Here is a 96,616-nt window from a genome sequence, read left to right as displayed (position 1 = left end):
CGGCCGTGCCGCCCGAATCGTCGCCACCGCAGCCGGCGACCAGCGCGCTCAGCACGCAGGCGGCGAGCGCGACGCGCACGCGGCGCAGGTTCGTCATGGTCATGTCGGCACTCCGTCAGTGAAGGATCGTCGACAGCGGCTTGCCCGAGCCCGCGACCGACTGCAGTTCGGTTTCGGTCACGACGCGGTTCCACATCGCGACGTCGGAGAAGCTCTCCACGTTCGGCTTGACCGTCGTGCACGCGTTGACCGTGTAGCCGCCGCTGTAGTGGCTCGCCGGGTACCCGCACGCGAGCATGTGGTACTGGCCCGTGCCGTCCTCGTTCACGCCGAACGTCTTCGTGCCGAGGCCCGGCAACGCGGCCGCCGACACCGTGAGCGGCGTGCTCTGCTTCTGCTCGCCGAGCACCGGGTCGAACGTGTAGGCGGTCATCGTCTTGCCGACCGTGTCGATCACGAACGCCGCATACACCCACTGGTTCGCGGTCACGCTCATCGTCTTCAGGTCGTTGCGGGTGGTGCCGTCGCCCGCGTTGTACTGGATGTTGCAGGTGCCCGACGGCGCGCCCGATGCCTGCGGAAACAGCCCGATCGCAAGGCCCGCGTTCTTGCCGCTCTGCCAGTTCTTGTTCGCGAACACCGGCGTGCCGAAACCGACCACGTCGGTACACGGCGTCTTCAGCCACATGCCGATCGTGAACTGCGCCTGCGTCGCGATATCGGCATTCTGCACGAGCTGGTAGCCGTCGTAGCCGTTCGTGTCGACGGTCTGCGTCGTCACCTGCAGCGCCTGCCCGCCGAACGGATCGGCGGTGAGCGAGCCGCCGTTCGCGGCGGCCGAGAACGGGCCCAACGTGCTCGCGTTCAGTGCATCGACGGCCGGCAACGCACCGAACGGATAGTACGACGCAAGACCGTTCTTCAGCGTCGTCGCGAGCGGCGGCGGCGGGGGCGGCGGCGGCACGTATGCGATCCGCGCGATATTGCCGAGCGGCGCACCGCCCGCCGTCACCACGTAGTCGAAGCTGTAGGTACCGGCGGCGGTCAGGCCGAGATTGCTGTCGGTATAGGTCGTCGTTCCGGCCGGCAGCGTCGCGATCTGCTGGCCCGCGCGGTACACCGCGATCGCGCCGCTCGCGGGCGCCACCCACGTCAGCACGACGCTGTGGCCGTCGGTACTCGTCGCGCCCGCGAGCTGCGACACCGGTTGCGTGCCGATCAGTTCGCCGCCGTCCATTTCATACGCGGACGGCGCGGGCAACGCGCCGAGTTGCGCGAGCACGGTCGGCGCGACATCGGCGATGCTGGCACGCGTGTGCAGGTCGGCCAGCGATGCCGGCTGCGCGGCGCTGCCCAGCCGCCCGTTGTCGGCCTGGTTCATCGCGATGAAGGTCGTCGATTCGGACAGCAGCGGCAGGCCGTCGCTGCCGCCCGCCGCGTTCAGGCCGTGACCGCCGGTGACGACGACCAGCCAGTTCTCCTTGTTGCGCTTCACGGTTTCGGCGACGAGCGCGCCGACGGCCGCGTCGAGCTGCTGCAGCGTATTCGCGTACGCCGACGCACCGAGGCCGTAGTTCAGCGCCGCATCCTGCGCCGAGTGGTACTGCGCGACGACGAGCGAGTAACCCTGCTGGATCATCGTGGCGCCTTGCTGCGTGACGCAGCTGTCGACCGCCGCGCAGTTCGCCAGCGTGTCGAGGCTGCCCGCGTTGCGCCCGGCGGTCAGCAGCGACGTGAGCGCCGGCGACCCGACGGCCGCGCCGAGCAGGCCCGCGTTCGCGGTCTTCAGCGCGTCGAAGGTGGTGGGTGCCTGCAGCGCCTGGTTCGGTGCGTCGGACAGCACCTGGTGACGGTTGGCCCACGCGCCGGTGAGCAGCGTGGCCCAGCTTGGCGTGTCGAGATTCGGCTGCTGCGACGGCAGGCCGTTGACGCCGCCGCTGTAGGCGGGTGCGACGTGCAGCTTCGCGAGGTTCGGCAGCGTGCCGCCCGCAATGCCGGCCTGCAGTGCCGCATAGGTGACGCCGTCGAGCTCGATCACGAGCGCTCGGTTCGCGACCTGCTGGCCCGGCGGGTTGCCGCCGTTGCCCTTGCCGTTATCGGTGCCGCCGGACCCGCCGGCCGCGTTCGCCGACGCGCCTGCCGCGCCGCCCGTGCCATCCATGTTGCCGCCGCATGCGCCGAGCGCGCTGACCAAGGTCAGCCCGCACAGCAGCCGCGCGAGTGTGGTCTTCCTCATGTTTCCCCCTGACTGGACTATCCGGACACGCCCGGTGATCTGCCCGGATTCTGCTCAGGGGATGCGATGCACGTATTTCGTTTTGCAGAAGCGCGCCGATACAGGTATCGGTTTTTTTGGGGAGAGCCGGCCACGTGGAGCGGCCGGCTCTTCGGCGGAAACGTTACCGTCGGCCGTCGAGCGCCCCGAGGATCCCGTACGCGGCCTTCACGCGGTCCTCGTTCGGATAGCTGCGGTTCGCGAGCATCACGATCGCGATCCGTTTCGCGGGGACGAACGCGACATAGGTACTGAAGCCGTTGGTCGAGCCGGTCTTGTTGATCCACGTATCCGCGCTCGGCGCGAGCGGCGGCTTGATCGCGGTGGCCGCTACCCCGTTACGCAGCATCTTCATCGAGTTGCCTTCGATCAGCGTCGGCAGCGCGACCGGATACGGATACTGCTCCCAGATCAGGTCCTGCGTCAGCGGCCCCGCGCGGAAATAGCCGGTGTGCGTGCGCTCGAGCGCGCGCTGCAGGCGCGGTGCGGTTTCGATCAGTCCCATGTTCGCCTGCACGAAGCGCAGCAGGTCGGCCGCCGTGGTCCGCACGCCGTACGCCGGCTGCCACAGCATGCCGCCCGTCATCCGGATCGGCTTGCCGTCCTGCGTATAGCCCTGTGCGTAGTCGGCCTGGCGTGCTTCCGGCACGTTGATGTACGTGTGCGTCATCCCGAGCGCGGGAAAGAGCCGCTGCTCCATCAGCACCGCGAAATCCTTGTGCATCGCCTTCGCGGTGAGCCACCCGAGCATCCCGATCGCGACGTTCGAATACGTGCGATACGTGCCCGGCGCATACGCGGGCCGCCACGCGTCGAGATAGCGGATCAGGCCCGCGTCGTCGCGAATGCTGTCCGGCACCTGCAGCGGCATGCCTCCCGGCGTGTGCGTGCCGAGATTGAGCAGCGTCACGACGCCGAACGGCTTGCCCTGTACCGCGGGCAGGTATTTGCCCGCCGGGTCGGCCAGCGACAGTTCGCCGCCCTCCTGCGCGTCGGCCGCGAGTGTCGCGGTCAGCGTCTTGCTGACGGAGCCGATTTCGAACAGCGTATCGCCGGTGACGGGCTTGCCGGTTTGCGTCGACATCACGCCGTAGTCGAACACGTAGGGCTTGCCGTCGGCGACGATGCCGATCGCCATGCCGGGAATCGCGTACTGCTTCATCAGCGGCGCGATGTAGCGCGTGACGGTGTCGTGGAGGTCGTCCTGGGTGGCGGCGGCCGCGCGGCCGGCCGTGGCGGTGGCGCACGCGGCGACGAACAGGGTCGCGGCGAAGCGTGTCGCGTTGAATCGCATGGTTGCGGTTCCTTTGATTTCTGATGGTTGCGTGGACAACGGATCCGGCCGCGCCACGCGAAAACCACAGTGGCTGGCCTGCCGAAGCAGGACTATCCCCTGCCTGCCCGCCAGCAACAATCGACGATATGTTGCGCGAGCCGAAAGAAAAACTTATGAGATAAGAGAAGCGCTGCGTTGTCCCGACGCCTTTCCCTGAACGTTCACCGGTTGATCGAAAAAACCTGTCGGTTTTAACAGCATTCCATCCGGCGGCCGAATCGCACCGCACCGAAAATCGGTGAAAAAGAGATAAGTCTTGTCAGATCCGCATACGCGGGCACACCGCGTGATTGATTCACCGGCGCGGATCGCAGTAGACTCGCGGAAGCAAAAAATAAGATCCATCCTGAGAGAAACAATGAATCACCATTCGCTGATCACCCGCTCCCGCGTCATTGGCTGCTGCCCGGTCGCGTGATTTTCACGCATCGACCGCCCCGCAGCGGGAACACGCCACGCCGCCGCGCCCCGCTCGCGCGCCCGTTCGCTGCTTCGCCCGCCAGCCGAAAGAACCGCCAGGGTCCCGCGCGCATCGCCTGCGCACGCCCTGCCTGACCGGAGAGCAACCCCGTGACCGAAACCGTCGCCGCGCCCGCCTATCGGCCGCGCGATGTCGTCAATGCGCCCGACATCAAGGCGGCCATCGCACGCCGCAGCGCCGAGCGCGGCGATCCGGCCGACATCTGCGCGTGGCTCGGCAACCATTTCTTCCGCTGGGTCGTCGGCGCATTCGAGCAGGCGCAGCCGCTCGATTCGCTTGCCGACTACCGCGCACTCGCCGGCGCCGACCGGCCGGCGCCCGACTGGCTCGTACGCCGGTTCCGCCCGCAACCGCCCTCCGGCGCGGCGGCCGAGCCGGTGCCACTGCCGGCCGACGAGCCGAAGCCGCTCTACTTCATCGATCCCGAGCACATGCTGCTGACCGACCGCGAGCGCGTGCTGGTCGAATTCCTGCGCTCGCGCGCCGGCACGCGGCTCGCGCAGAAGCTGCAGCGCATCACGTGCACGATGGCGCTCGACATGTGGGAGCGCGAGCACCAGCGGATGCAGGCACGCCGCGACAAGGGCTGGGTGCCGAGCAGCGGCCTCGCGCTGCGCGAGGTGCTGCGCACGCCGAACGGGATCGTGTTCGAATTCGCCGGCGATCATGCGGCGCTGCGCGAGGAACTCGCCTACGAGTCGTACTACATGCAGCACTGCCTCGGCCAGTTCGCCGATCGCCGCCGGCTGCGCGGCGGCTACGGCGAACAGTACGCGCAAGCCGCACAGGAGGGCCGGCTGCGCCTGTTCACGCTGCGCGGCGCGGGCAACCAGCCGCACGTGACGATCAGCCTGCAGGTAACCGGCAACGGCCTGCGCATCGACCAGATCAAGGGCAAGCAGAACCGCCATCCGGTGCGCCGCTACGCCGACGACGTCCGCCAGTTCCTGCGTGCGCTCGCACCGCGCGGCGAACGCCATCCTGATTGCGAAGGCATGGGGCTCGTGTTCGAGCCGGAGACGACCGGCGCGGCGGTCGGCGAATGGACCTTCGTCACCGACGTTCGCTCGCCCGATCATCTGCTGAGCGTGATGAGCGAGAACTTTCACCTGATCGAGCATTTCCCGCAGCCGCCGGCCGTGCTGCAATGGCTGCTGCTGCGCAACGCGCCCTATGCGCTCGGCCAGCTCCGGCAGATCGATCCGGCCGTTGCAGCGGCCGCGCGCCATGCATTGCCGGCCGACGCGCTGCCAGCCGAGCGCGCGCCTGACGCGCCGCCGGCCAACACGGCAACCTTCGCGATCGAAGGTATTCCGATCGATCCCGCGCTGTGCGCCGCGCTCGTGTTTCCCGCGACGGCGGACGGGAGCCCGTCATGCTGAAACTGCTGATCGGTCTCGCCGTGCTGTGGCTCGTGCGGTACCTGTGGCGCTCGTTCCGCATCGCCCGGCGGATGGTGCGCGAAGTCGACGCCGACCAGGCCGCGGGCGCCGACGCCGCGGTCACGGTCCGGCAGACCGCGGCCGTCAAGCTCGCCCATACGCTCGCCGACCAGGCGCCGCCGAACCGCCGCCGCTGGTCGCTCGCACTCGCCGACATCCTGCTGATCCGCAACGGGCTGCGCTGCGATTGCGACGACCTCGTGTACACGCTGCCCGACGCGCAGCGCGACAAGCTCGCCGCCCAGTTGCGACGCGAACTCGACCTGCCGGCCGACCTGCCCGAGTGGCAGATCGTGCAGCGCGTGCCGGCCATCCTCGCCGGCTGGATACGCGGCGTCGGCCGCTCGCACGAAGGCTTCTACGAACAGCTCGCCGCTGAAGGCCGCGTGCGCGACGCGCTGGCGTTCGATTGCGCGCGCACCGCGTTTCTCGTGCGCTGCATCGCGCTGCTCGGCTGGGCGTCCGAACGGCATGCGTGGGTCGTGCTGCTGCTCAATGCCCAGCGCGCACAGGACAGCTTCGACAGCTGGGAAGACTTCGGGCTCGCGTATGCACGCGCGCGCCAGCACTGGCTGCGCGGCAGCGGCCAGGACGGCCCCGCGTCGTCACGCGCCACGCAGGAAGTGCGCGAGCACCTGCGCGATCCGTCCGGAAACTGGCTTTCGCTGCCGTGGAAGCGCTACCGCATCTTCGATCCCCAACCCGTTTCGTCATGACCGCCGACACCGACATGTCCTCCGTTCCCGCCGACCTGATTCCGCCCGCGAAATCCCGCTGGTTCATCTGCGACGTCGACGCGCTGCTGCGCGCAGGCGAGTTCGCCGCGCTCGACACGCAGCTCGATGCCGCGCTCGCGGCCAGCTTCACCGACCGCACCGCCGAAGCGCTGTACGTCGACGCACTGCCGGCCGACGTGCAGCCGTGCATCGAAGCCGGCGCCGAAGGCCTCGCGCGCCTGCGCGCATGGCAGGCCGCGAATCCGCGCTCCGCACACGCGTGGCTGTGCGAAGCGCATTACTGGCACCACTGGGCGTACGAGTATCGCGGCAGTGGCTGGGCCGAGACGGTGACCGAAGCCGGCTGGATCGGCGCGCATGCGTGCGCGACGCTGACGATCGTCGCCGCGCTGCGCGCGCTGGTGCTCGCGCCGACGATGTGGAGCGCGCCGAAGGTGATCTTCACGAGCGTGTCGTCGTTCGGCGAGCCCGAGTGGCTCACGCAGCTCGTGCGCGAGCGCCGCTGGCCCGTCACCGAACTGCACCTGAACATCGGCGCCGAGGACGAAGCCACGCGCGCCGAACTGCAGCGCATGCTCGCGCGCTCGGGATTGAATCCCGACGTGCCGGTCGCCTGCCCGGCGGAATTTCCCGACGCGCTGCCCGGCCCCGTCCAGGGCAAGAAGCTGCGCAAGGAAAAGTGGTACTGGATGGAGGCAACGCTGCACATCCACCCGCACCAGTACTTCTCGATGCGCACGTTCATCTGGTACATGCAGCCGCGCTGGGGCGGCTCGCACGACCACGTCCGCGCGTTCGTCGATTCCGACGCGTGCGCGCACCTCGACGCGGTCGAGAAGGACCGGCTGCTGCACGAGATCTGGCGCGACGAGTACTACGGCGAGACGCTGGAGCCCAACGACGACTCCGAGGACGCGCGGCGTGCAATGGCCGTCACGCTGGCGCGGGCCGAAGCGGCACTGCATCCCTACCATCGCTGGGAAACGCTGTACTGGCTGGCCCACGCGCACTACATGCGCGATGAATTCGCGCTGGGTTACGCACGCCTGCAGGAAGCCGAGCGCAACGAGCCGATCAACGACAACGCCGCGATGGCGGTCGCGATACGGCTGATGCTCGACACCGATCCGCAAGGCACGTGGTTCACCCGCGCGATCGAACGGGCGTCCGACGCCCGCGCATGTACGGCGGCAATGATCCTGCGCGGCTACGGGCATCGCGCCGGCGCATTCGGCTTCGCCCGCGACGACGCGCGCGGCGCGGCCTGGCTGGACGCCGCGCGCGTCAGCGATCCCGGCTCGCTCGCATGGAACCAGGTCGCGTACGCGCTGTGCAGCGGAAATCGGCGCAGTGAGGAATCGTTCGCGATCTGCCAGCTCGGCTACGAGGCCGGCGGCGATTCGTGCGAGTACCTGCTCGGGCGTTTCTACGAGGAGGGCATGCACGTCGAGGTCGATCTGTACAAGGCTGCGCACTACTACCGCCTGGCGATGGACGACGACGGCAACATGGGCGCCTACAAGCTCAGCTACGTGTATCACCACATCGCGCAAGCCAGCAAGGACGAAGCCGAACGCCAGCGCATGAAGATCGAGGCCGTCGAGGCGGCGCGCAAGGCGCACGAGATGGGGCACTCCGACGGCCTCGAATGCCTGCTGATGTTCATCGGCGATCTCGACGACATCCCGTCCCGCCATCGCTATATCGACGAACTGCGCCGGCACGCCGAAGGCGGTCATCCTGCGGCGATGGCCGCGCTGTCCGGCTTCCTCTGCGACGGTCGCGACAAGTCGCTCTACAACTACCGCGAAAGCGTGCGCTGGATCATGGGCGCACAGGCCGTCGCGCCCGACGACGAATACGTGGTCAACATGACGCGCTCACACCACGAGGACGGCATGCTCGGCAAGCTGCTGTACAAGTTGCATCGCAAGCAGATCAAGGCGCACGAAATCCCCGGCGCCGACAACGCGATGGTCTGAGCCCCCGGGCGGTGAATGCGCGCGCCCGCGGCCGGGCCGCGCGGGCCGTCCGAATCCCGACCGGAAGATCAGCCTGTGGTCGTCCCGCGTATTACCCCGGCAGCCGCTCGAGAAACCCCAGCATCGCCGCGTTGAACCGCTCAGGCCGCTGCAGCGGCGCGAAATGGCTCACGCCGGGCAGCGTCGTCAGCGTCGCGCCCGGAATCGTGCGCGCCAGGTACGCCGCGTGCTCGGGCCGGATGAATTCGTCGTGCTCGCCCAGCACTATCGTGACCGGCACGGCGATCGCCGCGAGATCCTGCGCGCGGTAATCCGGTTGCGTGCGCATCATTTCGCTGACCGCCGCGACGAAGGCGTCGAACTGGTCCGGCGTCGCGGACAGTGCTGCGTAGTCCTTGCGGTGCCGCGCGAAGCAGCGGTCGAGCAGCGGACCCGGCACGATCTCCTTCGTACCGCTCGGGTCCATGTTGCACGCGAAGAAGAACACGCCGGCCGCCCGTTCCGGCGCGCGATCGGCCAGCACGAGCGCGATGCACGCGCCGTCGCTCCAGCCGACGAAGCGCGCACGGTCGACGTGCAGCGCGTCGAGCACCGCGAGCACGTCCGAGGCCATGCGTTCGTAGGAATAGGGTTGGTCGTCGCGCGTGCTGCGGCCGTGGCCGCGGCTGTCGATCACGATCGCGCGGTAGCCGGCCGCGAGCAGCGCCGGCACCTGGTTGCCCCAGTTACCGCTATGGCCGAGGCCGCCGTGCAGCAGCACGACCGCCGGGCCATGGCCGAACGACGCGTGCCAGATGCGCGCGCCGTCGTGTTCCAGCCATCCTTGCTCGTCGGCCGCCGGCAGCGGCGTACCGCCTTGCGACTCGAAGCGGGCGAGATCGTCGTCGTTGCGTTCCGCATTCATCGTTCAGCCGTCCTTTCGAGGGAGACAGGCTTACGATTGTAATGCGAGCGGCCGACGCGGCCGCAGCCGGTCAAGCCTGCGTCGACACCAGTCCGCCCGCCTGCGAGCCGCCCGATTTCTCGATCGCCGCCGCAAGCTGCGAGATCGCGGTCGAAAGCGCCCCCGAGATCGCGCTGGCGGTTGCACTCAGCGACTGCTGTTCGATCGCCGCGGCCGGGTCGTCCTTCGCGCGCTGCGCCGCGCTCGCCATCTGGCGCTCGATCGTGGCCAGCTGTTTCTGCAGCTGGTCGATCAGCGCTTTCAGCTGAGCGACCGCCGGGCTGTCCGACGACCCGCCCGAAGCGCCGAGCGTTTGGCCGGTGGCGCCGGTTGCATCCTTCGTGCCGGTGGTGCCCGTCGTACTCGTCGCCCCCGACGCATTCGTCGCGCCATCGGTGGATGACGTTGCGGCGGACGTAGCCGACGACGTCGTCGCGGTGCCGGACGAGGCGTTCGCGCTCAGGCTACCGTCCGCCAGCGGGGAGCGTGCGGTCGTGGAGAAATCGATCTGCATCGTGTCGGTCCTTATGTCCGTAAGCGAATCGTGACTGGGTGGGAAATGCCTTCCAACTCGTTTACGGCATTCGTCACACGAAACTTGAGTGTCGGGGCCGGACTGATTTGGCGGACGATCGCCGCATTTTGATCACGAAAGGGCCAGATTCGCGGCACGGCGGCGCTGGTAAAATCGCGGCTTCGCCAGCGGATTTCGCACGCCGATTGCCTCCGGGCATGAGCACGCGACGTCGCCGGCCTCGACTCCCGCCCTTCCAGGTGCGGCACGCAACACGTGCCGGCGCCGCGGTCGCCGCTGCGCGGGTCGCCTTTTCCGTCCGCCGGTGGGCCTCGCTCGCGATTGCGAGCAGCGAACGCCGGGCGGCGCGCGCTCACTTCATCACGCATTCGAGGAACCCACGATGGCCCGCATCGGCGCCTTCTGCATCACGACGTGGCTTGCCGCCGCGATTCTCTACTTCGGCCAGCACTCCGTCGCGATGATCGCGTTGAGCGGTGTCGTCGTATTCGGCGGGTTCGATCTGCTGCGTCCGTAGGCGCGCCTGGCCACGCCGCCGCGCACGGTCGCGACGGCCGATGCGACTGTGATAGCCTCTGCGGCACCATCCGTCACACGCACGCCTCGCCGGCGAACAGGAGCACAGGATTTGAGTCACGACCTGAATCGCCACCCGGCGGCCATTGCCTGCAAAGTGTGCGCGGCCCACGCCCCCATCTGCGGCCTGGTCGATTTCTCGCGCTGCGGCGCCGACATCATTGCCGGGAAGAAAGTCGACCCGTATGCGGGGGTTCCGGTCTACTACCACGCATGCGGGCAATGCGGCTTCACGTGGGCCCCGATGTTCGACAACTGGACCCACGACGATTTCGCGCAGCATGTCTATAACGCCGACTACGCGCGCCACGATCCCGAATATCTCGAGATCCGTCCGCAACAGCATGCCGACCTGATCTGCACCAGCTTTCCGGAAATGCGGGAAGGCCGGATGCTCGATTTCGGCTCGGGGCTGGGCCTGCTGGAACGGAAACTGGCATCGCGCGGTTTCACGAACGTGACGTCGTACGATCCGTTCTCGCACCCGGCTCCGCCGGAAGGCAAGTTCGATACGATCCTGTCGTTCGAAGTGTTCGAGCATCATCCGGCGCCGTTCGACCTCTTCGACGAGATCATGCGTTACCGGAAACCCGACGGCGCGCTGCTGTTCCAGACGTCGCTGATCACCCCGGAAATCATCGAGCACGGCATCGATCAGTGGTGGTATTGCGTGCCGCGCAACGGGCACATCTCGTTTTACACGCCCCAGTCGCTGACGCTGCTTGCCCAGCGCCACGGGCTCGAATACGGCACGTTCGGCACCTCGCTGCAGGTCGTCTTCGATCGCGCGGCGACACCGCGCTGGCTCGCCAAATTCCTCAATCCGTAACGGCTTGCCGGCCATCCGGCAGGCAATGAGCGCCGCGCTTCCGCCTGCGCGGCATCACTCGGCGCCCTCCACCATCAGCACACCGCGAACGTCGGCACCGCCGGCGCGACCGCCAGCGCGCGCTCGTTGAACACGACCGGCACGCCGCCGAGCCCCAGCCGACAGTTCGGGCGATCGAGCCGCCACCCGTCGACGCGCAGCGCGACGCGCGGCACCGGCACGCCGCCCGCATGCGGCAGGTCGATCGTGACCTGCCGCTTCGCGCCCGGCACCAGGTTCAGGTAGTTGTCGCTGTAGAACGCAGGCAGCACACGCACGCCGGTCGACGGATCGAACACCTGCAGGTGCGTCATCAGCGCGACGGCGGTGCCGATGTTCGCGACGTCGACCGTGATGCGCGTCGTCGTCGCGTCGGCCTCGGCCGATGTCGCGCTGATGGAAACCGCCGCGCCCGGCATCGTGTCGAGCGACGTGTATGCGTTGTCGCCCCCGTCGCGCTGCCGCCAGTAGACGTTCTCGGCCAGCGTCGTGCCGCCCGAATCGGTCAGCGCAAGCGCGACGATGCACACGTCCGACTTCGCGGCAGCCAGCGCCGATGCAAGATTCGCCACCACGCGATACGACGCCTTCGCGACGCCGCCGACATCCGCGGTCGTCCGGCTGTTCAGCGTGCCGTCGAGGTTGTACACGCGCATCTCGACGCGGCCGGTGACGGCTGCCGCCGTGTGATTCGCGATCGTCACGTCGGCCGTGCCGGCATCGAGAATCGCATTGACGCGACGGCACCCGTGCTGCACCGCGAAGAACGACGCATGTTCCTCGAGATCGTGGCTGTACATCTGCCACACGAAGCTCGGCTGCGCGGGATTCGTCATCCACATGATCACGCCGGTGGCCGGCGACGTGATCCTCCCGGCCACCGGGCCGATCATCACGGCCGCGTTCGCCTCGTAGATCGCGCGGATGCATTCGTAGTTCATCATCTGCGCCTTACGCACGAAATCCGCCAGATTCCGGATCGCGCCGTAGCGCAGCGCCGTCATCGCGATGTACCCGGCACCGCCCTGCTTGCCGACCGCCGGGTAGTACGCGCCGTTGCCGTTCATGTCGCGATCGGCCCAGAAATCGTCGGGGCATTCGTACGAGCCGGGCGGCAGCATCGATTCGACGAATTCGAGCGTCGGGATCGAATGCGAGCCGACTTCGTTGTGAAACGCAACCGACGTCGTGCCGTAGCCGCGGCTGAACGCGGCCTGCGGCGAGGCCCAGTTGTACGGGCCGCCGGACGAATAGCCGTTCACCGCGCCGGCGCCCGTATCGCCGGCCGAACTCGTGAGGCACAGGCGTTGCGGGTCCAGTTCGGCGACGAGCGCGTCGAGCCCCTTGACGAGTGCCGGCGGCGGCGAACCTTCGTTGCCGCCGCACCAGAGCAGGATCGACGGGCGATGACGGTTGCGTGCGATCACGTCGCGGATGTTGTCGAGATCGCGCGGCACATTGGCCGGGCCCGATCCGTCTCCTTCGGTCGAGAAGAAGAAATCCTGCCAGACGAGGATCCCGTAGCGATCGCATGCGTCGAAGAAATCGTCGCTCGTGCTCTGCCCGTTCCAGTTGCGGATCAGGTTGAGGTTCGCGTCGCGATGGAGCCGCACCTGGTTGAACAGCCGGGTGCGCGGAATGCGCTTCAGCGCTTCGTCGAGCCCCCAGTTGCCGCCCATCACGAGGATCGGCAGGCCGTTGACCGTGATGCTCAACTGCTGGCCCATGCCGATGTCGCGCGCGTATTCGATGCGGCGCAGGCCGATGTTCAGCGTGCGCTCGTCCGAGCGCCTGCGCGCCACGTCGACACCGACCTTCACCGCGTAGAGATTAGGCTCGCCATACCCGTTCGGCCACCACAGGCGCGGCTGCCTGATCGACAGCGCCGCGATATCCGACGACGTGAGCGACACCTTCGTCGTCGTGCTCGATGCGGGAATCGCGATGTCGTGGCGGAACGGCGCACCGTTGCCGATGGTGCCAACGACGGTGGCGACGAGATCCGCACCCGAGCCGTTGTCCAGTTCGAGATCGAGCCGCAGCTCGGCACGCGACAGGTCGGTGGACAGCGTGTGCGCGACATTGATCGCCGCGATGCGCACGACGCCGGTCGTGAACCAGGTCACCGGTTGCCAGATGCCCAGCTCGCGATCGGGGATCGTCGGCAGCCAGTCCCAGCCTGCGGAGCAGAAAAACGTCGGCCCGTTCTTCAGCGTGACGCCGGTCGGGCCGCCGTTGCGACCGCCACGCGTGACGCCGCTCTTGTAGCTCGGCAGCAGCGGCCCTTCGGAGAAATCCAGCTTGACCACGCGTACCGCGAGGTGGGCCGCGCCGCCCGCCTGCGGCACGAGCCGCGAGATATCGAACGCGCCCTGCTTGAACGCGCCTTCCAGCCGGCCGACGAGCGCGCCGTTCAGCCAGACCTCGGCGCAGTAGTTGACGCCGCCGAAACGCAGCCACAACCGCTGCCCCGGCTGCCGCGCCGGCGCCGCGAAGGTCGTCCGGTACCAGTAATCGGTGTCCTTCAGCGTATCGGGGATGGTGTCCGTGACGATGCGACCGTAGAGCGGATCGGGATACTTGCCGTTGACGATCATGCTGTTCAGCACGGTGCCGGGCACCGTCGCGGGCATCATGCCCGTCACGCCGGCCGCGCCCGACAGTTGCGCACCGCCGGCGCCCGGCAGGCTGCTCGCCGAGGCGAACGTCCAGTTCGTCGCGAGCTCCTGCGCGGCCAGCAGGCTGTGTTCCGGGTCGCTCGGCACGCCCGGCACGGTGGGCGCGACCGTCGCCGGGCCATCGGCGCCTGGCGTGCCGACGGCGCCCGACGTCGAATCGATATCGCCGTTGCAGCCCGCGAGCCAGCCCGAGCCGGCGAGTGCCGCGCTGTAAGACAGGAATTTCCGGCGCGATTGCGATTTCATGTTGTTCTCCCGGATTGCGTCGTCTCGACGGGCGCGCAGGGTGGCCCCTGCGCGTGCCCGCTTGCGTTTATCGCGTTTATCGCGCGCCGGCCTGGCGCATGCGCATCGCGGCCGACGCCCCGCCAGCCGTCATCTGCGTGTAGTCCGCGTTCGGCCCGGACGGCGGCGTCAGGTTGTCGGCGGCCGCCCACTGCGTCGGCGTAGCCGACAGCGCGTAGTTCATCGTGCCACCGTTGGCGATCTTGCCCAGCGGCAGCCATGAACCCGCGTAGTCCGCGCCGTTGACCTTCAGCGACTGGATATACGCAAACGACGGGCGCCCCGCACTATCCATCGCGACCTGCTTGTCGCTTTCGAGCCGCAGCGTCTTGCCGTTGCCGAACCAGACGGTGATGCCGCTGAACTGCGGCGTGGACAGTGCCAGCCCCGCCTCCGACGGAATGACCGGGAACATGCCGAGTGCCGCCCACACGTACCAACTCGACGTCGCGCCCATGTCGTCGTTGCCCGGCAGCCCGTCTCGGCCGGTCGTGAACGACTTCGACATGATGATCGGGAGAACGTACTGTGCGCCGCTCGGTTGCCCGGCCCAGTTGTATCCCCACGGCGACTGAAACGATGGCTCGTTGCCGATGTACAGGTTGTTCGACGATTCGCCGCCGTTCAGGTCGCCGGTGGACGGCACGGTCGAGAACGGCGTCGTGATCGCAAACAGGTTGTTCAGCCGTGTGACGGCCGCCTGCTTGCCGCCGATCGCGTCGATCAGCGCGCTCCAGTCCTGCGCGAAGGTCCAGAAGTAGTTCGGCTCCGTCGACTCGTGGAACGAACCCTGCACGAGCGTGCCCAGCGTGCCGGGTGCGGAGCCGGCCGGCGGCGCGTTGCGCGCGGCAATCACCTTGTTCGTGTAGTCGAAGATGTTGCGCCACCACCCGGCCCGCGTGTACAGCGTGCCGATGTTGTCGGTCGTCACGCCGACCGACGGCGCGTTCAGCACGCTCGCGGGCAGTGCCTGCAGGAATGCGGCTGCGGAACGGTCGCTCAGTACGCGCTCGATGGTGGCCGACGACGAGTGACCGTCGTCGCTCTGCGACAGGTAGTGGGCCGTCAGGAAATTGGCGAGCCCCGCTGCGCTCGTGCGGTCGTTGCACGCGCTGGACGGATCGAACACGGACTGCTTCGTCAGGCGCGCGGCCGACACCAGGTCGAAATCGGTCGCGCCGAACTTGTACGCGCCGGCAATCACGTTCAGCGCGTTGTCGCCCGCCATCGGCGTCGAGTCGTCGCTGCCGTCGACCCAGTGCGGGAATGCGCCGCATTGCAACGCGTCGACGACGAGCGACTGCATCATGTCGCTCGATTCCTTCGGCGCGAGCAACGCCAGCAACTGTGCCTGCGATCGGTATGTATCCCACAGCGAGAAACCCGTGTAGTGGTTGCCCGCGCCGCCCTGCGATCCATCGGCACGCCGGAAGGCGTAATCGCCGACCTTTGCGGTCGCGCGCGGCGGAATGGTGCCGGTCTGGTCGACCGACTTCGGATAGCTGCCGTCCGCGTTCCTCGGCTGGCGCATGCTGCGGAATTCGCCGTTCGTGTCGCTGTAGAGCGTCGGCGTGCCGAACACGCGATAGAGCGCGGTGTAGAACTTCGTCAGATTCGACTTCTGCGCCGCGTTCAGCGCTGCGGGTGTCGCGGCCTGGTCGATCTGGATCGTGTTGAGCCGGTCGTTCCACAGGCCGGACGCGTTCTTGCGTGCGTCGTCGAACGCGAGCTTCTCGCCCTCGGCTTTCAGGTTCGCCTGCGCATTCTGGACGCTGACGGACGACACCCCGACTTTCACGGTGACGGTCCGGTCCGCGTCGGTCAGGTCGAACTGCAGCGTTGCCGCGCCGTTGCTGGCGGTATTCACCGCCGAGGTGCCCGCCTGCTTGCGCAGTGGCTTGTCGAAGGTCGCGTAGAAATACACGGGGGCATTCCACACCGTGCCGTACGGCGTGCAGAACGCGGGCGCCACGGCCTGCCCGCTCATCGACTTGCCGTCGCTCGCGAACGCCAGCGCGACGTTGTTGGCCGTGACCTTCGTGCTGCCCGAATCGCTGTTGCCGTTCAGCTTCGCATCGATCGAGAAGAAACCCTTGTCCTTGTTCGTGTACGTGAAGCGCGCGATACCGGAGCGCGCGGTCGCGCTCAACTCCGTCACGATGCCGTTCGCGAGACGCACCTTGTAGTACCCGGGTTCGGCCGTTTCGTCCGCGTAGCTGTACCCGATGCCGATCGGCCGCCCGCCCGACGCCACGGCCGTCGCCGCATCAGTCGGCAGCATCGCGACCGTGCCCTGACCCGGGCACCCGACACCGCTCAGGTGCGTCACGCTGAAGAAGTCGATCGTGCCGCCCGACCCGCCCGACGACAGGTAGCCACCCGAGCCGTTGAAGTTGTAGCGCGGCGTGTTCGGCCCGAAATTCACCATCCCGAACGGCACCATCGCGCCGGGGCTCACGTTGCCCGCGTAGCCGGAATCGTCGTTGACCTGCGTGCCGATCAACGGATTGACGAACTGCGTCAACGCCATGTTGGTGCGCTTCAGCGGAGCCGGTTGATCCGGCTGGGAAGGCTGGGATGGTTGCGATGGTTGCGATGGTTGGGACGGCCCCGAAGTCGGCGGCACGGTCGACGGTGTGTCGCCCGCGCCGTTGCTGGCCGCCTGAACACCGTTCACATCGTCGCCGCCACACGCGGCGAGTGCCGCGCAAGTCAGTGCGGTGACGAGCAAGAGTCGTGGATTTTTCATTTTTCGTTTAGTACCGTTAATTAAAACGATTGATCCGGCGCCGACGATATTCCGGCACGCCGCCTGGCTTGCGGCCCTGCGCGGCACATCGATGCCGCGCGGCGTGACGTCGACTGGTCCCCCCAAGCGACGCCGCGCCGACTTGTCACATGCGAATACCCGGCGACGGTCGTTGCCGCCGCAACCGTCGCCTCCACCGCCCTGTCTCCGGGAGCGTCACATGCTTCCCAGGGGCTTACAGTGCCGCAACGACTGTTTATTCACTACAAGAAGTTTCCCGAATTTTCAGTTTGTTTAACTAAACAATCCGGAGTTAAGTGGCTTTGGGTACAAATTTCCGCCATTTTTTGCGTTGCAACGGCGGCGCACAGGGGATGTGCATTGACGGGCGCCCGGCGAATCCGGGCGCCGCATGAACCTACGGAACTGAACGAGCAAATGCCGTGCGCGTCACCGCGGCAACGTCCTCAACGACGACGGCCCGCCCGTCAGCGCGATGCGCTTGCCCGTATCGTGCAGCTTGCCGCCTTCGACCGAATAGAATGCCAGTTGCCGTTCGACGTTGAACTGCACGATCACGTGGCGGCTGTCGGCCGTGAACACGATGCCTTGCGCGGCTTCGCCGCCGGGCAACTCGCTCACCTTCACGGCCTGCCCGTTGCGGATCTCGAACAGCAGCACCTTGCCGATCTTGTGGCGGCCCGGGTTGTCGGGCGTCAGGTTCGAGCCGTCCATCGCCTGCACGGCGATCCACTTCCCGTTCGGCGAGATCGCGACGCCTTCCGGCAGCGACGGCACCGTCAGGTACTGGACCGTGCGGAACGGCACGCGCGACACGTCGATCAGTGCGACCGAATCGGCGTCGCCCGCCAGCGTGCCCGTATAGCCCGGCAGCCCCGCGAGCCCGACGTTGCTGACGACCGCCCAGCGGTTGTCGCTCGACACGTCGATCGTGTAAGGCGCGACGCCGGTGCTCAGGCGCGACCCGCTGTCGGTCACCTTGCCGTCGTCGACGTTCAGCACCGCGATGCCCTGCTCGTCGCGCAGCGACACGAGCGCATGCTTGCCGTCGTGGGTAAAGCTGATCCCGGCCAGCCGCTTCTTGCCGATCTTCAGGTTGCCGTCGAGCGTCACGTTCGTGCCGTCGATGCGCAGGATCGACACGCTGCCGTCGACGTTCGCGACCAGCGCGAGCTTGCCCGAGCGGTCGATCGCGATCCCTTGCGGATGCGATCCGAGCTCGATGCGCGTGATCGACGGCGGCGCGGCGTCGAGATTCACGACCTGCAGGAACGTGTCGAACACGAGTTGCTTCGCAGCCGTGTCATAGCGCGTCGGCGCGCCGACGAGCGCGAGCTTCGCGTCGGGCGTTATCGCGACGGCTTGCGGCGGCCCCTGGATGCCGTTCTCGACGTCGACCTGCAGCGCGACCTTCGGCGGGAACGTGCTGGCGTCGAGCAGCGTCAGCGTGTCGGCGGGCGGCGAAGCCAGATAGGTGTCGCGGCCCTCGACGCGCTGGTACTTGCCGTCGTTGCCGGACACGATCCAGTCGGCGGCGTGGGCGGCAACGGCCGTCGTGGCGAGGGTCAGCGCGGCGAGCAGGCGCGCGCTGCGCGGGCGGAAAGAATTCGAATGCATGGCGGTCGGTTCTCCGGATCGGTTGCGGACGCAATGGATGGATCGACCCGGCTGCTCGACGGGTCGATGCCACCGCATGATGCCCGAAAGCCGGCAAATCCGGCGTCTCGCGCCCGGTTTGTTTCCGTCAATCCGCCCGTCGCGCGCCGGACGACCACTCGCCGACGTCGTCAAGCGGATACACGGGCCGCGCAAGCCGCTCGTAACGGAACAACCCGTAGTCCGAACCCGTCACGCCACGGCTGTCGCACTCGACCAGCGCGGCCGCGATCGGCACGAACACCGGCCGGCAATACATCCGCGATTTCAGCAGCAGGAAGCGCGCGCGGCGTGGATCGACGCCGACGCTCTCGAACACGCCGAGATCCCACGGCTCCTGGGTACGCTCGCTGATGACCAGCGTGGCCGCGCCGATGTCGAGCACGGCCGTGCGGCCCATGTACGCGCGCTGGCCCGTGTAGGTCGGCCCCGTGATCACGTATTCGCCGTCGGTGAGCGCGCGCACGATGCCGGTCGCGCGAAACGGCGTGCGCCGCACGCCGCCGTGCGACGGCAGGCGGTTGCCGACCGGCACCGTGACGGTCGCGCCGACACCCGCGTCGATCAGCGCCGCGACGGCCTGCGGGTCGCACAGCGGCCCGCTGACGATGCCGTCCAGCCCGTGCGCGAGCGCGGCCTCGAGCAGATCCATCGTGTCGCACGGGCCGCCCGACATGCAGTTGTCGCCGTGATCGAGCATCAGCACGGGGCGATCCGCACCACGCGCGAGCGTTGCAGCGTGCTCAACTGAATCGGTGAGCGTTGCGCTGCGGTAAACGAAGTCGTCACGCGCGTCCCAGATCTGCCCTGCGATGCGCTCGGCCACCGCATCGGCCGCGGCCCGGTCGCCATCGCCCACCACGACGATGCTGATGCACGGCGCGGGAATGTCCGCGAGCGAGAAGCCGGGCAGCACCGATACGGCGAGCATCCCGTCGGCCTCGGCCGCGCGCGCGGCCTCCACCGCGCGCCGCATCGCGCCTTCCGCACTCGCGCTGCGCAGCGTCGACGTCATCAGCGGCGGCTGCCGCCACGCGAGCACGGGCCGCGCGCGGCCGTGCAGCCGGTCCAGCAGCACGCGCGCCGCATGCTCGCCGGTTTCATACATATCGACGTGCGGATAGGTCTTGAAACTGACGATCACGTCCGCGTGGTCGATCATCTTCTGCGTGACGTTCCCGTGCAGGTCGAGCGCGACCGCGATCGGCGCGCCAGGCAGCGCCGCGCGCACGCGCTCGAGCAGGTCACCCTCGCCGTCCGCGCTTTGTTCGGCAACCATCGCGCCGTGCAGGTCGAGCATCACCGCATCGCAGCCGGGCGCTGCCGCGACGATCGCGTCGCAGATCGCCGCATACGCGTCGGCCGCGACGGGCCCGCTCGGGTTCGCGGCCGCCGACACGGGCGTCACGATCTCGGCGCCTTCACGCTCGGCCGCGTCGAGGAACGCGGCCATCGCGGTGCGCATGCCGCGATTCGCGCGATACGCGTCGTCGCCCCAGTCGGGACCGTTGCGGCCGAACGCGGCAAGCGGCGTCGGCACCGGCGAGAACGTGTTGGTCTCATGGTTCATCCGCGCGATCAGGATCTTCATCGCACCCGGCCCTCCGTGCGCGCCGCCGTGCCGCGCGTGCCTTCGGTCGTCTCCATCGTCTGCATCGTCGAAATCCTCGCAATCAGTCCATCGATCCATCGATGAAATGGGGCGCGGCGTCCCTTCCCGCAGGACGCCGCCGCCCGATCAGCGCATTCGCGCGTCGCTCAAGCGTACCCTGTCGTGCCCTTCGTCTCCAGATACTCGACGAGGCCGAACTCCGCATATTCGCGGCCGTTGCCCGAGCGCTTGTAGCCACCGAACGGCGCGGCCGGGTTCCACGGCGGGTAATTGATGTGGACGTTTCCGACCCGCAGCCGCGCCGCCACCTTGCGCGCCCGCTCGGGATCCTTCGTCTGCACGTAGGCCGCGAGCCCGTAGACCGAATCGTTCGCGAGCGCGACGGCCTCGTCCTCGGTGCGGTAGGTCATGATCGCGAGCACCGGCCCGAAGATCTCCTCGCGTGCAATCGCCATGTCCGGCGTGACGTTGGAGAATACCGTCGGCCGCACGTAGAACCCGTCACCGAGCCCGTCCGGCCGCCCCGGGCCGCCGGCGACGAGCGTGGCGCCTTCTTCGATCCCGAGCCGGATGAAGTGCTGGATCCGGTCGAACTGCGTGCGGCTGACCACCGGCCCGATGCCGGTTTCCGTCGACCGCGGGTCGCCGACGACCGTGCGTTCCGCCTCCCGCCGCGCGGCCTGCTCGGCCAGCGCCAGATGGTCGACATGCACGAGCATGCGCGTCGGTGCATTGCACGACTGGCCACTGTTGCTGAAACAGCTGCGCACGCCGCGCGTGACCGCATCCTCGATGTCGGCGTCGGGCAGGATCAGGTTCGGGCTCTTGCTGCCGAGCTCCTGGTGCACGCGCTTCACGGTATCGGCAGCCGCCTTCGCGACTTCGACGCCCGCGCGCGTGGAACCGGTGAAGGACACCATGTCGACATCCGGATGCCGCGACAGCGCGTCGCCCACTTCGTGCCCGTAGCCGTGCACGAGGTTGAACACGCCGGGCGGCACGCCGGCTTCGTGCAGGATCTCCGCGAACAGGATCGCGCTGAACGGCGCGATCTCGCTCGGCTTGAGCACCATCGTGCAGCCGGCCGCGAGCGCCGGCGCGACCTTGCACACGATCTGGTTGATCGGCCAGTTCCACGGCGTGATCAGCGCGCACACGCCGATCGGCTCGTGCGACACCAGCAGCGAATCTGTCTGCGTGCTGAAACGGAACGACTGCAGCGCGCGGATCGTCTGTTCGAGGTGCGCGGTGCCGACCGCCGCCTGCGCCGCGCGCGCAAATGCGATCGGTGCGCCCATCTCCTGGCTGATCGTCTGCGCGACCTCCTCGTAGCGGCGCTGGTAGATCTCGAGCACGCGCCGCAGCAGCGCGACGCGCTCGTCCACCGGCCAGCGCGAATACGTGTCGAAAGCCCGCTTCGCCGCGCCGACCGCGCGATCGACATCGGCCGCGCCGCCGATCCTGAGCTGCGCATAGGGCCGCGCCGTGCTCGGGTCGATCACGTCGATCGACTGCGCATCGGCCGGATCGAGCCACTGGCCGGCGATATAGGACTGTTGTGACGTTCGCATCGAATGCTCCTGAAATGAAGGACGCCGCGCTCAGCGCGTCGCGCGTGCATAGGTGTCGACGAGGATGTCGCGGATCTTCGCGACGAACCACACGATCTCGTCGCGCGACATCACGAGCGGCGGCGAGAACTGCACGATCGGCGTGCCTTCGTGATCCACGCCGGCACGGCACAGCAGCCCCGCGTCGAAGATCGCGGGGGCGAGCAGCGTCGACACGAACGCCTGCGCGCTGATGCCGGCCGCCCAGCGGCGCGCGGCCTTGTCGGTCACGAGTTCGAGCGAGTAGTGGTAGCCGTCGCCGCGCACGTCGCCGACGCACGGCAGTTCGAGCAGGCCGTCGAGCGTCTGGCGGAACACGGCCTCATTGCTGCGGACGTTTTCGAGCACGCCTTCGCGCTCCATGATCGCGAGGTTCGCGAGCGCGGCCGTGCACGCGACCGGGTGGCCGCCGTAGGTCGCGCCGTGCAGGAACATCTGCTGCGGGCCATTGAGCACCGTGTCGACGACCGTGTCGCTCGCGATCACGCCACCGAGCGGCACATAGCCCGACGCGATGCCTTTCGCGAACGTGATGATGTCCGGCTTCAGCCCGTAGCGCGCGGAGCCGAAATATTCGCCGAGCCGGCCGAACCCGCAGATCACCTCGTCGGCGACGAGCAGCACGCCGTGCCGGTCGCAGATGTCGCGCAGCCCGGCCGCATAACCGGCCGGCGGCGTCAGGCTGCCGCCCGCGTTCTGCAGCGGCTCGACGACGATCGCGGCGACGGTATCCGGCCCTTCCTGCACGATCAGCGATTCGATCTCGTCGAGCAGGTGGCGCGTGAACTGCGCTTCCGTCTCGCCCACCGGTCGGCCGTAGCGCTTCGTGTTGCCCACGTGCCGCACGCCCGACATCAGCGGCTCGAAATGCTTGCGGAAGTTCGTCATCCCGTTCAGCGCGAGCGCGCCGAACGACGTGCCGTGATACGCGACGCGCCGCGCGATGAACTTGCGCCGCTGCGGTTCGCCGCGCGACTGGTGGTACTGGCGCACCAGCTTGATCGCCGATTCGTTCGACTCCGACCCGCTCGACGTGAAGAACACGCGGTTCAGGCCTTCCGGTGCGAGCGCCGCGAGCTTGTGCGCGAGCTTGATCGCCGGCTCGTGGCCGACACCCCAGTTGGTCGCGAACGGCAGTCGCACCATCTGCTCGCGGATCGCGTCGCCGATTTCCGCGCCGTGGCTATATCCGACCTGCACGCAGTACAGCCCGGCCAGCCCGTCGAAGTAGCGCTTGCCGTTGCGATCGACGAGCCAGCAGCCTTCGCCGCGGTCGAACACGGTCAGCGCGTGGTCGCGATACGCATCGGCGTGCGTGAAATGCATCAGCAGGTGGCGTTTGCCGATGGCCTGCAGGTCCGCATCGAGATTGACGTCAACAGCGTTCATGGGTCATTCCTCCTTCAGGGTTTCAGAGCCGGCGGCCGGCAGTCGGCCACCTGTCATTCAATTCATCGACAGCGTCGGCGCCGGGCGCGTGAAGCCGCGCGTCAGCCACACGAGCTGGCAGAGTCCTAGCACGAGCCAGCCGATGCCGACGTAGAACGTCTGGCGCGACAGGCCCGACCAGAGCCACACGTTCATCGCGAAGCCGATCGCCGGCATCACGCCGAACGTGATCCAGCCCGCGAAGCGGCGATGCTCGGGGCGGCACAGATAGCTGCGCATCACGCACAGGTTCACGACCGCGAACGCGACGAGCGCACCAAAGCTGATCATCGTCGACGCGAGGTCGAGCGTGATGAACAGCGCGGACAGCGACACGATGCCGACCGCGAGCGTCGCGCGCACCGGCGTGCGCAACCGCGCATGCAGGTGGCCGAATACGCGTTCGGGCAGCACCCGGTCGCGGCCCATCGCGAACAGCACGCGCGTCACGCTCGCCTGCCCGGCCATCGCGCTCGCGAAACAGCCGGCCACGTACACCGCGACGAAGAACGCCGACAGCGTGCCGCCGCCGATACGCCGCATCAGTTCGAGGCTGGCCGAATCGAGATCCTTGAATGCGTGCCAGTCGGGAAACACCACTTGCCCGACGTAGGCGACCAGCATGAACAGCACGCCGCTCGCCAGCGTGCAGAGCAGGATCGCGCGCGGCACCGTACGCTTCGGCTCGCGTGTTTCCTCCGACAGCGTGGTGACCGCATCGAAACCGAGGAACGACAGGCACAGGATCGCGGACCCGGCGAAGATTGCACGCGCATCGCCCGACGACGGCAGCGCGACAGCCATCGACAGCCCGTCGCCCGCCGCGACCCGCGCGGAAGCGACGAAGAAGATCGCGATGAACACGAGCTGGCTCGCGATCAGGATCAGGTTCACGCGATTGACGAGCCGGATGCCGACGATGTTCAGCCCGGTGATCAGCACGATGCTGCCGACGACCCACACGCCGGCCGGCACGCCGGGGAAGATCTGCTTCATGTAGATGCCGATCGCGAGGTAGCTGATCATCGGGATGAACAGGTAGTCCATCAGCAACGCCCAGCCGACCATGAAGCCGGCCGACGTGCCGAAGTTGCGGCTCGCGAACGTATAGGCGGAGCCGGCGCTCGGCATCAGCCGCGCCATGTGCCCGTAGCTGCGCGCGGTGAACAGCATCGCGATCAGCGTGACCGCATACGCGGCCGTGAGATGCCCGTTCGTCTCGCTCGTGACGATCCCGTAGGTCGTGAACACCGTCATCGGCAGCATGTACGCGAGGCCGAAGATCACCAGCGTCGCGAGCCCGAGCAGATGGGGCTTGCGGCGTTCGTCCGCGTCGCCTCGCATCGCGTGCGCGCCGAAGTCCTGCGTCGCGGCGGCTGATGCGTATCGACCTGGGCTGTCGTTGTCCATGCTGTCCTCACGTGGGTGGCGTTCACGGCTTCAACACTCGTTCGCCCGGCACGGCCGGCGGCGCACGACTGGAGCAAAGTGTGGTGCGCCAAAAAATCGACCACGAATGAGAAAAGCGGACGTAATCAGGGGATATTTCCGGACATGCTGCCGCATGGCGCGCCGGCGAACCATGCATGCTGCTGTGCCGCACTGGCGTTTTGCGGACATTCCGGCTATGTTCTACGCGACCCCGTCGCCCCGTCAGCCCCATGAACAGCCGCTCCCATCCCACCCAGAGCCGGGCCGAACGCAGCCTGCGCTCGTCGCTCGGCCTCGCGCGTCCGGCCGGACGCCAGGAGGACATTCCCGCCACCGTCCACGCGATCGCGGTCGCGCTGGACGAGTGCCGCGTGCGGCATATCGACGGCGCCGCGCTGCTCGAAGGCACGGGGCTCGGCGCGGACGAAGTCGCGTCGCCGAACCTGCACGTGAATCGCGGCCAGGAGCAGCGCTGCTTCCACAACCTGCTGCAGTGCAGCGGCGTGCCGTCGATCGGGCTGTCGATCGGTGCGCGGCTGCACGTGTCGACGCTCGGCCTCGCCGGCTACGCGATGCTGATCAGCGGCTCGGTGATGCAGGCATTCCGGTGCATGGGCCAGTTTCCGCTGTTCATGGGGCTGTATTTCGACGTGCGTATCGATGCGCACGCGGACGGCATGAGCGTGACCATCAGCCGCTACAACGGCGAGCCCGATCTCGAGGTGTTCCAGGTCGACATGTGCCTGTCGAGCCTGCGCCTGATCGTGTCCGATCTCGTCGGCAAGCCGGTCTGGCCCGCGCAGGTGCAGCTCGCGCGCCGCGCGCCGCGCAATGCGGCCGACTACGCGCGCCACTTCGGCTGCAAGATTGCGTTCAATGCGGGCGACAACCGGCTTGTGTTCACGTCGGTGAACGGCACGGAGATGCCGCTGCTCGCGAACGAAGTCAGCTTCAATGCGCTGCACGGGCAGTGCGAAGCGCTCGAGCGGCAGTGGGCCGCGTCGGTCGGCACGCGCTTCGCCGATCGCGCGAAGGAGCTGATGGCGCGCGACCTCGCGCGTTTCAAGTCGATGACGTCACTTGCGAACGCACTGCACCTGACGGAGCGCACGCTACGCAGGCGGCTCGACAAGGATGGCCTCACGTTTCAGACGCTGCTCGACGACGTGCGCCGCGACGAGGCGGTGCGGATGCTGGACGACCCCGAGCTGACGGTCGCGGCGATTGCGGAGCGCCTCGGCTACAGCGAGCCGCGCAGTTTCCGCCATGCGTATCGGCGCTGGACCGGCAGGACGCCGCGCGCCGATCCGGACGTCGGCGAATGAGCCGGACGCGCCACGGCTTCGTGCGGATACACGGTGGCGCGTGACCTTCAAGCATGACGCGAGGCCGCTCGCGAAATCCGTTTCGAGACGACTGTCGCGTCGATCAATTCGGAATTCGAATCATTTTCCATACGCCTGATCCACCGCTGGTTCAGCGCACCCGCACGATCGGCGGTGCGCATTCGCGATCGCCTCCAAGGTAGACGCGATCATTCGATTACTCTATACTCGCCCCAACTTCATCACAAAAAGCATGATCTCGTGCGCAACGTGATGTCATTTCGCAATTCGTTGCGCATGCATCCGTTTCGCCACGTCAAGGGGGCCTCCGGCCCCAGCGGCAGGGTTCACGCCAGCCGCATCCATGCCGTCTCATGACGGTGCCCTGCTCGAGCGCGCCTCGCCGTTACGGCGCTGCCGGGCTGAACATGACAATCAGACGAACGCAGCGTTGCGTTCACTCGAACGCCAGTCGCACATCGGTGCGGCCGGCAGGACTGTTTCCGTCAGTTCAAATCGCGGCCATGCCGGGATCACGAACTTCCATCGCGGCGCCATCCGGCGTCAACGCGGCGCGCGCCTGCGCGTGTGCCGCACCGAGATTGAGGGGGTGTATCTTCATGACTCGACGCACTGTCCAGCTGTTGGGCAGCCTGATAGCCATCGTCGCCATCGCCTGGGCGCTCGCGCGCGGCATCGGCGCCGACACGTTCAGCCAGCGCGCGGACGATCTCGCGTACTACGCGGGCCAGCACATGCTGCTGGTCGTCTATTCGATGGCGCTCGCGATCGCCGTGGGCGTACCGGCCGGCGTGCTGCTGAGCCGGCCGCGATTCCAGCATCAGGCCGAGCGCTTCATGCAGGTCTTCAACATCGGCAACACGATCCCGTCGCTCGCCGTGCTCGCCATCGCGCTCGGCATCTTCGGCATCGGCAACGTGCCCGCGATCGTCGCGCTGTTCCTCGCGTCGCTGCTGCCCATCACGCGCAATACCTACGAAGGCATGAAGAACGTGCCGGCCGCGCTGCGCGAAGCCGCGAAGGGCATCGGCATGACGGGCTGGCAATCGCTCGTGCGCGTGGAGTTGCCCGATGCGCTGCCGATCATCGTCGGCGGCGTGCGCACCGCGCTCGCAATCAACGTCGGGACGGCTCCGCTCGCGTACCTGATCGGCGCCGACAGTCTCGGCTCGCTGATTTTCCCCGGCATCTATCTCGACAACCAGCCGCTGCTGCTGCTCGGCGCATCGCTCACCGCGATCCTCGCGCTCGTGCTGGACGGCATCGTCGCGGCCGGCAGCCGCCATTGGCTCGCACGTCACGGAGGTGCGGCATGACGCTCCACCGCACCATTCGATCGATCGCGCGCCTGTGTGCCGCAGCCGCGTTGTGCATGGCGGCGAGCGCACCGGCATGCGCGTCGAAGCTCGTGCTGGGCGCGAAGAACTTCACCGAGCAATACGTGCTCGCGGAAGTTACCGCGCAATACCTGCGCTCGCGCGGCTACGACGTGGAAGTCCGTTCGGGTCTCGGCAGCACGCTCGCGCGCAGCGCACTGGAGAACGGCCAGTTCGATCTCATGTGGGATTACACGGGCACCGCCGCGCTCGTCTACAACAAGATCAACGACAAGCTGTCGCCCGAGGAGATGTACCGGCGCGTCAAGGCGCTCGACGTGCCGCGCGGGCTCGTCTGGCTCGACGCGTCGCCGCTCAACGACACCTACGCGATCGGCCTGCCCAGCCCGCTCGCGCAGGCCACCGGCATCCGAACCGTCTCGCAGCTCGCCGAGCACCTGAAGACCGATCCGGCCGCGAAGCACTACGTGTTCGGGATGGACGCGGAATTCGCGAATCGCCCCGACGGGCTGAAGCCGCTGCTCGCCGCGTACGGCATGCAGTTCAGCCGCGCGCAGTTGAAGCAGATGGACCCGGGGCTCGTCTACACGGCGCTGCACAACAACCAGCTGAAGATCGGCCTCGTCTACACGACCGACGGACGCGTGAAGGGCTTCGGCATCGTGCCGCTCGAGGACGACAAGCACTTCTTCCCGCCGTACAACGCAACGCCCGTGGTGCGCAAGGACGCGCTCGATCGCAATCCGAAGCTCGCGACGCAGCTCAATGCGCTGTCGGCCGCGCTCGACAACGACGTGATGCAGGCGATGGCCAAGGAGGTCGACCTCGACGGCAAGTCGCCGCGCGACGTCGCCGACGCGTTCCTGCGCACGCACAAGCTGCCTTGAAGGAGAACCGATGAGCGTATTCGACTATCTCGCGTCGAGCTGGCCCGAACTGCTGCAACTCACACTGCAGCACATCTGGCTGGTCGGCATCGCCGTGGGCTGCGCGATCGTGGCCGGCGTGCCGCTCGGCATCCTGATCAACCGCCACGACTGGCTCGCCGGGCCGCTGCTCGGTATCGCGACCATCGTGCTCACGCTGCCGTCCATCGCGCTGTTCGGCCTGATGATCCCGTTCTTCTCGCGCTTCGGCCAGGGCATCGGCGCCGCCCCCGCGATCACGGCCGTATTCCTGTATTCGCTGCTGCCGATCATGCGCAACACCTACCTGGCGCTGCACAACGTGGATGCGGGCATCAAGGAAGCCGGCACCGGCATCGGCATGACCGCGTGGCAGCGCCTGCGGCTCGTCGACCTGCCGCTCGCGGTGCCCGTGATCCTCGCGGGCGTGCGTACCGCGGTCGTGATGAACATCGGCGTGATGACGATCGCCGCCGTGGTCGGCGCGGGCGGGCTCGGCACGCTGATCCTGCGCGCCATCGGCCAGAGCAGCATGATGAAACTGCTGGTGGGCGCGGTGCTCGTGAGCCTGCTCGCGATCGTCGCCGACCGGCTCCTGCAGATGCTGCAGCGTGCATTGACACCGAAGGGAGTGCAGAAAACATGATCGAACTCGACAAACTGACCAAGACCTTCACCCGCAAGGACGGCCAGGCCGTGCGCGCCGTCGACGCCGTGAGCCTGTCGGTGGCCGAGGGCGAAATCTGCGTGTTCCTCGGCCCGTCGGGCTGCGGCAAGACCACCACGCTCAAGATGATCAACCGGCTGATCGCCCCCACGTCCGGCCGCGTGCTGATCAACGGCGAGGATACGGCGCAACTGAACGAGGTCGACCTGCGGCGCCACATCGGCTACGTGATCCAGCAGATCGGGTTGTTCCCGAACATGACGATCGAAGAAAACATCACCGTCGTGCCGCGCCTGCTGGGCTGGGACAAGAAGCGCTGCGCCGAACGCGCGCGCGACCTGATGGCGATGGTCGCGCTCGATCCGAAGCTGTACCTGAAACGCTATCCGCGCGAGCTCTCGGGCGGGCAGCAGCAGCGTATCGGCGTGATTCGCGCGCTGGCCGCCGATCCGCCCGTGCTACTGATGGACGAGCCGTTCGGCGCGGTCGATCCGATCAATCGCGAATCGATCCAGAACGAGTTTTTCCAGATGCAGCGGCAACTGAACAAGACCGTGATCATGGTGAGCCACGATATCGACGAAGCGATCAAGCTGGGCGATCGCATCGCCGTGTTCCGGCGCGGCCAGCTCGTGCAATACGATCACCCCGACACGCTGCTCGCACGCCCGCGCGACGAGTTCGTCGCGCAGTTCGTGGGCCAGGACAGCACGCTCAAGCGCCTGCTGCTCGTGAAGGCCGGCGACGCCGCCACGCAACCCGAAACGGCACGGGTCGATACGCCGCTCGCGCACGCGCTCGCCGTGATGGACGAAACCGACTGCCGCTACCTGACCGTGCTCGACGACGCGGGCCGCGCGCTCGGCTACGTGACACGCCGCGCGGCGCGCTCCGACGGCGGCGTGTGCGGCGAGCGCGTGACGCCGTTCCCGGCCGGTGTCGCGGCGGACGACAACCTGCGCATCGTGCTGTCGAAGATGTACCAGTACAGCGCGTCGTGGATGCCGGTGCTCGACCCCGATGGCGCATGGCTCGGCGAGATCACGCAGGACTCGATCGCCGCGTACCTCAGCTCGGGCCGCTCGCGCCGGCAGACGGGCCAGCCGCCCGGCAGCCCTGCCGAAGCGGTCGTGGCAACCGCCACGCACTGATTCGTCTGCGGGCCGGTGCGACGTCGCACCGGTCACACGCCGATTTCGATCCCGCGCGGTCTCTCAACCCGCTACCCGACAGCAACCGGGCTCGCTGCCACGACCTTGCCCGCGCGTCGCAGCAGCTGCCAGCCGAACCACAACATCCACAACGGCAACACCAGTACGACGACCATCTCGCACGCGGACGCGAGTGCGTCGAGTTCCGGGAAAAGCCGAACAGGAAGAGCAGCGCGAATGCCCACGCAACCGTCTTCAACAGGAGCGATCCGCTCCACCCCGCCTTCTTGAGCCGATTGGCGGCAATCGGCGCCCAGAAGAACCCGGCAGGCCCCTCGATCCACCACGATCCGTTCCGAGTCGCCTTGGCGATGGTCGTCCATGCGGCGGCCGCAGCACCTCGGTGGACGCACCGTGAGGACGATATCGCTGCGGCCCCATAGATCGGCGGCCGTCGGCACGACTTCGGCGCCGGCCGTGCGGTAGTCGTCATCGCTGAAGTTCGCGCCGGTGCCGGCGCCGCTTTGTACGGCCACCGAAAGCCCGAGCTTGATCAGCTTTTCGACGACGTCGGGAACGGTCATTACGCGCCGCTCCTCGCGGGCCGCCTCCAGAGGGACCCCAATCTGCAACGTCATGTCCTGAACTGTCGGTCGTGGCCGTCGCGAGGCGTTACGGCCTGCGTTTCAGGTCACCCCACTCGATCCATCCGTGTACGACTTTGCGTCGCGCGCAGCTTGGCACTGCCGCGCGGATTGCACGAACGGTCCATCCTCCAAACGATCGTCTCCGGCGGATGAACCGGTTCACCGTCTTGCCCGATCTTCCTGCCGAATATCCGACGCATGCTTCGATCGGGCCCGAACATTTGGCAGAATGGCGCATCAGTGAAACCGGAAATCGACACCTCATGCTTCCTAAAGCGGAATCTGGACGGCAACCGAAGCAACACCGCTCGCACGTCACGCGGGAGCGGATCGCCCACGCCACCATTCAACTGCTCGGCGAAATCGGCGAAGCCGGCCTGACGCATCGTGACGTCGCCGCCCGTGCACAGGTACCGCTTGCAGCCACGACCTACCACTATGCGTCGAAGTTCGATCTGCTCGAACATGCGTCGTCGGTACTCCTCGATGATTACGTGACGCGCTTTCGCGGCTTCGTCGCGCGGCAGGCGGCACTGACGTCGGGTCGCGTCGCGTTCGACCGGTTCCTGGTCGACCTGTTACGCAATGCCGTCGGACGGGAGCGGCTGCGATCGATTGCCTGGTGCGAAATCATGCTGATTTCCGCTCGCAACGACAGTTCCCGAACGCTGGCGACCGCCTGGTATGCCAAGCTCCGCGAAATCTGGACGGATATTGCCGCGCTTCTCGGTGCCGACAGCGAGCCGCTTTCCGTCCAGGCAACCATCGACCGGACCATCGGCTTGCTGTTCATCAGCCTGTCGCTGGGCCTGACCCCGGATGAGGTGTCGGCCTGCCTTTCAACCGGCCTCGACATACCGGCCGCCGTACCGCCACCCGATACCTCCACCGCGCCGGAGGAGGCCGCCAAACGCAGCAAAGGGCGGGAGACCCGCGAGCACTTGCTGAATGCGGCCATCCAGCTGATGGCTTCGCACGGTGCCGGTGCCGTCACAGGGCGCTCCGTCGCTTCGCAAGCCGGCGTCGCCCCCGCCGTTCCGTCGTACTACTTCAAGCCCGTCAGCACGCTGATCCACGCAGCGCGCGAATGCCTCTACGAAGCCGCGAAAGCTCGCTACCGCGAAAGTGTGAGCGGAATCGATCTGGCAACCGCATCGCTGGATCAGATTGCCGACCTGACCACCGCGACCCTTACCCGGGAGATCACGCAGTTCAGCGATTTCAACCTGGCCACACTCGCCGTCGAAGTGGAAGCCGCACGGCAACCGACGCTCAGGCCCATGGTCGGTCAATGGATCAGCGACCGGAGCCGGGCCTGGCTGCGGCTGCTCGCCAAGTTCAACGCCGACGCTTCGACAGCAAACGGGCTACTGATTTCCGGCCTCTTCACCGGCATGCAGATCCGCTTGCTGGCGACCGGCGCCGGCGTCGCGGCACTCAGCGAGCTTCGCCCCACGTTCATGGCGGCGTTCGACATGCTGGGGTATGCCGGACGACCTTCCGAGTAAATTTGTACAAGTGATCGAAAAACGATTGACGCAGTTCTTCACGCCTCCTATCATGGGTTCAACTCGCTCCATTTAGCGTCTGATTGACTGCATCTGGACCGAACCAAATTCGTACAAATGTACGACTTAAGATTTTCCTGCAATGCGCGGCGTCAGCGCCACCATCGCGGCTGGCACCGTTCCGCGGTAACGCGCCCGATCGCGCGTCGCCCCGGGATTCCACCGCGCACGTTCGCAGGCCACGACAAAATCACCCTGAACGAGACAACCCATGAAAATTGACCTGACTAATCGCGTTGCGATCGTGACCGGTGCCGGCGCCGGACTCGGGCGCGAGCATGCGCTGTTGCTCGCCCGGCTAGGGGCAAAAGTCGTGGTCAACGATCTGGGCAGCGATGTGAACGGCAGAGGGGGTTCCGCCACGGCTGCACAAAAAGTCGTCGACGAAATCGTCGCCGCCGGTGGCGAGGCGATGGCAAACAGCGCATCGGTGACCGATGCCGAACAGGTTCAGCAGATGGTCGATCACGTGCTGTCGCGCTGGGGGCGCATCGACATCCTGGTGAACAATGCCGGCATCCTGCGCGACAAGAGCTTCAGCAAGATGACGCTCGACGATTTTCGCGCGGTGATCGAAGTTCACCTGATGGGCGCGGTCAACTGCACGAAGGCCGTGTGGGAAACCATGCGGGAACAGCAGTACGGGCGCATCGTGATGACCACTTCGTCGTCGGGCCTGTACGGCAATTTCGGGCAATCGAACTACGGCGCGGCGAAAATGGCGCTGGTTGGCCTGATGCAGACCCTCGCTATCGAGGGCGAGCGATACAACATTCGCGTGAACTGCCTGGCCCCGACGGCCGGTACGCGCATGCTCGAGGGCCTGATGTCGGCCGACGTGCTCGACGCGCTGTCGCCTGCGTCCGTCAGCCCCGCGGTCGCGGTACTTGCCGGCGAGGACGCACCGAATCGAATGGTGCTGTGCGCCGGCGCGGGAAGTTTCGAGGCCGCCCATATCACGTTGACGCCCGGCATCCATCTCGGAACCGGCGACCAGGTGCCTCATCAGCTCGCTCAACGCCTGGACGAAGTGGCAGATCGAAGCGGCGAGACGGTTCCCGTATCCGGCGCTGCCCAGGGCGATATCGAATTGAAGAAAGCCCGCCTCGCGTCGACGAGCGCAACGGAGCAGGCTCATGAATGACGCGTCGAACACGATATCAGGCGACGCACACTGCGATGCAGACGGCCATCAGGTGGACGATCGGCACAGTGCAGGCGTCTCGCCTGCCCTATCCCGGCTATCCGCTCTGGTCGGCAAGGAACTCGGCGTATCCGAATGGTTCGCCATCGAACAGAATTCGATCAATGCCTTTGCCGACGTCACCGGTGACTGGCAATCGATTCATGTCGACGAGGAGCTTGCACGTTCGGGGCCATTCGGCCGCACGATCGCGCACGGGTTTCTCACGCTTTCGCTGCTGTCCGCGTGGGCTTTCAACATCCTCCCCGCGGTTGAAGGGCAACAGAATTCAGTGAACTACGGGTTGAACAGCGTGCGCTTCATTACCCCGGTTCGCTGTGGAGAACGCATTCGTGGACGCTTCACGTTGAAGCAAGTCACGCCGCGAAGCGCCACGAGCCTCCAGCTGACGTTGAGTGTCGTCGTGGAAATCGAGGATCACCCCAAACCCGCCCTTGTCGCGGAGTGGCTGACGCTGATCAACACATAGCATCCGGCGATGCCTTCCGGGATCCGTTGTTTCGATTTCATTCATATGGATTCCTCAATTTAAACCACGCTTCGCGACATCCGTGAAGGTCGCGGCATACTCATCCATTCGATTCCATGACTAGCGAACTCACCCTCTCCCGTCGCGACGTGGAGTTCATCCTTTTCGACTGGCTGCAGGTCGAATCCCTTGCCAGCCGCCAACGGTTCGCCGGGCAGGATCGATTCGACTACACCTCGGTGCTGGATGTCTACGAATCGCTCGCCACGGATCTCTTCAACCCTCACAACAAGAAGAACGACAGCAACGAACCCGTATTTGATGGTGAACGCGTCACCATCAACCCCGAGGTGGGTGTCGCATTGCGCGCATTTGCAGATGCCGGCCTGGTCAGCGCCGCGTTCCCTGCCGAGTGGGACGGCATGAGCTTGCCGAGCACCGTGGAGCGGGCCGGCATGGCGTATTTGCTCGCGGCCAATCCGGGAACCGCAGGTTACCCGTTTCTCACTATCGCCAATGCGAACCTGCTGATGGCTCACGGGGAACGGGCCCGGGTGGAGCACTACGTCAAGGCCATGTCGGAAGGGCGGTGCTTCGGCACGATGTGCCTGTCGGAGCCGCAAGCCGGGTCGAGCCTTGCCGATATCCGCACGCGCGCGGTCCCGGGTGCGGACGGCCGCTACCGGCTGTTCGGCAACAAGATGTGGATCTCCGGCGGCGATCACGAGATCGCCGAGAACATCGTGCACCTGGTGCTGGCGAAGATTCCGGACGAGAACGGCCAGCTTCCTCCGGGCATTCAGGGCATTTCGCTCTTCACGGTTCCGCGCAAGCTGATCGACGCCAACGGACTGCCGGGTGAGCGCAACGATGTCGTCCTGGCCGGCATCAATCACAAGATGGGTTACCGCGGCACAGTCAATTGCCTGCTGAATTTCGGTGAGGGGCGCTTCCGCCCGGACGGCGAGGCGGGCGCGATCGGCGAAATCGTCGGCGAGCCCGGCAAGGGGCTCGCCTACATGTTCCACATGATGAACGAGGCGCGAATCTCGGTCGGCCTCGGCGCTGCCGCGATCGGCTATACGGGCTACCTGCACGCGCTGGATTACGCAAAAACGCGCCTGCAGGGACGGACACGCGGCGAACGTTCGACAGCCGCTCCCCAGGCGCCCATCATTCGTCACGCCGATGTCCGGCGCATGCTGCTGGCGCAGAAGGCGTATGTCTCCGGCGCGCTCGCGTTGTGCCTGTATGCGGCGCGTCTCAGCGACGATGTTCATTCGCTTGAAGGCACCCACACCCGAGCGGAGGCCCAGTGCCTGCTCGACCTGCTCACGCCGGTCGTCAAGAGCTGGTCGTCTCAATGGGGTCTCGTCGCCAACGATCTCGCCATTCAGGTTCATGGCGGCTACGGGTACACGCGCGAGTACAACGTCGAGCAGTTCTACCGTGACAACCGGCTCAATCCGATACACGAAGGCACGTTCGGCATCCAGGCGCTCGACCTGCTTGGCCGGAAGACGCGTGCGAACGGCAGTGCGGCCATGACGCTCCTCGACAGGAAAATCTCCGGCACGGTCTCCCGCGCGCGGTCGAACGATTCGCTCCAGCGCCATGCCAGCACGCTCGATTGCGCGTGGGAGCGCATCCGCATCGTCACCGACAAGTTGCACCGGCTCGACGACCCCGAGCTCCAGCTGGCGAATGCGGCCGCCTATCTTGAAGCGTTTGGCCATGTCGTCGTCGGTTGGCTTTGGCTCGATCAGGCCATCGTCGCGCACACGCTCGAGAACGGCCCGACCGGCAGCGACTTCCATCGCGGCAAGCTCGCCGCCTGCGACTATTTCTTCGGATGGGAAATGCCGAAAGTGGCCGGATGGCTGGCCGTCCTCAATCCGGTCGAGACAACGCCGCTGAAGATGCAGGAGCAGTGGTTCTGAGCGACACATCGCGATTCCATTTCATTTTCGCCATTCCATTCACAAGGAAATCAAATGACTGATGCCGTTATCGTTTCCACCGCGCGCACGCCGATCGGCAAGGCGTATCGCGGCGCATTCAACGCGACGCACTCGCCCACCCTCCTCGGCCATGCCATCCGGCATGCTGTCCTGCGCGCGGGCGTCGAGCCCGACCGTATCGAAGATGCCGTGATCGGATCGGTGCTCAACGCCGGAACGGCCAGCCTCAACATCGCCCGCAACGGCGTCCTGGCGGCCGGCTTGCCCCATTCAGTCGGCGCGCAAACGCTCGACCGTCAGTGCGCATCCGGCCTGATGGCAATCGCGACTGCCGCCAAGCAGATCATGGTTGACGGGATGGCGGTGGTCGTCGCGGGCGGCCAGGAAAACATCTCTGCCGTACAGAACCGCTACTTCGAATGGATGCGTGCCGAGCAGGATCCCAATGTGCTGGCCGCGCAGCCCACGGCTTACATGTCGATGCTCGAGACCGCCGAGTTCGTTTCCCGCAAGTACGGGATCTCACGGGAAGTACAGGATCAGTACGCGCTCGATTCGCAGCTTCGTACTGCCGCCGCGCAAGCGGAAGGCCGCTTTTCGGACGAGATCGTCCCGATCACCACGCAGATGCTGGTTGTCGACAAAGCCACCGGCCAGACGTCGCTGAAGGAAGTCACGCTCGCCCAGGATGAAGGGAACCGTCCCGGCACGACGCTTGAATCGCTCGGCGCCCTCGCACCGGTGGTCGACGGCGGCGTCGTGACGGCCGGCAATGCCAGCCAGCTTTCGGACGGCGCCAGCGCCTGCGTGCTGATGAACGCGAAAACCGCGCAGCAGCTCGGCGTGGCACCGCTCGGCATCTATCGTGGCATGACCGTCGTCGGCAACGCGCCCGAAGAGATGGGCATCGGCCCCCTCTACGCGATTCCGAAGCTGCTGAAACTTCACGGACTGACGATCGACGATATCGGGTTGTGGGAGCTGAACGAGGCATTTGCCTGCCAGGTACTGTACTGTCGCGACAAGCTCGGCATCGATCCGGCCCGGTACAACGTCAACGGTGGCGCCATTTCGATCGGCCATCCGTACGGGATGACGGGCGCGCGCCTGGTCGGCCATGCGCTGATCGAAGGCAAGCGACGTGGTGTGCGCTACGTGGTCGTCTCCATGTGCGTGGGGGGTGGAATGGGTGCAGCCGGTCTGTTTGAAGTCGCCTGACACGTCGCGCCACGAGGCGGCGGTGCCATACGCCCGATACCGCCTCATCTTGCTTTATCGATCAAGCGAGCGTCTGTCGAACTGCCAGCCGGCACGCTCTCGCTTGTCACTCATCCCGCAGAAGTGCGCATTTCAATCCGGATCCCCATCCGGCCGCAACGCATCTCTTTCAATCGCCCCCCGGGCATGCGCATCGATCACGCATCTGACAATCCGCCACGCGGAATGAAGATCGCATGGAACCGACTCGCGTAAAATGCCCGCGACAATCAAGCATCATGCCGAGCGGGGCCGCTTCGCCATTCCACTCGCACCGGCGCAACGCGAACAAGACAACACGAACAAGACCCGTGGCATCCGCAAACGGCGCCGCGCCGCCTCGACCGCGCGCGCCATCGCGACGATCGCCCGCCGATGACGCTTCCATGAGCAAACCGATCCTGTACCTCCTCGCCGGCAACGGCAGCGCGGCCGACTGGTGGGACGATGCACTGCCCCACTTCCGGCATTACCGGCCCGTGCCGCTGGAACTGCCGGGCTTCGGCGACAACCCCGCACCGCCCTGCGAAGATCTCGCCGCGTATGCGCAAGCGCTGCTGGACGCGACCGAGCCGGGCCACGCGATCATGGCGGTCGGCGTGAATGCGCTGCTGGTGCTGCACGCATTGCAGCGACGCCCCGGCCACTTCAGCCGCAGCGTGCTGCTCGCGCCCGTCGGCGCGTTCCTGTGGGAACGGCGCCTGCCGAAACTGATGGCGCCGAAACCGCTGCGCAAGACGATCCACTGGCTGCTCGCGCACTGCCCGACACTGTTCGCCCGCAAGTTCTCGAACCTCACCTGGACACATGCGCAATACAGCCGCATGGGCGCCGGCTATGCGCGCTGCCGCGCGTTCCTGCCGCACTGGGATCTCGTGCGCGCCGATACCGCGCTGCCGCTGCTCGAGTGGGTCGCCGATCGCATCGAACTCGTGTGGGGCGACCAGGACAACGTGCTCGGCATGCGCCAGGCCGCCGCATGGTCGGCCATCCTCGCGCGCGCCGACCTCACGGTCACGCTGCAGGCCGGCTGGGGACACTACCCGTGGATCGACGCACCGGCGGCATTCGTGCAATGGCTCGAAGCAGGCGATGCCGGCTTCGTCGCGCACACCAAGGGCGGGCGCCTCGCGCTGGCCACGATGGCCGGCCTGCCCGTGCCGCCCGCGCTGTCGCTGACTCGCGCGGACGATCCGCGCCTGCCCGGCTTTCTCGCGAGCCAGCCCGATGCCGAGTGGGCGATCCGCTCGTCGAGCCACGGTGAAGACCAGGCCGATGCGGCCAACGCCGGCCTGCACACGACGTTCCTGCGCGTCCCGGCAGCGCAGGCGGCCGCCCGCGTGGCCGAGCTGCTCGATGGCGGCCTCGAGGAAACGGTCGTGCAGCGCTTCATCACGCCGGTGCTGTCCGGCATTGCCTTCGTGCGGCATCTCGCGGTTGAGGTCGAGTGGGTGGAAGGCCACCTCGAAACGCTCGCCGACGGACAGGCCAGCCCGCAACGCGCGATCCTGTCGCGGCTCGGCGAGCCCTGGCAGCGCGGCACGTTCCCGGCCGCGCACGGCCTGAGCGCGACGCAGCTGTGGGCCTTCCTGCAGCGCGTGCTGCGCGCGTTCCACTACGTGCCGGGCGACGTCGAATGGGCGTGGGACGGCCAGCAGCTGTGGCTGCTGCAGTACCGTCCGATCAGCAGCTACGGCTGGCATCGACACCTGACCGCCGCCAACATTGCCGAGATCCTGCCGCCGCAGCCGAGCCGGCTGGTCGAGTATGCGCAACGACGCGCGGCCGGCAGCATCCCCGCCATCATGGCGCGCTGGGATGCACGCGTACTGCAGGACAACGAACCATTCACCGCGCTCTATGGCGGTGCGTCGTACATCAACAACGACCTGTTCCTCGCCCGTCTCGCCGACTGGGGCGTGTCGGCCGGCAACTACAGCGGCGAGATCGGCGGCGCAACGCCGCCGCTGCGCTGGCGCCCGCTGCGGCTGCTGCGTTCGCTGCCGGTGTTCTGGCGCATGCTGCGCGTCGCGCGCGGACATCTGCCGACACTCGAGCGCGGCTTGCAGCGCTTCGACCAGGAACTCGCGACGCTCGTCGCGCAACGCGCCGACGGCCAGCAACTGGCCGACTGGTTCACGCGCTTCTACGTGTTCGTCGTGCAGGGCAACCTGTGCATCGCGTCATCGCTGGCCAGCAGCGGCGGCGCACTGTGGGGCCGGCCACCGACCGCATACGGCCAGCTCGACCACAGCCCGCACCGGCTGCCGTGGGAAACCGATCCGGGCACCGCACGGCCCGCGCCCACCGACCTGCCGCTGCAGGCGTTTCCCGACTGGCCGCTGCCGGTCCGCATGCTCCACACGCTCGGCGCGCCCGGCATGCGCGGCTGGTATCTGCAGGTACGCGAGTGGTATCGCGACAACCTGATGCGCGTGTTCTTCCGCCTGCATCACGCGATGCCGGCTGCCGACCGCGACGCGTGGTTCGCGCCCCATCCCGATCGCCGCGAACGCAACGGCAGCTTCTGGCAGGACGGCAGCGAAGGCACCGACGAGGCAGCCGGCTTCATGATCTATCCGGGCCACACGCAAGGTGTGCTCGGCCACGACATCCTGCTGGAAGACACGCTCGATCCGGGCCGGCACGCGCAGTACCAGGCCGCGCGCGCCGTGATTGCGCGCATGGGCGGCCGGCTGTCCCACGGCGCGACGCTGCTGCGCGAGCTGCGCAAGCCGTCGGCCGTGCTGCCGCGCGTCGATGCCGCGTGGATCGGGCGCGAGGTGCTGCTCAGCGACGGCCGGCTGACGCTGGTCGAATGAGCACGGCGCGGTTGCCGCGCGCCTGGGCCTGGGCTGCTACTCAGCGTACCGGCGTGCGGACGACTCCGTCGACTTTCAACGTGCGCCGCTCGTGCGCGGCTTCGTATTCGACCGTTTGCGCGGGCGTGACGGCGCCGTACGAACGGCCGTTCACATAGACGGTGCCGTCCCGCAGTTCGACGCGGTCGCCGTTGACCGTCGCGGTGGCCCGTTCGCCCTGCAGCACCGCGCCCGAACAACCGGCGGTCGAAAAGCTGCGGACCGACGTGCCCGGCACCGCGGCGATCCCGCCCTGATCCGCCGCATGCGCCGCGCTGCAAGGCGGCGCATCCATGCTGCCGGCAGCGTAGGCCGCGCCGGCGCTGATGCCGCATCCGGCAAGCAATGCAATCGTGATCGGCTTCAGATGGTTCATGGTGAGCTCCATAGTCCGCGGCCGCGGATCGATGACCGGCCGACGCCCACGTTCGCATCGCAGGCCGTCCGGATACACCCAGTATGCGACCGGTTCGCGGCACTCCGCCATCCGCGCCAGTACCACTCGCCGCCGCGTCGCTTCACGCCGACTCCCGGCGCCGGAAACGCCGCGCCCGGCACAACCCGTCCCCCTGAAAATCCACCTTGATCAAGTTGCGACCCGCAACTATTATTGATTGCGATCCGCAACCTTTTCGGGCCAACCATGGACCTCATCGACGCTCCCGCCAAGCCTCGCGAAGCCACCATCCTCGAGCTGCGCGACTTCTCCCGCAAACTGGTTCGCGAGCTCGGCTTCATGCGCGCGACGCTGGCCGACAGCGACTGGGCGCCTTCGGCCGTTCACGCGATTCTCGAGATCGGGATGGCGCCCGGCATCAACGCCCGCGATCTGGGCAACATCCTGCGGCTGGACAAGTCGAACACGAGCCGGCAACTCGCCCGGCTCGAAGCGGCCGGGGTCGTGGAGCGGCGCGTGTCGAGCGACGATGCGCGCGCGATCGAGCTGTACCTGACCGCCGACGGAAAAAAGCTCCAGAAGCGAATCGACACGTTCGCGACGGATCAGGTGTCGAATGCGCTGCGCCGCATGGTGCCCGCCGACCAGCAGGCACTGCTGCGCTCGCTCGCGCTGTATGCCGATGCGCTCGCGCAGGACAACGCCGCCAAGGCGCCTGTTGCGGCACTCGATGCGCCATCGATTCGCGAAGGCTACCAACCGGGCTGTATCGGCGATATCGCGGGCCTTCACGCGCGTTTTTATTCGGAACACTGGGGCTTCGGCGCCTTTTTCGAAAAGCGGGTGGCGACCGAGCTGGCCGAGTTCGCCGGTGCGCTGCCGGCCGACGGCAAGGCGCTTTGGCTATGCCAGGAAGACGGGCGGACGCTCGCGTCGCTCGCGATCGACGGCGACCCGGCAACGGGCGTCGCACACCTGCGCTGGTTCATCGTGAACGATGCGCTGCGCGGGTCGGGCATCGGCCGCCGGCTCATGACGGAAGCCATGCGCTTCGTCGATGCGCAGCGGTTTCGCGAAACCTACCTGTGGACGTTCAAGGGGCTCGACTCGGCACGCCATCTGTACGAGTCGTTCGGCTTCGCGCTGACCGACGAATCCGCGGGCACGCATTGGGGAACCGAGGTGGTCGAGCAGCGCTTCAGCCGGCCGGGGCCGTCGGGCGGTTGAGGGTCGACGGGACGTCGCCGTTTTCGCCGCGCGTGCCCTGATGGTCTGTCGACACGACCGTCTCGCGCTGCCTGCAATCGGCCCACGATTTTCAATGGGCGCTGCGAAACGTGTATGGCAACCCGCCCACACGCTTGTCGCGCTACCCCATCCCGAAGAGCGAATCAAATACATTCTTGCTCCACGTCTTGACGTCACCCCAGGTGATTTGCTTCTTCCTGAATATTCTTGTCAGAAAAACGATCGACCACCCGACGACAAAGGTGATGGCGACACATATGCTTAAAAATGAAAATGTACTCATTGAAATCGTACGGGCGGATCGGCTGCAATTAGGACGTCATTCCAGGATTTCATCGGGATTTGCGGCAGACGACGTCGTCGGAACAGGATGAACGCGTCGCGCTCGATGTAAAAGGCGAACGCATAACGCGACGCGCGGCAGACGCATCACTTGACACGCTGCACGCGCACGATGCCCCACACGAGCATCGCGGTCACGACGGCGGTCACCACGATCGCGAGCCAGATCGACTTCGTCGTGATCCACGTTCCGATGAACGCGGCCGCAAACACGCAGGCCGCGCCCCATTCAAGCACGTTATCCAGCCGGTTTCTCGGCCGATAGCGCGGCTTGTCCGCCGCATCGTGCGGGATCGGCGCCACCGGCCTTGCGCGCGGCGCGCACGCAGGAAACGCATCGGCCAGCGCATGGCTCGGCCACGGGTGGACGTCGGCGTGCGCGTCGCCCGATCCCGTCACCCGCCATACGGCGTCGGCATCTGGCGCGCGCCGCAGTTCCTGGATCTCGCGGGCCAGGCCTGCATCGACATGCTTCTGTCGCTCCAGCAACGCAACCTGCGCGAGTTCGGTCGCGAACGCGTCCGTGGTTTCGCTCACGTCCGGCAATCCGCTCGTGCGAACCAGCACGAATTCCCCGAACGCGATCGCGACGTAGTCGACGAATGCGTCGTAGATCGAACGGTAGCGCTCACCGAGCAAATCGACGAGGTTGTCCCGGCGTGCGGCCGCACGTGCCAGCGCGCTCGCCTTCGTCGTGACCAGATACGGATAGCGCGCGTCGCGCTCCTCGGGCGTCGCACCTTCCAGATATTCGTCGAGTTCGTCGGCCTGGTCTTCCGGATCGAAATCGTCGATGCGATAGGCGAAGCGCACGTCGTCGGGTCCGAACAGCACCCGCCAGAACAGCGGCACGAACGCGTTCGCTTCGAGCGACGGGCCGCCCGCCGCGAAATAGGCGTGCAATTCGCCTTTGCGGCCTTCAGGCATGCGCGGCCACGGCGGGCTCTCCAGAAACACGGGATGGGACATATCGCGGGCCCCCAGTCGGGATGATCGGATGGTTGTCTTTTTCGGAACGACTTTCACCAACGCACGACAGGCCGACGCATTCTGTCCGACTTTACAAACCTTGTCATCAGGGTCCTTCGGCTGCCTTTCCCGCCATCGTCCGGGGTAATCCGTGCCGCAAGCCGTCGAATATTCTCATCACCTCGAGCGTATCCAGACCGGCAAAGCCCCCTTCGCGAGCGCGGTTCGACCGGCATCGCCATCGCGCCACGCGCGTTCCACGGAGCTCGAATGATTAGGGAAAATCCTGAGACATCCTTACAGTGATTTACCTGATGATTCATGGAAGCGTCATTTTCAGGCGATTCAGGTGTCCGCCAAGCTTTCAATTCGCGTCACGAAGCCGATGCCGCCGCGCGGCAAATGCGATGACCGAAACCTGAAGCGACAGTCGCTGGCGAATCGCCAGGTGTTCAATACTTTCAACAACCCGGTCGAGAGTAATCGTGAGATTTCGTGGCCCGCTGGTGCGGTGGAGACGAGGCGATGCGCGCAACCTGCGCGCGACGATCGCGTCCTCCGACGACAGTGACGGCTGGCAAAGCCCTCGCCTGCCTCTGTCGATCTACACCATCCTGTCCCGCCGCTCCGTTCGCCGTCACAACGCCGTCGCCGCGCGTGCCTACGTCGCGATCCATACCGACGACGTGGCATCGCTGCTGCCTTAGCGCCCCGCCCCTTTCCCTGACTCCGTTCGATCTGCTCGCCGCGTCATCCGACCGGTGACGGGATCGGCTCGCGCTTCGCTTGCGCGCGGGCCGGCTCGCGAGCGAACGGACTCCTGATCGCCGTGCACCACGCTCGCTCACCGCGAGCGGCGGCCGCGCACGCCCGCTTCATCCGATGAACCGTCGCGCAACGATCCGCCCCTCGCGGATCGACACGCGCACTGAAATGGAAGACTACGTCATGCGAATCCGCACGCTTCGCCGCGCCATGGCAACCGCCGCCATCCTGTCGGCCGCCGCGGCCGCCGGCACGACCGCCCACGCGGCCGGCGAACTGAACATCTACAACTGGTCCGACTACATCGCGCCGGACACGATCCCGACCTTCCAGAAGCAGACGGGCCTCCACGTCCGCTACGACAACTACGACAGCGACGACACGCTGCAGGCGAAACTGATGTCGGGGAATTCCGGCTACGACATCGTCGTGCCGACGTCGAACTACATGGCCAAGCAGATCCAGGCGAGCGTCTACCAGCCGCTCGACAAGTCGAAGCTGCCAAACCTGTCGAACCTCGATCCGCTGCTGATGAAGATGGTCGCCGATGCCGATCCGGGCAACCAGTACGGCGTGCCGTGGGCCTACGGCACGGACGGCATCGGCTACAACGTGCAGGCCGTGAAGAAGGTGCTCGGCGACAAGGCGCCGGTCGACAGCTGGGCGCTGGTGTTCGATCCGGCCAACATGGCCAAGCTGAAAAGCTGCGGCGTGTCGTTCCTCGACCAGGCCGTCGACGTGTTCGCGGCCACACTGCAGTACATGGGCAAGGATCCGAACAGCACGAACCCGGCCGACTATCGTGCGGCGTACGAGGTGCTGAAGAAGGTGCGCCCGTACATCACGCAGTTCAACTCGTCGGGCTACATCAACGATCTCGCGAACAACGATCTGTGCGTGGCGTTCGGCTATTCGGGCGACGTCGGCATCGCGCACCGTCGTACCGCCGAAGCGAAGCGCCCGTACGAGATCCGCTTCGCGAACCCGAAGGAAGGCGGGCTGCTGTGGTTCGACATGATGGTGATCCCGAAGGACGCGCCGAACCGCGACGCCGCGCTGAAGTGGATCAACTACGTGCAGGATCCGAAGGTCAATGCCGGGATCACCAACGCGGTGTTCTATCCGACCGCGAACAAGGCCGCGCGCCAGTACGTGAAGCCCGCGATCTCTCGCGATCCGTCGGTGTATCCGGCCGACGAGGTACTGAGCAAGATGACGCTGCTCAAGCCGATGCCGCCCGAGATTCGCCGGCTGCAGAACCGGCTGTGGGCGCAGTTGAAAACGGGGCGCTGAGCGCCATCGCATGAAGGGACGCGACGCCGCGCCGCCAGCCGTCGAGGCTGGCCGCGCGTGCGGTCATGCCCGCATCAGAACCGGTGGATGATCCCCGCGCCGAATCCGAACTGGTTGCCGGTCGACGACGGCGCCGTGTTGAACCCGTCGCCCAGCGTCGCGGTCGCGTCGACGATGCTGCCCGCGCCGCTCGTGCCGAGCGTCTTGCCCTTCGCGTGCTGGTACGCTTCGAGCAGGTACAGCCCCGTGCGCTTCGACAGCGAGTAGTACTGCGACAGGTTGAACTGGTGATACTGCGCGCTGTCGGTGATGCCGTTCGATTCCGTCGCACGCGTGTACGCATAGCCGGCGCCGAAATCCCAGACCGCCGACGGCTTCCAGTGCAGCACCGCGCCGGCCGTGTTGAAGATCGCGGTATTGAAGAACTTCGACGCCGCGCCCGGGATGTACTCGGTGTTGGTGTACGTCGCCGTCGCGTCCCACGCATCGCTGAACCGGTAGCTGAGGCCCACCGCGAACCGCTGCTGCGCCTTCGCGGTCTGGTAGCCGTTCGTGACCGCCGACACGCCGATCTGCGAACCGCCGTTCGACGTCGTCGAGTTCGCGCCCCACGCGCCGCCAGCCGTGTTCGCGTTGTTCACGCGCTCGAACGCGACGCCGGCGCCGAACGGGCCGGCCGCGTACTGGATGCCGGTTGCCCACGTCGAGCCCGCGTTCGTGCTGCCGGCCACGCCGCCGAGCGAGTAGGAACCGCTCAGCGTCACGCCGTACCATTTCGGCGACGTGTACTCGATCGTGTTGTTCGCGCGGTAGATCGTGTCGAGCCCGTCGACGTCGCCCGGGTGCGCGCCGTAGTAGCCGGTGATCCACGTGGTCGGGCTGAACGGCGACATCGTCTGGTAATACGACGCATATTGCCGGCCGGCGGTCAGCGTGCCGTACGTGGCGTTGGTCAGCCCGACCCACGCCTGGCGCCCGAAGATCGCGTCGGTGTACTGCGCGGCTCCCGTCGCCGAATTGAAGCCCGATTCGAGCGTGAAGATCGCCTTCGTGCCGCCGCCGAGATCCTCGCTGCCCTTCAGCCCGAAGCGGCTGCCGGCCCACACGCCCTGGTTCATCCTGACGACCGACTTCCCGCCGCTCGTCGAGCCGACCGTCGTCGCGTTGCTCTGGTAGCCGATGCCGTTGTCGACGATCCCGTACAGCGTGACGCTGCTCTGCGCAAACGCCGGCGCGACAGCGGCCAGCGCGACGCCGGACGTCAGCGCCATCCGCAATGCCTGTTGCTTCATGTATCCGTCTCCTTCCTTGTCTTCTCGAGTGAATGAATTGTCTTGATGGTTGCGAGCACCCTGCTCGCGGGCGTTACGGACGGTACGCACGCCAGCCGTTGCCGCCCGTGCAGACGAGCTGCGAACCACTGACCCGGCACTGCGCCTCGTAGCCCGGCGAGTACAGCCATTCGCCGGCCCAGTGCAGGTCGACGGTCGGGTCGGCCTTCGGCGTATCGGCGACGAAGTTCGCCGCGTCGTCGGTGCTGCCGCTGCCCGTGTAGCGCGCGGTGGCCGGATACGGAAACACCGGACGCGTGCGCGTCGTGTTGCCGTTCGCATCGACGATCGACGCGACGATCTTGCCGGGTGTCGCGCCCGTCTCGGTCCACGCCATCAGCGGCGTGAGGACGTCGAACACGTCCGGCCCCTGCCCGCCGCCGCAGTGCGCAACACCCGGGAACAGATAGAAGCGTGCGAAGCGATCGACCTGCGCGTCGCCCATGGTCTTCTTCATCGCTTCGTAATACGCGATGCTCGAACGCGGCGAGATGTGCTGATCCTCGAGCCCATGCCACAGCAGCAGCTTGCCGCCGCGGCCGGCGAAGTGGCCGAGATCCGGATCGGTCGCGGCCAGGTAGTTCGACACCGGCACCGTCTTCGCGAATGCGTCAAGCGTGAACTTCAGGTCGCCGATCGTCGCGGACGGGTACGACGCGTTGTAGTAGTCGAGATAGCGCAGGAACGGCAGCACGAAGCTGATCGTGCCGCTCGGCGCGGTGGCGGTTGCCGGCACGAACAGGCTCCAGTTCAGCTCCGAGCCCCATTCGCGCGACACGAGCGGTTCGAGACGCGTGCCGTTCGCCGTGGTCGCACCGTCGTGGATGTGGCGCACGACGTCGGCTTCCTGCGGCGTCAGGCACGTCGCGGTCGATTGACCGGCCGCGCACACCAGCGTCGCGGGATCGAACCGGCACGCGCGTGGGTTGTCGATCACGCCGTCGACCACGCCATCGAGCCCGTCGCACGCCTTGAGCACCGCCGCATGCAGCATCGGCAGCTTGCCGGCAAGCAGGATCGCATTGCCCGTCTTCGAGTCCGTGTTGACCGCGGCCGGCCATGCGTGATGGAGCGTGTTCTGCACGATCAGGTCGTTCGCGGGCGCACCGGCCGCGATGCCGTCGAAATCGTCGGGAAAGCGCTGCGCTTCCATCAGCGCTTCGCGGCCACCGTCCGAGCAGCCGTCGAAGTACGCATAGCGTACGGGCCGCGCGTAGAACTTGCCGATGATCGCCTTGGCCACCTGCGCGGTGGCGTGCTCGGCGCGATACGCGAAGTCGAGCTTCGCCTTCGGGTCGAGCGCCCATGCGCCGTCGTTACCGCCTTCGTGGCCCATGTCGGTCGCGGCCATCGCGATCGTCCCGTTGGTCACCGGCACGCAGGTCGACGCCATCGGCGCATTGACCGACAGGTTGCCGCACAGTCCGCCGCAGCCCGTCTGCAGATAGCGTTGTGTCCAGCTCTGCGTCGGCAGTTGCAGCTCGAACAGCGACGCGCCCGGCCCGATCGTGCCTTTCACGTCGCACACGGGTGCCGGCAGCGGGTTGTTGCCGACGACCGTGCCGGCCGGCAGCAGCACCGCCGACGTGATCGTGACGGTGCCGTCGGTCACGCCGCTCAGGTCGAGCGCCGCGACGGCCGGGCACGACATCGCGGGCATCACCGCCGGAAGATTCGCGAGGCTGCCGGCCGCGCTCGCGGCACTGGCAGCGCTCGCCGCGCTCGACCAGCCGGCCAACATCGCGCACAACGCCATCATGCCGATCGCCAGCATCCGGATCAGCGCATCGCGCCGCATGCCTGCCGCGCGACGCCACGCGCGCACGCTCCACCCTGCCCTGCAGTTCGTCTCCATTCCTGTCTCCTGTCGTTCTGGTTGGCTTGCCGCATCGTCGTCAGGTGGCGATGCGGCGACTTCACGAAACGTCTGCGATACCTCGAGTGAATCGAACCTTCATGCGACTGCCTTCTTCATCAGAATAACTAAGCTCACTGCGTACACGCGTTGCGAAGACGACGGATTCCCATCTGATCCGTTTATCGATTCCGGCGCGCCACTGCCGCCCCGGCGCCGTTCGGCCCTACGCCGGCTCCATCCCGTGTTCGCGCTTGATGCGATCGGCCTGCGGCGATGCCAGGTAAGCAAGAAACCGTGCGGCAGCCGCGCGATCGTGTGCCGTACGGCACACCGCGGCGGAAAACACCGTGACGGCCTGAATGGCCTCCGGCAATACGCCGACGACGTTGATGCCCGGCACATGCATCAGCTCGCTCCACTGCTGGAAGCCGAGATCGACATCGCCCGCCGCGATCAGCTCGCCGACCGGCACGCCGGGCGGCGCCTGGACGATGCGCGGCGCAATCGCGTCCGCGATGCCCCAGCGTACGAACAGGCGATTCAGGTGCGCGCCGCTCGGCCCCGTCGAATAGCCGATCCGGCCCGCGCGCAGGATCGTGTCGCGCACCTCCGCTTCGGTGCCGATCTCCGGCCGCGCCGCGCCTGCCGCCACCGCAACGGCGATGCCGGAACGCGCGACATCCACCCGGCTGCTCGCGTCGACATGGCCATCGGCCGCAAGCCGCTCGATCGCGTCGGCTGCGAGCACGACGAAATCGAACGGCTCGCCGGCCCGCACGCGCCGCGCCGCGTCGACACCGCCGACGGACGTGATCGACACGCGGCACCCCGTTTCGTCCGCGTGGGCGGCAGCCAGTCGCGCCAGCACCGGCCGCGTCGCCATCGACGAAATGCCGGCGACCGTTGTCGTCGCGCATGCAGTCCGCGTCATCTCCGCCGCCCCCATCAGTCGATATAGCGCAGGCCGGCCTGGCGCAGCGGCTCGCGCATGTCGTACATGTCGAGGCCCAGCACACCCGACGCGAGCTTCGCGCGCTTCGCGGCTTCGTTCGTCTCGCGCGCGATCGCCTTGTCGAGCACGTCGGCGGCTCGCGCGGCAGGCACCGCCACCACCCCGTCGTCGTCCGCGACGATCACGTCGCCGGGATGGACGAGCGCACCGGCACACACGACCGGCACGTTCACCGAGCCGAGCGTCGCCTTGATCGTGCCTTTCGCAGAGATCGCCTTGCTCCACACCGGGAACTGCATCGCCTCGAGCACCGCGACGTCGCGCACGCCCGCGTCGATGATCAGCGCCTGCGCGCCGCGCGCCTTGAAGCTCGTTGCGAGCAGGTCGCCGAAATAGCCGTCGGTGCAGTCGGCAGTGATCGCCGCGACGACCACGTCGCCCGGCCGGATCTGCTCGGCCGCGACATGCATCATCCAGTTGTCGCCCGGATGCAGCAGCACGGTGACGGCCGTGCCGGACGCCAGCGCGCGCGGGTAAATCGGCCGCATGTACGGTTTCATCAGGCCGGTGCGGCCCATCGCCTCGTGCACCGTCGCCGAGCCGAGCGCACCAAGCCGCGCGGCGACGTCTGCGTCTGCGCGGTGGATCGTGCGGTAAACCACGCCGAGTTCGTTCATGATCACTGCCCCTTCGCTTTCAGTTGTGCATCCAGACGCGGATAGACGCGCCGGGCATTGCCTTCGTAGATCTTGTGCCGCGCATGCGCATCGAGCGACGACGCGTCGATGTAGCGCTTCGTGTCGTCGTAGTAGTGGCCCGTGTCGGGATCGATCCCGCGCACCGCGCCGATCATCTCGCTCGCGAACAGGATGTTGTCGACCGGGATCACGCCGGTCAGCAGGTCGATGCCGGGCTGGTGATACACGCACGTGTCGAAGAACACGTTGTTCAGCAGGTGATCCTTCAGCAGCGGCTTCTTCAGCTCCTGTGCGAGCCCGCGAAACCGTCCCCAGTGATACGGCACCGCGCCGCCGCCGTGCGGGATCACGAAGCGCAGCGTCGGGAAATCGCGGAACAGGTCGGAAGTCAGGCACTGCATGAAGGCGGTCGTATCGGCGTTCAGGTAGTGCGCGCCCGTCGTGTGGAAGCACGCGTTGCAGCTCGTGCTCACGTGGATCATCGCGGGAATGTCGTACTCGACCATCTTCTCGTAGACCGGGTACCAGTAGCGGTCCGACAGCGGCGGGCTCGTCCAGTGGCCGCCGGACGGATCGGGATTCAGGTTGATCGCGACGTTGCCGTATTCATCGACGCACCGGACCAGTTCCGGAATGCAGGTCGCGACATCCACGCCCGGGCTCTGCGGCAGCATCGCGGCCGGCACGAAGTGATCGGGAAACAGCTGGTGCACGCGGTGGCACAGCTCGTTGCACACGGCCGCCCACGTGCTCGACACGCTGAAATCGCCAATGTGATGCGCCATGAAGCTCGCGCGCGGGCTGAAGATCGTCAGGTCGAGGCCGCGCTCGCGCATCAGCCTGAGCTGGTTGAGCTCGATCGATTCGCGCAGCTCGTCGTCGCCGATGTGCAGCTCGGAGACTTTCGGCCGCTCCGACGGGCTGTTGATCGCCGCGACCTGGCGATTGCGCCACGCCTCCAGCGCCTTCGGCGCGGTGGTGTAGTGGCCGTGAATGTCGATGATCATTGCAACTCCTGCGTGTGATGACGTGTTCCGCCGCCTGCCGGCCGCCGCGCCGGTTCGGCGCGGCGCGCTCAGTGCGCCGGGTTTTCCAGTTCCTGCGGTTCGGGCGCGGGGGCGCGCTGCGACGTCATGATCGCGATCGCGGCCAGCGTGGCCGGCACCGCGAGCATCGACAGGATCGCGTCGAACTTCCAGCCGAGCCCCAGCAGCGCACCGCCGATCGCGGAGCCGAAGATGCTGCCGAAGCGCCCCATCCCGAGCATCCAGCTCACGCCGGTGGCACGCGCGACCGTCGGGTAGCGTCCCGGCGCATACGCGTTCAGCCCCGTCTGCGCGCCGCTCATGAAAAAGCCGGCCGCGAACACCAGCAGCGCGAGCGACGACGACAGCGCACCGGCCCATGCGAGCACGGCCACGCACAGCCCGCCGCCGAGATACGCGGCGCCGATCACCGGCGCCGGCCGCACCTTGTCCATCAGCCAGCCGACGCCGATCGCGCCGATCGTGCCGCCGATCTGGAACATCGCGGTCACGTTCGCGGCCGTGCTGACGGACAGGCCCGCATCCTTGATCAGCGTCGGCAGCCAGCCCGTCAGCAGGTAGATCACGAGCAGGCCCATGAAATACGTGATCCACAGCGACACGGTGACGAACCCGTAGCCTTGCGAGAACAGCACGCCGATCGGCCTGCGCGTCGGCAGCGGCGGTTCGTTCGACACGAATGTTTCGTTGCCGGCAAACTGCCCGCCGCACACGCGGTTCAGCAACGCGGCGATGCGCTGCGACGGCGCGCCGCGCACGGCCAGCAGCCGGGCCGATTCGGGCAGCAGCCACAGCTGCAGCGGAATCAGCAGCAGCGGCAGCGTGCCGCCGAACAGCAGCACCGCGCGCCAGCCATGCAGCGGTATCAGCCAGCCCGCGACGAACCCGATCAGCGCCGAGCCGAGATTGAAGCCCGTGAACATCACCGTGATCATCAGCGCGCGCATCCGCTTCGGCGCGTACTCCGACAGCAGCGTCGTCGTGTTCGGCATCGCCGCGCCGAGGCCGATACCCGTCAGCAGCCGCAGCATCGCCATCTCGAACGGCGTATGCGCCTGGGCCGTCACGATCGTGAACACGCCGAACAGGAACACCGACGCGATCAGCACGCGCTTGCGCCCGAACCGGTCCGCGCTCGGGCCGGCCACCAGCGCGCCGATCACCAGGCCGATCGGCGCCGCGCTCATCACGAGACCGAACTCGGGCCGCGAGATCGCCCAGTCATGGATGATCGACGGCGCGACGAAACCCATGATCGCGACGTCCATCCCGTCGGCGATCACGACGAGGCAGCACAGCACGACCAGCAGCCACTGATAGCGCGTCACCGGCCGGTCGTCGATGAACGACTTGATGTCGATTACCTTTCCGCTTCCCATCATGTCTCTCCTGTCTCCTTGGCGACGATCGATCATTTCGATTCGTCATCCTATTTATATGGCTTGATACGGTGCCGAATTCGCGAGACGAAGGCGCATGGTCACGCGCCTTCGTCACCCGTCACCCGTCACCCGTCACCCGTCACCCGTCACCCGTCACGTGTTACGTGTTGCGCGGCTGCTCCGCGCCATCCCAGCCGAGCGGCCCCGCACTCTTGCCCGCGACCGAATACAGCGCGCCGGGCGCGTTCCGGGTGCGCTGGAACGCCTCCAGCGATTCGCCGCGCATCGCCGCGTAGATGTGCAGGTTCGAGACGCCCGTCACCGCGCCGAGCTTCTCCAGCAGGAAGAAGATCACGCCGTAACGCAGCAGGCCCGGCCAGTCGCGCCGGCGGATCAGGTCGCGCTCCTGCTCGCTGAGGCCGGCCGCGTCGAAGCTCGCCTCGGGGTCGCTCAGAAACAGCGCGCGATGCGCGGGCTCGATCATCCGGTGCAGGTAGTCGTTGATCCGGTACGCGTCGACCGCCTTCTCGATCGTGAACGGATAGGTGCCCGGCAACTGCTCGACACCGGCGAGCTCGGCCGCGATCCGCTGCCGGTGCCGTTCGGCCGCCGCCGTGTCGATGCCGGTATCCGCCGGCTCGTAGACGGCCGTCGCGATGCCCGTCATCGACGGCAGGTAGTAGCTGCGATGCCGGCACACGACGCCGGCCGGCAACGCGCCGCGCATCGTGAGCCACATCACGACCTCGGCGCCTTCGTAGCCGCCGAGCGTCGCGTATTCGGCGAGCGGCATGCCGGCGAGACGTTCGGGGTCGCGCTCGAGCAGGTCGAGAAAGCGGGCGTCCCATTCGGGATGATTGAAGCCCGCGCGTTCGCCGTGCACCTGGTGCGACAGCCCGCCCGTCGCGACGATCGCGACGCGCAGATCTTCCGGATAGCTTTCGATCCCGCGGCGCAGCGCCTGGCCGAGCCGGTAGAAGCGGCGCGCGGACGGCACCGGCAACTGCAGCACGCCCATTTGCAGCGGCACCAGTCGCACCGGCCAGTCGGGCTGGTGCGGGCACAGCACCGACAGCGGCGAGAAGCAGCCGTGATCGAGCGGCTTGTTCTGGAAGAACGACATGTCGAACTCGTCGGCCATCAGCGACTGGCCGATGTGCGCGGCAAACGCCGGGTGCCCGGCGATCGGCGGCAGGTCGCGCGCGCCGCCGCCTTCGTCGGCCGGATGCCACTGCGGCCCGACGCCAAGGGCGAACGCCGAGTAGTGATCGAAGAAGAACGACGTGACGTGGTCGTTGTAGATGAACAGCAGCACGTCGGGGCGCCGGTCGGCGAGCCACGCGGCCAGCGGCGCGAAGTTCTCGAAGATCGGTGCCCACACGGGGTCGTCGCGCTTGTTCTTGTCGAACGCGAACCCGATCGTGGGCGTGTGGGAGGCCGCGATGCCCCCGATGATCCGTGCCATGCCAATGCTCCTTCGTATTGCTCGATTGCGGCCCGGCCAGCCCGGCCGTCCGCGACAGAATGAATGGTGTACGTCTGCTGGCTACGCGTAGCCGCGCGGTTGTGACGCCAGGCTGTGCTTGACGACCAGCGCGAGCGGGACGGTGAAGACAAAGTGCGACATGAACCCGCCGATGATCACGTTCGGGTCGAAGTAGTTCGGGTGGTTGCTCGACGCGATCATGATCATCACGTGCATCACGATCCACGCGACGATCGCGAAGAACAGCGCGACGAACGTCGCTTCGAAGCCGCGCCGGCGGAACCACGGCCAGATCGCCGCGAACACGATGCCCCACGCCATCGCGAACGCGAAATGAATCGCGGTGCCGATGAAATACGATCCGATGCCGAGCGCATCCTGCACGCCCTTGCCGAACACGAGCCCCGTCGCGTTGCGTGGGATGCCGGCCAGCGGCATCAGGTGCTGCGCACCGACCCAGACCAGCGCCTCGTAAACCCAGATCAGCACCGCGCCGGCCACGCCGCCGCGAACGCCCGCGCGCACCGTGTCCGCCCACGCGGCCCGGTCCGGCGATGCATCGGCGTGCATGCCGCCCGCCGGCTTGCCGGCTCCCAACGTCTGCTGTCGTCCCATTGCACTGCCTCGCTCGTCAGATGGGCGCATCGCTTGCGGAACGCCCGGGGTGGTCGGACAAACAATGAATCAGATGGCGGTCCGCTACGCCGGCAACTGTGCCGATGCGGCTGCCGGGATCGAAAGTACGCAACCGACGATCGCACCACGTAGTCGGGGGAAACCCTTAAATTTCGTCGAAATGGCATGACGTCCGAGTCGTTCGGCACGACGCCATTCATCCGATGGATCGCCGGAACGCCCGCCGGATATGGCGCCCGCGCCCGGGCTCGCGCCGGGCCGCCGGCCCCGCCATCGGCCCCCGCTCGCCGAACCCGATAAACAAAACAGATAGGCCGATAAGCACGATGCAAGCTGCTGCGCCGCCGTTCCGGTAAAGTCGTTCGACATCTGCCGCCGGCGCGCTGCGCCCCCACCGGCATGCCACGCGGCCCGTCCGCACCCGACCGCCCATGGACGACACCGAACTCCCGAACCTCGCCTGCCTGTACGCGGTGCAGCGTGTGGCCGACACCGGCAGCGTGAGCCGCGCGGCCGCGACGCTGTTTCGTGCGCAATCGGCCGTCACGCGCGCCGTGCAGGAAATCGAAACGGCGCTCGGCGAGCCGCTGTTCGACCGCAAACCGTCGGGCATGCTCGCGACGCCGGTTGGGCGCGCGGTGTTGAAGCGCGGCGAGCGCGTGTTCGCCGAACTCGGCGAACTGGCGAACTGGTGCGCGCTGCGCCAGTCGCGCCGGCGGGCCTCGGCCGAGGGCGGGCTGCCCGCCTACCTGCTCAACACGCGGCGGCTTCAACTGTTCTCGACGCTCGCGCGGCACCGGCACATGCCGAGCGCCGCACGCACGCTCGGCGTCACGCAGCCGGCCGTCAGCAGCGCGATCCGGATTCTCGAAAGCGGCGCGGGATTCGCGCTGTTCCATCGCCATCCGCGCGGCCTGCTGCTGACGACGGACGGCGAAACCTTCCTGCTGCACGTGCGGCGCGCGCTAAACGAATTGCGGCATGTCGCCGACGACGTCGCGGCGCTGCACGGCAGCATCCAGGGCGTCGTGACCGTCGGCGCGCTGCCGCTCGGCCGCACGCTGATGCTGCCCGAGGCCGTCGCACGCGTCGTCACGCGCTTCCCGAAAGTGCGCGTGATCACCGACGAAAGCGCGTACGAAGCGCTCGTCGCGGGCGTGCGCGCGGGCGATATCGACTTCATCCTCGGCGCGCTGCGCGCGAGCGACCCGACAAGCGACCTCGGAAACGAACGGTTGATGTCGGAGAGCCTCGTCGTGCTGGCGCGGCGCGATCACCCGCTCGCCAGCGTACGCAACCTCGGCATCAAGAGCCTCGCCAGTGCGCAATGGATCCTGCCGCGCATTCATTCGCCCGCACGCGGCCTGTTCGAAGCGCTGTTTCGACGGATGAAGCTCAAGCCGCCGATGCCGACGGTCGAGACGGCCGACCTCGCGGTGATCCGCGGCCTGCTGCTGCACACCGACATGCTCGCGGTGCTGTCCGCGCAGCAACTGCGTTACGAGTGCGATTCGGGCTTGCTGGCCGTGCTCGACGTCCCGCCGATGCGCGAGACGACGCGCGATATCGGGTTGATGACGCGCACCGGCAGCCCGCCGTCACCGGCCGCACGCGCGTTGATCGACGCGATCCGCATCGTGGCGACCGAGGTGGCGCGCGCGCCGCATGCTGCCGTCGGGCGATAAGGAAAGCGCATGGCTGTCGCGGCGGGTTCGCATGGCATGCGCTTCTGCGATGAACCGACAATATCCCGCAGTGGCCGGTCGGCGCGGCGTCGATTCGCGGCGCCGTCATAAGCGCGCCGGATACCGTCCGTCGTGACGGCCGCTATCCCCAATCGTGAAGGAGCAACACGCATGAACGATTCGACGATCGCATTCATCGGATTCGGCGAAGCCGGCGGCCTGCTGGGCGGCGCACTGGCCGCGCGAAACGTGCGCGTGACGATGTACGACCGGCTGCTCGACGACGCGCACGCCGCGCCCGCGATGCGCAACAGGGCCGCGCGCCTGAACGTGCGGGTCGCACCGACCCTCGCCGATGCAGTCCGCGATGTGCGGTGGATCGTCTCCGCCGTCACGGCATCGTCCGATGCCGACGTTGCCGACGCCGTGGCCGCGTGCATCCGGCCGGGCCAGACCTTCATCGACATCAACTCGGTATCGCCGACGATGAAACAGCACGGCCAGCAACGGATCGAAGCCGCCGGCGGCCACTATGTCGAAGCGGCCGTGATGGCGCCCGTGCCGCCGTACGGGCTCGCCGTGCCGATGCTGCTGGGCGGTCCGCAGGCCGAAGCGATTGCGTACGAGCTGAAGGCGCTCGGCTTCAATGCCCGGGCCGTGTCGGCTCGGGTCGGCGTCGCGTCGGCGGCCAAGATGTGCCGCAGCGTGATGATCAAGGGCATCGAGGCGCTGACCGTCGAATGCCTGGGCGCCGCTCGCGCATACGGCGCCGACGCGCTCGTGCTCGCGTCGTTGCGGCAGACATTCGACCAGTTTGCGACATCGCCCGACCTGCCCGGCTACCTGATCGGCCGCGTCGCCGAACACGGCCGCCGGCGCGCGGCGGAGATGCGCGAAGTGTGTGAGACGTTGCGCGAAGGCGGCATCGCGCCGGAGATGAGCGCGGCATGTGCGCGCGTGCAGGATCGCTTCGTCGACAGGATGGCCGAGCGCGGGCTCGACTACGACGCACTGCTGCCGTTCGACTGGGCGCAGACGCTCGACCTGCTGGACGGCCGGCAACGGTAGAAACCGGCCACGCCGCCGCGCCGACATCGCGACGAACGCGGTCGACGCCGTTCAATCCGCTAGCGAAGCGCCTGCTCCGCAGAGAATGCGTCGTCCACGAAGCGGATCACGTCGTCGAGCGACGATGTGCAGGTGGCCCCCACCGCGAGCTCGCGAAACGCGCCGTCCGGCCCGAAGCAGATGAGCGGCTTGCCCCAGCGCTGCGCGAGCGCAATCTCCTCGGCCGTGCCGTGCCCACCCGGCAGCGCAACGATCAGGTCGCTGCTCAGCACGTTCACGTAGTTGCGGTTGATCGTATCCGGGGCGGCGTCCGGCTCGCGGCGCGGCAGCGGCGTGAGGATCGGGATGTCGACGAACGGATGCGGATAGCCGTCGAGCGGCACGAAACCCGCGAGCGGATCGGCGTGCGTCGGCAGGATGCCGATCGAGCGGCCGGCCCGCCCCGGCACGCCGGCAAACGCGCGTGCGACCGCCAGCATCACGCCCTGCCCGCCGCCGGTCAGCAGGTTGAAACCGGCCTGCGCGAGCCAGGCGCCGAGCGGCTCCGAAAACGCGAGCCACGGCTCCTTGCCCGAGCCCATCACGCCGATCGTCCTGTTCTTCTGTTGCATCGTGGTTTCCGGTGAAGTCGTTGGGTGACGCGCGATCGCCGCGCTCATTCGAGTTCGACGCCCTTGAGCTCGGGAATCAGGAACAGCGTCGCGACCATGTCGAGCACGTAGAGGCCGGCGAGCAGCGCGATGGCCGTCTGGAACGAGTAGTGCGCGGCCAGCGCGCCGACCGCGACCGGGCCGAAGCCGCCGACCGCGCGGCCGATGTTCCACAGCACGTTCTGCGCGGTGGCGCGTGCGGCCGTCGGATAGCCTTCCGACATCAGCGTCCCGTAGCCGCCGACCATCCCGTTGACGAACATGCCCATCAGCGCACCGGCCCAAAGCATCGCGGCCGGGTCGGACAGCCGCGCATACGCGATGACCGTCACGACCGCGCCGAGCTGGTACAGCAGGAACGTCGGCTTGCGCCCGATGCGGTCGGCCAGCTGCCCGAACACCCAGACGCCAATCATCATCCCGACGACCGTCGCCGCCGTCCACAGCCCCGACTTCGTCAGCGAGAAGCCCATCTGTTTCGACAGGAAGGTCGGCAGCCAGATCATGATCCCGTAGTAGCCGAAGTTCTGGACCGAACACAGGATCACGATGCCGAGGCTCGTGCGTGCAGTGCGGCCGTCCGCGACGAGCAGGCGGAACGCGTTGGGCTTCGGCTGCGCTGCGCGCTGCACGAACGCTTCAGGCTCGTGCAGCTTGTTGCGCATCGCCCAGGCGAGCAGCGCGGGCAGCACGCCGACCAGGAACATCCCGCGCCAGCCGATGTGCATCAGCAGGAACGGGGTGAGCAGGGCGGCCAGCAGTACGCCGGCCTGCCAGCCGAGCGCGACGTAACACGACACGCGTGCGCGCTTGCTGGCCGGCCACGCTTCCGCCGCGAGCGCCATGCCGATCCCGAACTCGCCGCCCAGCCCGATGCCCGCGATGGTGCGGTACACCAGCAGATCCTGGAAACCCTGCGCGAACGCGCACAGCCCGGTGAAGATCGCGAACAGCAGGATCGTCCAGGTCAGCACGCGCACGCGCCCGTAACGGTCGCTCAGCGCACCGAACAGGATGCCACCGGCGACGGCACCGATCAGCGTCCACGTGACCAGCGCGCCGCCCTGCCCGGGCGTCAATTGCAGCGCCGCCGTGATCGCCGGCAGCATGAAGCCGAGGATCAGCAGGTCGAAGCCGTCCATCGCATAGCCGATCGCCGATCCGGCCAGCGCTTTCCACGCGTACGCGCCGACCTGCTCCACGCGCGGGGCCGACGGGCCGCCGAGCGACGAAGATTTCATGTTTGCTGCCATGGTGTCCTGCCACGATTGTCCGGCGACATTCTAAGGCCTGTGCCGGTGCCCGACGGGCCGGCGGGCCAGCCCGCGGCAAGGGTCCGCGCGCGCGTCGGCACCCGCTTGCCGGACGGCGAGCGGGAATCTGCGGGTCATGAACGGGAGGGAAAAACGGCGATCCGGTGTCGGCGGCAAGGCCGGCGATGTCGCGGTCAGGCCCGACACCGGATGAAAAACAGCATGCTGGCGGAGTGTTACCGGCCGGCCCGCTTGTGCGAACCGGACAGCGCCGGGTGGCCTCGCGGCCCGGCCGGCTTCAGCCCTGATCGTCTCCGGGCCACCAGGTCTTGGCCTCGCGGTCGACGGCGAGCGTATCGAGATCCTTGCCTTCGAGCCATTTCGGCCGCGGGCCGCGGCCCGACCATGAGCGACCGGTCGTCGGATCGTAGAATTTGGCAGGTGCCTTGCGTTTTCGCTGGACGATATAGCCAAGCGCGCTCAGCACTTCCTGCTGCGAAATTCCCAAAAGCTCGACCTGTTCCTTGAATGCCGCGAGCGCGGCTTGCTTCTCCTTCTGCTTCGCATCCGACAGCTTGATATTCAGGTCCCGAAGTTGTGCTTCGAGTTCCTGCAGGGCCTGGGTCATGTATTCATCCTCTTTGGGCATGTTTTCGCAAAAAGCTCCGATGGCGGAACCTACCACGAAGTTCCGCCGATGGGGGCTGTCAAATGTGTGAATCGTTTGTTTGAGCCGGCATGGTTTGCGCGATACGCACTAAACGACGTCGCGCGTCAATCAATGACAGACAGGACCGGGCCGGCAACGCGCAGCTCGCCATGTACGAAAGCACGGCGAACGGCTGCGGAAAATAAGCGCCGCCCCTGGCACGGGCGCGGCATGGCGCGAATGATAGCAGTGCTCGGCGTCGTGTTGCAGAAGACGGCGGCCGGCGTCGATGCGGATACGTCCGATTACTGCCCGACGTCGCAGGCGTCCCACGCGACCCGGTCGAACAGCGCGCGCAGCTTCGCGCCGCGCGCCGCGTTCAGCGCGGCCGCATGCGCGACGCGCCCGGCGAGGTGCGCGCGGAAGTCCGGATGCGCATCCCGATTCTGCGACGCCGGCCCGCTCCGGATGCAGTTGGTCAGGATGGCCTTCAGGAGATCGAACTCATCGCGCGCCAGATTCGGATGACGATTGACGACCACGCCGGCCAGTTGCTGCCGCATGCCGCGCCGCATCACGCGTGTCTTGCGCAGTTGCAGCGCAAAACCCTCGTCGAGCGCGATCGCGGCAACCCGGACCTGCAGCCGCTCGACGTCGCGTGCCAGCGTGCCGCCGCCGGAAAAGGCGAGATCGTCGGCATAGCGCGTGTAGGTGGCACCGAGCGAACGCGCGAGCGCGGCGAGCCGCATGTCGAACCGGAACGCGCTCAGGTTCGCCAGCGCCGGCGACGTCGGCGCACCCTGCGGCAGATGCCGCTCGCGATAGCGCTGGCGAGCAATCCAGTCGAACCGGTCGCGCAGGTCCGGCGCGAGCAGCCGCGCGGACGGCACGCGATTGGTGCACAGCCCGGTGAGCGTGCGCGCGACTTCGGCCGGGTACCCGAGCGTGACGAACAGCGCGTGCACGCGTGCGGCGCGTATCGATACGAAGAAATCCGCCAGATCGAAACGGACGACGACATCGCGATCCGCATGCGGCGCCGCGAACGACACGATGCCGTACCCCTTGCGAAAACCGTGCACCGCACCGTGCGGCGCGATGCGATCGAGCAGCTCGTGCAGGATGCGGCGCTGCGCTTCGCGCAGCCGGCCTTTCGGGATTTCGACGAGGCGGCTGCCGCCGCTGCGCTTGTCGTGCGCCACATAGGTGTAGTGATGCAACGGCGTGGCGTTGCTGCGCGCGTCGACGCGCCAGTGGTCGGACAGCCAGTCGAGTTCCGCCGCGCTCACGCCGAGCCAGGCGGCAAGATCGCCGGGCGTCGCCCATTGCGGCACGTCGCAGCCGGCGAGCGGCGCCGGCAACGGCTGCTGGACCAGTGGGCGTCGCACGACGCGGATCGCGGCGGGCCGATCGCTGCCGTACCAGGCGAGCACGAAAGCCGGCGCATCGGCGAGGTCCGCCGCAAGCGTCTCGATGTCGACGTCGGCCCAGCGCGCACCGAAGCGTGCGAGCGCGGCATCCGCGACTTCGTGCGTCCACGGTGGCGCGCCGCCGAGCACGGCCGCCATCCGGGCCAGGACGCCGGGGCGTTCAGGTTCGCCGGCCAGCATCGCTTCGGCAATCGCGCGGGTGGTGTCGAACAGGGAGCCGGACATGGGAATCGATGGGCGGGACGATGAGCCAACGTGACTGGTGCTGCGAGGAGTCGCGTTGCGCAACGCGCAACCGTGCTCCTTGCGACGCATCGGGGTGTCGATCTGATCCACGGGGTAGCCCCGTAGTCCTGGAACATCGGCTGCCTGTTCCGGGCGTGTGCTTGACCCACCGGCCCGCGATGCGACTTTAATGGCCGCGAACGCGGCGTGTCAAACGAGGTGGCGATCCGGCGCCGCCGCGGCAGCCCGGATCGCGACGCGCGACCTACGCGTGCCGGGAGAACAGTTCGCGGTACGCGATTGGCGCAACGCCGACGCCAGCCACGTTGTTCAGCATCGTGGCCCAGGTCGCGTTGTCGACGCTGACCGGAAACGACCGCACGCGGTTGGCGAGCAGCCAGAAGGTGCGTGTCATGCCGTTGCTCATCGCAACTTCGTACCCGCTTCCCTCGAGCCAGTAGCCGACCGGCGGCAGTGCCACCGGTTCGAGGCGGCCGGCCCGGAACGCGGCGGCAGCCGACGCGTACTTGCCGTCGAGCGGCATGACGCGGCGCGGCACGCAGTCCTGCGAGTTCAGTTGCGGAAACGTCGGGCTCGTGCCGAGCCAGAGGCCGTAGAAGGTCTGCGCGTCGAGATGGACGACGTAGCGCTCCGTCTCGGCGGGTGTTGCCGCCATGTAGCAGTCGGCCTGGCCCGGCACGGCAACGCGCCACATCGCGCGCTTCGCGCTCAGGTCGACCAGCTCGCTCGCCTGCGGCCGCGGCTGGATGGGAGACGGACGTCCCGCTTCGCGCAGGTCGCGCGCGCGATCGAGTCCGATACGAAGACGTGTCAGCATGGGCCCTCTCTTTCTCTCGTCACTTGTTCGAATGAGTCAGGGGACGGGCAATCACATCGTCACACGTTTGCAATCCGCGGGCCCGGCGTCCTGACGCTCCCTGCATGGTCGGGAACTCGCGCAGTGTAGCGTCTTTCCGGGCCGGGCCGGGGCGAGCCGACCTGGCCCGCCACACCATCAACCATCGAATCAATATTCATCGTCGATTATTTAAATATCGAAATAATCAAAAAAACAAGAACAACAACCCGCAGAATTCAAGAAAATAACATTCAAACAAAAATTATCAAATCTTATTAACGATAAATTAATACGATTGGCGCCCTCAAATTCAAATAAATAGTCTGTGTTGTGCGCCGCAACACCGCGATTCAAAAATCAACGAGATACGGAGGCGCAGCACGAATCATTGCATTCGTGCTTTGTCGCAAAGTTTCCACCTTGTCAGGCCACCGTTGATTTCCAGACACTTGTGAATCGGCAATCCGGAAAGACAGACACGTCTTCCCGGGCGTGACCAACGTCGTCCGTTCGCTTTAATTCATTCAATATCAAAGGAAAGTCATGAAGAAGATTGCAACCGTGCTGTTTTCAGCACTGATGCTCGCCTCCACGTGCGCGTCCGCCCAGGCGCTTTGCAAGGCCGGCAAGATCGACAAGATCGAAACCGACACCACCGGCAACTTGCTGGTGACCATTAACGACGGCATCTACTCGTTCAGCGCCAAGGAGGTTTATTCAATTATTTACCAGGCGTATTCAGAAAACAGGAATCTGTTTATCTATGGGAATAATTGCTCGAATGGCTCGCCGGCGGCCCGCTTTGCCATTCGCTAATCAGCCTTGAAACGCTCGACGATTATCAATACGTGGAGCCCGGGGCTGGATTGACATGCTGGATCCAGCGCCATCGCGGGCTGCGGTGTCGGTGCTGCGCATCATGACACCTGAAGGCCCGCTGCCTGATCAACCGTCTGTCAGGTCCGCCCCGGTACCAATGAAGCGGGCCATGCTTACCATGACAGGACAGGCGCCCAACACTTCGTCGCCCGTTGACCTCATGCTAATGTGCTTGGCACTGTCACCGTGCATGAGCGAAAGAAAATGGGAAAGTGGCTTGCAATTGGCATAGCTGTCGGCGCTGCGGTTGGCGCAGCAACTGAAAGCATGGGCCTGTGGTTGAGCTTGGGAACGGCAATGGGCTGTGCAATCGGAGCCGGCGCCGGCGCCAAAAGGCCGCGCCGGTAGTCACGCGTCGATCGGCAGCCGTTCGGCGCCCATTTGCCCGGAGAGTCGAAGACCGCCTTGCGGCGCCGTATCAAGCAGCCCCGTCACCGGCCGCCTGCGCCCAGGCACGACACCCGGGCGCAGCCTGCCTGACGGCACATTCTTCGTGCCGCTGCACTTTCACGCCAGATTGCCCCCTACGACCGCGTGAAAGGACAGCCCCCACCCGCGACTTCCCTGCCCGCTGCCGCAGCCAGCTCCGGCCGCAGGACGAAAGGCAACGACACGATATGCCGCCGCACCGTCGCTTCATCGACGATCGGCGGATGGTCACGATCCAGGTCAACCCCCAGTTCGAGCAACGCATGGGTGATCATGTGAAGCGTGCCGAATTCGGTATCCTCGTTGTCCGCGTTCTCCGCCGTGATCGGCACCCCCGCCGCCAGCACCCGGCCCACACACGCATGCGGCCCCGCTCCGAAAGAAAGCCCGGGGGCGGCAATCCGGCCGGGCGGCACGCGATACGGATTGAACGTGTCCGCGTCCGGCCCGAAGATGTCCGGGTTACGGTTGGCAGTCGCCATGTCGAACTCGATCACGTCGCCCGCGGCCACCTCACCGCCGTCCGGGACATGCATCGGACAGGACGCCCGGCGCAACGAGACAACCTGCGGCGGATGAAGCCGTATCGCTTCCCAGATGAATTTCTGCAGCGTGGCGGGTTCGACCAGCAGCGTCTCTCGCGTGCCGGGATGATCGCGGCACCACGTCAGGATGTCGAGCATGATGAAGCACAGCGTATTGGCCTGTGTGGCCGCGCTGGCCAGCAGAAACAGCGCGGCGTCCTTGACCATGACGTCATGAGGCAGTTCGCCGTTCGGGTAGTTGACCAGCATCACGGTCATCACGTCTTTCGGCAGTTCCGCACCCTGATCGATCAATGCCTGCCGACGCCTGGCCGACGGGACATAGAAATCGCGTTCGAACTCCACGAGCGCTTCCCGGATTTTCCGGTTCGCGTCGTCCACGCTCCCCGACAACAATTGCTCGACGGTCGATACGTGGGCCAATCCGCGAATGATCTTGAGGATGCGGTTCGTCTCTTCCTCGGTGCCGACCCGGTCGATACCGGTGACGTCGGAAGTCAGATTGACCAGTGCCTGAAACGCCAGGATGGCCACATCGCCCCGCCCTTCGGCGACGACGGGCTTCAGCACCTGATCGAGCGCGGCGGGCAACACACGGTTCTGGTAGTCGCGAAAGAATTCACGGGTGAACAGGCTGTTGAGCGCCTGGCGCTTTCTCAGGTGGGCGTCGCCGTGAAGGTTGACGACCGTATCCTTCATGAAGAACAAGGCCGGATCGTACATCGCCTGTCGAAGGGTCTTGTCCTTCATCGTCTTTTCCGCATCGCGATAGGTATCGATTCTATGTTTCATGATTTTTCCTCAATTTCATATAATTTCGTTGTCCGAATATTTTTGAAATCTGGCATCCGCATGAACACCCCTCATCCTGCTACTCCAGAGCGATAACGATCATGTCGTCGGCTGCCCGCGAACAGCACGGCATGAACGACTTGTTCGCCGCGCGTTCCGCAGCGGTCAAATATTGATCCCGGTGATCGATGGCGCCCGACACGACCATCGTCTGGCAGGTTCCGCAGTTGCCGGCCTCGCAGGAACTCGGAATGTCGATGCCGGCCTCGACGAAGGCATTCAACGCGGTCTGGTCTTTCCCGACATGGATGATCTGCCCCGTTTCAGCGATCTCGACGTCGAACGCCCGGTCGCCGTCCTGCACCTCGACGGCGACACCCGTAAAGGATTCCGAATGGACGTGCGTATCCGGCCATCCCGATTGCGTCGCGGCCTGCTTCACCCATGTCACGAAGCCCGACGGGCCACACACGTACAGGTGCGTTCCGGCGGCCGGACTCGACAACACGGCGTTCAGGTCCAGGCGTCGATCGTCAGGCGCGTCGTCGAAATAGAGGTGTGCATTCCGCCGCCATCCGGACTGCCCGATTCTCGTCTGGAAAGCCATGCGCTCCGCGCTTCGCGTGCAGTAATGGAAATCAAAGCTGGCGCTGCGCGACGCCAGCGCTTCCGCCATCGCCAGGACCGGCGTGACCCCGATCCCGCCAGCCAGAAGAAGACTGTGCGTTGCGCCTTCCGCCAGCGGGAAATGGTTTTTCGGCGGGGAAATATCGAAGGTGTGGCCCACCTCGACCGTCTGGTGAATCGCGCGCGATACGCCACGCGATTCCGGTTCGAGGAAGATACCCAACTGATAGCAGTCCGTTGGGCCGGGCGTGTTGCACAACGAATACTGTCGCGACGGCAATCCACGCAAATGGACTTCGACGTGCGCGCCGGCCTCAAAGGCCGGGAGTTTCTGGTCTTCGTGAACGGCGTGCAATTCCAGCACGCAAATGTCCGGCGTTTCATTCCACTTCCGCGTGACTTTCACTGCAAAGGTAGCTGGCATTTCAACGTCTCCCCATTCCTGTTCGATACACGGCCGTCAGGCCGGCGATGCAAGTTCGACACTCCGATTGTTTGCCTTTCGTCGGGACCCATTGAAGCGCCGCGCGCAAGTTCCGGGCAAACCTGTCGCTCGGGCCTCCTCGTACTTTGGAATCGAAACAGGGTTTCCCCGAACCGCCGCAGGGTCGCAACAAGCGCAGCGCTCGCCACGCATCATCCGGCGGAACATGCGCCGGATTGCGCGCTTGCCATGCATGCGGATTCGGCGCCGAGGCAAATCGCGTTCCGGAATTTGACAAGACGCATGACGTCTCGTCGCAACGCGCATGACTGCGCTTTAAAGGGATTTCCCCGGCGCGTCCGCAAGCCACTTGTTGCTACACTGAAAAACGCAGCCAGCAGCGCAATGCGACGGACCGCGGATACCGTCCGACAGGCGCGCGGCCAACGGAGACACGATGCAGCCCGGAAAACTTTCCTCCTCGACTGTCCGTACGCGATGTCGCAACGGTCCATCCGGCATCGATACCGTGTGGCCCAAACCGCAGCAGGGGGAACGGATCGCAAACAAGGCCATGATGACGCCGCTCGCGCGCGGCCTGTCGATCCTGTCGGCCTTCGAGGGCCGCACACCGTCCCTGAGCAACCTCGACATCGCACACGCGACCGGCCTGCCGGCGCCAACCGTGCTGCGGCTGTCGCGCTCGCTCGTGACGCTCGGTTATCTCAACCACGATGAAGCCACTCGCAGATACTCGCTTGCGCCAGGCTCGCTGGCACTCGGCTATGCCGCGATTTCCGACGCCGACATCCAGCGCGTCGCCAGTGCGGAAATGCGCAAGTTCGCCGAAGAGACCCACACGCTCGTATTACTCGGTGCGCGGGATCGGCTCGAAGTGATCGTCCTCGATGCCCAGCGAAGCAGCGAGGCGATCTTCGATCTGCAACTGACGGCGGGAATGCGCGTCCAGATCGCATATTCGCTGATGGGCTGGACCTTGATGGCCGTTCTTCCGGAAGCCGAACGCGCCTATTTGCACAGGAAAGTGGAACGGCGGGCGGGCCAGCTATGGGCGCCGATCCGGCAACGCATGCTCGAGAAAATCGATCAGGTCCGGGACCTGGGCTTTGCGACCTTGCACGGACACTGGGAACCGGAAATCGCGGGCGTCGCCGCGCCGATCCTGCTGCCCGGCCGGCCTCCGGTCGTCCTCGCCTGCGTCAGCCGCGCGGGCGCGCAGTCGAAGGTTCAGGTCGAACGGGAACTCGGCCAGCGGCTCGCCGCGCTCGCGCGCACGCTCGAAGCGACGTGCCGGACGGCGACCGATTCGAACCACGGCGAGATGCCGCCCGAGCATCCATCGCTTCATCTCGAGGCCGCGACGCGTCGCCCGGCTCAAATCACGATGACACTGGATCGCGGGCTGCAACTGCTGCGCGCGTTTCATGCCGAGCGAGCACCCCGAACGATCCGGGAGCTCGAATGCGAGACCGGGATGTCGAGATCGGCCGCCGCACGCCTGACGTCGACACTCGTTCACCTGGGCTTCCTCCGCCGCATCGCGGGCAGCCCGCATCTCGAACTGGCGAGCGGCGTATTCACGATCGGCCAGGCGTTCGTCGAAACGAATGCGGTCACACGGCTCGCCGGCCCGGTTCTTCAACGGCTGGCCGATCGGCTCGGCGTCTGCGTTGCGCTCGCCGTGCCCGACCGGCTCGACATGCTGTATGTCGCGCATCGCACCAGCAGCCGGATTTCGACGTTGCGGCTGGGCGTCGGCTCGCTGGTGCCGATGAGCACCACGGCGATCGGGCGAGCCTGGCTGTGGGCGCTGCCGGATCACGAACGCGCACGTTACATGATGCCGTTGCTGGAGAAAGCTGGCGCGCAAGCCGTCGAGATCCGGAACCGCATCGAACGCGCATTCGACGAATTGCGCTCCACCGGCGTATGTACGTCGGTCGGCGAGTATCAGCGGCACTCGTACGGGATCGCACTGCCCATTCGCGTCGGCCGCTCGGCCACGCCGATGTCGCTCGCTTGCAGTGCGGTCGACGTCGATCCCGATATCGAGGCGATCAGGCGCCGGATCGCGCCGGAGCTCAGGCGCGCGGCGCTCGAGCTGACGGCCGTGCTCAACCACGCGCACTCGGCACCGTAACGATGCCGATCGCGGTTGCGCGACGCAACATGCCGCGTCACGCTGTCACGCCGTCATGCTTCATCGTGCGTAACAAGACTGACCGTCGTCATCGCAACGCCGTAGCATCTCCTTGCCTTGCTTCGGTCAATCATTCCGATTCGTAGTCCTCATATTCCTCTCGCCTGCCACTTCCAGTGCCTCGCCGGTTCGCGATGCGCCGCGCCGCACGTGTGCCCGACATCGAATATCCCGTGCTCAACGCCTGCACGAGTCCAATGTACGGAAAGCCTTCATCGAATCCGTTGACGCTCGCGCAATGTGCTTCGAAGATCGACCGGCACTTCAGGGTAATAAAACAGGAGACAGATCCAATGAGCATACCTGCCCGCAGCAAGTTGCAAGCCGCCGATTTTGACGTCGTGATCCGGTCGGGCACGATCGTCGACGGCAGCGGTGGACCATCCTACGTCGCCGATCTCGCGATACGCGACGGCAAGATAGTCCGGATCGGCCGGATCGCCGAGCGCGGTGTCGAGGAGATCGATGCGACCGGCCAGATCGTGACGCCCGGCTTCGTCGATATCCATACGCACTACGATGGCCAGGTCACGTGGGAAACCCGGCTGTCGCCCTCCTCGAACCACGGTGTGACGACGGTCCTGACCGGCAACTGCGGCGTCGGTTTCGCGCCGTGCCGGTCGACCCAGCGCGACACGCTCGTCAAGGTGATGGAAGGCGTCGAGGACATTCCCGAAATCGTGATGACGGAGGGCATCCCGTGGAACTGGGAGACTTTCCCCGAGTATCTGGATACGCTGAAGGCACGCCGATACGACATCGATTTCGCGACCCAGGTGCCGCACAGCGCGATCCGCGTGTATGTGATGAACGATGGCGACGGGCCGCCTGACGCGGCCCAGCTGCGGCAGATGACCGAGATCGTGCGCGACGCGATCCGGGCGGGCGCATTCGGCGTCAGCAGCTCGCAGCATGCGGGGCATCGTACGGTCGAAGGCGATCTTGCCCCGAGCGTGAAGGCCGCGACAGACGAACTGTTCGCCCTTGCGGAGGGCTTGAAGGAGGCCGACGGCGGGGTCTTTCAGGTCATCACCGACGGCTACAGCGCGAAGTCCGACGCGGCGAAGCAAATGGCCCTGATCCGCAGGATCGCGGAAATCTCGGGCCGACCGGTCAGTTACTCGCTCCTGCAGAAGGACCACTGCGTCGATCTGCCGGAAGCGATGCTCGCGCTCAACCGCCACGCACAAGCCGACGGGCTCCCGATCCGGGCCCAGGTTTTTCCGCGTCCCGTCGGGCTGATGTTCGGTCTCGGCCTGTCGTTCCATCCGTTTCGATTCCGCCCGAGTTACGAAGCCATTCACGCGCTGCCGCTCGACCAGCGTGTCGCCGCGATGCGCGACCCGGCCCGCCGGCAGGCGATCCTGTCGGAAACGCCGGCGCATCCCAATCCGGTGTTCGTCAACATCGTGAAGGACTTCGAGGATTCGTTCGTGCTGGGCGACCCGCCCAACTACGAACCCACGCCCGATCAGTCGATCCGGGCACAGGCACGGCGCACCGGCACCCCGCCCGCCGAACTCGTGTATGACCTGCTGCTCGAACGCGACGGAACCGCGATCCTGCTCGCCCCGTCTTCCAATTATTCGGAAGGCGACCTCGAGGCCGTGCGTCGCATGATGGTCGACGACAACACGCTGCTCGCGCTCGGCGACGGCGGCGCGCACTACGGGATGATCTGCGACTCGAGCTATCCGACGACGGTGCTGTCGTACTGGACGCGCGATCGGCCCGAAGGCCGCGTATCGCTCGAATGGGCAGTCAACAAGCTGTCGCGCCGCAACGCGCTGGCGATCGGCCTGACCGATCGCGGCCTGCTCGCCGAAGGGATGAAGGCCGACATCAACGTGATCGACTACACGAACCTGACGCTGCACGCGCCGCACCCCGTTCACGATCTCCCTGCCGGCGGTCGGCGGCTCGTCCAGTCCGCGGACGGCTACACCGCGACGCTCGTGAACGGTGTCATCACCTACCGCGACGGCCAGCCGACCGGCGCGCTCCCCGGCCGCCTGCTGCGGAGCGGCGACTATGCGTGATGCCACGATCGATCAACGCAGCAACATGCGCCTCGACGGCAAGGTCATCGTGGTGACGGGCGCGTTCGGGCAACTGGGACGCGCGGTCACCGACGCACTGCTGCACCTGCACGCCAGGGTGGCCATGCTCGACGTTCACGACGGCCGCGCGCCGGACGGCGCGCACGCATGGCGCGTGGACCTCGCGTCGCTGGACGACACGCGCACCGCGATGAACGAGATCGCGGCACAGTGCGGCCGAATCGACGGCCTCGTGAACATCGCGGGCGGCTTCACGTGGACAACGCTCGATGACAGCGACGACCTGTCGGAATGGCAGCGGATGGTAGCGATCAACACGACAACCTGCGTGACCGCATCAAAGGCCGCGCTGCCGCATCTCGTGCAAAGCGGCGGCGCGCGCATCGTCAACATCGGCGCGGCGAGCGCCGTGCGCGCGACCGCCGGCATGGGTGCCTACGCGGCCGCGAAATCGGCCGTCGCCCGCTTCACCGAAGCGCTGTCGGAGGAACTCAAGGTCCGCAACATCACGGTCAATGCGGTGTTGCCCGGCATCATCGATACCCCGACGAACCGCCAGGACATGCCCGATGCCGACTTCGACGCATGGGTGACGCCTCAGGACGTCGCAGGCGTGATCGCGTTTCTGTTGTCCGATGCGGCGCGGTCGATCACGGGTGCATTGCTGCCGGTAACGGGAGGATTGATGCGCACCTGACGCCGCCGGCCTCCGGCCGCCATGCGGCTGGAGGCCGGCATTTCGCTCGCCTCCAATAATTAGACATACGAATCAATAGACACACGAAATAAATCGACCATTCAGCCGCCGCTCACCGGCTCGGTCATGCCGGGCGACGGCGCGCGCCCACGGAACGACGTCCGTGACGACCAGGAGGAGATCATGAAACATCTGACGCAGAACGCCATCCACGAACCCGGCCCGCTCGACGGCCCGATTGCTCACGCGCCTTCCCGGCATGCGGCGCTCGACAGCCCCTACGCCTGGTATGCACTGATCGTCATGACGGGAACCTGTGCGCTGTCGTACATCGACCGGCAGTTGCTGAACCTGCTCGTCGACCCGGTCCGCCATTCGCTGCGGATCAGCGATACGCAATTGAGCCTGGTGCAGGGAGCGGCGTTCGTGGCCGCCTACCTGATCGCCGTCCCGCTCTTCGGGCGGCTTGCCGATACCGCGAACCGCCGCAACGTGCTGGTCGCGGGGATTGGGGCGTGGAGCCTGTTCACCGCACTGTGCGGGCTGGCCGACAGCTACGAAAAACTGTTCGCCCTGCGCTTTTGCGTCGGGGCCAGCGAAGCGTGCGTCATCCCGGTCTGCTACTCGCTGATCGCCGATCACTTCTCGACCCGACACATTCAGCGCGCCGTCAGCATCTTTCATGTGGCACCGCTGTTCGGCAGCGGATTCTCGCTCCTCGCGGGCGGTGCGGTCTTCATGCTGGCCGGCGAGATGCGCACGTGGCTGCCGATCCTGAACCCGCTCGCCACGTGGCAGATGGCGTTCGTGCTGATCGGGTTGCCCGGCCTGCTCGTCGCCGCCATCGTCGCCCTCACGGTGCGCGAGCCCTCGCGCCAGCAGGTGCGCCATTCGGCTGCCGGCGACCGGACCTATTCGCTGCGCGAAACGACGGCGTTCATCTGGCTGCATCGCGGCTTCTACGTCCGCATCTATCTCGGCATCGGTATGCTCGCGATGATGGTACTCGGCATGCCCGCGTGGCTGCCGACGTTCCTGGTGCGCGTCCACGGTGCCGCGCGCGCGACGGTCGGGTTCAACTTCGGCCTCGTGGTGATCGTCTTTGCGACGGTCGGCACGCTGATCGGCCCCTGGGTCAGTGCCGCCGTATTCGAAAAGCGCGGCTACGCGGACGCGCCGCTGCGCACGGCCGCCTGGTCGATCGTCGGTGCCGTGTTCTGCTGTGCGGCGATACCGTTCATGCCGGACATGCGCGGCACGCTCGCGATCACGGCAGCCGCCGTGTTCTTCTACAGCCTGCCGACGGGCGTGATGGCGGCGACACTGCAACTCGGCACGCCAGGGCGTATGCGCGGCACGGTCGGCGCGCTGTATAGCCTCTGCGGGCAGTTGATCGGCTTCGGACTGGGCCCGACCACCATCGCGCTCGTCACGGACAAGATCTTCAAGGATCCGAACAGCGTCGGCTATTCGATTGCGATCGTCTGCCCGATCGCGTCGATCGTCGCGTCGTGGCTGCTGTTCACCGCGCTGCGCCACTACCGGGCGCTGCTTCAGGCCACGCGGCAGCACGGCGGCGAACCGCCCCGCCGCACCTGACCGATCGAGGCCGCTCCGCCGGTCATCCAGACGACCGGCGGAGGGCCCCGCATTTGCCCACGCAAAAAACGACGGCCCGCTCAGCCCTTGCCGATCGCCGCGCGCGTGCCGCCATCGACAGGCAACACGGCGCCGTTGACGTATCGCGCGGCATCGCTGACGAAATAGAGGATGGCACCGGCCACGTCGTCCGGCTGCGCGATGCGTCCGAGCGGCGACGCACCGTACGGCCGGTAGCCGGATGCGGCGGTCGCACCGAGCACCTGCCCGAGCATCGGCGTCTCGACCGTGCCCGGCGCAACCACGTTGAACGTCACGCCGCCCGGCGCCAGCTCGACCGCAAAGACGCCCGACATCACGTGCAGCGCCGCCTTGGTCGCGCCGTAAAAGCCCGAGCCGGCCTTCGGGCTCATCCCGGCCACCGAGCCGACGAACACGACGCGCGACGGATCCGCCACGCTCGCGCCTCGCCGCAACCCCGGCAACGCCGCGCGCACGCAAAGCCACGGCCCCATCACGTTGACGCCGAACATCAGCTGCAACGCGTCAGGCGCATGATCGGCGAGCGGGCCGGGCCGGATCACGCCGGCAGAACAGATCAGCGCGTCGATGCGCACATCGTCGCGCAGGATGGCGGCAAACGCCTCGTCCACGCTGGCCGGGTCGGACACATCGCAAACGGCATGCCGGAAACGCTCGCCGGCCCCGAAGGCCTGCGCCTGTTCCCGCAACCCGTCGGCCGACAGGTCGAGTCCCCATACGTGCCATCCCTGCGCGAGCAGCTGCGCCACCGTGCAGCGCCCGATGCCCGATGCGGCACCGGTCACGACGGCAAGTTTTCCGATCGATTGGGTCATGTGCGGTCACTCCATGCTCGACGGACCGGTCGCATCCGGTCCGCCGCAGCCGGCGCGCAACACATCGAGGGTTCGGTTCATTCGGCTTGTCTCCCGGGAATTGAAGGGTTTTTCTCGGGAGACATTGAATATCCGCGTGCAGGCTTGCATCAACGGCGACGGCAACGTGTTGCCGTACATTGAAATCGGCGTGGCCTGCTCGGGCACGCTGCGGCCATCCGCTACGCCGCAGCTACGCCGCATCAATGCCCCGCGTCGGCCGCGACCAGAGCCTGACGCCGATACTGCATCGGCGAGCACGACATGATTCGCTTGAACGCAGCACTGAACGAGCTTTCCGACTTGTAGCCCAGCGAGAAAGCAATCGACGCCACGTTCTCGCTGCCGTCGCGCAGTCGCCCCGCCGCCATCAGCATGCGCCAGCGCGCCAGGTAGTCCATCGCCGTGCTGCCCACCAATGCCTTGAAGCGCTGCGCAAACACGGTGCGCGAAATGAGTGCGACCTCGGCGAGTTCTTCCAGCGTCCACGCACGGTCGGGCTGCGCGTGCATCGCGCCGATCGCGAGGCTGATGTGTCGATCGGTCAGTGCGAGAAACCATCCCTTCGGCAGCGCGTTCGATGTGCCGAGAAACAGCCGCAGCACCTGCACCAGCATCACGTGCGCGAGGTAGGTGGACATCAGCACGCCACCCGGCTGCGGCGTGTGCAATTCGGCGACCAGTTGATCCAGCGACCAGCGCAACACCTCCGCCTGGCTCGATGCCCGCGGGATGTTGATGATGTGCGGCAGCGCATCGAACAGAACGGCGGCATGGTTGCCGGAAAACACGAAGTGCCCGCAGACGAGCAGCACCTCGCCGCCGCCGTTGTGCAACGCCACCTGGTTATGGGTGATCGCGTCCATGAGGTGTTCCGCGTTCTGCGGCGGCAACGCCGGATCGGACGACAGGACGAAGCGGCTCCCGCGGTTCAGCAGGAAGCAGTCGCCCTCGTCGAAGCGGATCGGATGTTCGAGATCGTCCGACACACCCCAGCACGTGCCGCGCATCAGCGCGGCAAATTTGACGCCCTCGTGCGGCGGAAAGTCGAACGACCACGCGCCGGCGGCATCCAGGCCCGCGTAGTACTGGCTCCGGGGCTGGAGCAGCGAGAGCACGTCTGAAAGGGGATCCATCACGAAATCCGTACGATCGAATAAGAATTAGGTACTTTAAAGCATGGTTCGTACGCACCTCAAGGACTAACATGCCGCTATCGATTCACGATCGAATCACCGCAGAGGACCCCGAACATGAAATCCATGACGTTCAAGAACAGCTCGATCGACATGGCCGCGACCCTGTATTTCCCCGCCGGCTTCGACGAGAACCACACGTATCCCGCCATCGTCGTCACCCATCCGGCGGGCGGCGTGAAAGAACAGACCGCAGCCATCTATGCGGGCAAGCTCGCGGCCGAAGGCTTCGTCACCCTCGCGTTCGACGCGTCCTTTCAGGGCGAGAGCGGCGGCGAGCCGCGCCAGCTCGAAAACCCGTATGCGCGTGTCGAGGACATCAGCGCGGCCGTCGACTACCTCACGACGCTGCCTTATGTCGATCGGGAACGCATCGGCGCAATGGGCATCTGTGCGGGCGGCGCCTATACGGTGACCGCTGCGCTGTCCGATCGCCGCATCAAGGCCGTGGGCGCCGTCAGCGCGACCAACTACGGCGCGATCCTGCGCAATGGCTGGGAAGGCCGCAGCGACCTGAGCGGTGCGTTCGCGATACTGGAGAACGCCGCGAAAACCCGTACCGACGAAGCGAACGGCATCGACACCGTCTACTACCCGATCGTGCCGACGACCGCAGCAGATGCACCGAATGCGGACCTGGCCGAAGCGGTCGAGTATTACCGCACACCGCGCGCGCAGTGCGCCACGTCGCCGAGCACCGCGCCGGTGCGCAGCCTGATGCAACTCGTGACGTTCGACGCGTTCCACCTGGTCGAGCTGTTCCTGACCCAGCCGATCCAGCTCGTCGCCGGCGAGGAAGCGGGCACGCGCTGGATCAGCGAAGACCTGTTCCGTCGCGCCGCGAGCAAGGACAAGCACCTGCACATCGTTCCGGGCGCATCGCACGTCGGCCTGTATGACAAGCCGGACTGGGTCGGCGAAGCGATGTCGAAGCTCGGCCCGTTCTTCAAGGCCAAGCTCTGAGCACATGCGCCGCCCGGACAATCGACGCCGGGCGGCGTTGCGTATGGACCCGGCTGGATCGGCCGGCACGCCGGCGCCCCGAAGGCCCGTGCGTGACGCATCCCTCCAGCCTCCATTCATCGCCAACCATCTGGATACCAAAACAATGTTCAGCCATGTCAACCTGGGCAGCAACGACCTTGAACGATCGCGGAAGTTCTATGACGCCGTGCTCGCCGTCGTCGGTGCGGCGCCTGGCGCCGATATCGATTTCAACTCGCCGCGCATCGTGTACCAGCACGACGATTGCCTGCTGGTCATCACGTCACCGCTCGACGGCAAGCCTGCCTCGATCGCCAATGGCGGAACCATCGGGTTTGCGATCGGCAGCATCGAGCAGGTCGAGGCCTTTCACGCCGCCGCCCTGGCGCACGGCGGCAGCACCTGCGAAGATCCGCCGGGCGAACGGAGCACGCCGTTCGGCGCGTTTTACCTCGCCTACGTGCGCGATCCGGACGGCAACAAGCTTTGCGCGTTCCACAAACCTGCATGAGCAAGCGGGATTCGGGCTGCCGGCGTTGACGGGCGGCACGATCGCCGTCGCATGACGGCCGATCCGGCTGCCGCTCGTGCCGCTCCAAGCCCGATCCGTTCCGCCGGCCGCTCGCCGCACGCCGCTCACCGTGAGTGGCGCGCACCGCCGGCTACATCCCCATGTACGCCCGCCGTACGTCGTCGTTCGCCGCGAGGTCCGGTGCCGGCCCGTGCGCCACCACCATGCCACCTTCGAGCACGTAGCCGTAGTCCGCGATGCCGAGCGCGATCTCCGCGTTCTGTTCGACCAGCAGCACGTCGACGCCGTCCCGGCTGACTTCGCGCACCACCCGTGCGATATGGTCGACGACGGCCGGCGCGAGCCCGATCGTCGGCTCGTCCAGCAGCAGCAGCTTCGGTTCGGCCATCAGCGCACGCGCCACCGCCACCATCTGCTGCTGGCCGCCGCTCAGCGACCCGGCCGGCTTGTCGAGCTTCGCGGTCAGGTCCGGCAGCAACGACAGGCAGCGCGCCATGCTGCGCGCGATGCCCGCGGTGTCGCGCCGGCTGTATGCGCCGAGCTCGAGGTTCTCGCGCACGGTCATCGGACCGAACAGCCGGCGCCCTTCGGGCACCATCGCTAGCCCATGCCCGACGAGCGCGTTCGGAGGCAGCCCGCCCACCGGGCGGCCGAACAGGCGAACCGCGTCGCGCGCCGCGGGCAACAACCCGCTCACGCATTTCAACAGCGTGGATTTGCCGGCGCCATTCGCGCCGATCAGCGTGACGACCTGCCCGCGCATCACGCGCAGGCTCACGCCATGCAACGCGGGCACGACGCCGTACGCTGCGTTCAGGTGGGTCACCTCGAGGGTGGGCGCGTCAGTCGACATTCACGTTCCCCAGATAGGCGGCCAGCACATGGGGATCCTCGCGGATCTCGGCCGGCGTGCCGGTGGCCAGCAACTGACCGTGATGCAGCACGTAAAGCCGGTCGCAGGTTCGCATCACGGCTTTCATGTTGTGTTCGACGAGCAGGATCGACGTGTCGAAGCGATCGCGAATCGTGCGGAACGTCTCGAGCACCGCGGCCACCTCGGTCTGGTTCAGGCCCGTCAGCGGCTCGTCGAGGCACAGCAGCCGCGGCCGCGGCGCGAACGCGATCGCGATGCTCACCAACCGCTGCAGCCCGTGCGGCAAGTCGCCGGCGGTGTCGCCGAGCACCTGCTGCAGCCCCACCAGCTCGGCCGTTTCCCGCACGCGCCGCGCGCGTTCGCGGTGACTCGTCCCGCGCATGCCGCCGATCGCGCCGATCAGGATGTTGTCCTCGACCGTCATCGTGCGCATCAGGCTGCCGTGCTGGAAGGTCCGTACGAGCCCGTGCCGGCTGATCGTCTCCGGGGAGCGGCCCGTCATGTCGTGCCCGCCGATTTCCAGCCGGCCGCCGCTCGGCGCGAGAAAGCCGCTGAGCAGGTTGAACGTCGTGCTCTTGCCCGCGCCGTTCGGGCCGATCAGCCCGAGAATCTCGCGCTCGCGAATTTCGAGGCTCAGGTCCGACACGGCCAGCAGCCCGCCGAAGCGTCGCGACAGGCCCTCCGCGCGCAGCCGGAGCGACGGCGTGTTCATCGTGGTCATCGCACGTCTCCCGTCACCGACGGCAGCGCCGTCCTCACGCGCACGGTGCGGCGGCGCGCCAGCCATCCCGTCACGCCATCGGGCATGAACAGCACGCCGAACACGATCGCCGCGCCGTAGAAGATCTGCTCGCCGCCGCCGAAGCGCTGCGCGACGCTCGCGAGCAGCACGAGCAGCACCGCGCCGACCACCGGGCCGAGCGCGTGCCGTTCGCCGCCGACCTTCAGGTATGCGAGCGCGAACGTCGACAGCATGAAGCCGAAGTCGAGCGGGCTGATCACGTTGTTCGAAAACGCCTGCAGCGCGCCCGCCATGCCGGTGACGAACGACGCGATGCAGAAACACAGCACCTTCATCGCATGCACCGGAATGCCGACCGAGCGCACGACGTTGTCGTTGTCCCGAATCGCGACGAACACGCGCCCGACGTGCGAGTGCTCGATCCACGCGAGCAGCAGGATCAGCACGCCCGCCACCGCCACCACGAAGGTCGGGAAGCAGTCGCCGAGCAGCGCCGGCGGAAAGATGCCCACCATCCCCGAGTTGCCGCCCAGCCATTCGGAACGCGTATACAGGATGCGCAGCGCCTCGGTGAACGCGAACCCGATCAGCAGGAAGTACGGGCCCTTGACGCGCAGCGTCACGTAGCCGAACACGGCGCTGACCAGCAGCGCGACGACCCCGCTCGCGAGCAGCGCGATCGCGAACGGCAGTTGCCACAGCGTCGTCGCGGCGCCGCTCGCATACGCGCCGAGGCCGAAGAACGCGGCGACCGCGAAATTGAGCTCGCCGATCAGCAACACGAAGCGCAGGCTGCTCGCCATCATCGCCGCGATCGCGATCCAGATCACGAGGTTCCCCGCGTAGCCGGAACCCGCGGCGACGCTCAGCACTGTGGCCAGCACGACGGCCGGCAAGCCGTAACGAAAGCAACGATCATTCATGGCCGAGCAGCCCCTTCGGTCGAACCAGCAGCACCGCCATCACGAGGACGAAGATCGCGAGGCTCGCGACCGACGGATCGAAATAAAAGCCGACGAAACTCTCGACGACCGCGATGAACAGGCTGCCGAGGATCGCGCCGGCCACGCTGCCCATCCCGCCGATGACGACGGCAATGAAGCCCTTGACCAGGTACGCGTCGCCGAGCGTCGGCGTGACCGCGGCCACCGGCGCGATCAGTGCGCCCGCGACCGCGCCGATCGCGGTAGCCGCGACGAAGCCGCGAAACGCGATGCGCCGGTACGGAATGCCTTGCAGCATCGCGGCCTCGTGGTCGATCGACACCGCGCGCAATGCCTTGCCGAAGCGCGTGCCGCCGAGCGCCAGCGTCACCAGCAGCGTGAGCGCCGCGGCCACGCCGCACAGCACGAGGCGCTGCGCGGCGATGCTGACGCCGAGCACGTCGACGTTGCCGTCGATCAGCGGCGGCACCGGGCGCACGCCGCCGCCGAACAGCTTCATGAAGCCGCCCTCGACCATCAGCACGAGCCCGGCCGACAGGATGAACGAGCCCGTCATGTCGCGCTCGACGCGCTTGAAGCCGGCCTCGTAGACGAGCGCGCCGAATGCCGACGTGACGATCACGCCGAGCACGCAGGCGATCGCGTACGCGAGCCACACGGGCCGGCCGCCGCTCGCGAACCACGGCACCGTCACCGAAACGACCAACGCCGACAGCGTGAAGAACTGGCCGTGCGCGAAATTGACGATGCGCAGCACGCCGAAGATCAGCGTCAGCCCGAGCGCGAACAGAATGTAGACCGCGCCGATCTGCAGCGCGGTGAAGATCAACTGGAGAAGCGTCTGCATGAAACCGCCCGCATCGAAAGGTTGGGTGCGGCCACGCTCAGCGCAGCTCGCCGGACGCGATGCGCGTGACTTCCACGAGCTTGCCGTCCTTGAGCTGCGTGACGATCACCGGCAACAGCATCTGCTGCGGCGAGCCATACACCGCCTTGCCGCCGAATCCCGACTGGCCGCCGTAGAACGACGTGAACGTCACGCCGCCCATCGCCTTCGCGACGTCGGCCGGCGCGGTGCTCTGCGCCTTCTCCATCGCCGCCTTCAGCGCATAGACCGCGTCGTAGATGCCGATCTGCACCGCGTTGATGGAATCGCCGGTCGCTTTGCGCACGCCGTCGTCGAGCGCGCGCTGGTGCGCGGTCGCGGACGCCCCGTCGAGGCTCACCGCCGCGCCCAGGTAGACGCCCTGCACCGCGCTGCCGCCCGTCGCGATCAACCCGCTCGCGCCGGTGCCCACCTCGACGATCTTCACGCCGTTCCAGCCGAGGCCGCCCAGCTCCTTGAACACGATTCCCGCATCGGCCGGCGGCGTCGAGCACAGATCGATGCCGTCCGGCTTGAGCGCGCTCAGCTTCGCCGCGACCGGCTGGAATTCGCTGCTGCCGCGCTCGTACCAGTCGCTCGACACCACCTTGACGCCCACCGCCTCCCACGCCTTGCGCGCGATCTTCTCGGTTTCCTGCCCCGTCGCGTCGTTCGGGTTCAGCAACGCGACGGTCTTGATCGGGTGCGTCTTCGCGATGAAGCCGGTCAGCGGCCGCGCGATCTCGAGCGTGGTGTTCATCTGCGTGAACGTCAGCGGATAGCTCGGCCCCTTGATGCTCGCGCCCCATGCGGTCGTGAACAACAACACGCCCTTGCGCTCGGTCAGCGACTGCAGTGCGCGCACCGGCGCCGTGCCGATGCTGCCGGCGACGAACTTCACGTCGTCCTTGTTGACCAGCGCCTGGGCGACCTTGGCGCCGTCCGCCGCGTTGTACTTGTTGTCGTAGGTCACGCACTCGAAGTTGACCGTCTGACCCTTGACCCGCACGCCGCCCGACGCCGCGATCTCGGCGGCCGCCTTGCGGCACAGCCAGTCCGCGCCGACTCCCCACGGCGCACCGGAGCCGGACAGCGGCACCGACAGCCCGAGCTTGATCGTCTCGCCCGCCGTCGAGAATGGAACATGCGCGCAACAGGCGATGGCGATCGAAGTGCGCAGCAGGCGGCGAATGGTCGGGTGCAACATGGCGGTCTCCTCCGTAAGTGGGGCTGTTTGTGGAAAGCATTAGATTCGCCCTCCGAAGGAAGAACAACGCGCACGCCGGAACGGTTCCGTACATCAAAAGCGAAGGACGCGAAACGATCTGGACAATCAGGGGAAATCCCGACGAACGGCGCACCGGGCGACACCGTCTCGGTCCCCCATCGGGAACACGTGCAGACGGATGACGATTCGCCGTGCGGCGCCCGCTGCCCTTTTCCGTACGCGGCACGTGGTGCGTCACGGCATGCCACCTTTGCAGTCCGAACCAGCAGCCCCATTCGCCGACGAAAGGGCATCGTCGCACCGTCGGCGCCAATGTACGGAACGCGCAACCGCTCACGATTGACCGCTCGACGTGGCGCTCAGTAGCATCGGCCGCGCTGCGTATCGCCGCATTCGGGTTTCGGTCACACCTCCATCGCTACCGCGGAAACACGAATCCGGCACGACCGCGACGAACGCGCATCGCATGCAACCGGACGGGTCGGGGCCCGTGACGACCGGTACATCGACAACAACGAGGAGATCTCACGACAATGAAGCTGTCATTCAAGCAGCGGCTCGCGTTGCCGCTGGTGCTGAGCCTGCTTTGCCTGGTCCTGCTGTCCGTCACCGATGCGTACCGGAGCCGCGAAATGCGCCTCGAAGAACGCAAGCTCGATCTCGTTCATGCCACGCAGATCGCGCTCGCGACGGTCGACACGTTCGCGAAGCGGGCCGCCTCGGGCGCGCTGAGCGTCGACGACGCGCAACGGCAGGCGATGGACGTCATCCGGGGCATGCGCTACGGCGAAGCGGGCTACGGCTACTTCTCGATCGTGAATTCGAAGGGCGTGGTGCTGATGTATCCGTTCGACGCGTCGCTCCAGAACAAGTCGCTGAACGAACTGAGCCCGAAGGTCGCGTCGATCATCCAGGCGCAGATCGACGCGACGCGCCAGACCGGCAGCGCATTCCAGCGCTTCGATTATCCGAAGGAAACCTCCGGGGTCACGACGGACGCCGTACGGGTCGCGTTCATCGACACCTATCGGCCGTGGGACTGGATCATCAACACCAGCCTGTTCGTCGACGACATCGATGCCGCGTTCTACGCGAGCCTGGCGAAAAGCCTCGGCATTTGCGCGGCCATCGCGCTGGTGATGGGCAGCATCGTCGTGGTGATCAATCGCGGCATCGTCCGCACCATGGGCGGCGAGCCCGGCTATGCGGTCGAGATTGCCGGCCGCATCGCGGCGAACGACCTGACGGCCGCCATCGTGACCGCGCCGCACGATCGCGGCAGCGTGCTCTATTCGATGAAGCGGATGCAGGCAAACCTGTCCGGCGCGATCAACGGCATCAAGACGAGCGCCGACTCGATCGCGTCGGCGGCCGCGCAAATTTCGGCCGGCGATCTCGATCTGTCGCGGCGCACCGAGCAACAGGCGGCGTCGCTCGAGGAAACGGCGGCGAGCATGGCGGAACTCTCGTCGCGGGTCAGCCAGAACGCCGACAACGTGCGCCAGGCGAGCCAGGTCGCGGTGCAGGCCGTGCAGGTGGCCGAGCGCTGCAACGGGGTCGTCTCGCAGGTCGTCGACGCGATGGGCAGCATCGACGCCAGCTCCGGCCGGATCGCCGAAATCGTCGGCATCATCGAAAGCATCGCGTTCCAGACCAATATCCTCGCGCTCAATGCCGCCGTGGAAGCGGCGCGGGCGGGCGAGCAGGGGCGCGGGTTCGCGGTCGTCGCGTCGGAGGTGCGTTCGCTCGCGCAGCGTTCGTCGGCGGCGTCGAAGGAGATCCGCGGCCTGATTCACGAATCCGTGGATCGTGTGCGAGGCGGCGTGGCGCTCGTGAACGCGGCGGGCACGTCGATGGCCGAAATCATGCAGGCAATCTCGCGCGTGACGGACCTGATGGAGGAAATCGCGGCCGCTTCGACCGAGCAGGGCCACGGCATCGACCAGGTCAATCAGGCCGTGTCGGAGATGGATCGCGCGACGCAGCACAACGCCGCCTATGTCGAGGAAGTGGCCGCCGCCGCGCAGTCGCTGGACGACCAGAGCAGGCAGCTCGTCGCGATGATCTCGACGTTCATCGTCCGCGACGACGACGACGCGCCGCCGCAACAGGAAGCGCTCGATGCACGCCCGCCTGCCGCGTCCGCGTTCGGGAGGCACGCCGCACCGGTGCGCGAATCGTATGCGGTGTAGCGCGCGCCCCATCGGCTGAGCGAGATCGCGCGGGCCGGATCGCGGCGGACCGGCGGCCCGCCGCAGGCGGTATCAGCGATCCAGCAATCGCCCCAGCCGCATCATCGTGACGTTCACGCCGAGATGGCGCATCGACGGTTGCACGATCACGCAGTTGTCGTACGGCGTGACGATCACGTCGTCGCCGTCGCGCGCGATCTCGGTGCCGGCTTTCTCGATCACTTCGAGCCCCGTGAACGGTTGCGAGAACCGGAAATCCATCGAACGCGCGACGACCGGCTCCGTGATCTCGACGAACTTCTGCCGCACCGGCGCGGCTTGCGTGAGGAACGCCGCGACGTCGTCGCGTGTGACGACGCCCGCATGCAGCAGGAAGCGCGCCGCGCTGTCGAGCGCGACATCGCGTGCGCTCGCGGCGAAGTGCTGGCCCGTCTCGATCAGCAGCGCATTCTTCGCGCTCGCCGGATCGCCGAAGCCGCCGTAATCGCGCAGCCGCGTGCCGTTCGCATGGCCGCGATCGATGATCACGTGCTCCGGCGTGCCGATTGCGGCCGCCAGCGCGATCGCCTTCTCGAGCGGCCCGGTCATCATCAGCGGCGCGGACGCTTCGTGCATCGAATGAATGTCGAGCAGCAGGTCGACCGTATCGAGCAGCGGACGCATCGCGCGCGCACGCGCAAGCTCGCGGCTGTCGCGCGCGCCGTCGAGCGCGGCCGGCGTCCACACGCGATTCATGTCCTCGTCGAGGTAGCGCGTCGCATCGGCGTTCTCCGCGCTGAAGTGCTCGTACGCGCCGACGTTGCCGAAGCCGAGCGACAGGCGGCCCGCAACCGGGCGCAAACCCGCGGCCAGCAACGTGTCCACCGCGATCGCACCGCTGACTTCGTTGCCGTGCGTCAACGCGAGGATCATCACGTGCTTGCCGGGCCGGCCGCTGTCGAACGTGTGCAGATAGTCGATGCCCGTATTGCCCGCGCGCCAGCGCGAGATGTCGGGGAAGGCCACTTCGATCGGATAGGCCGGCAACGCGGCGCGGATGGCTTCAAGCGTGGTCATGTCGGAAAGGCTCAACAGGGTTCGGGGAAGGCGCAGCCGGCGTGGGCCGGTTGCGCCGGATTCAGGCCAGGGGCCGGCGCGTCACGCCTCGGTCGCGCGGGTCGACGGCGCGGTCGCGGCCGCCGCGCCGCGCATCCGGCGGCCGAGCGAGATCACCGACGTGATCCCGAGCACGGCTGTGGCCATCACGTAGAAACTCGGCGCCAGCTTGTTGTGCGTCGCGTCGATCAGCCAGGTCACGATCAGCGGCGCGAAGCCGCCGAACAGCGTCACCGAGAAGTTGTACGACAGCGCGAGGCCCGTGCCGCGCGTGCTCGTCGGGAAGATGTCGGCGAGCAGCGCCGGCAGCGGCGCAAGACTCACCGCGATCAGCAGGCCGACCAGCGCCTGCACCGCGAGCAGCGTCTCGACCGTCGGATAGCGGTTCAACATCACGAACAGCGGCCACGTCGTGACGCCGACCAGGATCAGCGCGATCAGCATCACGCGGATGCGGCCGAAACGATCCGACAGGTGGCCGACGACCGGCGCGGCGACCATCAGCATCGCGCCCGTGACGACCGCGCCGAGATACGACGACGTGGCCGGGATATGCAGCTGCTTGACCGCGTACGTCGGCATGTACAGCTTGTGCACGTAGTTGAACGCCGTGGCCGTCGCGACGACGCCTGCGCCGAGCAGCAGGTTCGCGCGATCGCGAGCGAACACGTCGCGCAGCGGCGACTTCGCGCGCCCCTTCTCGCCGAGCCGGCGGAAATCGGCCGGTTCGTCGATGTTGCGGCGGATGTAGAGTCCGACCGGACCGATCAGCAGCCCGACCGAGAACGCGACGCGCCAGCCCCATGCATGCAGCTGGTCGGTCGTCAGCAGCAGGCTCAGTAGCGCGGACACGCCGGCCGCGAGCACCGTCGCGAGCCCCTGCGTCGACATCTGCCAGCTCGCGAAGAAGCCGCGCCGCTTCGCATCGGCCTGCTCGACCATGAACGCGGTCGCCGCGCCGAATTCGCCGCCGGTCGAGAAGCCCTGCAGCATCCGCGCGACGATGATCAGCAGCGGCGACGCGATGCCGATCTGCGCATACGTCGGCGCGAACGCGATCATCGCGGTGCCGAGCATCATCAGCCCGATCGACATCGTCAGCGATGCCTTGCGACCCGCGCGGTCCGCATAACTGCCGAGCACGATCGAGCCGAGCGGGCGCGTGACGAACGAAATGCCGAATGTGCCCACCGACAGCAGCAGCGAGGTCGCCGCGTCGTGCGTGGGAAAAAACAGCTGGCCGATCACGATCGCGAAATAGCCGTAGATCAGCAGATCGTAGAACTCCAGCGCGTTGCCGATGCTCGCGGCGCAGATCTCGCGCCACGGGTTGTGCGGGGCCGGCGTCGCGGCGTGCGTGTTGCGGGTCATCCCTTGTGCTCCTCCGGTAATGCTGGCCGTCAGGATTTTGAAAGACGGCGCGCGGCGTGGCCGGCGGCCGTTCGGGCCAGTCAAGCGCGGAGTGTAGGCAACGCGGGGCGGGCGTTCGTGCCGTTTCGGCACGCAATCGTGCCGATCGGCGCGCGGCGCCGCCGCCGCTGCCTGCGGAGGCTATGCCTCGCCGTCTTCGCGTGACGGCGCGGTGCGCCAGATCGCGTCCAGTACCGGGTGCGGATCGTTCCGGCGCCGGTACAGCGCGATGTCGAAGCCGATCTGCCAGTCGGCGCCGCCGACGATCGCAAGCTCGCCGCGCCGCACGTCGTCGGCGACGAGCCGCTGCGGCAGCCACGCGAGGCCGAGCCCGCGACGCGCCATCGCCAGGATCGCTTCATACGAATCGGCCTGGTACACGGGACGCAACGTCGGGCGGTTCGGCATTTCGGCCAGATGGCGCGCCAGCACCGCGCGCAGCGTCAGCGTGCGTGCGAACGCGAGCCACGGCACCGGCGCCTGCCCGGCCGGCAGCCGGTAGCGCACGCTGCCGCGCGCGTCGAATGCGCTGACCGGCACCAGCACCTCGCGCGCGACGGTCAGCCAGTCGAAGCGATCGCGATCGATCAGCAGCCGCGTATGCGGGCTCGAATAGACGATCAGCATGTCGGCATCGCCGGCCGTGAGCTGCAGGATTGCTTCCTCGGCGCTGCCGGTCGATATGGTCGCCGTGAAGAAGCCTGCGCGCGCAACCGTTTCGTCGTACCAGTCGGGGAAGAAGGTGGCCGAGAGCGTGCGGCCGGTCGCGATCCGGAGATTGTTCTCCAGCACCGGCGCCGCTTCCTGAAGTTGCGTGCGGGCGCCGTGCAGGATGTCGAGCGCGTTCGACGCCGCATCGAGGAACACGGTGCCGGCCGCCGTCAGTTCGAGCGGCTTCGTGCGTGCGATCAGGCGCGTGCCGACCCATTCCTCGAGCGACCGGATGCGGCGGCCGAACGCCGGATGCGTGACGAAGCGGTTCTCCGCGGCGCGCGTGAAGCTGCGCGTGCGCGCGAGTTCGACGAAGTCTTCGAGCCATTTCAGTTGCATGGCTGGGCTCCTGGGTGGGCGATGAGGTGCGGGGCGGGCTCGCTCGCGAACGGCATGCGTGACGCGAGCGGCGCGGGCCGCGCGTGGCGCCCGATCCTACAGCACCTGCGGCGCGTCGCGCAGCACGGCGCGCAGCGCGGTATCGAACGGCGTCGCGTGATCGATCCCGGCCGCGCGCACGTGCGATGCGTCAAGGTGGCAGTCGTAGGGGCGCGGCGTCGCGTCGGTCGGCTGGTCGATCCGCTTGAGCGCGGCGTCGATGCCGAGCGCGGCCGCGATCCGCTGCGCGATGTCGTACTTCGTCATCGGCTCCTCGCCCGACCAGTGACGGAGGCCCGTGATCGACGCCCCCGCGAGATGGCGCAGCGTCAGGTCGCGGATGACGTCCGCGACGTCCGGCGTATAGGTCGGGTAACGGATCGCCCATGCGTCCATGCCGACCGCGTCGGCGCCCGGTCGGGCGGAGGCGACGATCGCCGGCACGAGGCTCGTGACGGCCGATTCGCTCCAGTCGACGATCGGGCCGAAGAGCAGCGGCAGGCGCAGCACGCACGACAGCGGCGACGCGGCGAGCAGTGCCGCCTCGCCTTCCAGCTTCGTGCGGCCGTAGATGTTCAGCGGATTCGGGACCGCGTCCTCGCGGTACGGAGCCGCCTTGCCGTCGAAGACGTAGTCGGTGGAGATGCCGAGCGTCCAGGCGCCGTAGCGCGCGGCGAGCGCGCCGATGCGGGCCGGCGCGGTGACGTTGATCGCACGGGCACCGGCAGGGTCGCGTTCGCAGACGTCCGGGCGGCGTTCGGCCGCGCAGATGATCACGGCAGCCGGTTGGCGGGTGGCGAAGAGGTGTTCGAGGGCCGGCTCGTCGAGGACGTCGAGTTCAGCGAGGTTTTCCGGGGGCAGTGCGAGGCGTTTTGCGCCTGCGCCTTGCGGGCTCCGGATCGTTGCGACGAGATTCAGCGACGATTCGCGGGCCAGGGATGCGGCAACCGCGCGGCCGAGGAGGCCGGCTGCGCCGATGAGGAGGATGGTCGGGTGCGGCACGGTAGCTATCTATGAAAGGGGAACGGGGATCCTCCAATCTATACAAGAACGGGCAACTGATGTCGACTCCCCTGCCAGGTCGGCTGCGTTTTATCGAGTCGGTATGCAAGCATGTCGACCGTCGGCGTCCACGGATCCTTTGGAGGCAAGCCGATTACTACTTCGCGCCAATAGGCTTTTGCCGACGCGTCGTCGCTCATCTCGGTATCCGCGTTTCTATCCGCTCGATCAACGACGCCTCTCGGGGTTCAGGACCTTCAGGTAAAAAGACGATCGATTTCGAACACACGCGTGAACAGCAACCAGAACAACACGACGTCCAACGCCAGCATCACCACGACACCCAAGGCGACGCCCACGCTGTTGTCCGTCGCTTTCTTCCTGGGCTGCACGGTTGCATCACCCGGTGACACCCGACATTGCGCGGCCACCTCCGCCGGCCAGCGCGGCAGGCTGCTCATTCGCATGGCCAACCAGCGAAACGGGCCCGCCAGCGTCGTGACCGGCGCGAACAACACCGCAAACGGGCCGAACATCTGCCATAGGCGATACACGCCATACAGAAACGGTTCACGGCGGTTCTCGATGGGCAGAAGCACATCCGGTGCCGGCACGCTCGCCGGGCCTTCCTCCATGTAACGCCGGAAGTATTCCCAGTGTGCAAGCAATGGTTCGTCCGGCCCGATACCCTTCGGATGAACCGGCATGACGGCGCCCAGGTAGAACGCATGCGTCACTTGCCCGTTTGCGTCCGGCAAATAGCCGAGCACGCCCCAGTTCAATCCGCCCTTCTTCAGGCAAAACACCAGTTTGTCCCAGTCGAGTGACCACACCCCATTGGGGCCGTTGTGCTGGAACACATGGACCTTGCGCGTGGACCGCACCAGCCGGATCGGCTTGTAGGTGTAGCCCAGCATGTCCTGCTTCCAGTGATAACCCATCAGGATAACCAAAGGTGTCCCGATCGCGCCCGCAAAAATTGCAGCCGATACTGCCGCCACCAAATTATCGATAGTCTTGAAGTTGAGAATTACATCAATCAATGCAGCATATGAAATAACCAGGATCGGCAACGCCATCAGCGTATAAGCCATCCCGCCAAAGCCGCGCCGCATATAGTTTCCGTCGGCTACTTCCATAAAGATTTCATTGCGAGCCACCACCATCTCCAGCGATACCGACTCACCTTTGATAGGCGTTGGCCGCGTTTTATCGAGTGGGTACGCAAGCATGTCGACCGTCGGTTCCCACGGATCCTTTGGAGGCAATCCGATCACTACTTCTCGCCAATAGCGCTTGCTGAACAGTTGGCTCCAGTAGGCCTTCGCAGATGCGTCGTCGCTCATGTCAGTGCCTGGGTTGTTATCCGCTTGATCAACGACGCCTCTCGGGGTTCAGGACCTTCAGGTAAAAAGACGATCGATTTCGAACACGCGCGTGAACAGCAACCAGAACAACACGACGTCCAGCGACAGCATCACCACGACACCCAAGGCGACGCCCACGCTGTTGTCGGTCGCTTTCTTCCTGGGTTGCACGGTTGCATCATCCGGAGACACCTGACATTGCGCGGCCACCTCCGCCGGCCAGCGCGGCAGGCGACTCATTCGCATCCCGATCCAGCGAAACACGCCCGCTAGCGTCGTGAGCGGTGCGAACAGCACCGCGAACGGGCCGAACATCTGCCATAGGCGGTACACCCCATAAAGAAACGGTTCACGTCGGTTTTCGATGGGCAGAAGCACATCCGGTGCCGGCACGCTCGCCGGGCCTTCCTCCATGTAACGACGGAAGTATTCCCAGTGTGCAAGCAACGGCTCGTCCAGCCCGATACCCTTCGGATGAACCGGCATCACGGCGCCCAGGTAAAACGCATGCGTCACTTGTCGGTTCGCGTCCGGCAAATAGCCGAGCACGCCCCAGTTCAATCCGCCCTTCTTCAGGCAAAACACCAGTTTGTCCCAGTCGAGTGACCACACCCCGTCGGGACCGTTGTGCTGGAACACGTGGACCTTGCGTGTGGACCGCACCAGCCGGATCGGCTTGTAGGTGTAGTCCAGCATCTCCAGCTTCCATTGGTAGCCAATCATGAAAAGCAGCGGCATACCTATCAGCAGAAACAGTGCCGAATAAAGCAACGACCACCATATCGACCCGTCCGGATCAAAAAAAATGACCCAAAGGACGATACCCAACGCGAACAGGAACGGGACCAAAAGCAATGAAAACATCATCCCGCCGAAACCGCGTCGCATATAGCGACCGTCCGCTACTTCCAGGTAGGTTGCGTTGCACGCAACAGCCATACCCTGGTCAGTTGGCGCACCTTCAATACGTGCCGGCTTGCTCCTGTCAAGCCGGTACGCGAGCATCTCGGCTGTGGGTTCCCACGGATCTTTCGGCGGCAATCCAAACTGCACCTCACGCCAATAACGCTTGCTGAACAGTTGGCTCCAATAGGTCTTTGCCGACGTGTCGTCGCTCATCTCGGTACCCGCGTTGTTATCCGCTTGATCAACGACGCCTCTCGGAATCCAGGACCTTCAGGTAAAAAGACGATCGATTTCGAACACGCGCGTGAACAACAACCAGAACAACACGACATCCAGCGCCAGCATCACCACGACACCCATCGCGACGCCCACGCTGTTGTCCGTCGCTTTCTTCCTGGGTTGCACGGTTGCATCATCCGGGGACACCTGACTTTGCTCCTCCACCTCTGCCGGCCAGCGCGGCAAGCTGCTCATTCGCATGGCCAACCAGCGAAAGAGGCCCGCCAGCGTCGTGAGCGGAGCAAACAATATCGCGAACGGGCCGAACATCTGCCACAGTCGCTGCACGCCATAAAGGAACGGCTCGCGACGATTCTCGATAGGCAGCAGAAATTCCGGAACAGGCATGCCCGCCGGACCTTCTTCCATGTAGCGACGAAAGTATTCCCAGTGTGCAAGCAACGGCTCATCCGCCCGCATACCGCCCGGGTGGACCGGCATGACGTTGCCGAGATAGAAGGCCTTCGTCACCTGACCGTTCTCGTCAGGCAAATAACCTAGCGCCCCCCAGTTCAGCCCGCTCTTCTTCAAGCAGAACACCATCTTGTCCCAATCGAGCGACCAGGTGCCGTCGGGGCCGCTGTGCTGGAACACGTGAACCGTGCGTGTCGAGCGCACCAGCCGAATCGGTTTGCAGGTATAGCCCAACATGTCCTGCTTCCACTGGTATCCCACCCAAACAAACAAAGGGATGAACAATAGAAAAATCAGCAAGGAAGCGAAAACCAGAGGGAGTGTCACTCCGTAATTTGCAAAACCATAAAAAGGAATAGCCAAGAAGGCAATAATTGGCAATTCAAACAATGAAAACACCATTCCACCGAATCCACGCCGCGCATACTGGCTGTCGGCTACTTCCATGTAGGTTTCGTTGCGTACGACTACCATGTCCAGCGAAGCCGGTTGGCAATCTACTTTCGCTGGCTTTGCTTTACTGAGGACGTAAGCAAGCATCTCCCCCGTCGGCGTCCAAGGCTCCTTCGGAGGCAATCCAATCACCACCTCGCGCCAATAGCGCTCGCTGAACAGTTGTCCCCAATAGGCCTTTGCCGACGCGTCGTCGCTCATCTCGGTGCCCGCGTTTTTATCCGCTCGATCAACGACGCCTCTCGGGGTTCAGGACCTTCAGGTAAAAAGACGATCGATTTCGAACACGCGCGTGAACAGCAACCAGAACAACACGACATCCAGCGCCAGCATCACCACGACACCCAAGGCGACGCCCACGCTGTTGTCCGTCGCCTTCTTCCTGGGTTGCACGGTGGCATCGTCCGGTGACACCTGACATTGCGCGGCCACCTCCGCTGGCCAGCGCGGCAGGCGACTCATTCGCAAGCCGAGCCAACGGAACAAACCCGCCAGTGTCGTAACCGGCGCGAACAACACTGCGAACGGGCCGAACATCTGCCATAGGCGATACACACCATACAGAAACGGTTCACGCCGGTTCTCGATGGGCAGAAGCAGATCCGGAGCAGGCACGCTCGCCGGGCCTTCCTCCATGTAACGACGGAAGTATTCCCAGTGAGCAAGCAGTGGTTCGTCCGGCCCGATACCCTTCGGGTGAACCGGCATGACGGCGCCCAGGTAAAACGCATGCGTCACTTGCCTGTCCGCGTCCGGTAAATAGCCGAGCACGCCCCAGTTCAATCCGCCCTTCTTCAGGCAGAACACCAGCTTGTCCCAATCGAGCGACCACACCCCGTCGGGGCCGTTGTGCTGGAACACATGGACCTTGCGTGTGGCGCGCACCAGCCGGATCGGCTTGTAGGTATAGCTCAACATGTCCTGCTTCCATTGATAGCCGATCATGAAAAGCAAAGGGACGCCCAATATCACAAGCAACGCCAGAAGCACCAGCGAAAGCGCAATCGAGTCGAATCGATTGGTAAAGACCGAGATCAATACCAGCGTGTCGACAAACAGAAGCGGCATCAGCAGCAGCGTGAACACCATCCCGCCGAAGCCACGTCGCATGTATCGACTATCGGCGACTTCCAGATAGGAGGCGTTGTACGACACGGCCATATCCAGCGACGTCGGCTGCCCGGTGATCCGTGCCGGCTTCGTCTTGCCAAGTTCGTACGCGAGCATTTCGCTCGTCGGCGCCCAAGGATCCTTCGGCGGCATGCCGAACTCGGCTTCGAGCCAGTAACGCTTGCTGAACAGTTGGCTCCAGTAGGCCTTCAACGACGAGTCATTACTCATATTTCTTACCCTGCAATTGCGTTTTCGTAGTTCTTCTGTTCCTCTGGACCATCGTCGAAGCTGTTTTCAGGCCCCCAGAGACAGTTGCGCGTCCAGGTCAACGTCGGCGGATCCTTGAAAATATCTATCGTGACCGTCAGGATCAGGATCACGGCCGTAACGATCCACGCCGGTGGCCCCAACGCTTCCACCTCGGCTCCGCTCGCAATCGCGACAAACAATGCGCGAGTCAAGCCGAAAGTCAAATAGGCCTCCCCGGACATTCGGGTGAAATACAGCACGACCATCCCGCCTTCGCGTCGTTTCCATGCTTCGGCAAGATTCACGGCATCCATGCCGGTTGCAATCCACATTGCCACAACGCCCGCGCCCGCACCACCCACTTTTACAAAGCGCAGAAACCCACCACCCAGGCTCTTGGCCACCGGCCCCAGCAACGGCAATCGCCGCACACCGGCCGACTTGATGCCGGTGCTGACCAGGTCCAGCGTGCCCCCCACCAAACCAACCGTCGCAGTCCTGAACGCCCACGCCACGCGCCCCTGTTCGCTCTTCATCGCCTTGCCCATCGCGTCCTCTGCATTCGCCCACCCCAGCGTCGAAAACACCATCGACACCGACGCGAGCATGCCTGGCGATCGCGCATAGCGCAGCACCGTGCCCATATAGCTGCTGACCGAGACCTTCGTGACCACCTCCGCGCCCGGCGCCTTCCCGAGCGACAGCAATCGGTCGGCCGCGAGTTTGCCCTGCGCTTCGGAAGGCAGCCGATACAACGCGTCCTTGTCGGCCTCGCTGGCGTCCAGCAGCAGGTTCCACGACCGGACTTCCTCGTCGAGGCTGTAGCCGGCCTTCTTCGCCTCCTCTTCCAGGATGGCCATCCGCGCCTGCACGATCATCGCCCGATCGGCCTTGTCCGGACCGCTCGCGGCAGGCTGCAGGGTTTCCAGCGCCTGGTGCATCTCGGTGAACACGTCGCGCCGCGTGCCCACCACCTGCAACCGCTGCACCGGCATGCCTGCGTGCATCCCCAGTACCGTCTTCAGGTCTTCGGACGCCGGGTTGCGTTCCTTGATCGCGGCCACCATCCGCGGCCCGAGTTCCACGATCAGTTCCGGCAGCGTATTCTTGCTGTCGATCGTCTTGTACGCATTTTCCCCGGCCATCTTGAGCTTGCTGATCACGGTCTTGTACAGCGAAAACAGCTTCGCCCATTTGCCGGGGTTCGGCAGATGGTTCGCCGTATCGGCCGTCTTGCCGTCGTCCTTTTGCGCGCCCGCACTGACCTCTGAAGCATGGGCCTTCAGCTCGGGATGGTTGAAGAACAGCGATCGCCATATCAGGTTGTGAGCGGCCATGCCGCCTTGCAACCATTCATCGTAGAGCTTCACGCACGGCGCATAGCCCCCCGTCCCCATCACGCACGCAGCAAACAACGCGGTAAAGCCAACCCCGGTGTTGATGTCCTTCGCGTCGAAGTGGTAATCGAACACCGTCGTCATGCCGGCGCTTCGCATCCAGGCCACGTGGGCTTTTGCGAGCGGCAGCATGATCCGGTTGTCGTAGTCGTCGGACGCCTTTTCATACTGCTCCCGATACGTCTTGCGCAGGTTGGGATTGATCAGCTTGTCGTACTTGCCCCACTCCTCCTTGCGCGCGTGCTCGAGATCGGCCGCCGTGAACTTCACCTTCTTGGCCTCGTCGAGCAGCGGCTGCATCTGCTTGCGATAGCTTTCCAGCAGGAAAGCCGTCCCGCCGCTATTCACCAGCTGGTTGTAATCGTCCTGCGATTTCCGGACCCGGCTGTTGTACAGATTCATCTCGGCCTGACGTTCGACCGCGGCCTGCAGGTTCGTCAGGTTCGTATCCAGGTCGGTCGGCCGTTTCCACTGATCCGAGAATCCCTCCCATCGCGCATTCATGTACGCCGGAATTTCCTGCGCGATGCCGGCCGGATCCTGGAGCGCCAGCACCAGACCCTTCGCGGGCGCCAACCCGTCACATACCTTCTTGAGCGTCGTGGCGGACAGGATGTCGCGGCACAGGAACGGACTCCAGCGCAGCGCGCTCACCTCGTCCAGGAGCGTCATCGCATATTCGGCGACGATCATGTCGACCTGATAGATCTGGAACGCGTGCTCGGGTTGCGGCGCCCCCGACGTGCCGTGGTTGTACCAGGCGCCGATATCGACGAGACGCATGAACTTCTTCCGCTCTTTCGCGGACAATCCCGCATTGTTGTCGCGAATCGCCTTGGTCCACCACGCGTCGGAAAACCCGAACCACACCTTGCCCGCGCTGGCGGGATCCTGGATCGTGATCACCGACGCATTGGCCAGCTTGTTCGCGTCGCGCTTGCAGTCCTCGTGGAAACGATCGCCACCGGGCGGTTTGTCGTCGACGAGCGGCACGCTCGACAGGATTCCCGATTCATCGACGGCATACGCTTCCCAGTGCTGGTGCGTCTCGTAGAACAGGTACAGGTAGCCGGGGCGCAACGTGCGACCCGTATAGACGGTTTCGTTGACGTCCAGCGGCACCTCGGCCGGCCCCAGCAGCGCTGTCGCGTCGGGTGGCGGGTGCGGGACCTTGTAGGTCCCGAACGTCTTCGTCGGCGCGATGCCATAGCGGATCGGCAGGATCGGCAATCCTTTCTTTTCACAGAAGGGGCAGGGTGTCGTCATCAACTCGCTCCTTGCGTCGAGTGATCGGTATTCGCCGGTGCAACACGTCTCGCATCGGCCGCTCGCTCCAGATCCCGAACGATGGCCCGCCAGTCGTCATCGCTCCAGAGCGACGTGAGACGCCGGTAACGGGTGGGGTGCCCCGCGCACTGCTGCAACGTCGCCATGACTTCGGGGTGCGTATCGAACCCCGGATGCTTCAACATTCCGTGCCGTGCAAACGCCACGACGTCGTCGCGCTCGCTCAGGCCATGCGCTTCGGCCCTGACGAGCCACGCTTCGACCTGCGGCCCGTACAGCAGCGGCTCGGCACGCCACGCGGGCTCGGTTTCAAGTGCGGCGTGCACCGCACCGATACGCCCGATGCGACGCCACACCGGCTCGCCTGGCGCGAAGCGCACGTGATGCGATCCCTGCAACGGCGTCGATTGCGCAAACCACGCGCCACCCGACGGGAACGTCCACACCGACACCGGTCCGAACAGCACGGACCGCTGGCCCGCGTCGAGCATCCAGCCCAGATGCAGGAATACGACCGGGTCGTAGAAGCGGAATACGCCACGCGCGCCATCGGGAAAATGCGGCACGAGCAATTGCCGCAAATGCGCGCGCACGTATGCGGACACCGCGTCGGACTGCAGCAGCCCGACGCACAGCGATGCGGCGATCGCCTCGTCGCGATCGGTCAGCAAGCGCAACGCCTGCGTGCGTTGCACGTCGCTCAAATCCTGCCAGGCCAGCAGGGACGGCAACTGCCGCGACTGCGCGTCGAATCCGGGCGGCGCCAGCGCACGCAACGGGAAGTCTTGCCACGACAGCATCGCGTCCACGTCGCCCTGCAACGGGTCGAGCAGCAGGAAGTGGCGCGCATCGAGCGCGTGACCGTCGAAGTCGATGCGTTCCATCGTTAGCCCGCCGGCAGCATGACGACGCTGTCGTGGCTCGCGGCCGCGCCCGACAGGCGCAACTGGCAATCCGTCGCGCTGCTGCTGCCCAGCGAGGCTTGCCCGCCCGCGCCTCGCGGCCCGGTCAATTCGCGCTGCGCCGACTTGAATTCCACCCGCCCCGGCGCGCCGACCTCGATATTGCCGCCCTCCATCTTCAGGTACGCTTTCGCGGCATTCAGCAGCAGACGCTTCGGTGCCTGCAGATTCGCCGCGCCCTGGCTGCTCGACAGCACGACCGCCTGCTGCGCGGCCGCGCCGAGCGTGCCCGCATTCTGCGCCTGCAGGCTTACCGCGCCGGAGGCCGCGTGCAACGCGATGCCTTGCCCCGCGACGGGCCGCTCGCCCGCGGCGTTGCCCTGTGTATAGAACGCGACGCCGTGCGTCGCCGCCAGGGTTGTCTTGCCCTTGGCCGTCCATTGCAGATCCTGGCCGGCGCTCAGCACGGTCTCCGTCCCCGACACCCAGACCTGGCTGCCGGGCGTCACGGCGGCGAGACCGTCCGCGCCATGCGCGACGACATGCGGACGCGACCATGCGACAGCGCTACCGCTTCCGCCGCCGGCCTGGGCAGACGTTCGGCCGTTGCGCTTTTCGGCCAGCGCCTGCTCGCTCTGCTGCAACCCGGTCACGGCGGCGGATTGCGTCGACGTGCCGGGCCCCGTC

76 protein-coding genes and 1 pseudogene are annotated in these 96,616 nt (G+C 66.3%); 30 read left to right on the top strand and 47 right to left on the bottom strand.

Annotation, left to right across the window (positions count from 1 at the left end):
• Positions 1-115: 115 nt before the first annotated feature.
• Both G3O00_RS01395 and ampC read right to left on the bottom strand, forming a co-directional pair.
• Positions 116-2,236: a hypothetical protein gene (locus G3O00_RS01395; RefSeq protein ID WP_206141778.1), complete on the bottom strand. Its 2,121-nt coding sequence runs from the start codon at positions 2,234-2,236 to the stop codon at positions 116-118.
• 163 nt (positions 2,237-2,399) lie between these two features.
• Positions 2,400-3,569 carry a class C beta-lactamase gene (gene ampC, locus G3O00_RS01390; RefSeq protein ID WP_206141777.1) on the bottom strand — a complete coding sequence of 390 codons (1,170 nt, stop codon included), beginning with the start codon at positions 3,567-3,569 and terminating at the stop codon, positions 2,400-2,402.
• Between the two features lie 612 nt (positions 3,570-4,181).
• Between ampC and G3O00_RS01385 the strand changes: the two genes are divergently transcribed.
• The 3 genes from G3O00_RS01385 to G3O00_RS01375 are packed head-to-tail and all read left to right on the top strand — an operon-like array spanning position 4,182 to position 8,253.
• Positions 4,182-5,474: a hypothetical protein gene (locus G3O00_RS01385; RefSeq protein WP_206141776.1), complete on the top strand. Its 1,293-nt coding sequence runs from the start codon at positions 4,182-4,184 to the stop codon at positions 5,472-5,474.
• Positions 5,468-6,250 (top strand): DUF1266 domain-containing protein, encoded by a 783-nt coding sequence (locus G3O00_RS01380; RefSeq protein ID WP_206141775.1) that lies wholly within the window; start codon positions 5,468-5,470, stop codon positions 6,248-6,250. The genes G3O00_RS01385 and G3O00_RS01380 overlap by 7 nt, the downstream gene beginning before the upstream one ends.
• A gap of 14 nt (positions 6,251-6,264) precedes the next feature.
• On the top strand, positions 6,265-8,253 hold the full coding sequence (locus G3O00_RS01375) for a DUF4034 domain-containing protein (protein ID WP_241024887.1): 1,989 nt from the start codon (positions 6,265-6,267) through the stop codon (positions 8,251-8,253).
• Positions 8,254-8,344: 91 nt separating this feature from the next.
• Here G3O00_RS01375 and G3O00_RS01370 read toward each other — a convergent pair whose 3' ends face one another.
• Complete coding sequence (locus G3O00_RS01370) at positions 8,345-9,157, bottom strand: alpha/beta hydrolase (RefSeq protein WP_206141773.1); 813 nt, start codon at positions 9,155-9,157, stop codon at positions 8,345-8,347.
• Between the two features lie 70 nt (positions 9,158-9,227).
• Positions 9,228-9,710, bottom strand: coding sequence for a hypothetical protein (locus G3O00_RS01365; RefSeq protein WP_206141772.1), 483 nt, complete (start codon positions 9,708-9,710; stop codon positions 9,228-9,230).
• Positions 9,711-10,113: 403 nt separating this feature from the next.
• Between G3O00_RS01365 and G3O00_RS43855 the strand changes: the two genes are divergently transcribed.
• Together G3O00_RS43855 and G3O00_RS01360 are read left to right on the top strand one after the other, a co-directional pair.
• Complete coding sequence (locus G3O00_RS43855; RefSeq protein WP_006405345.1) at positions 10,114-10,248, top strand: hypothetical protein; 135 nt, start codon at positions 10,114-10,116, stop codon at positions 10,246-10,248.
• A gap of 111 nt (positions 10,249-10,359) precedes the next feature.
• Positions 10,360-11,136 carry a class I SAM-dependent methyltransferase gene (locus tag G3O00_RS01360; protein WP_206141771.1) on the top strand — a complete coding sequence of 259 codons (777 nt, stop codon included), beginning with the start codon at positions 10,360-10,362 and terminating at the stop codon, positions 11,134-11,136.
• A 74-nt stretch (positions 11,137-11,210) separates the two neighbouring features.
• Here G3O00_RS01360 and G3O00_RS01355 read toward each other — a convergent pair whose 3' ends face one another.
• The 7 genes from G3O00_RS01355 to G3O00_RS01325 form a co-directional block, all read right to left on the bottom strand.
• Positions 11,211-14,099: a sugar-binding domain-containing protein gene (locus tag G3O00_RS01355; RefSeq protein WP_206141770.1), complete on the bottom strand. Its 2,889-nt coding sequence runs from the start codon at positions 14,097-14,099 to the stop codon at positions 11,211-11,213.
• A gap of 76 nt (positions 14,100-14,175) precedes the next feature.
• The gene (locus G3O00_RS01350; protein WP_206141769.1) at positions 14,176-16,668 is read right to left on the bottom strand and encodes a glycoside hydrolase domain-containing protein; all 2,493 of its coding nucleotides are present in this window, start codon (positions 16,666-16,668) and stop codon (positions 14,176-14,178) included.
• Between the two features lie 669 nt (positions 16,669-17,337).
• Complete coding sequence (locus tag G3O00_RS01345; RefSeq protein ID WP_206141768.1) at positions 17,338-18,525, bottom strand: beta-propeller fold lactonase family protein; 1,188 nt, start codon at positions 18,523-18,525, stop codon at positions 17,338-17,340.
• A 127-nt stretch (positions 18,526-18,652) separates the two neighbouring features.
• On the bottom strand, positions 18,653-20,155 hold the full coding sequence (locus tag G3O00_RS01340; protein WP_206141767.1) for a M81 family metallopeptidase: 1,503 nt from the start codon (positions 20,153-20,155) through the stop codon (positions 18,653-18,655).
• A 167-nt stretch (positions 20,156-20,322) separates the two neighbouring features.
• A complete protein-coding gene (locus G3O00_RS01335) occupies positions 20,323-21,747 on the bottom strand; it encodes an aldehyde dehydrogenase family protein (RefSeq protein WP_206141766.1) in 1,425 nt (474 codons plus the stop codon).
• Between the two features lie 30 nt (positions 21,748-21,777).
• On the bottom strand, positions 21,778-23,175 hold the full coding sequence (locus G3O00_RS01330) for an aspartate aminotransferase family protein (protein WP_206141765.1): 1,398 nt from the start codon (positions 23,173-23,175) through the stop codon (positions 21,778-21,780).
• A 57-nt stretch (positions 23,176-23,232) separates the two neighbouring features.
• Positions 23,233-24,624: an APC family permease gene (locus tag G3O00_RS01325; RefSeq protein WP_206141764.1), complete on the bottom strand. Its 1,392-nt coding sequence runs from the start codon at positions 24,622-24,624 to the stop codon at positions 23,233-23,235.
• A 251-nt stretch (positions 24,625-24,875) separates the two neighbouring features.
• Here G3O00_RS01325 and G3O00_RS01320 point away from each other — a divergent pair, with 251 nt between their 5' ends.
• The 5 genes from G3O00_RS01320 (at position 24,876) to G3O00_RS01300 (ending at position 30,051) form a co-directional block, all read left to right on the top strand.
• Entirely contained in the window at positions 24,876-25,970 is a 1,095-nt protein-coding gene (locus G3O00_RS01320; protein WP_206141763.1) for an AraC family transcriptional regulator, read from the top strand.
• A gap of 620 nt (positions 25,971-26,590) precedes the next feature.
• Positions 26,591-27,307, top strand: a complete 717-nt coding sequence (locus G3O00_RS01315; RefSeq protein ID WP_011350236.1) for an ABC transporter permease — start codon at positions 26,591-26,593, stop codon at positions 27,305-27,307.
• Positions 27,304-28,215 (top strand): glycine betaine ABC transporter substrate-binding protein, encoded by a 912-nt coding sequence (locus G3O00_RS01310; RefSeq protein WP_206141762.1) that lies wholly within the window; start codon positions 27,304-27,306, stop codon positions 28,213-28,215. The genes G3O00_RS01315 and G3O00_RS01310 overlap by 4 nt, the downstream gene beginning before the upstream one ends.
• A gap of 10 nt (positions 28,216-28,225) precedes the next feature.
• A complete protein-coding gene (locus tag G3O00_RS01305; RefSeq protein WP_174929044.1) occupies positions 28,226-28,879 on the top strand; it encodes an ABC transporter permease in 654 nt (217 codons plus the stop codon).
• Complete coding sequence (locus tag G3O00_RS01300; protein WP_206141761.1) at positions 28,876-30,051, top strand: ABC transporter ATP-binding protein; 1,176 nt, start codon at positions 28,876-28,878, stop codon at positions 30,049-30,051. The genes G3O00_RS01305 and G3O00_RS01300 overlap by 4 nt, the downstream gene beginning before the upstream one ends.
• A gap of 401 nt (positions 30,052-30,452) precedes the next feature.
• On the opposite strand, the pseudogene pntA reads toward G3O00_RS01300, so the two are convergent.
• Positions 30,453-30,689 (bottom strand): annotated as a pseudogene (gene pntA / locus G3O00_RS01295) (NAD(P)(+) transhydrogenase (Re/Si-specific) subunit alpha); the annotation flags it as partial.
• Between the two features lie 158 nt (positions 30,690-30,847).
• Here pntA and G3O00_RS01290 point away from each other — a divergent pair.
• From G3O00_RS01290 to G3O00_RS01260, 7 genes are all read left to right on the top strand, one after another.
• Positions 30,848-32,206 carry a TetR family transcriptional regulator gene (locus tag G3O00_RS01290; protein WP_206141760.1) on the top strand — a complete coding sequence of 453 codons (1,359 nt, stop codon included), beginning with the start codon at positions 30,848-30,850 and terminating at the stop codon, positions 32,204-32,206.
• A gap of 271 nt (positions 32,207-32,477) precedes the next feature.
• On the top strand, positions 32,478-33,410 hold the full coding sequence (locus G3O00_RS01285) for an SDR family NAD(P)-dependent oxidoreductase (RefSeq protein WP_206141759.1): 933 nt from the start codon (positions 32,478-32,480) through the stop codon (positions 33,408-33,410).
• On the top strand, positions 33,403-33,939 hold the full coding sequence (locus G3O00_RS01280) for a MaoC family dehydratase (RefSeq protein ID WP_241024886.1): 537 nt from the start codon (positions 33,403-33,405) through the stop codon (positions 33,937-33,939). The genes G3O00_RS01285 and G3O00_RS01280 overlap by 8 nt, the downstream gene beginning before the upstream one ends.
• 116 nt (positions 33,940-34,055) lie before the next feature.
• Complete coding sequence (locus G3O00_RS01275; RefSeq protein ID WP_206141758.1) at positions 34,056-35,879, top strand: acyl-CoA dehydrogenase; 1,824 nt, start codon at positions 34,056-34,058, stop codon at positions 35,877-35,879.
• A gap of 54 nt (positions 35,880-35,933) precedes the next feature.
• Complete coding sequence (locus G3O00_RS01270) at positions 35,934-37,118, top strand: acetyl-CoA C-acyltransferase (protein WP_206141757.1); 1,185 nt, start codon at positions 35,934-35,936, stop codon at positions 37,116-37,118.
• Between the two features lie 256 nt (positions 37,119-37,374).
• Entirely contained in the window at positions 37,375-37,536 is a 162-nt protein-coding gene (locus G3O00_RS01265; protein ID WP_174929038.1) for a hypothetical protein, read from the top strand.
• A gap of 7 nt (positions 37,537-37,543) precedes the next feature.
• Positions 37,544-39,979 (top strand): PEP-utilizing enzyme, encoded by a 2,436-nt coding sequence (locus tag G3O00_RS01260; protein ID WP_206141756.1) that lies wholly within the window; start codon positions 37,544-37,546, stop codon positions 39,977-39,979.
• 40 nt (positions 39,980-40,019) lie between these two features.
• Here G3O00_RS01260 and G3O00_RS01255 read toward each other — a convergent pair whose 3' ends face one another.
• Entirely contained in the window at positions 40,020-40,394 is a 375-nt protein-coding gene (locus G3O00_RS01255; protein ID WP_206141755.1) for a sugar ABC transporter ATPase, read from the bottom strand.
• A gap of 267 nt (positions 40,395-40,661) precedes the next feature.
• Here G3O00_RS01255 and G3O00_RS01250 point away from each other — a divergent pair, with 267 nt between their 5' ends.
• Positions 40,662-41,642 (top strand): helix-turn-helix domain-containing GNAT family N-acetyltransferase, encoded by a 981-nt coding sequence (locus G3O00_RS01250; protein ID WP_174929036.1) that lies wholly within the window; start codon positions 40,662-40,664, stop codon positions 41,640-41,642.
• A 450-nt stretch (positions 41,643-42,092) separates the two neighbouring features.
• On the opposite strand, the gene G3O00_RS01245 is transcribed toward G3O00_RS01250, so the two are convergent.
• Positions 42,093-42,974, bottom strand: a complete 882-nt coding sequence (locus G3O00_RS01245) for a hypothetical protein (RefSeq protein WP_206141754.1) — start codon at positions 42,972-42,974, stop codon at positions 42,093-42,095.
• A 485-nt stretch (positions 42,975-43,459) separates the two neighbouring features.
• On the opposite strand from G3O00_RS01245, the gene G3O00_RS01240 reads away from it, so the two are divergent.
• The gene (locus G3O00_RS01240; protein ID WP_124578798.1) at positions 43,460-43,681 is read left to right on the top strand and encodes a hypothetical protein; all 222 of its coding nucleotides are present in this window, start codon (positions 43,460-43,462) and stop codon (positions 43,679-43,681) included.
• A gap of 241 nt (positions 43,682-43,922) precedes the next feature.
• The gene (locus G3O00_RS01235) at positions 43,923-45,032 is read left to right on the top strand and encodes a polyamine ABC transporter substrate-binding protein (RefSeq protein WP_041492668.1); all 1,110 of its coding nucleotides are present in this window, start codon (positions 43,923-43,925) and stop codon (positions 45,030-45,032) included.
• A 74-nt stretch (positions 45,033-45,106) separates the two neighbouring features.
• Here G3O00_RS01235 and G3O00_RS01230 read toward each other — a convergent pair whose 3' ends face one another.
• The 8 genes from G3O00_RS01230 to G3O00_RS01195 form a co-directional block, all read right to left on the bottom strand.
• Positions 45,107-46,324 carry a porin gene (locus G3O00_RS01230; protein WP_206141753.1) on the bottom strand — a complete coding sequence of 406 codons (1,218 nt, stop codon included), beginning with the start codon at positions 46,322-46,324 and terminating at the stop codon, positions 45,107-45,109.
• Between the two features lie 73 nt (positions 46,325-46,397).
• Positions 46,398-48,161 (bottom strand): tannase/feruloyl esterase family alpha/beta hydrolase, encoded by a 1,764-nt coding sequence (locus G3O00_RS01225; RefSeq protein ID WP_241024889.1) that lies wholly within the window; start codon positions 48,159-48,161, stop codon positions 46,398-46,400.
• A gap of 283 nt (positions 48,162-48,444) precedes the next feature.
• Positions 48,445-49,152 carry a substrate-binding domain-containing protein gene (locus tag G3O00_RS01220; RefSeq protein ID WP_206141751.1) on the bottom strand — a complete coding sequence of 236 codons (708 nt, stop codon included), beginning with the start codon at positions 49,150-49,152 and terminating at the stop codon, positions 48,445-48,447.
• 14 nt (positions 49,153-49,166) lie between these two features.
• On the bottom strand, positions 49,167-49,850 hold the full coding sequence (locus G3O00_RS01215; RefSeq protein ID WP_011350255.1) for a 4-carboxy-4-hydroxy-2-oxoadipate aldolase/oxaloacetate decarboxylase: 684 nt from the start codon (positions 49,848-49,850) through the stop codon (positions 49,167-49,169).
• 2 nt (positions 49,851-49,852) lie between these two features.
• Positions 49,853-50,878 carry an amidohydrolase family protein gene (locus tag G3O00_RS01210; RefSeq protein ID WP_206141750.1) on the bottom strand — a complete coding sequence of 342 codons (1,026 nt, stop codon included), beginning with the start codon at positions 50,876-50,878 and terminating at the stop codon, positions 49,853-49,855.
• Between the two features lie 68 nt (positions 50,879-50,946).
• A complete protein-coding gene (locus G3O00_RS01205) occupies positions 50,947-52,296 on the bottom strand; it encodes an aromatic acid/H+ symport family MFS transporter (RefSeq protein ID WP_206141782.1) in 1,350 nt (449 codons plus the stop codon).
• 163 nt (positions 52,297-52,459) lie between these two features.
• Positions 52,460-53,764, bottom strand: coding sequence for a gallate dioxygenase (locus G3O00_RS01200; protein ID WP_206141749.1), 1,305 nt, complete (start codon positions 53,762-53,764; stop codon positions 52,460-52,462).
• Between the two features lie 81 nt (positions 53,765-53,845).
• Positions 53,846-54,400: a hypothetical protein gene (locus G3O00_RS01195; RefSeq protein WP_206141748.1), complete on the bottom strand. Its 555-nt coding sequence runs from the start codon at positions 54,398-54,400 to the stop codon at positions 53,846-53,848.
• 452 nt (positions 54,401-54,852) lie between these two features.
• On the opposite strand from G3O00_RS01195, the gene G3O00_RS01190 reads away from it, so the two are divergent.
• Positions 54,853-56,106, top strand: coding sequence for a LysR family transcriptional regulator (locus G3O00_RS01190; RefSeq protein ID WP_206141747.1), 1,254 nt, complete (start codon positions 54,853-54,855; stop codon positions 56,104-56,106).
• Positions 56,107-56,277: 171 nt separating this feature from the next.
• A complete protein-coding gene (locus G3O00_RS01185; protein WP_206141746.1) occupies positions 56,278-57,174 on the top strand; it encodes a DUF1932 domain-containing protein in 897 nt (298 codons plus the stop codon).
• Positions 57,175-57,233: 59 nt separating this feature from the next.
• Here the strand turns inward: G3O00_RS01185 and G3O00_RS01180 are convergent, their stop codons facing one another.
• The 5 genes from G3O00_RS01180 to G3O00_RS01160 all read right to left on the bottom strand — a co-directional run bounded on the left by G3O00_RS01180 (position 57,234) and on the right by G3O00_RS01160 (position 62,219).
• Positions 57,234-57,833, bottom strand: coding sequence for a DNA-binding protein (locus tag G3O00_RS01180; protein ID WP_206141745.1), 600 nt, complete (start codon positions 57,831-57,833; stop codon positions 57,234-57,236).
• Positions 57,830-59,077: an MFS transporter gene (locus G3O00_RS01175; RefSeq protein ID WP_206141744.1), complete on the bottom strand. Its 1,248-nt coding sequence runs from the start codon at positions 59,075-59,077 to the stop codon at positions 57,830-57,832. The genes G3O00_RS01180 and G3O00_RS01175 overlap by 4 nt, the downstream gene beginning before the upstream one ends.
• Before the next feature lie 298 nt (positions 59,078-59,375).
• Complete coding sequence (locus G3O00_RS01170) at positions 59,376-59,705, bottom strand: H-NS histone family protein (RefSeq protein WP_011350265.1); 330 nt, start codon at positions 59,703-59,705, stop codon at positions 59,376-59,378.
• A 326-nt stretch (positions 59,706-60,031) separates the two neighbouring features.
• Positions 60,032-61,381, bottom strand: a complete 1,350-nt coding sequence (locus G3O00_RS01165; protein WP_206141743.1) for a reverse transcriptase family protein — start codon at positions 61,379-61,381, stop codon at positions 60,032-60,034.
• 265 nt (positions 61,382-61,646) lie between these two features.
• Complete coding sequence (locus G3O00_RS01160; protein ID WP_206141742.1) at positions 61,647-62,219, bottom strand: Osa protein; 573 nt, start codon at positions 62,217-62,219, stop codon at positions 61,647-61,649.
• Between the two features lie 564 nt (positions 62,220-62,783).
• On the opposite strand from G3O00_RS01160, the gene G3O00_RS01155 reads away from it, so the two are divergent.
• Positions 62,784-63,056 carry a hypothetical protein gene (locus G3O00_RS01155; protein ID WP_011350268.1) on the top strand — a complete coding sequence of 91 codons (273 nt, stop codon included), beginning with the start codon at positions 62,784-62,786 and terminating at the stop codon, positions 63,054-63,056.
• A gap of 587 nt (positions 63,057-63,643) precedes the next feature.
• Here the strand turns inward: G3O00_RS01155 and G3O00_RS01150 are convergent.
• A complete protein-coding gene (locus G3O00_RS01150; protein WP_206141741.1) occupies positions 63,644-64,885 on the bottom strand; it encodes a cytochrome P450 in 1,242 nt (413 codons plus the stop codon).
• A 79-nt stretch (positions 64,886-64,964) separates the two neighbouring features.
• Positions 64,965-65,936 (bottom strand): PDR/VanB family oxidoreductase, encoded by a 972-nt coding sequence (locus G3O00_RS01145; protein WP_206141740.1) that lies wholly within the window; start codon positions 65,934-65,936, stop codon positions 64,965-64,967.
• A 574-nt stretch (positions 65,937-66,510) separates the two neighbouring features.
• Here G3O00_RS01145 and G3O00_RS43220 point away from each other — a divergent pair.
• The 4 genes from G3O00_RS43220 (at position 66,511) to G3O00_RS01120 (ending at position 72,513) form a co-directional block, all read left to right on the top strand.
• A complete protein-coding gene (locus G3O00_RS43220; RefSeq protein ID WP_241024885.1) occupies positions 66,511-68,097 on the top strand; it encodes a helix-turn-helix domain-containing protein in 1,587 nt (528 codons plus the stop codon).
• Between the two features lie 284 nt (positions 68,098-68,381).
• Positions 68,382-70,196, top strand: coding sequence for an amidohydrolase family protein (locus tag G3O00_RS01130; RefSeq protein WP_241024884.1), 1,815 nt, complete (start codon positions 68,382-68,384; stop codon positions 70,194-70,196).
• On the top strand, positions 70,189-70,914 hold the full coding sequence (locus tag G3O00_RS01125; protein WP_174929027.1) for an SDR family NAD(P)-dependent oxidoreductase: 726 nt from the start codon (positions 70,189-70,191) through the stop codon (positions 70,912-70,914). Before G3O00_RS01130 ends, G3O00_RS01125 begins: the two co-directional genes overlap by 8 nt.
• Positions 70,915-71,097: 183 nt before the next feature.
• A complete protein-coding gene (locus tag G3O00_RS01120; RefSeq protein WP_241024883.1) occupies positions 71,098-72,513 on the top strand; it encodes an MFS transporter in 1,416 nt (471 codons plus the stop codon).
• 80 nt (positions 72,514-72,593) lie between these two features.
• Here the strand turns inward: G3O00_RS01120 and G3O00_RS01115 are convergent, their stop codons facing one another.
• Positions 72,594-73,370, bottom strand: coding sequence for an SDR family oxidoreductase (locus tag G3O00_RS01115; protein ID WP_206141738.1), 777 nt, complete (start codon positions 73,368-73,370; stop codon positions 72,594-72,596).
• Between the two features lie 242 nt (positions 73,371-73,612).
• Entirely contained in the window at positions 73,613-74,545 is a 933-nt protein-coding gene (locus G3O00_RS01110) for an AraC family transcriptional regulator (protein WP_206141737.1), read from the bottom strand.
• 117 nt (positions 74,546-74,662) lie between these two features.
• Between G3O00_RS01110 and G3O00_RS01105 the strand changes: the two genes are divergently transcribed.
• Together G3O00_RS01105 and G3O00_RS01100 are read left to right on the top strand one after the other, a co-directional pair.
• Complete coding sequence (locus G3O00_RS01105) at positions 74,663-75,568, top strand: alpha/beta hydrolase (RefSeq protein WP_206141736.1); 906 nt, start codon at positions 74,663-74,665, stop codon at positions 75,566-75,568.
• Between the two features lie 145 nt (positions 75,569-75,713).
• On the top strand, positions 75,714-76,100 hold the full coding sequence (locus G3O00_RS01100; RefSeq protein ID WP_206141735.1) for a VOC family protein: 387 nt from the start codon (positions 75,714-75,716) through the stop codon (positions 76,098-76,100).
• Positions 76,101-76,251: 151 nt separating this feature from the next.
• On the opposite strand, the gene G3O00_RS01095 is transcribed toward G3O00_RS01100, so the two are convergent.
• The 5 genes from G3O00_RS01095 to G3O00_RS01075 are packed head-to-tail and all read right to left on the bottom strand — an operon-like array spanning position 76,252 to position 80,753.
• Positions 76,252-76,974, bottom strand: a complete 723-nt coding sequence (locus G3O00_RS01095; protein ID WP_174929022.1) for an ABC transporter ATP-binding protein — start codon at positions 76,972-76,974, stop codon at positions 76,252-76,254.
• The gene (locus G3O00_RS01090) at positions 76,964-77,707 is read right to left on the bottom strand and encodes an ABC transporter ATP-binding protein (protein WP_206141779.1); all 744 of its coding nucleotides are present in this window, start codon (positions 77,705-77,707) and stop codon (positions 76,964-76,966) included. The genes G3O00_RS01095 and G3O00_RS01090 overlap by 11 nt, the downstream gene beginning before the upstream one ends.
• Positions 77,708-77,712: 5 nt before the next feature.
• On the bottom strand, positions 77,713-78,660 hold the full coding sequence (locus tag G3O00_RS01085) for a branched-chain amino acid ABC transporter permease (RefSeq protein ID WP_206141734.1): 948 nt from the start codon (positions 78,658-78,660) through the stop codon (positions 77,713-77,715).
• A complete protein-coding gene (locus tag G3O00_RS01080; protein WP_174929020.1) occupies positions 78,653-79,528 on the bottom strand; it encodes a branched-chain amino acid ABC transporter permease in 876 nt (291 codons plus the stop codon). Before G3O00_RS01080 ends, G3O00_RS01085 begins: the two co-directional genes overlap by 8 nt.
• Positions 79,529-79,565: 37 nt before the next feature.
• Complete coding sequence (locus G3O00_RS01075; RefSeq protein ID WP_174929019.1) at positions 79,566-80,753, bottom strand: ABC transporter substrate-binding protein; 1,188 nt, start codon at positions 80,751-80,753, stop codon at positions 79,566-79,568.
• A 554-nt stretch (positions 80,754-81,307) separates the two neighbouring features.
• Between G3O00_RS01075 and G3O00_RS01070 the strand changes: the two genes are divergently transcribed.
• Positions 81,308-82,966, top strand: coding sequence for a methyl-accepting chemotaxis protein (locus G3O00_RS01070; RefSeq protein WP_174929018.1), 1,659 nt, complete (start codon positions 81,308-81,310; stop codon positions 82,964-82,966).
• 72 nt (positions 82,967-83,038) lie between these two features.
• Here the strand turns inward: G3O00_RS01070 and G3O00_RS01065 are convergent, their stop codons facing one another.
• The 11 genes from G3O00_RS01065 to G3O00_RS01015 form a co-directional block, all read right to left on the bottom strand.
• Positions 83,039-84,022 (bottom strand): succinylglutamate desuccinylase/aspartoacylase family protein, encoded by a 984-nt coding sequence (locus tag G3O00_RS01065; RefSeq protein ID WP_174929017.1) that lies wholly within the window; start codon positions 84,020-84,022, stop codon positions 83,039-83,041.
• 81 nt (positions 84,023-84,103) lie between these two features.
• Positions 84,104-85,432, bottom strand: a complete 1,329-nt coding sequence (locus tag G3O00_RS01060; RefSeq protein WP_011350286.1) for an MFS transporter — start codon at positions 85,430-85,432, stop codon at positions 84,104-84,106.
• A gap of 180 nt (positions 85,433-85,612) precedes the next feature.
• Complete coding sequence (locus G3O00_RS01055; RefSeq protein ID WP_174929016.1) at positions 85,613-86,521, bottom strand: LysR substrate-binding domain-containing protein; 909 nt, start codon at positions 86,519-86,521, stop codon at positions 85,613-85,615.
• 96 nt (positions 86,522-86,617) lie between these two features.
• Positions 86,618-87,562, bottom strand: a complete 945-nt coding sequence (locus G3O00_RS01050) for an SDR family oxidoreductase (RefSeq protein ID WP_206141733.1) — start codon at positions 87,560-87,562, stop codon at positions 86,618-86,620.
• A gap of 257 nt (positions 87,563-87,819) precedes the next feature.
• Positions 87,820-88,908 carry a hypothetical protein gene (locus G3O00_RS01045; RefSeq protein ID WP_206141732.1) on the bottom strand — a complete coding sequence of 363 codons (1,089 nt, stop codon included), beginning with the start codon at positions 88,906-88,908 and terminating at the stop codon, positions 87,820-87,822.
• Between the two features lie 57 nt (positions 88,909-88,965).
• Positions 88,966-90,048 carry a hypothetical protein gene (locus G3O00_RS01040; RefSeq protein ID WP_206141731.1) on the bottom strand — a complete coding sequence of 361 codons (1,083 nt, stop codon included), beginning with the start codon at positions 90,046-90,048 and terminating at the stop codon, positions 88,966-88,968.
• Positions 90,049-90,105: 57 nt separating this feature from the next.
• Positions 90,106-91,182: a hypothetical protein gene (locus G3O00_RS01035; RefSeq protein WP_206141730.1), complete on the bottom strand. Its 1,077-nt coding sequence runs from the start codon at positions 91,180-91,182 to the stop codon at positions 90,106-90,108.
• Between the two features lie 57 nt (positions 91,183-91,239).
• Complete coding sequence (locus G3O00_RS01030) at positions 91,240-92,304, bottom strand: hypothetical protein (RefSeq protein ID WP_241024882.1); 1,065 nt, start codon at positions 92,302-92,304, stop codon at positions 91,240-91,242.
• Positions 92,305-92,327: 23 nt separating this feature from the next.
• Complete coding sequence (locus G3O00_RS01025) at positions 92,328-95,006, bottom strand: T6SS effector BTH_I2691 family protein (protein WP_206141728.1); 2,679 nt, start codon at positions 95,004-95,006, stop codon at positions 92,328-92,330.
• Positions 95,006-95,911, bottom strand: a complete 906-nt coding sequence (locus tag G3O00_RS01020) for a DUF4123 domain-containing protein (RefSeq protein ID WP_206141727.1) — start codon at positions 95,909-95,911, stop codon at positions 95,006-95,008. Before G3O00_RS01020 ends, G3O00_RS01025 begins: the two co-directional genes overlap by 1 nt.
• A 2-nt stretch (positions 95,912-95,913) precedes the next feature.
• A partial coding sequence (locus G3O00_RS01015) for a DUF2345 domain-containing protein (protein ID WP_206141726.1) occupies positions 95,914-96,616 on the bottom strand: 703 nt, incomplete at its 5' end.

The sequence above is a fragment of the Burkholderia sp. Ac-20384 genome, assembly GCF_017104605.1.
GTDB classification, from domain to species: Bacteria; Pseudomonadota; Gammaproteobacteria; order Burkholderiales; family Burkholderiaceae; genus Burkholderia; species Burkholderia lata.
The sequence above is the reverse complement of the archived record's forward strand: the minus strand, read 5'-3'. Positions and strand labels throughout refer to the sequence as shown.

What these genes read in the sequence shown, in the direction of transcription:
- G3O00_RS01395 (WP_206141778.1), bottom strand. Translation starts at nt 2,236, where the DNA reads ATGAGGAAGACCACACTCGCGCGGCTGCTGTGCGGGCTGACCTTGGTC.
- ampC (WP_206141777.1), bottom strand. Translation starts at nt 3,569, where the DNA reads ATGCGATTCAACGCGACACGCTTCGCCGCGACCCTGTTCGTCGCCGCG.
- G3O00_RS01380 (WP_206141775.1), top strand. Translation starts at nt 5,468, where the DNA reads ATGCTGAAACTGCTGATCGGTCTCGCCGTGCTGTGGCTCGTGCGGTAC.
- G3O00_RS01375 (WP_241024887.1), top strand. Translation starts at nt 6,265, where the DNA reads ATGTCCTCCGTTCCCGCCGACCTGATTCCGCCCGCGAAATCCCGCTGG.
- G3O00_RS01370 (WP_206141773.1), bottom strand. Translation starts at nt 9,157, where the DNA reads ATGAATGCGGAACGCAACGACGACGATCTCGCCCGCTTCGAGTCGCAA.
- G3O00_RS01365 (WP_206141772.1), bottom strand. Translation starts at nt 9,710, where the DNA reads ATGCAGATCGATTTCTCCACGACCGCACGCTCCCCGCTGGCGGACGGT.
- G3O00_RS43855 (WP_006405345.1), top strand. Translation starts at nt 10,114, where the DNA reads ATGGCCCGCATCGGCGCCTTCTGCATCACGACGTGGCTTGCCGCCGCG.
- G3O00_RS01355 (WP_206141770.1), bottom strand. Translation starts at nt 14,099, where the DNA reads ATGAAATCGCAATCGCGCCGGAAATTCCTGTCTTACAGCGCGGCACTC.
- G3O00_RS01350 (WP_206141769.1), bottom strand. Translation starts at nt 16,668, where the DNA reads ATGGCGTTGACGCAGTTCGTCAATCCGTTGATCGGCACGCAGGTCAAC.
- G3O00_RS01345 (WP_206141768.1), bottom strand. Translation starts at nt 18,525, where the DNA reads ATGCATTCGAATTCTTTCCGCCCGCGCAGCGCGCGCCTGCTCGCCGCG.
- G3O00_RS01340 (WP_206141767.1), bottom strand. Translation starts at nt 20,155, where the DNA reads ATGAAGATCCTGATCGCGCGGATGAACCATGAGACCAACACGTTCTCG.
- G3O00_RS01335 (WP_206141766.1), bottom strand. Translation starts at nt 21,747, where the DNA reads ATGCGAACGTCACAACAGTCCTATATCGCCGGCCAGTGGCTCGATCCG.
- G3O00_RS01330 (WP_206141765.1), bottom strand. Translation starts at nt 23,175, where the DNA reads ATGAACGCTGTTGACGTCAATCTCGATGCGGACCTGCAGGCCATCGGC.
- G3O00_RS01325 (WP_206141764.1), bottom strand. Translation starts at nt 24,624, where the DNA reads ATGGACAACGACAGCCCAGGTCGATACGCATCAGCCGCCGCGACGCAG.
- G3O00_RS01320 (WP_206141763.1), top strand. Translation starts at nt 24,876, where the DNA reads ATGAACAGCCGCTCCCATCCCACCCAGAGCCGGGCCGAACGCAGCCTG.
- G3O00_RS01315 (WP_011350236.1), top strand. Translation starts at nt 26,591, where the DNA reads ATGACTCGACGCACTGTCCAGCTGTTGGGCAGCCTGATAGCCATCGTC.
- G3O00_RS01310 (WP_206141762.1), top strand. Translation starts at nt 27,304, where the DNA reads ATGACGCTCCACCGCACCATTCGATCGATCGCGCGCCTGTGTGCCGCA.
- G3O00_RS01305 (WP_174929044.1), top strand. Translation starts at nt 28,226, where the DNA reads ATGAGCGTATTCGACTATCTCGCGTCGAGCTGGCCCGAACTGCTGCAA.
- G3O00_RS01300 (WP_206141761.1), top strand. Translation starts at nt 28,876, where the DNA reads ATGATCGAACTCGACAAACTGACCAAGACCTTCACCCGCAAGGACGGC.
- G3O00_RS01290 (WP_206141760.1), top strand. Translation starts at nt 30,848, where the DNA reads ATGAACCGGTTCACCGTCTTGCCCGATCTTCCTGCCGAATATCCGACG.
- G3O00_RS01285 (WP_206141759.1), top strand. Translation starts at nt 32,478, where the DNA reads ATGAAAATTGACCTGACTAATCGCGTTGCGATCGTGACCGGTGCCGGC.
- G3O00_RS01280 (WP_241024886.1), top strand. Translation starts at nt 33,403, where the DNA reads ATGAATGACGCGTCGAACACGATATCAGGCGACGCACACTGCGATGCA.
- G3O00_RS01275 (WP_206141758.1), top strand. Translation starts at nt 34,056, where the DNA reads ATGACTAGCGAACTCACCCTCTCCCGTCGCGACGTGGAGTTCATCCTT.
- G3O00_RS01270 (WP_206141757.1), top strand. Translation starts at nt 35,934, where the DNA reads ATGACTGATGCCGTTATCGTTTCCACCGCGCGCACGCCGATCGGCAAG.
- G3O00_RS01265 (WP_174929038.1), top strand. Translation starts at nt 37,375, where the DNA reads ATGCCCGCGACAATCAAGCATCATGCCGAGCGGGGCCGCTTCGCCATT.
- G3O00_RS01260 (WP_206141756.1), top strand. Translation starts at nt 37,544, where the DNA reads ATGAGCAAACCGATCCTGTACCTCCTCGCCGGCAACGGCAGCGCGGCC.
- G3O00_RS01255 (WP_206141755.1), bottom strand. Translation starts at nt 40,394, where the DNA reads ATGAACCATCTGAAGCCGATCACGATTGCATTGCTTGCCGGATGCGGC.
- G3O00_RS01250 (WP_174929036.1), top strand. Translation starts at nt 40,662, where the DNA reads ATGGACCTCATCGACGCTCCCGCCAAGCCTCGCGAAGCCACCATCCTC.
- G3O00_RS01245 (WP_206141754.1), bottom strand. Translation starts at nt 42,974, where the DNA reads ATGTCCCATCCCGTGTTTCTGGAGAGCCCGCCGTGGCCGCGCATGCCT.
- G3O00_RS01235 (WP_041492668.1), top strand. Translation starts at nt 43,923, where the DNA reads ATGCGAATCCGCACGCTTCGCCGCGCCATGGCAACCGCCGCCATCCTG.
- G3O00_RS01230 (WP_206141753.1), bottom strand. Translation starts at nt 46,324, where the DNA reads ATGAAGCAACAGGCATTGCGGATGGCGCTGACGTCCGGCGTCGCGCTG.
- G3O00_RS01225 (WP_241024889.1), bottom strand. Translation starts at nt 48,161, where the DNA reads ATGCGGCGCGATGCGCTGATCCGGATGCTGGCGATCGGCATGATGGCG.
- G3O00_RS01220 (WP_206141751.1), bottom strand. Translation starts at nt 49,152, where the DNA reads ATGACGCGGACTGCATGCGCGACGACAACGGTCGCCGGCATTTCGTCG.
- G3O00_RS01215 (WP_011350255.1), bottom strand. Translation starts at nt 49,850, where the DNA reads ATGAACGAACTCGGCGTGGTTTACCGCACGATCCACCGCGCAGACGCA.
- G3O00_RS01210 (WP_206141750.1), bottom strand. Translation starts at nt 50,878, where the DNA reads ATGATCATCGACATTCACGGCCACTACACCACCGCGCCGAAGGCGCTG.
- G3O00_RS01205 (WP_206141782.1), bottom strand. Translation starts at nt 52,296, where the DNA reads ATGGGAAGCGGAAAGGTAATCGACATCAAGTCGTTCATCGACGACCGG.
- G3O00_RS01200 (WP_206141749.1), bottom strand. Translation starts at nt 53,764, where the DNA reads ATGGCACGGATCATCGGGGGCATCGCGGCCTCCCACACGCCCACGATC.
- G3O00_RS01195 (WP_206141748.1), bottom strand. Translation starts at nt 54,400, where the DNA reads ATGGGACGACAGCAGACGTTGGGAGCCGGCAAGCCGGCGGGCGGCATG.
- G3O00_RS01190 (WP_206141747.1), top strand. Translation starts at nt 54,853, where the DNA reads ATGGACGACACCGAACTCCCGAACCTCGCCTGCCTGTACGCGGTGCAG.
- G3O00_RS01185 (WP_206141746.1), top strand. Translation starts at nt 56,278, where the DNA reads ATGAACGATTCGACGATCGCATTCATCGGATTCGGCGAAGCCGGCGGC.
- G3O00_RS01180 (WP_206141745.1), bottom strand. Translation starts at nt 57,833, where the DNA reads ATGAGCGCGGCGATCGCGCGTCACCCAACGACTTCACCGGAAACCACG.
- G3O00_RS01175 (WP_206141744.1), bottom strand. Translation starts at nt 59,077, where the DNA reads ATGGCAGCAAACATGAAATCTTCGTCGCTCGGCGGCCCGTCGGCCCCG.
- G3O00_RS01170 (WP_011350265.1), bottom strand. Translation starts at nt 59,705, where the DNA reads ATGACCCAGGCCCTGCAGGAACTCGAAGCACAACTTCGGGACCTGAAT.
- G3O00_RS01165 (WP_206141743.1), bottom strand. Translation starts at nt 61,381, where the DNA reads ATGTCCGGCTCCCTGTTCGACACCACCCGCGCGATTGCCGAAGCGATG.
- G3O00_RS01160 (WP_206141742.1), bottom strand. Translation starts at nt 62,219, where the DNA reads ATGCTGACACGTCTTCGTATCGGACTCGATCGCGCGCGCGACCTGCGC.
- G3O00_RS01155 (WP_011350268.1), top strand. Translation starts at nt 62,784, where the DNA reads ATGAAGAAGATTGCAACCGTGCTGTTTTCAGCACTGATGCTCGCCTCC.
- G3O00_RS01150 (WP_206141741.1), bottom strand. Translation starts at nt 64,885, where the DNA reads ATGAAACATAGAATCGATACCTATCGCGATGCGGAAAAGACGATGAAG.
- G3O00_RS01145 (WP_206141740.1), bottom strand. Translation starts at nt 65,936, where the DNA reads ATGCCAGCTACCTTTGCAGTGAAAGTCACGCGGAAGTGGAATGAAACG.
- G3O00_RS43220 (WP_241024885.1), top strand. Translation starts at nt 66,511, where the DNA reads ATGATGACGCCGCTCGCGCGCGGCCTGTCGATCCTGTCGGCCTTCGAG.
- G3O00_RS01125 (WP_174929027.1), top strand. Translation starts at nt 70,189, where the DNA reads ATGCGTGATGCCACGATCGATCAACGCAGCAACATGCGCCTCGACGGC.
- G3O00_RS01120 (WP_241024883.1), top strand. Translation starts at nt 71,098, where the DNA reads ATGAAACATCTGACGCAGAACGCCATCCACGAACCCGGCCCGCTCGAC.
- G3O00_RS01115 (WP_206141738.1), bottom strand. Translation starts at nt 73,370, where the DNA reads ATGACCCAATCGATCGGAAAACTTGCCGTCGTGACCGGTGCCGCATCG.
- G3O00_RS01110 (WP_206141737.1), bottom strand. Translation starts at nt 74,545, where the DNA reads ATGGATCCCCTTTCAGACGTGCTCTCGCTGCTCCAGCCCCGGAGCCAG.
- G3O00_RS01105 (WP_206141736.1), top strand. Translation starts at nt 74,663, where the DNA reads ATGAAATCCATGACGTTCAAGAACAGCTCGATCGACATGGCCGCGACC.
- G3O00_RS01100 (WP_206141735.1), top strand. Translation starts at nt 75,714, where the DNA reads ATGTTCAGCCATGTCAACCTGGGCAGCAACGACCTTGAACGATCGCGG.
- G3O00_RS01095 (WP_174929022.1), bottom strand. Translation starts at nt 76,974, where the DNA reads ATGTCGACTGACGCGCCCACCCTCGAGGTGACCCACCTGAACGCAGCG.
- G3O00_RS01090 (WP_206141779.1), bottom strand. Translation starts at nt 77,707, where the DNA reads ATGAACACGCCGTCGCTCCGGCTGCGCGCGGAGGGCCTGTCGCGACGC.
- G3O00_RS01085 (WP_206141734.1), bottom strand. Translation starts at nt 78,660, where the DNA reads ATGAATGATCGTTGCTTTCGTTACGGCTTGCCGGCCGTCGTGCTGGCC.
- G3O00_RS01080 (WP_174929020.1), bottom strand. Translation starts at nt 79,528, where the DNA reads ATGCAGACGCTTCTCCAGTTGATCTTCACCGCGCTGCAGATCGGCGCG.
- G3O00_RS01075 (WP_174929019.1), bottom strand. Translation starts at nt 80,753, where the DNA reads ATGTTGCACCCGACCATTCGCCGCCTGCTGCGCACTTCGATCGCCATC.
- G3O00_RS01070 (WP_174929018.1), top strand. Translation starts at nt 81,308, where the DNA reads ATGAAGCTGTCATTCAAGCAGCGGCTCGCGTTGCCGCTGGTGCTGAGC.
- G3O00_RS01065 (WP_174929017.1), bottom strand. Translation starts at nt 84,022, where the DNA reads ATGACCACGCTTGAAGCCATCCGCGCCGCGTTGCCGGCCTATCCGATC.
- G3O00_RS01060 (WP_011350286.1), bottom strand. Translation starts at nt 85,432, where the DNA reads ATGACCCGCAACACGCACGCCGCGACGCCGGCCCCGCACAACCCGTGG.
- G3O00_RS01055 (WP_174929016.1), bottom strand. Translation starts at nt 86,521, where the DNA reads ATGCAACTGAAATGGCTCGAAGACTTCGTCGAACTCGCGCGCACGCGC.
- G3O00_RS01045 (WP_206141732.1), bottom strand. Translation starts at nt 88,908, where the DNA reads ATGAGCGACGACGCATCTGCGAAGGCCTACTGGAGCCAACTGTTCAGC.
- G3O00_RS01040 (WP_206141731.1), bottom strand. Translation starts at nt 90,048, where the DNA reads ATGAGCGACGACACGTCGGCAAAGACCTATTGGAGCCAACTGTTCAGC.
- G3O00_RS01035 (WP_206141730.1), bottom strand. Translation starts at nt 91,182, where the DNA reads ATGAGCGACGACGCGTCGGCAAAGGCCTATTGGGGACAACTGTTCAGC.
- G3O00_RS01025 (WP_206141728.1), bottom strand. Translation starts at nt 95,006, where the DNA reads ATGACGACACCCTGCCCCTTCTGTGAAAAGAAAGGATTGCCGATCCTG.
- G3O00_RS01020 (WP_206141727.1), bottom strand. Translation starts at nt 95,911, where the DNA reads ATGGAACGCATCGACTTCGACGGTCACGCGCTCGATGCGCGCCACTTC.